The sequence below is a fragment of the Streptomyces sp. NPDC048483 genome, from assembly GCF_040651455.1.
Taxonomy (GTDB): domain Bacteria; phylum Actinomycetota; class Actinomycetes; order Streptomycetales; family Streptomycetaceae; genus Streptomyces.
In genome coordinates this window covers 1-87,998 of record NZ_JBEZJZ010000027.1, presented here as the reverse complement: position 1 = coordinate 87,998, position 87,998 = coordinate 1, and the positions used below count along the sequence as shown (strand labels likewise).

Below are 87,998 nucleotides of genomic sequence, written 5' to 3'. Positions count from 1 at the left end.
GTTTGATGTGACTGGTGTTCAGCGGTGTGCTGTTCCGATCTCTCGCCGGGTGGGTCCGCAGTCCCGCCCGGCCTTCGGCCGGACGACGGGACTGCGGACCCACCCGTGCTGCCGCCGTTACTTGCGGGCGCCGTCCCCGGCGTCGCTGTCGGCCGCCGCGTCCGCGGACTGCTGCCGCGGGATGCCGGGGCTCTCGGCGCCCCCGTCCTCGGTGCCGGCAGCGTCCTGCGGGGCCTCGGCCGCCGGCTCCTTCACCGCCTCCGCGGTGCCGGCCTCCGCCGCCTCGGGCAGCTCCCCCTCGGCCGCCGGCTCCACGGACTCCGCCGACGCTGCCGCCGCCTCGGATCCGTCCGATTCCTTACTCCGCCGAAAGCGCGAAAACAGGCCCATAACCGCTCCTACCGTACTGATGCCGTACTCATGTGGGCGAAATCCCTCATCTCCCGGAGCGTCCTCTTGCGTCGCCCGCGGGCACCGGTTGTGCACCGGCTCTCGGGACCTCGAACAGGCAACGACGCCAGGGGTGGCCCGTCACGTCGCTCGTTCGGGACCGGAGCGTGATGTTTGCGAGACTGACGGGGTGAACATCGCCGTTCCCGCTCCGCGGGTCATCGCCGTCGTCGGTCCCACTGCGGCCGGAAAGTCCGATCTGGGCGTCGCGCTCGCGCAAGCCATGGGCGGCGAGGTCATCAACGCCGACTCCATGCAGCTCTACCGCGGCATGGACATCGGCACCGCCAAACTCACCCCCGAGGAACAGCAGGGCGTCCCGCACCGCCTCCTGGACATCTGGGACGTGACCCGCGCCGCCAGCGTCGCCGAGTACCAGCAGCTGGCCCGCGCCGAGATCGACCGGCTGCTCGCCGAGGGCCGCACCCCGGTCCTGGTGGGCGGCTCCGGCCTGTACGTACGCGGCGCCATCGACGCCCTCGACTTCCCCGGCACCGATCCCGCGGTACGCGCCCGCCTGGAGGCCGAGCTGGCCGAACAGGGCAGCGGCGCCCTGCACGCCCGGCTCGTCGCCGCCGACCCGGAGGCCGGCCGCGCCATCCTGGCCGGAAACGGCCGCCGCATTGTGCGCGCCCTGGAGGTCATCGAGATCACCGGCCGCCCCTTCACCGCCAACCTCCCCGGCCACGAAGCCGTCTACGACACCCTGCAGATCGGCGTCGACGTCGCGCGCCCCGAGCTCGACGAGCGGATCGCGCAACGGGTCGACCGGATGTGGGACGCCGGCCTGGTGGACGAGGTGCGCCGCCTGGAGGGCGAGGGGCTGCGCGAGGGCCGTACGGCCTCCCGGGCGCTCGGCTACCAGCAGGTGCTCGCCCAGCTGGCGGGGGAGTGCACCGAACAGGAGGCGCGCGACGAGACGGTGCGCGCCACCAAGCGCTTCGCGCGCCGTCAGGATTCCTGGTTCCGCCGGGACCCGCGGGTCAACTGGCTCAGCGGCGCCGCCGATCACCGCGCGGACCTGCCGCGGCTCGCGCTGGCGTTGCTCGAACGACCGGTCACAGCCTGATCACGTCATGGCATCGGGACGCTCCGGCCGTCATCCGGGCCGCTGAGGGCGTGTCATCATCGACCTTCGATCGAGGCGTGCAGTCTGCAGTGGGGAGGGCGCGTGGCAATGGAGGCCGGCCCTCGCAACAGAGCCCAGGAATCGGACCACGGCGACGCCGACAGCACGCCGCTGGCCCAGGACGGCCCGGACGCCCACGACGGCATGCCCGCCACCGATGACGGCCCGGACGCGGCTGCCGACGCTCCCCCGGAGGGCGGCGAGTCCTTCCGGGAGCTGCGCCCGCCGCGCCGGCTGCGCCTGTGGCAGCTCGCGCCGATCGTGGTGCTTGCCTCCGTCGGCTCGCTGATGTTCGGCTTCCCGCTCGCCTTCGAGTTCGGCGGCGACGGCGGCGCGGTGATAGCCATGCTCGGCCTGCTGCTGTGCTGCTGCGCCGCCGGCTGGGGCATGATGGCCGCCCGCCGCGCCGGCCACACCTGGCCGGGACTGCCCTCCCGCGGCTCCGGCCGCCGCGCCGACTGGCGCATCGTCGTCCTCTACGCCGCGGTGGTGGTCGTGCTCGCGGCCCTCGCCATCTGGCGCGTCGCCCGGCTGCGCTGACCCCGTCCGCACCCCGCCTCGCGCCGCAGGCCCCGACCGCCCGTACGATTCAAGGGTGACCACGCAGCGCATCGCCTACCTCAAGGGCCACGGCACCGAGAACGACTTCGTGATCGTTCCCGATCCCGAGGGCCGTATCGACCTGTCCGCGGCCGCGGTCGCCCGGATCTGCGACCGGCGCGCCGGTCTCGGCGGCGATGGCGTCCTGCGGGTCGTACGCTCCGCCGCGCACCCCGAGGCACGCGCCCTGGCGGACGAGGCCGAGTGGTTCATGGACTACCGCAACGGCGACGGCTCCATCGCCGAGATGTGCGGCAACGGCGTCCGCGTCTTCGCGCGCTATCTGCTGCACGCCGGCCTGGTGGAGGCGGGCGATCTCGCCATCGCCACCCGCGCCGGCGTCCGCCGCGTCCACCTCGCCAAGGCCGGCGACGTCACGGTCTCCATGGGCCGCGCCGAGCTCCCCGAGGAGAGCGTCACGGTCACCCTGGACGGCCGCAGCTGGCCCGCCCGGAACGTGAACATGGGCAACCCGCACGCGGTCGCCTTCGTCGAGGACCTGGCGCACGCCGGGGACCTGCTGGCCGTACCGCCGTTCAGCCCAGCGGCAGTTTATCCGGACGGCGTGAACATCGAGTTCGTCGTCGACCGCGGCCCGCGCCATGTGGCGATGCGGGTGCACGAGCGCGGCTCGGGCGAGACCCGCTCCTGCGGCACCGGCGCCTGCGCGGTCGCCGTCGCCACCGCCCGCCGGGACGGCGCCGACCCCACCGTGAGCGGCCTGCCCGTCACGTACACCGTCGACGTCCTCGGCGGCAGCCTCTCCATCACCGAGCTGCCGGACGGCACCGTCGAGATGACCGGACGGGCCGTGATCGTCGCCGAGGGCACCTTCGACCCCGCCTGGCTGACCACGGCGCTCGCCTGACGGGCACGCTTTCGTCCGGTAATTCGCTCGAATGGGTGGTCAGTTTCACGCTGGGCGAGAGACGGACTGCGGTGCGTGATGGGCTCGGTAGCATCAAGCACCGGCCCGGGCGTTCCGCGTGATTCCGAGGGAGGGCGCCCAACCGCCGGTCGACGCCGCCGGAGGTGCCCATGAGCGCAGAGGCCACTGACCCTGGTAACCCTGAACCAGTGGGCCGCAGGCGCGGCCGCGCCCGGCTGGATGTCCAGGGGCTGCGCCGGATCGGGCGCGCCGCGCTGCTGGGCGCGGCCCCGCGTGACGGCCGCCCCGACGCCCTGGAACACGTCGCCAAGGTGCACCGCCACCACCACCCCGATGCCGATCTGGACATCCTGAGCAAGGCGTATGTGCTGGCGGAGTCCTCGCACCGCGGCCAGATGCGCAAGAGCGGTGAGCCGTACATCACCCACCCGCTCGCGGTCACCCTCATCCTCGCCGAACTGGGCGCCGAGACCACGACCTTGACCGCCTCCCTTCTCCACGACACCGTCGAGGACACGGAGGTGACGCTCGATCAGGTACGGGAACAGTTCGGCGCCGAGGTCTGCTACCTGGTCGACGGGGTGACCAAGCTGGAGAAGGTCGACTACGGCGCGGCCGCCGAGCCGGAGACCTTCCGCAAGATGCTGGTCGCCACCGGGAACGACGTCCGGGTGATGTCCATCAAACTCGCCGACCGGCTGCACAACATGCGCACCCTCGGCGTGATGCGCCCCGAGAAGCAGGCCCGGATCGCCATGGTGACCCGCGACGTCCTGATCCCGCTCGCCGAACGCCTCGGCGTCCAGGCCCTGAAGAGCGAGCTGGAGGACCTGGTCTTCGCGATCCTGCACCCGGAGGAGTACGCCGCCACCCGCCGCCTGGTGAGCGAGCACGCCGGCCGCCCCGACCCGCTCGCCGCCATCGCCGCGCGGGTCCGCACGACCCTCGACGAGGCCAAGATCCAGGCCGAAGTCCTCGTGCGGCCACGGCACTTCGTCTCCGTGCACCGCGTCCGCATGGCCCGCGGCGGGCTGACAGGTGCGGACCTGGGGCGGCTGCTGGTCCTGGTCACCGAGGACGCCGACTGCTACGCCGTCCTCGGCGAGCTGCACACCTGCTTCACCCCGGTCGTCTCCGAGTTCAAGGACTTCATCGCCGCGCCGAAATTCAACCTCTACCAGTCGCTGCACACCGCCGTCACCGGTGAGTCCGGCGAGATCGCCGAGACCCTGATCCGCACCCACCAGATGCACCGGGTCGCCGAGGCAGGGGTGATCGCACTGGGCAACCCCTACGCCCCCACGGACGGCCCGGACACCCCCGACGGCGAGCGGGCCGACCCGACCCGCCCCGGATGGCTCTCGCGCCTCCTGGAGTGGCAGCGCACCACCCCCGACCCGGACACCTTCTGGAGCTCGCTGCGCGACGACCTGGCGCAGGACCTGGAGATCACGGTCTTCTGCGCGGGCGGCCCGGCCGGCGGCCCCGCGGACGTCTCGCTCGGCCTGCCCGCCGGGGCGAGCTGTGTGGACGCCGCCTACGCCCGGCACGGCGAGGCGGCGCACTGCTGTATCGGCGCTCGGGTCAACGGCCGCCTGGCGACGCTCGCCACCGTGCTGCACGACGGCGACAGTCTGCACCTCCTGATGGCCCCCGACTCCGCCACCGGACCCGCCCCCGAGTGGCTCGACCACGCCCGTACCCCCGCCGCCCGGCTCGCCATCTCCCGGTGGCTGTCGCGGCCCGCCGGGGACGACACGGGGGAGCCGGCCCCCGCGCCACCCCAGGCGGCCCCCGCCGCCACGGACCACGGCCCCGGCGATCCGGCCGAGATCACCCCCGCCGCCGTCCTGGCCGTCGCGGACCTGCCGGGCGCGTCCGTACGGCTGGCGGGCTGCTGCACCCCGGTGCCGCCGGACAACGTCACCGGGTTCGCCGTACGGGGCGGCACGGTCACCGTGCACCGCGCCCTGTGCCCCGTGGTGGCGCGGATGGCGGCGACCGGCCGGCAGCCGGTCGGGGTGCGCTGGCGGCGCGCGGGCAAGGCCGGCCACGGCTGCCGGGTCACGCTCCTGGCCGAGGCCTTCAGCCGGCCGCACCTCCTGGCCGACCTCACCGAGGCGATCGCCGCGCAGGGCGTCGCCGTGGTGTCCGCCGCCGTGGAACCCCCGCACGAACAGCGGGTACGGCACACCTACACGCTGCATCTGCCCAACGCTGCCGGGCTGCCGTCCCTGATGCGCGCGATGCGCGAGGTCCCCGGCGTCTTCGACGTGCTGCGCGCGGGCCGGACGAGGCGGACCGCCGCCCTGCGCCCCTGACGGCACCGCCGCATCCGGAAGTAAGCCGGACGCCCGTACTGCCGCCCTTTCGGGTGCCGTACTGCCGTGCCACCCACGGGCCGGGCGGCGGCGCTGATAGCCGTAGCCCATGTCGCTTCCCTCGCGTCGACCGTCCCCCGGTCCCGACCGTCCCGCCGCCGCGTCCCGCCTCCTGCGCGGGCGGGCCCCGTCCCGGGCCGGCCGCCGGGCCGCCGCCCTCTCGCTGGCCGCCGTCGCCCTGCTCGGCGCCGCCCCGGCCCCGGTCGCCCCCGGTGCGCTCGGCATCGGCGACCGCCTGTTCCCCACCCTGGGCAACCCCGGCTACGACGTCACGTCCTACCACGTCGACCTGGACTACTCCGGTCACAACGACCGCCCGCTGGAGGCCGTCACCGAGATCACCGCCCGCGCCACCACGGGACTCGACCACCTCAACCTCGACTTCGCCCGCGGCAGCATCCGCTCCGTGGAGGTCAACGGCCTGGCCGCCGATCACCGGCAGCACGGCGAGGACCTGGTGGTGACCCCGTCCGTCGCCGTCGGCCCGGGGGAGCGGCTGCGGATCGTGGTACGGCACACCAGCGACCCGCGGGGCAGGAGCGACGGCGGCTGGATCCGGACCGGCGACGGGCTGGTGATGGCCAACCAGGCCGATGCCGCACACCGCGTCTTCCCCTGTAACGACCACCCCTCCGACAAGGCGTTCTTCACCTTCCGGATCAGCGCGCCCCGGAGTGTGACGGCCGTCGCCAACGGCGAGCCCCAGGGGGCCGGTGAGCGCGGGCAGCGCCGTATCTGGACGTACCGGACCGCACACCCGATGGCCACCGAGCTGGCGCAGGTCTCGCTGGGCCGGAACACCGTGCTGCACACCCGGGGACCGCACGGCCTGCCCGTACGGAGCGTCGTACCGACCGCCGACCGCGCGGCGCTCGACCGCTGGGCGGACAAGACGCCCGCCCAGCTCGCCTGGATGGAGAGCAAGGTCGGCCCGTTCCCCTTCGAGAACTACGGGGTGCTGATCGCGGACGCCCGCACCGGCTTCGAGCTGGAGACCCAGACCCTCTCGCTCTTCGAGAAGGGCCTGTTCAACGGCCGGCTGCCCGAGTGGTACGTCGAATCCGTCATGGTGCACGAGCTGTCCCACCAGTGGTTCGGCGACAGCGTCAGCCCGCATCGCTGGTCCGACGTCTGGCTGAACGAGGCCCACGCCACCTGGTACGAGGCGCTCTACGCCGAGGAGAAGGGCGGCCGCCGGATCACCCTCGACACCCGGATGCAGCGTGCCTACCAGCAGTCGGACGGCTGGCGGTCCGGCGGTGGCCCGCCCGCGTCGCCCAAGCCCGCCCGGCCCGGCCAGAAGATCAGCATCTTCCGGCCGTCCATCTACGACGGCGGCGCCCTGGTCCTGTACGCCCTGCGGCACAAGATCGGCCCCGCCGCCTTCGACCGCCTCGAACGGACCTGGGTGACCCGCCACCACGACGGCGTGGCCGGCACCGCCGACTTCATCGCCCTGGCCTCCGAGATCGCCGGGCAGGACCTGACCGGCTTCTTCCGGGGCTGGCTGTACAGCGCGAAGACTCCGGCGATGCCGGGCCACCCGGAGTGGCAGTCCAAGCGGCCGCAATGACCCCAGGAGCCCGCCGCGGTGGGCCGTCCGAGGCACAGGGCGCCCCGTCGCGGGAAAACGCCGGAAAACCCGCGTGACGGGCCGTAACGGGCCGTGCGACCATCTTCAGGTCGACGCCGAGGGGCACCCGGGAATCTCGGGGGCCGCTCGGACGTTGACACTTTCGAAAGCCGCAGTACCGCAGCATCATGGCAAGCCACAGCACCACAGACAGTCCCGGTGGACCGCCCGGTCCCGACAAGGACTTCCAACGACACAAAGGATCAAATGACCTCCTCTTCTTCCCTTCCGCAGGACCGGCAGCGCCTCCCCGAGAGCCTTCGGGCCGACGCCCTGATGGAAGAGGACGTCGCCTGGAGCCACGAGATCGACGGGGAGCGTGACGGCGACCAGTACGACCGCTCGGCGCGGGCGGCGCTGCGCCGTGTGGCGGGCCTGTCCACCGAGCTCGAAGACGTCACCGAGGTCGAGTACCGCCAGCTCCGCCTGGAGCGGGTGGTGCTCGTGGGCGTATGGACCACCGGCACGTCCCAGGAGGCGGAGAACTCGCTCGCCGAGCTCGCTGCCCTGGCCGAGACCGCCGGCGCCCTGGTGCTCGACGGCCTCATCCAGCGCCGCGACAAGCCCGACGCGGCCACCTACATCGGCTCCGGCAAGGCCCTGGAGCTGCGCGACATCGTGCTCGAGTCCGGGGCCGACACTGTGGTGTGTGACGGTGAGCTCTCCCCGGGCCAGCTGATCCACCTGGAGGACGTCGTCAAGGTCAAGGTGGTCGACCGGACCGCCCTGATCCTCGACATCTTCGCCCAGCACGCCAAGTCCCGGGAGGGCAAGGCGCAGGTCTCGCTGGCACAGATGCAGTACATGCTGCCCAGGCTCCGCGGCTGGGGCCAGTCGCTGTCCCGGCAGATGGGTGGCGGTGGCTCCGGTTCGGCGGGCGGCGGTATGGCCACCCGTGGTCCCGGTGAGACCAAGATCGAGACGGACCGGCGGCGGATCCGCGAGAAGATGGCGAAGATGCGCCGGGAGCTCGCGGAGATGAAGACCGGCCGGGACGTCCAGCGCCAGGAACGCCGGCGCCACAAGGTCCCCTCGGTCGCCATCGCCGGCTACACCAACGCCGGCAAGTCCTCCCTGCTCAACCGCCTCACCGGCGCCGGTGTCCTGGTGGAGAACTCCCTGTTCGCCACCCTGGACCCCACCGTCCGCCGGGCCGAGACCCCCAGCGGCCGGCTCTACACCCTCGCCGACACCGTCGGCTTCGTCCGCCACCTGCCGCACCACCTGGTCGAGGCGTTCCGCTCCACGATGGAGGAGGTCGGCGACTCCGACCTGATCCTGCACGTGGTCGACGGCTCGCATCCGGTGCCGGAGGAGCAGCTGGCCGCCGTACGCGAGGTGATCCGCGACGTGGGCGCGACGGACGTGCCCGAGATCGTGGTCGTCAACAAGGCGGACGCCGCGGATCCGCTGGTGCTGCAGCGCCTGCTGCGCAACGAGAAGCATGCGCTCGCCGTCTCGGCCCGTACCGGCCAGGGCATCGCGGAGCTGCTGGAACTGCTCGACGAGGAACTGCCGCGTCCGCAGGTCGAGATCGTGGCGCTGGTGCCCTACACCCAGGGCGCCCTGGTCTCGCGGGCGCACGCCGAGGGCGAGGTCATCTCCGAGGAGCACACCGCGGACGGCACGGTCCTCAAGGCGCGGGTGCACGAGGAACTGGCCGCCGAGTTCCGGCCGTTCGTGCAGGCCGCGTAGCACGGAATCACCTACGCCGAAGGCCCGCCCGGGGAGATCCCGGGCGGGCCTTCGTCATGCTGTGCGCGGTGCCTCGGCCGGGTGCCCGCCGGAGCGCGGCGGGCACCCGGCCCTCAGCTGCCTACTTGTTCGCCCACTTCTGGCTCATCGAGGTGAAGATCGACTTGGCCTCGGGACCCAGGTGCGGGCCGGCCGCCCACTTGGCCGGGCGCGGCCCCATCGACATGTTGGAGATCACCTGCAGCTTGCCGTCGGGACCCTTGGCGAACCAGGGGCCACCGGAGGAGCCAGCGGTCATGGTGCAGCCGATGCGGTACATGGTCGGCTTCTTGGCGTCCATCGACAGGCGGGTCGGCTTGTCGGTGCACTGCTGCTGCGACGCACCGTCGAACGGCGCCTCGGCCGGGTAGCCCTGCGCGGTCAGGCTCGGGATCTTGCCCATCGCCGGAGCGTTGAAGTTGACCTCGTACGCACCGCCGGCGATCTCCTCCAGCGACTTGCCGCCGGTGTTCGCCTCGGGCTTGACGTGCATCAGCGCGAAGTCGTACGGAGCCATCGGCACGCCCGGAACGGCGCCGCCGGCCTGGATCCACTCCTTGGAGGTGGCCAGGTCGTCGGCCCACCACTTGCCCTTGGGGACGCGCTCCTCGAAGGGCTTGTTCTTGATCTCGGAGGCGGTGCCGCCCGTCTTGTTGAAGCTGGGCACGAAGATCAGGTTGCGGTACCAGCCGCCGTTCTTGCCGGCGTGCACACAGTGCGCCGCGGTCCACACCAGGTTGGACTTACCGGGGTGCGCCGGGTCCTTGACGACCGTGGCGGAGCAGCGGGCGTCGCCCTCCGGGGTGCTGAACGCGAGCAGGCCGATGCCGGGCGCCTTCTCGTCGTACGGGGTCGCGACCGCCTTGGCCGGGACGGCGGAGGGCTCGGGATCGGTCTTGCCCTGGTCCTCGGAGACGTCACCGGGCTTGGTGTTGTCCTGCGGCGGCTTGGCCTTACCGATCTTGTCCGGGTTCCAGAAGTCCTTGATGATCGGGTTGATGAACTCCCCGGCCTCGCGGAGCCACTTGTCCTTGTCCCAGTTCTTCCACTCGCCGTTCTTCCACTTGTCCAGGTCGATGCCGTGTTCCTTGAGCTTGTCCTGGATGTCCTTGGGAATCTTGATTTCACCCCCACCCTGGGCCGAGTTGCTCGGCTTGTCGTTCGTGGGCTCGTCCGACGGTCCGCAGCCGGTCGCGGTCAGCGCCACCACGGCGGTGAGAGCGGCGGCGGCCAGCACTGGCCGACGTATCGATCGCATGGGTGAGTTCCCCCTGAGTGGATCCTGAGTGGATTCGTACTGTGGCCGTTGTGGCCGGTCGCGCCGTTATGAACTTGTCATGAACAAGACCCCGACGCGGCTCCCCACTATGCCGGTGCCGACCAAGACGGCGGCAGCCGGGTCCCCGGTTCCGCCACCGCAAGGATCTTGACGGTCGGCCGTGATCCCCCGTCCGAAGCGTCGTTGGTACGTACGGGGGACCGCCGGGCAGCTCATACGGCCCGCGAGGCATCCAACAGCACACCAGCAGGAGGACACAACTGCCGTGGCGTTGACCGAAACCGTGCCGGCGGCAGGGCCGTCGGCCCATGAAGGGATCCTGCGCCGCCAGTCCCTGCGTGAGTCCGCTGCCCGCACCTACGCGCGCTCCCTGCCCATCGTCCCGGTGCGCGCCCGCGGGCTGACCATCGAGGGCGCCGACGGCCGCCGCTACCTCGACTGCCTCTCCGGTGCCGGCACCCTGGCCCTCGGCCACAACCACCCCGTGGTGCTCGAAGCGATCCGTACGGTCCTCGACTCCGGCGCTCCCCTGCACATCCTCGACCTGGCCACCCCCGTCAAGGACGCCTTCACCACCGAGCTGTTCGCCACGCTGCCGCGGGAATTGGCCGAAACGGCACGCATCCAGTTCTGCGGACCGGCCGGTACGGACGCCGTGGAGGCCGCCTTCAAGCTCGTCCGTACGGCAACCGGCAGGGACGGCCTGACGGCCTTCACCGGCGCCTACCACGGCATGACCGCCGAGGCGCTCGCGGCCTCCGGGGGAGCGCGGCACACCAGCGTGACCCGGCTGCCCTACCCCTATGACTACCGCTGCCCGTTCGCCACCGGCGGCGAGCGCGGCGCCGAACTCGCCGCCCGCTGGACCGAGAACCTCCTCGACGACGACAAGGGCGGCGTGCCCCGGCCCGCCGGGATGATCCTGGAACCCGTCCAGGGCGAGGGCGGGGTGATCCCCGCACCGGACGCCTGGCTGCGGCGGATGCGGCAGATCACCGCCGACCGGCAGATCCCGCTGATCGTCGACGAGGTCCAGACGGGCGTCGGCCGCACCGGCACCTTCTGGGCCATCGAACACAGCGGGATCGTGCCCGACGTCCTCGTCCTGTCGAAGGCGATCGGCGGCAGCCTGCCGCTCGCCGTGATCGTCTACCGCGGGGAACTCGACGCCTGGCAGCCCGGCGCGCACGCCGGTACCTTCCGCGGCAACCAACTCGCCATGGCCGCCGGCCGCGCCACCCTCGCCTACGTACGCGAGCACCAACTCGCCCGCCGTGCCCAGGATCTGGGCGCCCGGATGCTCGCCCGGCTCGGCGGGCTCGCCGCCCGCCACGACTGCATCGGCGACATCCGTGGCCGCGGCCTGATGCTCGGCGTCGAACTCGTCGACCGCGACGCCGACGCCGATGCCGGCGGCGCCCGCCCCGCCGACCCCCGGCTCGCCGCCGCCGTCCAGCGCGCCTGCCTGGACCGCGGCCTGATCGTCGAACTGGGCGGCCGCCACTCCGCCGTCGTCCGTCTGCTGCCACCCCTGACCATCACCGACGAACAGGCGGACGCGATCCTCGACCGCCTCGCCGACGCCATCGCGGCGGCGGTCCGCACCACCCCCGGGCCGACGGGCTCGTCCCCCACGACAATGCGAGGCACCACCCCATGAACGAACGCCCCGGCCCCGACGGGACCCCGGCCGCCGAGCGGCCCACCGCCCACCAGGGCGGCGCCACCACCGAGCCGACCGTGCCGCGCCAGCAGCGGCACACCGCGGACGACGACCCCTGCCACCAGCCGCTCCCGGAACGCCAGACCCGGCCCGCGGCCGCCGGCCACGGCGCCCCGCGCCCCTGCGACCGCGCCCTGCCCGCCGACGCCGACCCGCTCGACCACCCGGACCCGGCGGCCGCCGCCGACGCCGCCGGGACCGAGAGCCTGCTGCGCTGCTGGATCCGCGAGAGCGGCGCCCGCCGCCCGGCCGGCGGCCGGCTGCGCATCCCGCTGTACGCCAGCGGCACCGCCCTGCGCATCCCCGTCCGCTACTGGTCGCCCACCGGCTGGCACCGCCTCGGCGCCCCCGCCCTCGAAGGCGCCCCGCCCGCCGCCGCCCCCCTGGACGCCGTCACCGTTGCCGCCCTGCTGCGCCGGGAGGCCGCGTACGGCGGCGAGCGCCGGGCACCGGCCGGCGACGAGCGACCGGCCGGCGACGGGACGCCGCAGACGGCCGGCGAGCGGCACCACGCACCCGAGGGCGAACGGCCGCAGGCGCCCGACGGCGACGGCGCCGAACTCGTCGGCCGGGTCGCGGGCTCCGTCCGCACCACCGCCGTCTTCCTCGCCGACCGCCGCACCCGCCCGGCCGACACCCATGCCTCCCTCTTCCTGGAGGCCGAACAGTCCCTCCTCCTGGGCCACCCGCTGCACCCCACCCCCAAGAGCCGCGAGGGCCTCACCGACGCCGAGACCCGCGCCTACTCGCCCGAACTGCGCGGTGCCTTCGCGCTGCACTGGACGGCAGTCCACCGCTCCGTCCTCGCCGCCGACTCCGCCTGGACGGAGCGCGGCAAGGCCGTACCGGCCGCGCAGCTGGCCGCGCACCTCGCGGAGGGCCTGCAACTCCCCGACGACACCGTGCCGCTGCCGCTGCACCCCTGGCAGGCCCGCGAACTCGCCGGCCGCCCCGACATCGCCGCCCTTCGGGACGCGGGCCTGCTGCACGACCTGGGCCGCCACGGATCCCTCTGGCACCCCACCTCCTCCGTGCGCACCGTCTACCGCCCCGGCGCGGACGCCATGCTCAAGCTCTCCCTCGGCCTGCGCATCACCAACTCGCGCCGGGAGAACCTCCGCAAGGAACTCGAACGCGGCGTCGAGGTCCACCGGCTGCTGCGCACCGGCCTCGCCGAGCAGTGGCAGGCCGTCCATCCGGGCTTCGACATCATCCGCGACCCCGCCTATCTCGCCGTCGACGGCCTCGACGGCCGCCCCGTCCGGGGCCTGGACGCCGTCATCCGCCACAACCCCTTCACCACCACCGACGACGCCGTCTGCATCGCGGGGCTCACCTCGCCCCGGCCCTGGCCGGGACGCCCGGGCGTACGCTCCCGGCTCGAAGATCTCGTCGGCACGCTCGGCGCCCGCACCGGCCGCTCCCTGGGCGCCGTCGCCACCGAATGGTTCCTGCGCTATCTCGAGGCGGTCGTACGGCCCGTCCTGTGGCTCGACGGCACGGCCGGCGTCGCCCTGGAGGCCCACCAGCAGAACACCCTCGTGCTGCTCGACCCCGACGGCTGGCCGGTCGGCGGCCGCTACCGGGACAACCAGGGCTACTACTTCCGTGCCTCGCGGCGCGACGACCTCCAGCGGCGGCTGCCCGGCATCGGCGCGACCAGCGACACCTTCGTCGCCGACGATGTCACCGACGAGCGGTTCGGCTACTACCTGGGCATCAACAACGTCCTCGGCCTCATCGGTGCCTTCGGCGCCCAGCGCCTGATCCGCGAGGAGATCCTGCTCGCCGCCTTCCGCCGGTTCCTCGCCGACGCCGCCGCGGCCCCCCGCGCCCACCGCTCGGCCCTGCCCGAGCATCTGCTCACCGCCCGCACGCTGCGCTGCAAGGCCAACCTCGCCACCCGGCTGCACGGCCTGGACGAGCTCGTCGGCCCCGTCGACACCCAGTCCGTCTACGTCACCGTGCCCAACCCCCTCGCCACCTAGCCCCGCCGACCCACCGCCCCCGGCTGCCGCCCGCGGCCCACAAGGCCCCGCGGCAGACGGCCACGAGAGGAGAGCGTCGCCGTGCCATCCACCGACCCCGGCCTCAGCGCCGGCTCCGAAGACACCCTGGAACGGCAACTCCCGCCCGAATGGCGCGCGTTGTACGACCGAAGGCCGCGGCGGCCGGTCCCCACGGGCACCCCGGCCGCCGACGCCCTGCTCGGCAACCCGGCCGACTGGGCCGCGGCAGACACCCCCGCCGGGCCGTTCGCGCTCGTCCCCGTCCAACCGGACCGCGACCTCGACCGGATCGTGCACTGGATGAACGACCCGGCCGTCGCGGCCTTCTGGGAGCTGGCCGGCGGCCCGGAGATCACCGCCGCCCATCTGCGCGCCCAGCTGGGCGGCGACGGCCGCAGCGTGCCCTGCCTCGGGGTGCTGGCCGGCGTCCCGATGAGCTACTGGGAGATCTACCGCGCCGACCTGGATCCCGTCGCCCGGCACTATCCGGCCCGCCCCCAGGACACCGGCCTGCACCTCCTGATCGGCGGCGCCCGCGACCGCGCGCGTGGTCTGGGCGCCGCCCTGCTGCGCGCCACCGCCGATCTCGTACTGGACCACCGCCCCCGGTGCGGGCGCGTCATCGCCGAACCCGATCTGCGCAACACCGCCTCTGTGGCGGCCTTCCTGAGTGCCGGATTCCGCTACTCCGAGGAGATCGAACTGCCCGACAAGCGCGCGGCATTGATGATCCGCGACCGCGCCCTGCGCCACGTGCTGTGACCCCCGCACCGGCCCGGCGGCCGTCCCTCGACGGCCCCGTCCCGGAGCCCACCGCACCCCACGTCCCCGTCCACCCCCGCCCCGGCTGTCCCCCGTACGTGCCGGGGCCGTCCTGTTTCGAGGAGTCCCGCCTTGTCTCCCGCGCCCCAGCCCCCGCACACCGCCTGGCAGCACGCCGCGCGCCGACTGTTCGCCAAGATGCTGGCGGAGTTCGCGTACGAGGACATTCTCACCCCCGAGCTCGACGGCACCGCCCCCGACGGCACCCCGCAGTACCGCCTGCCGGTCACCGGCGACCTGGTCTACCGCTTCCGCGCCCGCCGCAGCGCCTACGGCCACTGGCGCGTCGACCCCGGCTCCCTCACCCCCGACGCCGACCCGTTGCGCTTCCTCACGCACGCCCACGACACCGTGCTGGGCCTGTCCGGCGACACCACCGGGCATCTCGTCCGCGAGCTGACCGCCACCCTGGCGGCCGACACCCGCCTCGACGCCGCCGCCCTCAGCGCCGCCGACCTCGCCGACCTGGACTACGCCTCCCTCGAGGGCCACCAGACCGGCCACCCCTGGCTCGTCGCCAACAAGGGCCGGCTCGGCTTCTCGGCCGCCGACGCAGCGCACTGGGCGCCGGAGGCCCGTACCCCCGAGCGGCTGCCCTGGCTGGCCGCGCACCACAGCCTGGCCCACTACCGCGGTATTCCCACCCTCGCCACCCCCGATCGTCTCTACCGCGAGGAACTGACCCCCGCCGTCCTCGACACCTTCGCCCGCACCGTCGCCGACCAGGGCCGCGACCCCGCCGACTACCTCTACCTCCCCGTGCATCCCTGGCAGTGGGACGAGACCATCGCCCCGCTCTTCGCGCCGCAGCTCGCCGACAGATCCATCATCGCGCTGCCCACTGACAACGACCTCCGGCTCCCGCAGCAGTCGATCCGCACCTTCACCAACATCAGCCGCCCGCAGGGCCGGACGGTCAAACTGCCGCTGTCCATCCTCAACACCCTCGTGTGGCGCGGACTGCCCACCGCGCGCACCCTCGCCGCCCCCGCCGTCACCCGCTGGGTCCACAGCCTGCGCGACCAGGACCCGTATCTGCGTGACGAGACCCGGGTGATCCTGCTCGGCGAGACCGCCTCCGTCACCGTCGAGCACCCCCTCTACGACCGGCTGCCCGGCGTCCCGTACCAGTTCAAGGAGCTCCTCGGCTGCATCTGGCGCGAGCCGGTCACCCCCCACCTCGACCCCGGCGAACGCGCCCGCACCCTCGCCTCCCTGTTGCAGACCGACCCGCACGGCCGCGCCCTGACCGCCGAGCTGGTACGCCGCTCCGGCCTGGCCCCGCGCGTCTGGCTGTGCCGGCTGTTCGCCGCCCTGCTGCCGCCCCTGCTGCACTTCCTCTACCGGTACGGCACGGTCTTCTCCCCGCACGGCGAGAACGCCATCGTCGTCTTCGACGAGCACGACATCCCCGCCCGCCTCGCGGTCAAGGACTTCGTCGACGACGTCAACACCAGCTCCCAGCCGCTGCCGGAGCACGACTCCATGGCGGAGGAGGTCCGCGCGGTGCTGCTGACCGAACCGCCGTCCTTCCTCATCCAGTTCATCCACTCCGGCCTGTTCGTCGGCGTCTTCCGCTATCTGGCGCCGCTGTGCGAGGACCAACTCAACGTTCCCGAGGGCGAGTTCTGGTCACTCGTACGGGCGGAGATCCTGCGCCACCACGAACGCTTCCCCCGCCTGAAGGAGCGGCACGAGACCTTCGACCTGCTCACCCCGCGGATCGCGCGGCTGTGCCTGAACCGCAACCGGCTGCACGTCGACGGCTACCGCGACCGCCGTGACCGTCCGCACGCGGCCGTGCACGGCACCGTCCCCAACCCCCTGCACGCCCTGTGACCGGTCCGGCTGTCAGTGGTCCCGCGTAGGCTTGCAAGCGCTATGACAAAGCCCTCCCTCCCCGATCTGCTCCACGCCGCCGTCACCGCCGTCGGCGGCACCGAGCGCCCCGGCCAGGTGGCGATGGCCGAGGCCGTCGCCGAGGCCGTGGGCGGCGCTGCCTCCGACGACTCGCAACAAGGCAGCGGCGAAGCGAAGCGAAGCCAGTCGCACCTGCTCGTACAGGCAGGCACCGGCACCGGAAAGTCGCTCGGCTATCTGGTCCCGGCCCTCGCCCACGGCGAGCGCGTAGTGGTCGCCACGGCCACCCTCGCCCTCCAGCGCCAGCTGGTGGAGCGCGATCTTCCGCGCACGGTCGAGGCGCTCCATCCGCAGCTGCGCCGCCGTCCCGAGTTCGCCATGCTCAAGGGCCGCTCCAATTACCTCTGCCTGCACCGCCTGCGCGAAGGCGTCCCGCAGGAAGAGGAGGAGGGCCTCTTCGACCCCTTCGAAGCGGCGACGCCCACCAGCAAGCTCGGCAAGGACCTGCTGCGCCTGCGCGACTGGGCGGACGAGACCGAGACCGGCGACCGCGATGCGCTCACCCCCGGTGTCTCGGACCGCGCCTGGGGCCAGGTCTCGGTCTCCTCCCGGGAGTGCCTGGGCGCTTCCAAGTGCGCCTACGGTGCCGAGTGCTTCGCCGAGGCCGCCAGGGAGCGCGCCAAGCTGGCCGATGTGGTGGTCACCAACCACGCGCTGCTCGCCATCGACGCCATCGAGGGCGCGCCGATCCTTCCGCAGCACGAGGTCCTGATCATCGACGAGGCCCATGAGCTGGTCTCCCGGGTCACCGGCGTCGCCACCGGCGAGCTCACCCCGGGCCAGGTCAACCGCGCCGTGCGCCGGGCGGCGAAGCTCGTCAACGAAAAGGCCGCCGACCAGCTCCAGACCGCCTCCGAGACCTTTGAGCGCCTGATGGAGCTGGCGCTGCCCGGCCGCCTGGAGGAGATCCCCGAGGAGCTCGGCTACTGCCTGATGGCGCTGCGGGATGCGGCCCGTACGGTGATCACCGCGCTCGGCTCGACCCGCGACAAGTCCGTCCAGGACGAGGACGCCGTCCGCAAGCAGGCCCTCGCCTCGGTGGAGAGCGTCCACGCCGTCGCCGAGCGCATCGCCAACGGCTCCGAGTACGACGTGGTCTGGTACGAGCGCCATGACCGCTTCGGCGCTTCCCTGCGGGTGGCGCCCCTCTCCGTCTCCGGCCTCCTCCGCGAGAAGCTCTTCGACGACCGCTCCGTCGTCCTCACCTCCGCCACCCTCAAGCTCGGCGGTGACTTCAACGGCGTCGGCGCCTCCCTGGGCCTCGCCCCCGAGGGCACCGAAGGCGAGGACGCCCCGCCCTGGAAGGGGCTGGACGTGGGCTCCCCGTTCGACTACTCGAAGCAGGGGATCCTCTACGTCGCCAAGCACCTCGCCCAGCCCGGCCGCGAGGGCAACCGCCAGGACATGCTCGACGAGCTGGCGGAGCTGGTCGAGGCCGCCGGCGGCCGCACGCTCGGCCTGTTCTCGTCGATGCGCGGCGCCCAGGCCGCGGCCGAGGAGCTGCGGGGCCGCCTCGATGTGCCGGTCCTCCTCCAGGGCGAGGACACGCTCGGCGAGCTGATCCGGGCGTTCTCCGAGGATGCCCGTACGTGTCTGTTCGGGACGCTGTCCCTGTGGCAGGGCGTCGACGTACCCGGGCCGAGCTGCCAGCTGGTGGTGATGGACCGGGTGCCCTTCCCGCGTCCGGACGACCCGCTGATGAGCGCCCGGCAGAAGGCCGTGGAGGAGGCCGGCGGCAATGGCTTCATGGCGGTCGCCGCGACCCATGCGGCCCTGCTGATGGCCCAGGGAGCCGGCCGCCTGGTCCGCGCCACCGGCGACCGCGGCGTAGTCGCGGTCCTGGACCCCCGGGTGGAGCGTGCCCGTTACGGCTCTTTCCTCCGGAAAACCATGCCGGACTTCTGGTACACAACGGACCGCAATCAGGTACGGCGCTCCTTGGCCGCCATCGACGCAGCCGCCAAGCAGGCGGACAGCTAGCCGTCCATCGGTCTCGAACCGTAACCATCGATTGACCAACCCCCACCGGACGGCAACCACCTCCGCGAAAGCGGCGCCGGTTTAGGCGCACAGGCGAGAGCCCCGGAACCGGCGCAGTGGTCCCGGGGCTGTCCTGTGGCGGCGGTCAGATGCGGCGCAGTACCGCCACGACCTTGCCGAGGATGGTTGCCTCGTCGCCGGGGATCGGCTGATATGCGGCGTTGTGCGGCAGCAGCCAGACATGGCCGTCCTCGCGCTTGAAACGCTTGACGGTGGCCTCGCCGTCCAGCATCGCGGCGACGATGTCGCCGTTCTCGGCGACCGGCTGGCGGCGGACGGTGACCCAGTCGCCGTCGCAGATCGCCGCCTCGATCATGGAGTCACCGACGACCTTGAGCACGAACAGCTCGCCGTCGCCGACCAGCTGGCGGGGGAGCGGGAAGACATCCTCGACCGACTCCTCGGCGAGGATCGGGCCGCCGGCCGCGATCCGCCCGACCAACGGCACATAGGACGCCGCGGGCTTGCCGGCCGTTTCCGTGGTGGCGCTGGTGGTCTGGTCCGAGCCGCGGACCTCGTACGCACGCGGGCGGTGCGGGTCGCGCCGCAGGAAGCCCTTGCGCTCCAGAGCCATCAGCTGGTGGGCGACGGAGGACGTGCTGGACAGCCCGACCGCCTGGCCGATCTCCCGCATGGACGGCGGGTAGCCGCGCCGCTGCACCGAATCCCGGATCACCTCGATGACCCTGCGCTGGCGGTCGGTGAGCCCCGAACTGTCGGCCCGGATCCCTGGTGGCCGGCCCGGCAGCGAGCGCGTGGGCTTCGGCTCTTCGGAGTCCAACGTGGTGTCGCCCATCGGCGCGTTGCCTGCCGATTGCGGGTGCTCGAACCGGCTCTGGGAGTGGCTTTGTGCGGTGATGGTCGCGCTGTCTGCGGTGGTGGTCACGTCGGCCCCTCTCGAAATGTTCTCCCTAGTTAGCCAACGGTAGTTGCTTTCGAAAGGTTGCGCCAAACACACGTTCGAGTGAAAAAGTCGCTGATTGGCTGACCCGATCAAGTAGCTAGGTGTATGGCGAAAAGCAATTCGGGCTTCAAGTGCACGCTTTCGCGACGATTCCCGCCGGGCCTCCCGGCCCTCCGTGACGACTCCGATTCTGTCATCCCCGCCCCTGCGCCCCGCCGCCCGGGTGGCCTCCCGTACCCTCATGGGCGACCGTCCCGGCCCGCCTCCACCGCGACACGCGGTAGGCAGCTATAAGCGCCCCGACACCACATCTAGTGCTTAGATGCCGCTTCGCCGCCTACAAGTTGTGGTGCCTGGTCCTTCAAGGCTCCAGGGATCGCCTATGCTGGTGGCTGCTTCGAAGGGCCCGTACGGGCCGGTCGGGGCCATTCAGTCGTACGCCGGGTTCGGTGGCGTACGCCCGCATACGAGGGTGAGGAGGGTGGAGCCATGCACTGCCCCTTCTGCAGGCACCCCGACAGCCGGGTCGTCGACAGTCGCACCACGGACGACGGAACCTCGATCCGCCGGCGCCGCCAGTGCCCGGACTGCGCCCGCCGCTTCACGACCATCGAGACGGCGTCCCTGATGGTGATCAAGCGGAGCGGGGTCACCGAACCCTTCAGCCGCAACAAGGTCATCGCGGGCGTGCGCAAGGCATGCCAGGGCCGCCCGGTCACCGAGGACGCCCTCGCCAAGCTCGGCCAGCGGGTCGAGGAGGCGGTGCGCGCCACCGGCAGCGCCGAGCTGTCCACCCATGACGTCGGGCTCGCCATACTGGGCCCGCTCCAGGAGCTGGACCTCGTCGCGTACCTGCGCTTCGCGTCCGTCTACCGGGCCTTCGACTCACTCGAGGACTTCGAGGCGGCCATCGCCGAGCTGCGGGAGCAGCGCGAGCAGGGCCCGCCCGGGCAGGACCGCGGGACCGACGGGGAGGCCGGCGGCCCGGCCCTTGCCGTCCCCGTGGGGCCTGCCCCCACCGCCGACTGAGTTCGGCGCACATCCAGGACCTGGCCGGGGCCAGAGCAGGCGGCCCCGGAATCAGAAAGACATACACCGTGCCACGGAATGCGTGCGCACATATGGGCGTTTGCCCGTATACAGGGAGGCGGAATGACAGAGACGACGAGCGGCCCGGCACGAGGCTCCCGCGCCAAGGGCAGCAAGGCGAGCAAGGGTCTGCGCATCGAGCGCATCCACACCACCCCCGGCGTGCATCCGTACGACGAGGTGGAGTGGGCGCGCCGTGACGTCGTCATGACCAACTGGCGCGACGGCTCGGTCAACTTCGAGCAGCGTGGCGTCGAGTTCCCCGACTTCTGGTCGGTGAACGCGGTCAACATCGTCACCAGTAAGTACTTCCGCGGCGCGGTGGGCTCCCCGACGCGTGAGGCGAGCCTCAAGCAGCTCATCGACCGAGTGGTCAAGACCTACCGCAAGGCCGGCGAGGACCACAGCTACTTCGCCTCCCCGGCGGACGCCGAGATCTTCGAGCACGAGCTGGCCTACGCACTGCTCCACCAGGTCTTCAGCTTCAACTCCCCGGTCTGGTTCAACGTCGGCACCCAGCAGCCGCAGCAGGTCAGCGCCTGCTTCATCCTCTCCGTGGACGACTCCATGGAGTCGATCCTGGACTGGTACAAGGAAGAGGGGATGATCTTCAAGGGCGGCTCCGGCGCCGGCCTGAACCTCTCCCGTATCCGCTCCTCCAAGGAGCTGCTCTCCTCCGGTGGCAACGCCTCCGGACCCGTCTCCTTCATGCGCGGCGCCGATGCGTCGGCCGGAACGATCAAGTCGGGCGGCGCCACCCGCCGCGCGGCCAAGATGGTCGTCCTGGACGTCGACCACCCGGACGTCGAGGCCTTCATCGAGACCAAGGTCAAGGAGGAGGAGAAGGTCCGCGCGCTGCGCGACGCCGGCTTCGACATGGACCTGGGCGGCGACGACATCACGTCCGTCCAGTACCAGAACGCCAACAACTCGGTCCGCGTGAACGACGAGTTCATGAAGGCCGTCGAGTTCGGCTCGAAGTTCGGGCTGCGCGGCCGGATGACCGGTGAGGTCATCGAGGAGGTCGACGCCAAGGGCCTGTTCCGCAAGATGGCGGAGGCCGCCTGGGCGTGCGCCGACCCCGGCATCCAGTACGACGACACCATCAACCACTGGCACACCTCGCCGGAGTCGGGCCGGATCACCGCGTCCAACCCCTGCAGCGAGTACATGCACCTGGACAACTCCTCGTGCAACCTCGCCTCGCTCAACCTCCTGAAGTTCCTGCGCGACGACGACCTGGGCAACCAGTCCTTCGACGCCGAGCGCTTCGCCAAGGTCGTCGAGCTGGTCATCACCGCGATGGACATCTCCATCTGCTTCGCCGACTTCCCCACCCAGAAGATCGGCGAGACCACCCGCGCCTTCCGCCAGCTGGGCATCGGCTACGCCAACCTCGGCGCCCTCCTGATGGCCACCGGCCACGCCTACGACTCCGACGGCGGCCGCGCCCTCGCCGGTGCCATCACCTCCCTGATGACCGGCACCTCGTACAAGCGCTCCGCCGAACTGGCCGCGGTCGTCGGCCCGTACGACGGCTACGCCCGTAACGCCGACGCCCACAAGCGCGTCATGAAGCAGCACTCCGACGCCAACGGCACCGCGGTGCGCATGGACGACCTGGACACCCCCGTCTGGGCCGCGGCCACCGAGGCATGGCAGGACGTCCTCCGCCTCGGCGAGAAGAACGGATTCCGCAACGCCCAGGCCTCCGTGCTGGCTCCCACCGGCACCATCGGCCTGATGATGGACTGCGACACCACAGGCGTCGAGCCCGACCTGGCCCTGGTCAAGTTCAAGAAGCTCGTCGGCGGCGGCTCCATGCAGATCGTGAACAACACGGTCCCCAAGGCGCTCAAGCGGCTCGGCTACCAGCCCGAGCAGGTCGAGGCGATCGTCGCCCACATCGCCGACCACGGCAATGTCGTCGACGCCCCCGGCCTCAAGCCGGCGCACTACGAGGTCTTCGACTGCGCCATGGGCGCCCGCTCGATCTCCGCCATGGGCCATGTGCGGATGATGGCCGCGGCGCAGCCCTTCCTCTCGGGCGCGATCTCCAAGACGGTCAACGTCCCGGAGACCGCCACCGTCGAGGAGATCGAGGAGGTCTACTTCGAGGGCTGGAAGCTCGGCCTGAAGGCGCTCGCGATCTACCGCGACAACTGCAAGGTCGGCCAGCCCCTCTCCGCCAAGAAGAAGGAGGAGAAGAAGGTCGAGGCCGAGCCGGTCGCCGAGAAGAAGGTCGTCGAGTACCGCCCGGTGCGCAAGCGCCTCCCGAAGGGTCGTCCCGGCATCACCACCTCCTTCACCGTCGGCGGCGCCGAGGGCTACATGACCGCCAATTCCTACCCGGACGACGGTCTCGGTGAGGTCTTCCTGAAGATGTCCAAGCAGGGCTCGACCCTCGCGGGCATGATGGACGCCTTCTCCATCGCGGTCTCGGTCGGCCTCCAGTACGGCGTTCCGCTGGAGACCTACGTCTCGAAGTTCACCAACATGCGCTTCGAGCCGGCCGGTATGACGGACGACCCGGACGTGCGGATGGCGCAGTCGATCGTCGACTACATCTTCCGCCGCCTGGCGCTGGACTTCCTGCCCTTCGAGACCCGCTCGGCGCTGGGCATCCACTCCGTCGAGGAGCGCACGCGCCACCTGGAGACCGGCTCGTACGAGCCCTCCGACGACGAGGTCGACGTCGAGGGTCTGGCCCAGTCCGCGCCGCTCCAGATGGAGGCCCCCAAGGCCACCCCGGCGGCCAAGGTCGTCGAGGAGGCCGCCACCCCGGCCCCGAAGCAGGCGCACACCAACGCCGAACTGGTCGAGATGCAGCTGGGCATCAACGCCGACGCCCCGCTCTGCTTCTCCTGCGGGACGAAGATGCAGCGGGCCGGCAGCTGCTACCTGTGTGAGGGCTGCGGCTCGACCAGCGGCTGCAGCTGATCCCGGGGGCCTTCGGGCCGACCGGTAAGTGAAGAGCAGGTGAGGCGGTGCCCGGAGAATCTCCGGGCACCGCCTTTCCCGTGCCTCCCGGCGCTGCGGTTCGCCGTGCGAGGCCGCCGGCACCGGTGGTGGCAGCGGCCAGGTGTGGCGACGCGGCCCGACGAAGGCGGCGGGCGCGCAGCGCGGTGACGGCCGCGGGGCCGGTGCGCCGCTCGGGTACGCGCGGTCAGGCGCCCATCAGCCCGGCGAACGCGTTCGGGTCCGCGTCGAATCCGCGGAGTACGGCGCGGAACCGCCATTCGCCCGCCTGGTCCCGGGAGAACTCGGCGACGGTGGCGGCGGTGGCTTCCGCGACGTCGGCGAAGTCGTTCTCCGTCAGGGTGGTGTAGCCCTCGCGGACCAGTACGGCGGTGTTCGGCACTTCGCCGAACACCTTGCGGCCCTCGCCCTGTTGGATGGCGACCCCCACCACGACCCGTGTGTAGATCTCGGACAGCCGGTTGAGTTCCAGTGTCATGACCTCGTCGGCGCCGAATCCCGCACCGGTCCGGCTGTCCCGGTTGAGGATGATGGTGCCGTCGGGCGACCGGCTGTCGAAGTGCACCAGATAGGCCGGTTCGCCGTGCGGCCCGTCCCCGGTGTAGGTCGCCGCGATGATGTCGAGGTCATTGTCCGGAGCGCCGATGGGGCTGGGGTCCCACTTGAGCGTTACCTCGACCTTCTCTGTCCCTTTGTTGAGATTGCTCACCGGGCTTCCCCTTCGTTGCATGCGTCGTACCCGCGGCTCGCCCACCTGGTCGTGCGGACAACTCCCCAGGACTTCCCCTTGGCTGACCATCGTGCCACGTCGCATATTCCCCCGGCGGTCTGAAGTGCGGTCGGCGGTATGCGGGTTGGGGAAATCGCGTGGCTTGATTGTGCCGTGCGGCCCGTTGGGCGGCGGTCCGGCCCCAGAGGTGGTGGAGGTGTCCCTCGAGGACGTCCAGGGCGGCGGCGGGGTGAGGTGACCGATCAGGACGTGCGCGGTGAGCCCGTCGGCGAGGGCGAGGAGGGTAGGGCCGCACGCTCCGGATCGGCGGCTGCGGCGGCCTCGGCGATGAGCCGGGTGAACAGTGCTTGCCGGTCTGCGAAGTTGGTGCGCAAGGTTTCGGCCAGTGAGGAAGTGACCGCGGCCTGGGCCAGGAACGCCGGCCGGACCCGCGCCTCGGCGCGCCGCTCCTCCTGGAGCAGCGAGACCTCGGCCGCGGCGTGCCCCAGCGCCGTACGGGCCGACTGGGCCGGTGGCGCGGCGATACGGGCTGCCACATCGCGGAGGGTGACGCCTTCCGGCCCACCCCCGTCGGCGAGCCGGCAGACGGCCTCGGCGATCCGAAGGCGTCGGCTCTTCGGGGGATCGGTGCGTATTCCCGCGTCCTTCTGCGGAGTTGCCGGGCTGCACAACCGACGCTCTGCGGCTCGCGCACGAGGTCCTGGCCGGGCGCGATCCGTGCGACCCGAGGGCCGAATCCGCGCCCCTGTACGGCGAGCCGCTGCCGTGCCCGCTCCAGGTGGTGACGGTCCCCGGTGGGCACGGCGTACACCCCACCGTGCGCAAGGCCGCGGGCGCGCTGCGGGACGCCGGGTGCGACGTGTGCTGGGGGCGCACACGCCATCGACCCGCGCGCGTAGGGGAGTTCGTGGTGGTCGGCGCGTGACGCGCAGTGATGCATGCGGCGCGGGGGGCCGTACGATGGCGCGGTGCTTGTCAAGTGGATTCGCCTCACCGTTGTGGACCGTCGAGGGTTCGAGCGGGGGCAGCGGAAATGGGCGGGGCTGCTGGGTGAGCCGGGGTTTCGGGGGCAGGGCGGGGGGTGGAGCCGCAGTCGGCCCGGCGTTGCGCACCTGGTGGCCTTCTGGGAGAGCCGGGCTTTCTACGACTCCTTCATGGCCCGCTCGCACGACCGGCTGGCGGCTGCCCAGGTGGGCACCTTCAAGAATCAGCAAGTGCGGCTGTTCGAGCACGAATTCGATGTGAAGGTGGGTTTCCGGCCGGCGTTCGGCGACGCGGATGTGCTCCGGCTGGCGCACTGCCAGGTGCGCCAGGACCGGGTCGATCACTTCATGCTGATGCAGGAGAAGGTCTGGAACCCGGCGATGGCGGGGTCGCCGGGCATGCTGCGGGGGATGCTGGGGAGGGCTCCTGGGGAGGAGTTCTTGGTGGTGTCGCTGTGGCAGTCGGCGGCAGAGCGGGGGAAGTACCGGCCCGAACGGGTCGAGCGGCTGGCGCTGCGCGCCCAGATAGCCGCCGATGTCCAGGCGATCGCGGGCGACGTGGTGCAGCTCGAGCCGTCGTGGACGGTGTGAGGCGCGGTCAGGGAGCGGCGCCGGGGGCGGGTGTGCCGGCTGTGCCTCCGGTGGTGAACGCCCCGGCCCGGGCGGCCGCCAGTGCCGCCGCGGCAGCCTGGTCGGCGAGCGCCTCGTCGACGGGCTCGCGAGTGATGAACAGCCGGAAGAAGAGCGGCGCGGAGGCGGCCCGTACCAGCGCACCGGCGTCGATGTCAGTCCTTGCGGCCGCCCCTGGTGATGCCGCATCGTCCGGGGCCGGCAACTCCCCGCGCCCGATGGCGCGTTCCACGACCGCCTCACAGCGCCGGAACCGCTCGGCGTAATAGGCGCGCAGGGCCTCCGCGGCCCGCTCCGACTGGAACCCGGCCGCGATCAGCGCCGAGCCGGACGCGGCCACCGCCGGGTCGGTGAAGGAGGCGACGACCTCGCGGGCGAGGGCGCGCAGATCGCCCTCCAGGGATCCGGTGTCCGGCGGTGCCCAGCTGTCCTCGCCCGCCAGATCCAGGGCGTCTGCCAGCAGGCCCTCGAGATCTCCCCAGCGGCGGTAGAGCGTCGTTTTGTGCACGCCGGAGTGCTCGGCGACGTATTCGATGGTCAGGCCCGGATAGCCGTACTCGGTGAGGCCGGCCAGTACGGCGTCGCGCACTGCGGCCCTGGTGCGGGCGGTACGGCCGCCGGGGCGCTGCGTACCGGGGCGCCGGGCGTCCTTCGTCCCGGCGTCGTCGTCGCCGTCGTCAATCAATTGCAACTCCAGTTGCGTTAGGGCGGAGGGGTGTGTCATCATCATCGTAATGCAACAACCGTTGCGTTTGCTTGTCGGTGTGTGCCCGCTCGCGGTCCCGTCGGCTCGCCCGCTGGTGCCGACTGCCCACCGTCGACCGTCCGGAGGATTGATTGCCCACCCAGATCTCGTTACGCGATGTCACCAAGTCCTACGCCGACCGACCACTGCTCGACGCGGTCTCCCTGTCGATACGGCCCGGTGAACGCATCGGGATCGTGGGGGAGAACGGCGCCGGAAAGTCCACCCTGCTGCGCATCATCGCGGGCGCCGAGCGGCCCGACGACGGTCACGTCGTGATCGGTGCGGACGGCGGCATCGGCTACCTCGGCCAGACCCGGGAGCTCCCGCCGCACCACACCGTGCAGGACGCGATCGACGCCGCCCTCGCAGACCTCAGAGACATGGAAAGCCGGCTGCGGACGCTGGAGCAGGCGCTGGGCGGCGCCGCGCCCGGGCAGCTCGACGAGTACGGCGATCTGCTCACCCTCTTCGCACTGCGCGGCGGCTACGAAGCCGATGCCCGCGTCGAGAAGGCCCTCCACGGCCTGGGCCTGGAGCAGGTGGACCACGACCGCACACTCGGCAGCCTCTCCGGCGGCGAGCAGGCCCGGCTCGGTCTCGCCTGCCTGATCGCCGCCTCGCCCGAGGTGATGCTCCTCGACGAGCCGACCAACCACCTCGACGCGGCGGCCCTCGAGTGGCTGGAGGATGCCCTGATCGCCCACCGGGGCACGGTCCTGGCCGTCTCCCACGACCGGCTCTTCCTCCAGCGCATCGCCACCGCGATCGTCGAGGTGGACGCCGACCGCCACACCCTCACCCGGTACGGCGAGGGCTACGGCACCTTTCTCGCCGCCAGGGCCGCCGCCCGCCGCCGCTGGGAACAGGACCACGCCCGCTGGTGTGAGCAGATAGCGCAGCTCAGCGACTTCGCGGCGGGGACGGCGCACAACGTCGCCCAGGGCCGCGCCATCAAGGACGGCAACAAGATGGCCTACGACCGGGACCGGGGCCGCGTCCAGGCGTCGGTGTCCAGCAGGGTGCGCAACGCCCAGGAACGGCTGCGCCGACTGCGCGAGGCGCCGGTCCCCCGACCGCCGGATCCGCTCCGGTTCCGCGCGGCACCGGGCGCAGGCGGGATGGAGGGCACTCTCGTCGCCCTCGACGGGGTACGGGTCGGATCCCGGCTGGCGGTGGACTCGTTGTCCGTATCCGCAGGTGAACGACTGCTGGTCCACGGCGCCAACGGCGCGGGCAAGACCACCCTCCTCCGGGTCCTGGCAGGCGTCACCGAACCGGACAGCGGCACGGTCGAACGCCGAGGACGGATCGGCTACCTGGCCCAGGAAATACCGGTCGCCCGCCCCGCCGAACCGCTGCTGGCCGCCTTCGGCCGCGGCCTGACCGGGGACGCCGAAGAGCTGTCCGCCCTCCTGCTGTCCTTCGGGCTCTTCCGTGAGCGCGATCTGCGGGTGCCCGTCGGCGCACTTTCGGCCGGCCAGCGGCGCCGGCTGGCCCTGGCCCGGCTGCTCGCCCGCCCGGCGGACCTGCTGCTGCTCGACGAACCGACCAACCACCTTGCCCTCGGCCTGATCGAGGAACTGGAGGAGGCCCTGACGCACTGGTCCGGCGCCCTGGTCGTCGTCACCCACGACCGCCTGCTGCGCAGACGCTTCGCCGGCCGCACGTACGAGATACGCGACGGCGGCCCGGTCCTCGCAGAGCATTGCCGGACCCGGTGACCGCGCAGGTCAGTGCGGGATCGAGCGCGGCGGGCGCTGCCGGGGGAGACCCTCGCGGAACTCCTCGATCCGGCTGCTGATCTGCCGCATCAGATGTGTGTCCTCGATCCGGTCCAGATAGAGCGAGCGGCGCACCAGCCCCGCCAGCTCGAAGGTGAAGTAGACCGACATCAGGGGGTTGATGAACAGCTCACTGCCGCGGGTCCGCTCCGTGAAGTGCACATCGCCGAATTCCCCGCGGACGGCGGCGGCGATGGAGCCATTGACGATGCTGGGCCGCATCGGCGTCGCAGCCTGGGCATGGGCCACCGCGTCCAGGAACAGCTCGCCCTCCCGGCTGGTGCGCGGAACCGAGAAGCAGCCGAGGGCGGCGCCGTCCGCCTCCAGCGCGGCCATGTTCTCCAGCACATGCGCATGCCGTACACCGTGGTGGGCGTCCACCCCGAAGCCGATCGACGCAACCAGCCTGACCGGCACCTCGAGTCCGGACACGGCAGCCAGGGAGGCCATGTCCTCCTCGGGTGTGCCCAGCCCCGACTCGTCACCGCGCAGCAGGATGTCCGTGCCACCGTCCACCAGCACCACGGCGTCCACCCCGTCCAGGTGCTCGATCAGGGCGCGGTACGCCGCCCGCAGCGGCTGCACCCCGGTCGGCGGGAAGGCGTACACCGTCGAGGGCAGCCCCTGCCCGTCCAGCCAGCGGGCCAGCGCCAGCTCCGGAGCGTACGGATCGCGGACGACGGTCCCGGGCGTGATCGCGGCGACGTCCATGTCCACCCAGGTATCCAGATCCACCCCGTGCAGATGACTGAACGAGAGGTTGGCGAGATGGACGTCCTTGCCCTGTTCCCACAGGGACAGCGCGAGCGGCAGCCCGGCGTAGATGTCGAAGCCGCCGCCGGCCCCGGCGATGAGCACCCGCCGGGCAGGCTGCAGACGGGCGAAGAAGGGAGGCGTGTGGAGTGCGTGCACGGCCGAGACCGTAGCAGCGTGCGGCATGTACAGAGCAGCCGTTTTACGCTGGCGGCATGGCCCGGCCCCGACGCATCGTCCTCATCCGCCACGGAGAGTCGGAGGGGAACGTCGACGACACCGTGTACGAACGGGAACCCGACCATGCGCTGCACCTCACCAAGGCCGGCCGGCGGCAGGCCGAGGAGGCGGGCGGACCACTGCGCGAGATGTTCGGCAACGAACGGATCTCCGCCTACGTCTCGCCCTACCGCCGCACCCACCAGACCTTCCAGGAGCTGGGCCTGGACCCGGCCAGGGTCCGTGTCCGCGAGGAGCCGCGGCTGCGCGAGCAGGACTGGGGCAACTGGCAGGACCGGGACGACGTACGCCGGCAGAAGGCCTACCGCGACGCCTACGGCCACTTCTTCTACCGCTTCGCCCAGGGCGAGTCCGGCGCGGACGTCTACGACCGGGTCGGCGCGTTCCTGGAGAGCCTGTGGCGCAGCTTCGAGGACCCGCACCACCCGCCCAACGTCCTGATCGTCACGCACGGTCTGACCATGCGGCTGTTCTGCATGCGCTGGTTCCACTGGACGGTCGCGGAGTTCGAGTCGCTGTCCAATCCGGGCAACGCGGAGTGGCGCACCCTCCTCCTCGGACCGGACGGCCGCTACTCGCTCGATCGGCCGTTTCAGCGCTGGTGCGAACCCGAGCCGTACGGCGCCACCGGTTAGAGTGCACACCGATGACCGCCGACCTCCGTGACGCAGACCGCTGGGAGCGGGCGCTGGCCAGCCTGCGCGGACTGGCCGTGGGCGATGCCCTCGGATCCCAGTTCTTCGTCCCCGCCCATTACCCCGCGCTCAAGCGCCGGGAGCTGCCCCCGACCCCCTGGCAGTGGACCGACGACACGGAGATGGCCTGCTCGGTCCTGGCCGTGCTGACCACCCACTTCCGCATCGACCAGGACGCGCTCGCCCGCTCCTTCGCCGACCGTCACGACTTCGACCGCGGCTACGGCCCGGCCGTCAACCGCCTCCTGCGGCTGATCCGCGAAGGCGGCGACTGGCGCGAACTGTCCGCCGCGCTCTTCAACGGCCACGGCTCGTGGGGGAACGGCGCCGCCATGCGCATCGCCCCCCTCGGCGCCTGGTATGCCGACGACCCCGAGCAGGCCACCCACCAGGCGGAGATCTCCGCATATCCCACGCACCAGCACCGCGAGGCCGTGGTCGGCGCCATGGCGGTGGCCGCCGCGGCCGCCCTGGTGGCCGACCCCACGCGCGCCCTCGGCCCCGAGGAACTGCTCGACGGCGTGCTGGCACTGATCCCCCGCAGCGCCGTACAGGCCGGACTGCGCCGGGCCCGGGACATGCTCGACTACGCCGACTCCGGCACCGTCGCCGCCGTCCTGGGCTGCGGACGGCGTACCAGCGCCCATGACACCGTCCCCTTCACCCTCTGGGCGGCGGCCCGCCACCTCGGCGACTACGAGAAGGCGTTCTGGGCCACCGCGCAGGCGGGCGGCGATGTGGACACCACCTGCGCCATCGTCGGCGGCATCGTCGCAGCGAGTCCCGCCGGCGCCCCGCCCCGGTCCTGGCTGGACGGCACCGAGCCGCTCCCCGCCTGGGCGCCCGGGTCTGTCGGCTGATTGCCTCCCGTACCGCCCCAAAACGCTGCGCCGGGCGACAAGTTCACCCCCGTACACGCCCCGGTGCGCGGAGGGCCGCCGGGTACCGCCGACCCCGTTCCGTGTCCAGCCGGCACCGGATCCGTATCCGATGCGTATCCGATGCGGACGGCTGGGCCGAATAGGCGTAACCTGGCTGGCGCCATGCCGTACGAGCCCCCCACCCATACCGTCGAGCGATCACTGCGCGCCAAGACGGGCGCCAAGATCGTTGCAGGTGTCGACGAGGTCGGGCGCGGAGCCTGGGCCGGCCCGGTCAGCGTCTGCGCAGCCGTCACCGGTCTGCGCCGGCCGCCCACCGGACTCACCGATTCCAAGCTGCTGACACCCAAGCGCCGCACCGAACTGTGCGGCGTGCTCGGCGACTGGGTCACCGCGTACGCCCTGGGGCACTCCTCACCCGAGGAGATCGATGAGCTGGGTATGACCGCGGCGCTGCGGCTCGCGGCCGTACGCGCCCTGGAGGCGCTGCCCGTCCGTCCCGACGCGGTCATCCTCGACGGCAAGCACGACTACCTGGGCACGCCGTGGCGGGTCCGCACGGTCATCAAGGGGGACCAGTCCTGTATCGCGGTCGCCGCCGCGTCCGTGATCGCAAAGGTGCGACGCGACGCGATGATGGCCGAACTGGGGCTGGAATACGCCGATTTCGACTTTGCGGCCAACGCCGGCTACCCCTCCCCGACCCATCGCATTGCCCTGGAGGAGTACGGTCCTACGCCGCACCACCGAGTGTCGTGGTCCTACATGGACGCCCTGCCCCGGTGGCGGCACCTGAAGAAGGTGCGTGTCACCCCCGAAGCAGCCGCTCTGGAAGCCGCAGGCCAACTCGGCTTCGACTTCTGAGCGGTAGGGGCATCAATTCGGTACCCGATGACATGTCCCGCACTTACGTTTGATAGACATCCCTTTATGCCTCTCATCCCCGAGGAGCCTCAGATTCACGAGAGTGTCCCGGGTCCCCGCGCAACTCCGGCCGCCGGCCGCACCGCGCCGACCCCCCGTCCCGTCCCTGGTCCCGGTCCGCGCCCCGCGCCTCCGCGTGGTGCGCCCGCGTCCAGCGCCCGTCCGGGCAAGCCCGGACCCGCTGCCCCGCCGCGTGGGCCTGTCGCCGCTCCGCCGGCGCAGCGCACCGGCTCCCCGCAGCCCGCAGCCACCCACCCCGACGCCGCCGCAGGAGCGCAGCTCCAGCTGATCCCGGCACCCGTCGCCGGCGCCATCGACGCCGCCGACGAAGCCGTCGATCTGCTGCTGGACACCGGCCGTGCACCGTCCGAGATCCTGGTGCTCACCACGGGCGAGAACCACCCGTGGGCCGCCCATGAGCTGTCCTTCGGCGAGGCGTCCTACTGGGCCCAACACGACTCCGCGGAGGATGTGTTCTACGCGGACGCCGCCGCCGAGCGCGCCACCGGGCGACCCGTTGTGGTCGTCGCCGTCAACGGTGGCACGGACGAGGTCACCGCCCGGGCGCTGCCCTCGGCGATGGCCCGTGCCGGAGCCCTGCTGGTCGTCTGCGGTGACCCGCAGCGGATCAACAGCATTCTCGGCGCGAACGCCTAGCAGCCTTACGCGCGAAGCAGCCCGTCGGCCATCCGGTCGGTCGGGCTTGCTGGCGTTCCCGGAGGCGGGGCGTTCCCGGAGCCCGTCGGCCGGGGACGGATCAGCGGGCCGCGGTGTGCCGCTGGGCCTCCCTGCCGCCGCCACCGGAGCGCCGGGGCGCCGGGCCGCCGCTCCGCGCGGGCGCCTCGGCCGACAGCAAGGGCCCTGGTGCGGGCGTACGCGGTGTGGGCAGATGCGGCAGTGCTGCAGGCGCGGCGTCGGCACGCGGTGCTTCCCTACGGGATGGCTCCGTACGAGGTGGCTCCGTACGCGGCGCATCCGGACGCGGTACTTCTGCACGCCGTGCTTCTGCACGCGGTGTTTGTGGCGAGGGGTTCGCGCGGGGCGGTGCCGTGCGGCGGGACACCGGTTCGGACGGCGGCTCGGTGCTCCGCGAGGGTCCGGGCCGCCGCCCGCCGCGGTCTTCCCCGAGCACCTGCCAGCGGTCCCGGGTCAGCGTGATGTACGCCCCGCACCGCAGCCCGTGCAGGGTGCAGGCGTCGCGCAGCCCCCACATCCACGCCCCGTCCGCCTCCGTCCAACGGGGCTCGCCCTCGCGGCAGTAGAGGAGCACGGCCGTACGGACCGGGGCGCGCAGCCGAAGGTCGTGCGGGATGACCCGGCGCAGATGCGCCAGCAGCACATTGCGGAACTCCCAGCCGTCGGGCAGGGCGGCGGGCTCCGTGAACGACGCGCTGGCGGCAACCCTCTCCAGCGGATCGAGGACCGCCACGACGGCCGTCGACAGCCCCGGGCGATGACGGTCGTGCAGACCGGCGACGACCTCCCGTGGATTGCGCAGCAGCGGAATTCCGGCCGATGCCCATTCGGAGGGCTCCAGCATCCGGCCCAGCCGGGCGGCGGAATCGGCGGACGCGGGCCGGGACGCATTCGTGGGCGGGGCGAAACCGAAGGCCACGGGGTCCTCCCTTCGTCTACGCGTCCACGCAGCGGGCGCGGCCGGGGGCGAGCGCACCACGGCATGGCCCTGCCTGACCCTGAAAGGCCGGTACGGGAAGCGGTTCCAATTCTTCCTGTCGTACACGCATGCGGCAACGAGCAATTCCTGGCGCGACCCGGAATCGCCCGGTGCGCCGTCAATATTCCTGCCCGCTGCACCGGCCTCCGATGCCCGGCGGCCGTTTCCGCCTCTCCCGATACGGCTATCCCTGTACGGCGAGGACCAGCGGAAACACCCCCTCGGCCCCCGCACCGCGCAGCAGCCGGGCGGCCACCGCCAGCGTCCATCCGGTGTCGGCGTAGTCGTCCACCAGCAGCACCGGGCCGCCCGCCGACGCCACTGCCTGTGCCAGCTCCGGCGGCACGCTCAGCGAACCGTGCAGGGCCCGCAGCCGCTGGGCGCTGTTGCTGCGCGCAATCCTGCCGTCCGCTCCGTCGTCCACCGATGTCACCGTCCCCAGGAACGGCATCCTGCCCACCGAGGCGATCCGTTCGGCAAGCGAGCGGATCAGCTGCGGGCGGGTACGTGAGGAGAGGCATACGACGCCCACCGGGCGGGCCGGCGCATCCGCCGCCCCGGAGGCCCAACCCCCGGGCCCCTTGGCCCAGTCGGCCAGGACCGTGACCACGGCGGCCGCCACATCGTCGGGCACCGGGCCGTCCGGCGCCTGCGGTGCGAGCATCGGGCGCAGCCGGTTGCCCCACCCGATGTCGGACAGCCTGCCCAGCGCCCGGCCCGTGGCGGCCAGCTCGTCCGCCGGAATACGCCCCTTGAGGCCGACACCGACGGCCGCAAGTCCCGTCGGCCACATCCGCCGCGGCGCCACCTCCACACCCGGACGCCCCAGTTCCCCCCGCGCCGCATCGAGCGACGCGGCGGACACCTCGGTGGTGAACCTGGCCCCGGCGCAGTTGTCACAGCGGCCGCACGCCACCGCCTCCTCGTCGTCCAACTGCCGCCGCAGGAACTCCATCCGGCAGTCGGTCGTGGTGGCGTAGTCCCGCATCGCCTGCTGCTCCGCCGCGCGCTGCCGGGCAACCCACGCATACCGCTCCGCGTCGTACGACCAGGGCCGGCCGGTGGCCGTCCAGCCGCCCTTGACGCGGTGCACGGCACCGTCCACATCGAGCACCTTGAGCATGATCTCCAGGCGGGAGCGGCGCAGTTCGACCTGCGGCTCCAGCGCCGGCAGCGACACCGGCCGGCCGGCCGCCGCCAGGACATCCAGCGTCCGGCGCACCTGCTCCTCGGGCGGGAACGCCAGCGACGCGAAGTACTTCCAGATCGCCTCGTCCTCGCGGCCCGGCAGCAGCAGCACCTCGGCATGCTTCACGCCACGGCCGGCCCGCCCCACCTGCTGGTAGTACGCGATGGGCGACGACGGCGAGCCCAGATGCACCACGAAGCCCAGGTCGGGCTTGTCGAAGCCCATTCCCAGCGCGGACGTCGCCACCAGGGCCTTGACCCGGTTGGCGAGCAGATCGTCCTCGGCCTGCTGCCGGTCGGCGTTCTCCGTCTTGCCGGTGTACGCGGCGACCGTGTGCCCCCGGTGCCGCAGGAACGCCGTGACCTCCTCGGCCGCGGCGACGGTCAGTGTGTAGATGATCCCCGAGCCCGGCAGCTCGTTCAGATGGTCGGCCAGCCAGGCCAGCCGATGCGCGGCGTCCGGCAGCGGCAGCACGCCCAGGCTCAGACTCTCCCGGTCCAGCGCTCCGCGCAGCACCAGCGCCTGACCGGTGCCCTCGCCCGTCCCCAACTGCTCGGCGACATCGGCCGTCACCCGGGCGTTGGCGGTGGCGGTCGTGGCGAGCACCGGCACACCGGGCGGCAGATCGGCGAGCATCGTGCGCAGCCTGCGGTAGTCCGGCCGGAAGTCATGGCCCCAGTCGGAGATGCAGTGCGCCTCGTCGACGACCAGCAGACCGGTGGCCGCGGCCAGCTTCGGCAGCACCTGATCGCGGAAATCGGGGTTGTTGAGCCGCTCGGGGCTCACCAGCAGGACGTCGACCTCGCCCGCTGCCACCTCGTTCTGCACGCCCTCCCACTCCTCGGTGTTGGAGGAGTTGATCGTGCGTGCGCGGATCCCGGCGCGCGCGGCCGCTTCGACCTGGTTGCGCATCAGTGCCAGCAGCGGCGAGACGATCACCGTCGGCCCGCTGCCGCGTGCCCGCAGCAGCGCGGTCGCGACGAAGTAGACCGCGGACTTGCCCCAGCCCGTGCGCTGCACGACCAGGGCCCGGCGGCGGTCGGCGACCAGCGCCTCGATCGCCCGCCACTGATCCTCGCGCAGCCGGGCCTCACCGCCGGGATCCCCGACGAGTCGGGTCAGGACGGCATCGGCCGCGGCACGCAGGTCTTCGTTGCTCATGACTCCATGCAACCCGATGCCACTGACAACGCGCGAACTCCCGGCCCGAACCTGTGGAAAATCGCGTCACCCGTGAGTTGTCCACAGGGGTCGCGGAGCGGCGGCCGGCCGCGGGATCTTCGAGCCATGAATCCGCACAGCGAACCGACCGAGCCCAACTCCTCCGACAACTCCTCACGCGCCGACAACCCGTCCCACGCCGCACGCCCCGCCGATCCCGCTACGCCCGCCGACCAGGCCCCTCCCTCCGGCTCCTCCGGCTCCTCCGCCTCCTCCGGCTCTTCCGGTGCCGCCGGGGGCCCGCCCGCCGAGCAGCAGGTCACCTTGCGCAGCGCCGCCGAACTCGCCGACGCGCTGCCGTACCTCATGGGCTTCCATCCGGACGACAGCGTCGTTCTCGTCGCGCTGCACGGCGAACGTGGACGCTTCGGCGGCCGGGTCCGGCTCGGGATCCCGGCCGACGCCGCCCAGTGGCCGGACGTTGCCGACCAGCTCGCCGACTGCCTGATCTCCGCCGCGCCGGACGGCAGCGACCGGCCCACCGCCATCCTCGTCTACCTCTGCCAGGAGCCCGGGCCGGGCGAGAGCGGCAAGGATGTCAAGGACCGGCTCCGCCCCCTCGCCCAGCGGCTGCGCACCGCCTGCGGCGCGCTGGACGTGCCCGTACTCGAGGCCCTGTGCATCGCCAACGGCCGCTACTGGTCCTACTGCTGCCCGGACTTCCGCTGCTGCCCCGCCGACGGCACGCCCCTGGCCATGCCCGGCACGACCGTGATGGCCGCGGCCGCCGCGTACGCGGGCCTGCAGGTGCGCGGCTCGCTCAAGGAGATGGAGGCCCGGCTGACGCCCCGCACCGGGCCCCGGGGCGCCGAGCAGGTGAAGGCCCTCGACACCGCGGCCGCCGAGCTCCTCCCGCGCATGCTCCGGCCCGACGGCGCGGCGGGCGTCCGCCGGGACACCCTCGATCTGGCCGAGGCGATGCTCGGCCGCTTCCGTCTGGACACACCCACGGGCAGCAACCGGGCCAGGGACGCCTGCGACGACGCACTGATCACTGATGCCGAGGCCGCAGCCCTCATCCTCGGCCTCCAGGACCGCCTCACCCGTGACCGGGCCGCGGAGTGGATGGAGGGCTCCGTCGCGGCGCCGGCCCTCCGGCTCTGGCGTGCCCTTGCCCGCCGCTGCGCCGGCGGCTATCTCGAACACGCCGTGGCACCCCTGTCCCTGGCCGGATGGGTCTGCTGGGCGACCGAGGACGGGCCCACGGCACGGGTCACGCTCGGCCGCGCCCTGAGCATCGACCCCGACTACGTCTTCGCCGACCTGCTGCACCGCGCCCTCAACGAAGGCCTTGATCCGGAGCCGTTGCGCCGCTGTCTGCGCGAGCAGCGCAAGGAGCAAACGGCCGTTTCCGGCAGCGGGCGGACTGCGCCCGCCCAGGAGACGCCGCGGCCCGGCAAACGCCCGCAGCCGGTCCGCCCCGGAACCGCCGACCGCCCCCTTGGGCCACGTGGCGGAACCCGCCCCGACGCCCGTACGACCGACGGACGCCGCAGGCGCCGGGCCGGCCGGGACGGTGACCGGAGCCGGCGGTGACCGTGCCGATGCCGGGCGGCCGGCGTGACCTGGGCGCCGGCCGGACCGTTCACGAAGATGGCGCAGGCCGTACGGAGCCCCGAGACCACCAGGGAGCGCAGAGCGTGCCAGGTATCGTCCCCACCACCTCGCCGGCCGGCGAACGGCGCCCCGCGCCGCGCCGGGCCCCCCAGCCCCAGCCCGTCCACTCCTCGCTGGTCTGTGTGGCCCTGCCGGGCCTCGCGGTCTCGTCCCCTTCAGGACAGCTGACCGGCCAGGGCCTCGACGGCTACTACCGCGACGGCCTGCGGACCCTCTCCCACTGCGAGGTGCGGGCCGCGGGCGAGGAACCACTCGTCGTCCAGGGACGGCTGGTCGCCGCGCACCGCGCGTGGTTCGTCGGCACGGTCCGCAGGGTCGGCGAGCGCGGACCGGACCCGGACATCCGCATGGAGCGGCTGCGGTCCGCCGACGGCTCCGAACAGATCACCTTTCGCAGCAGCGCCACCCGGCCCCTCCGGCTCCCGGTCGAGATCCGGCTGGGCACCGACCTCGCGGAGCTCGGCGCCGTCGCCGTCGGGCTCGGCGGGACCGGGCTGCGGGCCGCCGTCCATGGATCAGGACTCCGCTGGTCCGCCCCCGGGGCGCACGCGGTGGTCGCCGCGACGCCCGCGCCTCAGGACGTGCTGGCGTCGGCGGGCCTGCTGTGCTGGGAGCTGGACCTGCCCCCTGGCGGTCACCGCACCATCGAGCTGCGCGTCCGGCTCGACCACGACGTCGACGGCCCCCTGGGCGACCCCCCGGCCGGCCGGCGGCGCCCCAGCAGGATCCCCGGCCCGCGCACCCAGGCCCCCGTTCCCCGTGCGCGCGGTGACCGTCCACCGCGCCCCTGGTCGCCCGCACGGCTGGAGTGCGACGACCACCGGGCCGACGACCTCCTGGCGGGCAGCCTCGACGATCTGTACGGCCTGCTGATCCGCGACTCCGCCGGGCCCATGGACACCTACGTCGCAGGTGGCTTTCCCTGGCGGTGCGGCCTCGCGCCGGCGGAGGCGCTGTGGACCGCCCGGATGCTGCTGCCCCTGGGCACCGGGCTCGCGGTGGGCACACTGCGCGCGCTCGCCCGCACTCAACAAGCCACGCCGGGGGCGGATTTCGGCCTGATTCCCGGGGCCCTCCGGGATGCCGGACCGCATGCCCCGCCCGGCTGCACGGGCATCGAGGCCACCCTGCTGTTTCCCACCGTCCTCGCGGAAGCGCGCCGCTGGGGCCTGCCCGACCAGGACACCGAGCGGCTGCTGCCCGCCGCGGAACGCTGTCTGCACTGGCTGCTCAGCACGACCGGACGGACCGGACCGTGGCACGGCGGCTATGTCCCCGACCCCGCGCCCGGCGGTCCCTACCGCTGCGAGACCCAGGCCCACGCGCACCGCGCCGCGCTCCTGGGCGCCGACCTCCTCGACACCGCCGGTTCGTCCGGTGCGGCCGCGCTGCGGGAGTGGGCCGCGGATCTGCGTGCCCGGTTCCGTACGGACTTCTGGCTGGAGGACCGCGCGGGCGGCCGCCCCGCTGCCCTGCTCACCGGCGACGGCCGGCCGCTGCCGCACCTGGGCTCCACCGCGGCCCATCTCCTCGACACCGGCCTGCTCGGCGGGGGCACCCTTGCCCCCGGCCTGCTGGACGCGGCAGGGACCGACCAACTGGCCAGACTCCTGGGCGGCCCTGCCCTGGACACCGGCTGGGGGCTGCGGGGGCTGGGCGCCAAGGAGAGCGGCTACAACCCGTTCGGCCACCGCAGCGGCGCGGTCCGCGTCCACGAAACGGCTGTCGCCGTCGCCGGACTGGCCGCCGCCGGCCACGACAAGGCGGCCGGCGCCCTGGCACGCGGCGTCCTCGACGCCGCGGAGGGCTTCGGCCACCGCCTCCCGGAGATGTACGCGGGGGAGCAGCGCACCGCCGACGGCGCGCCCGTCCCGCACCCGGCGGCCTGCCGCCCGGCAGCCGTGGCGGCGGCCGGTGCGGCCCAGATACTGATCGCCCTCGCCGGCCTGCGCCCCGACGTCCCCGCCGGGACGGTGACCGTCCGTCCACTCGGCAGCGCACCGCTCGGCGCGATGCAGTTCACCGGCCTGAGCGTCGCTGGGCAGCCGTTCGCCGTCCGGATCAGCAGGCTCGGCATGGGGATGGTGGAGGCGGCGGCGGACGGTCTGCAGCTGGGTTCCTGACGGACATCAAGACCTGTTTATCGTCAAGGGGACGACTATGATCGCGGACATGCCTCCCTACGACCCGTCGGCCTTTCCGCCCTTCGCCGTCACCGTCGACCTGGTCGTGCTCACCGTGCGCCGCCACGCGCTGTGCGCGCTGGCCGTGCGCCGCGGTGAGCCGCCGTTCCAGGGCCGCTGGGCCCTGCCCGGCGGGTTCGTCCGGGCCGATGAGGACCTCGCGGACGCGGCCGCCCGGGAACTCGCCGAGGAGACCGGCCTGAACGCCCAGTCCCCGACGGGCCCGGCGCCCGCGTACGGCGCGCACCTCGAACAGCTCGCCACCTACGGTGACCCTCAGCGCGACCCCCGTATGCGGGTCGTCAGCGTCGCCCACCTCGTCCTCGCCCCCGACCTGCCCGCCCCGCGGGCCGGCGGCGACGCCCACAGCGCGCGCTGGGCACCGGTGGAGACCCTCCTGGACCAGGACGGCACACACGGCCGCGACAGCGAGCTGGCGGCGCCGCTGGCCTTCGACCACGCGCAGATCCTCGACGACGGTGTCGAGCGCGCCCGCTCGAAGATCGAATACTCCTCCCTCGCCACAGCCTTCTGCCCGCCGGAATTCACCGTCGGCGAGCTGCGGCGGGTCTACGAAGCGGTCTGGGGCGTCGCCCTTGACCCCCGTAACTTCCACCGCAAGGTGACCGGCACTCCTGGCTTCCTGGTGCCCACCGGCGGTACGACGACCCGTCAGGGAGGCCGCCCCGCACAGTTGTTCCGCGCCGGCGGCGCCACGCTGCTCAACCCGCCGATGCTGCGCCCCGAGGTCTGAGCCGCACAGCGCGGCACCGCGGGACACGGCGGGACACCACGCCACGGTAATTACGAGTAAATAGGACATATCGCGTTACCTTGGCCGGGTGAGCCCTCTCGTACCCCCCGCAGCCGCCGAACGGTCTCACGCCCCGCGAGGGACGCGATGATCCAGGCCGTCGGACTGACCACTGCACCCCGCGGCGAACTCCCGCCCGCCGTCGACGACCTGAGCTTCGAGGCGCGGTCCGGGCAGGTGACCGTGCTCCTCGGCGCCGCCGCCGCCGGCAAGACCACCGCCCTGCGCCTGATGCTGCAACTCGAACGCGGCCGCGGCGTCACCCTCTTCCGCGGCCGCCCCCTGCACCGCATCCCCAACCCGGCCCGCGAACTCGGTGTCCTGCTGGGTGACACCCCCGCAGACCCGTCCCGCACGGCCCGCGGACATCTGCGCATGCTCAGCGCCGCCGCCGGCGTCCCGGCCACCCGCGCCGACGACGTACTCGACCTCGTCGGCCTCAGCGGCCTGGCCGACAAGAGACTGGGCGAGTTCTCCCGCGGCATGGACCGCCGGCTCGGCCTGGCCGCGGCCCTCATCGGCGACCCGCACACCCTCGTTCTCGATGAACCCGCCGACGGCGTCTCCCGGCGCGAAGCGGCGTGGCTGCACGGCCTGCTGCGCGACTACGCAGCACAGGGCGGCGCCGCCCTCGTCACCTCCCGCGACGCCAAGGAGGCCGCACGGATCGCCGACCGCGTGGTCACCATCCAAGAAGGTCGACTTGTCGCTGAACAGGAAGCGGCCGACTTCGCCCGCACCCGCCTGCGCCCCCGCGTCGCCGTCCGCTCCCCGCACGCCGACCGCCTCGCCACTCTCCTCGTCGACGACTCCCAGCGCGCCGACCACGCTGCGGACCCCGCCGTCGCCCGCGCCATCGAGGTCGTACGCGAGAGCGGCACCCGCCTCGCCGTCTACGGCAGCAGCTGCGCCGCCGTGGGCGAGGCCGCCTTCCGCCACGGCATCCTCGTGCACCAGCTCGCTGACGAGGTCGGTGACACCGGCCCGGTCACCCCGCTCCAACGCGCCGACGGCCGGCTCCCGGCCCCCGCCGCCGATGACCCGCCCGCACCCTCGCCCCCGGACGACGCGGTCCCCGCGCCTGCCCCCACGCCGATGATCCGCGTCCTGCAGGCCGCCCGCGCCGCCATCGCCCCCAAAACCACGGACACCGTGTCCGACACCCTCACCCTTCCGATCGTCAGCCCCACCGTCCCCGCTGCCCGCCCTGCCCGGTCCGCGACACCGGTCGTCGAAAAACTCGCCATTCCCCGCCTGCCCGCCCCCGGCCCGGCCTGGCCGCTGCGGTACGAACTACGCCGCACGCTGAGCGACCGCACCGGCCTGTTCGTGGCCGTCGCGTCCGTTGTCGTATCCGTGGGTCTGGCACTGCTGATGGCTCGGCACGGCGACGCCCCGATGTCCCGAGTCCTCACCGGCTGGCCCCGTCAACTGCCCTTCCCTCCGGCGGCACTCGGCGCCGGACTCCTCGGAGCGCTCGCCTTCGGCCAGGAGTTCCGCTACCCGGCACTGGCCCCTGAGCGCGGAACCGTGCCCCGCCGTCTCGGACTGCTCGTCGCCAAACTGTTTCTCAGCGGTGCCTCCGCTCTGGGCCTCGGCGTCTGGGTGCTCACCGCCGACGAGGCCGGCGTGCGCTACCTGCTCGGACCGGCTTCGGTCACCAGCATCACCGAGTGGCCTGTTCTTGCCGCGGGTTGGCTGGGTCTGCTGGTCGGCTGTGCCTGGGCGGGCGTACTGGCCGCCGGTCTGTTCCGTTCCACTGCAATGGGGTTGGCAGCCGTGCTCGCCGTACCCGTCGTCGTCCTGCCGCTCGTACAGCCCGTGGTCGGCGAACCCACGGCCCGATCACTGGCGGAGCTCCCGGGACGACTGGGGTCGTCGGCTCTCTATCAGTGGCCGTCCGGAATCGACCAGGCCGTATCGGTCGCCTTGCGCCTTGCGACCCAACCTGTGGGCAGCGCAATGGCGTTGTCGCTGACCCTGTTGGTCTGCGCGTATGTCTTCACGTTGTTCCGTGGCTGGGCACGCTGATCCCGTATGACGCCCGTTTCGCAGCCCTGTTGTTGCGCTGCTGTCCACAACTCGCCGCAGGCGGCGCATTTCTTTCCGATAAAGCGTCAATTGGGAGATGACGGGCGATCACCCTTTCGTGTGCTTTTCACCAAAGACCTCAAGGGTGTTCAGGGTGTCGCCGACAAAGGATGCGTGAGTACCCTTGCGCACACCATGATGACCGCGGCTCGCCCCGGCGACACCGGCCTCGCAGGTCCGGGCGAGCTTGACCGCTACCCCTACGCCACCGGCGCCCATGCCGCGCACGCGGCAGGCGTGGATCGCACCGAGCGTGTCTCGCCGGTGTGGGACGGCTCCGAAGCCGAGATGGGCCGGGTCGGCCGTCGCGCCGCCGGCAGCCGAGGCCGCGGCCTGCACGGCCAACTCGTCCAGCAGTTGGGGCAGATGATCGTCTCCGGCGATCTCGGCGCCGACCGCCCGCTCGTCCCCGAAGAGATCGGCCAGCGCTTCGAGGTCTCGCGGACCGTCGTCCGCGAATCGCTGCGCGTCCTCGAGGCCAAGGGCCTGGTCAGCGCCCGCCCCAACGTGGGCACCCGGGTCCGCCCGGTCAGTGACTGGAACCTCCTCGACCCCGACATCATCGAGTGGCGGGCCTACGGACCACAGCGTGACGACCAGCGCCGGGAGCTGTGCGAGCTGCGCTGGACCATCGAACCGCTCGCCGCCCGCCTCGCCGCCGGCCACGGCCGCGAGGACATCCAGCAGCGCCTCGCCGACATGGTGGAGATCATGGGCCACTCCGCCGCCCAGGGCGACACCGTCACCTTCGGCCGCGCCGACGCCGAATTCCACACCCTGCTGCTCTCGCTCGCCGGCAACCGCATGCTCGAGCACCTCTCGGGCATCGTCAGCTCCGCGCTGCACGTCTCCGGCGGCCCGTCCGGCGGCTGTGAGCGCCCGATCGAGACGTCCGTGGGCCAGCACATGCGGATCGTCGACGCCATCGGCTCCGGCGACGCTACGGCGGCCGAGTCCGCGATGCGCCAGCTCCTCGTCGCTCACGGCGAGGCCGGCGGCCAGGGCTCCGGGACGCCCGTCGACCACGTTGTCCCCGCGCCCCGCGAGCACTGAAGGTCGGTACCCGGACATGTACGGACCGTGGGCGCCGCGCGGCGAGGTGGCCCGCGCCGCCGACGGGCGGGGTGCCCCGTGCGTGTCGAAGGCACGCAAGGTCGTCGGATCCGGGGCGTCGCCCGGGTCCGACGATGGACCTTAGGAGGGTTGCATGTCATATGACAGGGAATGGGTCGTTATGGGGTGTGACTCGGGCCACGCAGATTGGGCGTAACGCTCTTCGGGGAAGCGCGATGACTTAAGAGGTGATAGCCGAGGAGGGAATACGGACGGCGTTTGTGACGCTGTTCAGCTCCCCGGCTGCCCCTGCGCCGTCGGTTCATCCCCACCGGCGGTCGTCGGCTCCGATCCACACTGGACGGGGTCGGAAGCCGTTTCCATCGTTCCGAGAGGTTGTTCGTGTCGGCCAGCACATCCCGTACGCTCCCGCCGGAGATCGCCGAGTCCGAGTCTGTGATGGCGCTCATCGAGCGGGGAAAGGCTGATGGGCAGATCGCCGGCGATGACGTGCGTCGGGCCTTCGAGGCTGACCAGATTCCGCCAACCCAGTGGAAGAACGTTCTGCGCAGCCTCAACCAGATCCTCGACGAGGAGGGTGTGACGCTGATGGTCAGTGCCGCAGAGGCGCCCAAGCGCACCCGCAAGAGCGTCGCAGCGAAGAGTCCGGCAAAGCGCACCGCCACCAAGACCGTCGCGGCAAAGACCGCCACGGTGAAGAAGGCCACCGCCGCGGCCGCCGCCCCGATGGCGGACCCGGCCGGCGAGACCGAGCCCGCGCCTGCCAAGAAGGCAGCGGCAAAGAAGACCGCCGCCAAGAAGACGGTCGCCAAGAAGGCGGCCGCCAAGAAGACCACCGCCAAGAAGACGGCGGCCAAGAAGGACGTCGACGAGCTGCTCGACGACGAGGCGACGGAGGAGACCCCGGCGGCGCCCGGCAAGGGCGAGGCGGCCGATGCCCCCGAGGGCGCCGAGAACGCCGGCTTCGTCCTGTCCGACGACGACGAGGACGACGCTCCCGCGCAGCAGGTCGCCGCGGCCGGCGCCACCGCCGACCCGGTCAAGGACTACCTCAAGCAGATCGGCAAGGTCCCGCTCCTCAACGCCGAGCAGGAGGTCGAGCTCGCCAAGCGCATCGAGGCGGGCCTGTTCGCCGAGGACAAGCTGGCGAACTCCGACAAGCTCGCGCCGAAGCTCAAGCGCGAGCTGGAGATCATCGCCGAGGACGGCCGCCGGGCCAAGAACCACCTCCTGGAGGCCAACCTCCGGCTGGTCGTCTCCCTGGCCAAGCGCTACACCGGCCGCGGCATGCTCTTCCTGGACCTGATCCAGGAGGGCAACCTCGGCCTGATCCGTGCGGTCGAGAAGTTCGACTACACCAAGGGCTACAAGTTCTCGACCTACGCGACGTGGTGGATCCGCCAGGCCATCACCCGCGCCATGGCCGACCAGGCCCGTACGATCCGTATCCCCGTCCACATGGTCGAGGTCATCAACAAGCTCGCGCGCGTCCAGCGCCAGATGCTCCAGGACCTGGGCCGCGAGCCCACCCCGGAGGAGCTGGCCAAGGAACTCGACATGACCCCCGAGAAGGTCATCGAGGTCCAGAAGTACGGCCGTGAGCCGATCTCGCTGCACACCCCGCTGGGCGAGGACGGCGACAGTGAGTTCGGTGACCTGATCGAGGACTCCGAGGCGGTCGTCCCGGCCGACGCGGTCAGCTTCACGCTTCTGCAGGAGCAGCTGCACTCGGTGCTGGACACCCTCTCCGAGCGCGAGGCCGGCGTGGTCTCCATGCGTTTCGGCCTCACCGACGGCCAGCCCAAGACGCTGGACGAGATCGGCAAGGTCTACGGCGTCACCCGCGAGCGGATCCGTCAGATCGAGTCCAAGACCATGTCCAAGCTGCGTCACCCGTCGCGCTCCCAGGTACTGCGCGACTACCTCGACTAGCCGAACGGACACGGACCGCCCCGCGAGCCCGGTTCCTCCCTTGTGGAGGGGCCGGGCTCGCGGCCGTCCGGGTGCGGGGGACCTCCGTTTGGGTCACTCTGGGTGGGCGACCACTGTCCCCAGAGTCAGGAGTCCGTATGCGTCCGTCACACGCCGTTCTCGGAGCCCTCGCACTGGTACTCGCCCTGCCGGCAGCCGCGGCCGCCGACGAATCCGTGGTCGGCGGCACTCCCGTACGCGTCGCGCAGAGCCCATGGGCGGTCGCTCTCGCCTCTCACGACCGGTTCGGTGCCGCGCGCTCCGGACAGTTCTGTGGCGGCGTTCTGGTCGGCAGCTCGACGGTGGTCACGGCCGCACACTGCCTGAGCCGGGAGGTACTGGGAGTGCCCTGGCAGCAGGTGAGCGACCTGCGGGTCGTCATCGGACGCGACAACCTCACGCGCGGTGGCGGCCATGAGCTCAAGCCTGCGAAGGTCTGGGTGAACCCGGCATACGACAGCTGGACGAACGAGGGTGACATGGCCGTTCTCACGCTGCCCAAGCCGGTCACCAACCGGCCGATCCCGATAGCGGGCGGCGACGACACCGCCTATCAGGCGGGCAATGCGGCCACCGTCTACGGCTGGGGGGACATGACCGGCGAGGGCAGCTACGCCTCGAGACTGCGCTCGGCCGATGTGAACGTGCTCGAGGACGCGGTCTGCGCGCGGGCCTACCCGGGCAACGCCGACGGTACGTACAAGCCCGAATCCATGCTGTGTGCGGGGGAGCCGGGCGGCGGGCGGGACGCCTGCCAGGGGGACAGCGGCGGGCCCCTGGTGGTGCGCGGCCACCTGGTGGGGCTGGTGTCATGGGGGACCGGCTGCGGCAAGGCAGGCAGTCCCGGCGTCTATACGCGTGCCACGGCTCTGCTCCCTGCGATCTCCGGCCATGGCGCCGGCTGAACGGTATGGGTGGCCGCAGGGAAGGGAGCGCCGGAGCATACGAGTGCGGGCGGCCTCCCCGGTTGTGCCGGGGGAACCGCCCGCCGCACGGCCTCAGGCCGCTGCTCGCTCGTCGTGGATGCGAAGTGTCAGCGTTCCTCTTCGGACGCGGACGTCGGAGAAGCGGTCAGCCGCTCCGTCTCGTCCTGTATTTCCGCGGCGATCTTCTTGAGTTCTGGCTCGAACTTGCGACCGTGGTGGGCGCAGAAGAGCAGTTCGCCGCCGGACATCAGGACGACGCGCAGGTATGCCTGGGCGCCGCAGCGGTCGCAGCGGTCAGCGGCCGTCAGCGGGCTCGCGGGTGTCAGAACAGTAGTCACGTCGCCTCTTCTCTAGCTCGACGAGCTGTCGTACCAGGGTCAACATCCAACCAGGCCGAAAACGTTCCCGCTTGTGCCTTTTCCTCGAAAAAAATTCTTCGAGGTGGCCGGGTGCTGCCGGGTGGCGGCGAATGAGCCGTATTGCGTGGTGGTCTGATTCACGTTGGTCGTTGGGATCTGCCCTCCCGGCTGGCTTGCCGGTTGTTGATGAGGACGTGCCCGGAGCCTAAATGGTTCATGCCTGGAAGGGAACGTGATGTGCACGTCACTGGGACGTCATACTATCGAGGGATCGAACGCGTGAGCGAAACCCTACTACGATGGACGTGCTTACGGGTGGCGTCACATCGGCTCTACCAGGCCTCGGTACCCTCTCACCGGCGACACCGCCACAACCGAGTCCGCGGAATGCGGACTGCCAGAAATTCAGCGAGGAGCGAACCGCGTGACCGCCGAGATGTCCGTGCCGTCCACCGCAGTGCTGACCGGGGCAGACCGGGACGGATCCAACTACACCGCGCGGCATCTGCTCGTCCTCGAGGGTCTGGAGGCCGTCCGCAAGCGTCCTGGCATGTACATCGGCTCGACGGACAGTCGCGGCCTGATGCACTGCCTGTGGGAAATCATCGACAACTCCGTCGACGAGGCGCTGGGCGGCTACTGCGACCACATCGAGGTGATCCTCCACGGCGACGGGTCGGTGGAGGTACGGGACAACGGCCGTGGTATCCCCGTGGACGTCGAGCCCAAGACCGGGCTCAGCGGCGTCGAGGTCGTGATGACGAAGCTGCACGCCGGCGGAAAGTTCGGCGGCGGCTCGTACGCGGCCTCCGGCGGCCTGCACGGCGTCGGCGCCTCGGTCGTCAACGCGCTCTCCGCGCGCCTCGACGTCGAGGTGGACCGCAACAGCAAGACGCACTCCATCAGCTTCCGCCGCGGCGTCCCCGGTGTCTTCACCGAAACCGGCCCGGACGCCCCCTTCGACCCCGGCAACGGCCTGCTCAAGGGCAAGCGGGTCGCCAAGACGAAGACCGGCACCCGGGTCCGCTACTGGGCCGACCGGCAGATCTTCCTCAAGGACGCCCGGCTCTCCCTGGAGACGCTGTACGCCCGCGCCCGCCAGACGGCCTTCCTGGTGCCCGGCCTGACCCTCGTCGTCCGCGACGAGCGCGGTATCGACGGCGCCGGCAAGACGGAGGAGATCTTCCGCTACGACGGCGGCATCAGCGAGTTCTGCGAGTACCTGGCCCAGGACAAGGCCGTGTGCGACGTCCTGCGCCTGACCGGCCAGGGCACCTTCAAGGAGACCGTGCCGGTCCTGGACGACCGCGGCCACATGACACCCACTGAAGTCACCCGGGAACTGGCCGTCGACATCGCGCTGCGCTGGGGCACCGGCTACGACGCGATGGTCAGGTCGTTCGTCAACATCATCGCCACGCCCAAGGGCGGCACCCACGTCTCTGGCTTCGAGCGCTCGGTCACCAAGACCGTCAACGAGGTGCTGCGCACCCAGAAGCTGCTGCGGGTCGCCGAGGACGACGTCGTCAAGGACGACGCCATGGAGGGCCTCACCGCGGTGGTGACCGTCCGGCTCGCCGAGCCGCAGTTCGAGGGCCAGACCAAGGAGGTGCTCGGCACCTCCGCCGCCTCACGGATCGTCGCCCAGGTGGTGAGCCGGGAACTCAAGGCGTTCCTGACCTCCACCAAGCGCGACGTCAAGCAGCAGGCCCGCTCCATCCTGGAGAAGGTCGTCGCCGCGGCCCGTACGCGCATCGCCGCCCGTCAGCACAAGGAGGCCCAGCGGCGGAAGACGGCTCTGGAGTCCTCCTCGCTGCCCGCCAAGCTCGCCGACTGCCGCAGCGACGACGTCGACCGCAGCGAACTGTTCATCGTTGAGGGCGACTCGGCGCTCGGCACCGCGAAGCTGGCGCGGAATTCCGAGTTCCAGGCGCTGCTGCCGATCCGTGGCAAGATCCTCAACGTCCAGAAGTCGTCGATCTCGGACATGCTCAAGAACGCCGAGTGCGGCGCCATCATCCAGGTCATAGGGGCCGGATCCGGGCGTACTTTCGACATCGACGCCGCCCGCTACGGCAAGGTCATCTTTCTCGCCGACGCCGATGTCGACGGCGCCCACATCCGCTGTCTGCTGCTGACCCTCTTCCAGCGCTACATGCGGCCGATGGTCGAACAGGGCCGGGTCTTCTCCGCCGTACCGCCGCTGCACCGGGTCGAATTGGTCAACCCCAAAAAGGGCCAGGACAAGTACATCTACACCTACTCGGACAACGAACTGCGCCAGACGCTGCTCGAACTCCAGGCCAAGAAGGTCCGCTACAAGGACAGCATCCAGCGCTACAAGGGCCTGGGTGAGATGGACGCCGACCAGCTCGCCGAGACCACCATGGACCCGCGCCACCGCACCCTGCGGCGGATCAACATCAGCGATCTCGATGCGGCAGAGAAGGCATTCGACCTCCTGATGGGCAACGAAGTCGCCCCCCGTAAGGAGTTCATCACCAACTCCGCCTCCACTCTGGACCGTTCGCGCATCGACACCTGAGCCGCCGGGGATTGCCATGGGCGCCTCTTCCACCCCTGGGTGGAGAGGCGCCCATGGCGTTTCCCATCCGCTGTCCACCCTGGCTCCGATCCGGTCGGCTGTGCCGTCTCCGTGACGTCGGGAGCACCGAAAATTCCCGTTCCACGGAAGCCAGGCCATGAGCGGCGTGCTCACCGTCGTCGCGCTGGCCGGCGCCGCCGTCTGGGCCTGGACCACACGCAACTGGACGTAACGGACGGCGAGGTGTGGGCCTAGGGCGGCTGGGCGACGGCAGGCGTGTGGCTGTGTGGGACGGCGGCACGCATCGGGGTCCTGGGGCCATCGCCTCGTTCCTGGGTATCCACCAGGGCAGCCTGGCCGTCACCCTCTCGATCGCGGCGATGCTGCGGTCCCGGGCCGGCGTCCTCACCTGGCGGGCCCAGGCGGCCCGGCGGACGTACCGTGTCCCTGTTGCAGGCTGATGCCTCTGCGCGCCCCGGACCGCTACGCCCCGACGAACGACCGCACGTGCCGCTGAACCACTGGACGAGCCGGCCCCTGCGGGAGCCGCGTCCCGTGAGGGCCTCGGCGAAGTCCGGCGGTGGATCGGCCGGGCGGTCCCCGTCCTGGTGGTGGGGGGTTTGGTGTGGACCGCCCTGGCGGGGCAGGTCTTCAGCGGCTGGGGCCTGGTGGCGGCTGCCGCCGGGATGGCCGCCGCCATGCCGGCGTTCTGCGGCTTCTTCCGTACGACACTGGCATGCCGACTGTGGCCGTCCATCGGCCTGTTCCTCCTTCTGGAGGCCGGAGGCCGCTGCGTTCGCTTTCGCGCTCGCCAGTGCGCGGATACCCGCGATCGCCCTGTGGTGCGCATGCGCCATCACCGCGATGGAGCGGCTGCGGCTCAGTGTCGCCGTCCCGTGCTCCGCTGCCGCTCTCGGCGCGTACGCCGCGATGAACACTGACAGCCGGCTCACGACCACCCACGACCACCACGACCACCACGACCACCGCAGGCCTCGCGCCGGCTGGTTACGTCGTACGGCTGGACGCCGAGGCGCGTGGCAACGCCCAGCGGCTGCCGGCCCAGGAACGCGCGGCCCGCACGGCCGAGGCCGAGACGGCCGCACGGGCCGAACGTGGCCGGATCGCCCGCGAGATCCACGAGGTCGTCGCCCAAAGCCTCAGCGCCCAGCTGGTCCACCCTGAGGCGGCACGGCAGATGATCCAGCGCAGCACCGGCCTCGAGGCCGACCGTGATCTGCTCCTGGAGCGGGTGGTCGCGTGCCGGGGAATGGCCCGCGAAGGGCTTGACGGGGCGCGTGAGGCGTTTTCCGCGTTGCGCGGGCCATGATCCCCATCGAGGACTTCCTGCGCCGTCTGGCGGCCGCTGAGGGCGCGTAGCCGGATGTCAGGGGCAAGTGGCGCACCGTATCGGCAGAGGCGGGGGCTCGCGGTCCGGCGGGTGGCGCAGGAGGCGCTGACGAACGTATGCACGCATGCGCCGGGCGACCGGGTGAGCGTGCGGCTGGGGTACGCGGACTGTGGCGTAGGGCTCAAGGTGCGCGACTCGGGGGCAGCGGCGCGCCCGCCACATCCGGACGGACCACCCGGGCACCCAGGTAAAGGTGCTCACCACCTACGCCGACGACGACTCACTCTTCCCCGCCCTCCAGGCCGGCGCCTGCGGCCACCTGACCAAGGACGCGGACGGCGACGAGATCCTCCGCGTCATCGACGATGTGCTCTCCGCTGAGGCCAGGCTGTCACCGAAGATCCAGCGCCGCCTCCTGGAGCGCCTCGCCGAACCCGTACCCACACCAGGTCGCAGCCCCCGGACGAGCCGCTGGACGGGCTGACCGCCCGCCACACCGAAGTGCTGCGCCCCGTCGCTGAGGGTCACCCGGACCCGCAAATCGCCCGTGGGCTCCACGTCTCCACCGTGACCGTGAAGGCCCACATCAACAAGCTCTTCGCCAAGGCCTGGGCGCGGGACGGGCTCAGGCGGTCCGCTACGCCTACCGCCACGGCCTCGCACACCCGCCCGGACGACCCACCTGATTCAGTGAACCATTCGGAATGAAGAGTCCCGGATCTTCCTTTCTGTCCATCCTTGGGCCCACGGTCAACAGGTCCGTGCGACAAGGAGTGTTCGGTGGACAAGCAGGACGGCCGAGCGGCCGATGAGCCAGGGGACGTGCGGCTCGACGACCCCTGGTACGAGACGCCCGCGTCCGGATGGGGGGAGTGGGACGACGACGCGACCGACGAACGGAGCGGGCCGGGCCGCACGCAGACACCCGCACCGGTACCGCGGGCCGTGACCCACGACGAGGTCTACCTGGCGGTGCAGCGAAGCGCCGCCTTCCAGGAGGTACGCCGCCGCTACCGGCGCTTCGTTGTGCCGGCCACGGCTGTCTTCCTGGCCTGGTACCTCGCCTACGTGATCACGGCCACCACCGCACCGGGGCTGATGTCGCACCGCGTCGCCGGCGCGCTCAACGTCGCGATGCTGGCCGGACTCGGACAGTTCGCCACGACCTTCCTGCTCACCTGGGCCTACGCACGGCATGCGCGGGTGCGCCGGGACGGTGCGGCGCTCGACATCCGCTGGGAGACCCAGGAACTGACCGGAGGGAACGTCCGTTGACCGGCGACCACCAGACCCTCGCGCTGCTCCTGTTCAGCGTGTTCATCGCCGTCACCCTGGCGATCACCACCTGGGTGGGCCGCCGCAGACAGGGCTCCGCCGAGGAGTTCTATGCAGGCGGCCGGCTCTTCTCGCCCATGGAGAATGGTTTCGCCATCGCGGGTGACTACATGTCCGCCGCGTCCTTCCTCGGCGTCTCCGGCCTGATCGCCCTCTTCGGCTACGACGGCCTGCTCTACTGCGTCGGCTTCCTCGTCGCCTGGCTCGTCGTCCTTTTCCTGGTCGCCGAACTGGTCCGCAACTGCGGCAGGTTCACCCTCGCCGACGTCGTCGCCGCCCGGATGCGCGAACGCCCCGTCCGCATCGCGGCCGGCGCAGCCTCCGTCACCGTCTCCGTGCTCTACCTGGTCGCCCAGATGGTCGGCGCCGGCAGCCTGGTGACGCTCCTCCTCGACGGGGCGGGCGCACAGGCCCACACCTGGATGGTGATCGTCGTCGGCGCGCTGATGGTCGTCTACGTTGCCTTCGGCGGCATGCGGGCGACGACATGGATCCAGATCGTCAAAGCGGTGCTCCTCCTGGGAGGCACCATTGTGCTGACCGTCCTGGTGGTGGCCCGCTTTCACGGTGACATCAACGGGCTGCTGAACACCGCCGCCGAACGTAGCGGCCACGGACGCGCGTTCCTCGCACCGGGACTCAAGTACGGCGACGACTGGACATCACGCCTCGACTTCATCAGCCTCGGCCTCGCACTCGTCCTCGGCACCGCCGGCCTGCCGCACATCCTGGCCCGCTTCTACACCGTGCCCACGGCGCGTTCCGCCCGCCGCTCCGCCGTCTGGGCCATCGGCCTGATCGGCGGCTTCTACCTGATGACCATCGCGCTGGGCTTCGGCGCCGCCGCGGTGCTCGGCAGCGACGCCGTCCGTGCGTCCAACAAGGCGGGCAACACCGCGGTTCCACTGCTCGCCCTGGACCTGGGCGGGGGCGCCGGTTCGGCCGGAGGAACGGTTCTCTTCGCCGTCGTGGCCGCAATCGCCTTCGCCACGATCCTGGCTGTGGTCGCCGGCATCACCCTCGCCTCGTCCGCTTCCGTGGCCCACGACCTGTACGCCTCGCTACGGCGCTCCCGCGGGACGAAGGGGGGCGGGCAGCGCAGTGAGGTGGCCGTGGCGCGCATCGCCGCGGTGGCCGTCGGCGCCGTCGCCATCGGCCTCGCGCTCCTCGCCCGGGACCTGAACGTCGCCTTCCTGGTCGGCCTGGCGTTCGCCGTCGCCGCATCGGCCAACCTGCCGGTCCTGCTGTACGCACTCTTCTGGCGCCGCTTCACCACCCGCGGCGCGGTCTGGTCGGTCTACGGCGGCCTGCTCCCGGCGATCACGCTGGTCGTCCTGTCACCGATGGTCTCCGGCACTTCGGAGTCGCTCTTCCCCGGACTGGACTTCGCCTTCTTCCCTCTGGAGAACCCCGGTGTCGTATCGGTCCCGCTGGGCTTCCTCATGGGATGGCTGGGAACCGTGCTCTCACCGGAGTCCGCCGACGAGGCCCGTCATGCGGAGACGGAGGTCCGGTCTCTTACGGGAGCGGGAGCTGCCTAGAAGCACTCAGACCCATTCGTAACGGTGCTCGGGGCGTCCGGTCTCGCCGTACCTGAGGGTGAGGCGTACCCGGCCGGTGCGTTCCAGGAGCTTGAGGTAGCGCTGGGCGGTCTGCCGGCTCAGCCCCGCCTGGGCGGCGACGTCCTGCGCGGACAGCGGGGCGTCCGCAGATCGCAGCACCAAGCGCACTCGGTCAGCGGTTGCGGTGGAGTGCCCCTTGGGCAGCTCGGTGGAGCCCGCGCCCGACGCCCCCAATGCACCGAAGATCCGGTCGACTTCGGACTGCTCCGCCTGCCCGCCGCTCTCGAAGGTACGGTGCAGCGCCGCGTAACTGTCCAGCTTGGAGCGCAGGCCCGCGAAGGTGAAAGGCTTGACCAGGTACTGCAGCGCGCCGTGACGCATGGCGGCCTGCACGGTCGCGATGTCGCGGGCCGCCGTCACCATGATCACATCAGTGCGCAGACCGCGCCGCCGGAGGTCGGCCACCAGTTGGAGGCCTGTCTCATCGGGGAGGTAGTGGTCCAGAAGGATCAGATCCACGGGGTGCGCATCCAGGGCGGCCCGTGCTTCGGCGGCACTGTGAGCCAGGCAGCTGACGCGAAATCCGGCGATCTTGGCGACATACGCGGCGTTGATCTCCGCGACCCGCACATCGTCGTCCACGACCAATACGTCGATCATCGGCCGGCTCCCGTGGCGTCTGCCGCATCCTCAGCGCCGGCGGAGCACTGAGAGCCTTCGGACCGGCCGGGACTCTCGGCGGCAGTGGTGTCCGCAGGCCCTTCGTGACGCGACGCGTCACACGTCGGCCCACCGAGCTCTTCGGGCAGCGCGTCGGGGACCGTCACGGTGAACACCGCGCCACCACCAGTACGTCCGCCCACCGTGGCGCTGCCGCCGTAACGCTCGGCGAGGCGGCGAACGAGCGCCAGGCCGATGCCGCGCTGCCCGTGCGCCGGTGGTTCCTTGGTCGTCCAGCCCTCGGTGAAGATTTCCGCGCGACGGGCCTCGGGCACACCGGGTCCGTTGTCGCAGACCTGGACAATGGCGGTCCGGCCCTCTGCGCGGATCTCCACCTCCAGCCGCGCGTCCCGCTTGCCCGCCGTGGCGTCCAGGGCGTTGTCGACGAGGTTGCCCAGGACGGTGACCAGGCTGTGCGGGTCGACCAGGCGGTCGGGCAGGTAGGTATCGGGCGAGAGGCCCAATGAGGCGCCGCGCTCGGTGGCGACGGTGGCCTTGCCGACCAGAAGGGCGGCCAGCAGCGGATCGCGAATGCGTTCGGTGACCTGTTCCGCGGTTGCCCGGTGCACGCCCACAACCTCTGTCACGAACTCGACGGCCTCCTCGTACAGCCCGAGTTCGAGCAGTCCGAGGAGCGTGTGCAGCCGGTTGGCGTGCTCGTGGTCCTGGGCGCGGAGGGCATCGATAAGACCGCGGGTGCCGTCCAGTTCACGGCCCAGCCGCTCCAGCTCGGTGCGGTCGCGCAAGGTGACCACGGCACCTCCGTCATCGGTGGGCATCCGATTGGCCACCAGGACACGATGCCCGCTCACGGCGAGCAGATCCGTCCCGGATACCCGGCCGGCGAGCACGTCGGTCGTACGGCCCGGTGGCAGCGTCTCGTCCAAGGGGCGGCCGGTGTCTTCGGCACACAGGTCGAGGAGACGCTGCGCCTCGTCGTTCATGAGGCGGATCCGGCCGTGCGTGTCCAGCGCAACGAAACCTTCCCGGATGCCGTGCAGCATCGCCTCGCGCTCCGCGAGCAGCGCAGAGATGTCGGAGAAAGCCAGGTCGTGCGTACGGCGCTGCAGGCGGCGGGCGACGAGATAGGCGGCGAGGGCACCCACGGCCAGGGCTCCACCCGCGTAGGCGAGCAGTTCGGGCACGGTGGAGAGTAGCCGCCCCTGCACGCTCTCGTACGAGATGCCGACCGACACGGCTCCGACAACTTTGCCGCTCTCGTCGCGTAGCGGAACCTTGCCGCGTGCCGACCGGCCGAGTGTGCCCTCGTCGATCTGCATGACCTCCTTGCCGGAGAGGACAACACTCGGGTCCGTGGAGACGTGGTGCCCGATCTCGTCCGGCTCGGTGTGGGACCAGCGCACACCTCGCCGGTCCATGATCACGACGTACTCGGCGCCTGTGGCGGCGCGAATCCGCTCGGCGTCGCTCTGGACCGGACCGTGCCGCGTAGGGCGGGAGGACTCCAGGGCGTCGTCAAGACGCGGCTCGGCGGCAGTGGTCTGGGCGATGGCGAGCGCGCGGCGCATCGCCTGATCGTCGAGTTGCGCGCTGAGAGGGGCGAGGAACAGGCCGGTCGCGAGCGCGGTGACACCCGTGGCGATGGCCAGCTGCATCATCAGCACCTGCGAGAAGACGCGGCGGGGCCAGCCAAGGCGCAGCCTGGTGGCGGTGCGCGGGCGGTCGGCCGGGGCCGGGCCTGCTACGGCGGACTGGCTGCTGTCGCGTCGATCAGCGCTGCCAAGCACGCCCATGGACGCATCGGAGCGCGGCGTGTGGCCCGAGGGCCGTGCGGCGCTCGGGCGCGAGGCCGGTACGTCCTTCTCGCCCATACGAACGAACAGTAAGCGCGGACCGGACCGGGCCGGTAATCCCTGCCGGGCCGAATTCGGAGGGTGGTCGGGGCACGACTCTCATATGACCGCATGGCGACGCCGCACGGAGTTATCCACAGGCCTTTCGGTTGCGGATTGTGCGCGCCTAGCCTCGCAGGGTGAAGAGGCGGGTGCTCATGACGCCCGGGCAGTCGCAGTGGACCTGCGGCGGCGAGGCGCAGGCCAGGTGCGCGGATGCGCGAAGGGGGACGGCAATGTGGTCGATGCGGGGGCGGCGCAATGAGGGGCAGGGCACGGCAGCGAGGGGTGCACGGCGTGTGATCACGGTGCCGGACGCAGTGGCGGCGGTGCTGGGTGTTCTTGGGCTGGGAGTGGCATTCGGGGTGTCTCTGGGGCTGGCGGTGACGCGCGGCGGGGCACCGGGCGCCGGAGTGCCACCCGCAGAGCCCTGCCGCTGTAGGTGCCACACGGAAACCAGGAAGCGGGACCGGCCCCCGGCGTCAGGAGACCGGAAGGGCGAGCGCGGGCCACGCCATGGCGGCGGTGCCGACGGCGCCGGCGATGGAGGTGACCGTCATACGCGCCGGTGGGCCGAGCGGCGCACCACAGCTAGCGGGCGCCGGAGCACCGTCGGTCCGCTGCTCCACCACGACGCGCCAGGCGCGACCGTCGGTGTGCGTAACGGAAACGGACCAGGTGGGAGTACTTCCCGCAAACGGCCCGCCCGCAAGCGAGCGGTCGTCGGCCCGCCTCGCTTCGGGCCGCACCGCGTCGGTCCGTACGACGTCGAGTGCGTCCGCCCGCTCCTCCCGGATCAGCTCGCGGACCGCGAGGTCGGCGGCCTGCTCCGGCCGGCCCCACGTAGAGCGGCCGCGGCAGTGGTCGAGCGTGATCCGTCCGTCGCGAGCCGCTTCCACGGCCTCCTTGACGAGAGGGGCCGAGGCCCGTCCGTAGGCGTAGCCGTACGGGAGGACGAGCAGCGTGGGGGAGAAGCGGTGGCCGCCGATGTGGGTGACTTCCCAGGCCTCGGCTCCGCCGGCGGCGAGCTCGGCGGCCAGCGGCCGGCCAAGGAGCGCGCAGCAGCGGTCCCGCTTGCCGTTGGTGCAGATGAGGACCAGGGGCTCACCGACGTACGGGTTCCAGAGGCCGCCGTGCTCGCCGGCGCCCAGCGCGGCAAAGTCCAGGCCGAGGGTGGCGTGCGGGTCGGTGACTGTGGTGGTGCGGATCCAGGAGCGGCCCGGCGCGGTGTGCGCGACGAACAGCCGGTGCCGGGAGGCGCCGTGGCAGTCGGCATGCCGTCCGGGTCTGCGGATCAGGGCGACGCGTACGTCCGTACCGTCTGTCGCAGCCTCGAGGGCCCGGCCGAGGTGCGGGTCGAGGTGGCTGTTCGTCAGCGCATTGGCCCCCCAGGGGCCGGTTTGCTCGATGAGCAGCCAGGTGCGGGCGGTGGCAGCGGTCCCGGCGACGGGTTCGGCCGATTCGCGGGAGGCGGTAGCGCAAGTGCTCACGAAGGTAAGCCTAACCTGAGTCTCCGTGGTGGTTCTTCATGCCCCGGCGCCACCGGCTGTCACGGCAGTGGCTGCGGGGGGCGGGGGCCGCTGTACTGCCCACTGGGGCGCATGCGCAGTGGGCGTTCGCCGTACTCCTCGAGTGCGTGCGCGATCCAGCCCGCCGTGCGGGCGACGGCAAAAACCGTTTCGCCGGCCTCGGGAGGCATCCCTGCCGACACGGTCAGCACTGCCAGTGCAAGATCGACATTGGCGTACAGCTCGGTGTGCCGGGCCGTGGTGCTGACCACCCCACGCGCGGCCTGCAATGCCGTCTGTGCCTGCGGTACATCCGCCAGCAGCGCAAACAGTGCACGGGCCCGGGGGTCATCTCCCGGGTAGAGAGGATGGCCGAGGCCTGGTACACGGCGACCCTCGCGCAGATGGTCGGCGACGACCGCGGCAGCGCTGCCCCGGTTCAGCACATCGAGCAGCATCCGGTGAGCGAGTGCGCTCGCCGCGCCATGCAGCGGGCCGTCCAGCGCTCCGAACCCGGCCGAGATGATCGCGTACGGGTGGGCGCGCGCCGAGGCGGCGACCCGCACCGCGAGTGTCGAGGCGGCGAGGTCGTGATCGATGAGCAGAACCAGCGCGGCATCCAGGACGCGCAGCGACGCTGCGTCGGCGGGCGCAGAGGTCAGCCGCGACCACAGTCGCGGTGCGAGTGACTTCATGTCGGACGACTTGGGGGACTGCGGCGGAAGGGCCTCGACGAGGGTGGGGATGAGGCTGCGCGCGGTGTCGAGAACGGCGTCCTCGGACAGGTCGAAGCGCAATGGGTCGGCGGCCGCCGCGGCGATCACGGCGACTCGCAGTCGGTCCATGGGGCCGCTGTGCTCCGGGAGCGAGTGCACGGCGCGGCGAGCAGCGGTCAGTGCGTCCTGCGGCGCCGTGAAGCAGGTGCCACGGCGCAGTTCACCGGTCCACAGCCACTCGGCAACTTCCTCGTAGTGGTAGTGCGCGGCGAGCTCCGCCGTATCGACGCCACGGAAGTAGCAGCGGTCCCTGTCGATCAGTGTGATACCTGTGCGGACCGCCAACTCACCACCGGCACCGGATGGTTCCCGGCGGCTTCCGCGGCGCGCGAGTGCGTCGACCTCCTTCGCGTCGAAGGTGCTGCCGCGGCTCCCCGGTTCGCGGCGGCTGGTCAGCTGGCCGCGGCTCACATAGGCGTACACCGTCTCGGGCTTCACACCGAGCCGGTCGGCCGTCTCCCGGGTGCTCAGCCGCTGCCTGGTCGCGTCATAAGACCTGTCTTGATCCGCCATGGGGTTACCGTATCGACCTGTGGTGATATTGATTTAATCAATATTGACAACATCAAATCAAGCATAGACAGTCGGATCAATATTCAGGGAGGAAAGCGAGGAGATCTGCCATGCCGATCACCGAGGAGAACACACCCATCAACGCGCCCCGCGGGCTCGCGGGCGTCGTCGTCACCGAGACGGAACTGGGAGACGTCCGGGGCCGCGAGGGCTTCTACCACTACCGTCAGTACTCAGCCGTTGAGCTGGCCGCGGTCCGTACCTTCGAGGACGCCTGGTACCTGATGTTGTACGGCGAACTGCCGGATGCCGGGCAGCTGGCGGCCTTTACGGCCGAGACCGCCGCTCTGCGCGCGTTGCCTGGCGCGGTATGCGACGCGCTGCCCGCCATCGCTCAGGCCGGCCTCGTGTCCGGCCCGCTCGCCGGGCTGCGCACCGCACTGTCGCTGCTGGGTGCGACGGCAGGTTTCCGGCCGCTGTACGACATCGACGCCGACCACCGTCGCGCCGATGCCCTTGCCGCCTGTGCCGCCGTACCGACCCTGCTCACCGCGCTGCACCGGCTCGGCCGTGGCCAGCAGCCGGTGGAACCGCGCGCGGACCTGACGTACGCCGCCAACTATCTCTACATGCTCACCGGCCAGGAGCCGGAGCCCCGGCGCGTCCGGGCGATTGAGGCGTATCTGATCTCCACCATCGACCACGGTTTCAACGCCTCGACGTTCACCGCCCGCGTCATCTCATCCACCGGAGCCGACCTCGCGGCCTGCCTTGTCGGTGCGGTCGGTGCGCTCTCCGGTCCGTTGCACGGCGGTGCTCCCAGCCGTGTCCTCGATACACTCGATGCGATCGGCACGCCGGAGCGCATCGACTCCTGGATCCGTGACCGGTTCCAGCGGGGCGACCGGATCATGGGGTTCGGCCACGCCGTCTACCGCACCGAGGACCCGCGCTCCAGGATGCTGCGCTGTATCGCCGAGGAGTTCGGTGGACCGCGGGTGGAATTCGCCGTCCAGGTGGAGGCAAGGGTCGAGGCGCTGCTGGCCGAGCTCAAGCCAGGACGTGAGCTGCACACGAACGTGGAGTTCTACGCCGGCGTCGTCATGGAGCTGTGCGGGCTGCCGCGCGAGATGTTCACGCCCACCTTCTGCGCGGCCCGCATCGTCGGCTGGAGCGCCAACATCCTGGAGCAGGCCGAGGACTCGAAGATCATCCGGCCGGCGGCCCGGTACGTCGGTCCGCCCCCGCCGCAGCCGGTGCCCGATATCGCGCCCTGACGGCTGCCCTACGCCAAGCGGGAGAGCGGGGACGGGGGAGGCCTGCTGCTGGACAAGTCGGCAGCCGGACGGACGTCGGTGGCGCAGGGGCGACCTCAGGGTGCGCAGGAGGGGTTCCGTTACGATCGGCAGCTCGTCCGCCGCCGGTCCGTGCGGCTCGCCACCCGCACCATGGAGGCGCCCCTTGGCCACGCAACAGATCCCGGTCGTCGTGCTCGCGGGCTTTCTCGGGTCGGGCAAGACCACCCTCCTCAACCACCTGCTCGGCGCCGGCGCCGGTACCCGTATTGGTGCCATCGTCAATGACTTCGGCAGCATCGAGATCGACGCGATGACCGTCGCCGGGCAGGTGGACTCAATGGTCTCGCTCGGTAACGGCTGCCTGTGCTGCGCGGTCGACAGCAGCGACCTCGACACCTATCTGGAGCGGCTGGCCCGCCCCGCCGCCCGTATTGATGTCATCGTCATCGAGGCGAGCGGGCTGGCCGAGCCCGAGGAAGTCATCAGGATGATCCTCGCCAGCGAGAACGACCGGATTGTCTACGGCGGGCTGATCGAGGTCGTCGACGCGGCCGAGTTCGCGGTCACCCGCACCCGGCATCCCGAACTCGACCGGCACATGCGTATCGCGGATCTTGTGGTGCTCAACAAGGCCGACCGGATCGCGGACGCTGCGCGCCAGGAGCTCATGGACACACTCGCCGACCTTGCGCCGGGCCGGCCCGTGGTCTGCACGGCGTACGGGCGCATCGATCCGGAGCTGTTCTTCGACCGTGGGGTGGGAGAGGACCTCGATGCAGCCGTCAGGCAGTTGTCGTTCGAGGATCTGCTGCGGGAGAGCGGTGCGGGCTCGGCCGCAGGTCCCGATCACGCGCACGAGGCGCACCACGGCCATGACCACGGTCCTGGCGAGCCCTGCGGTCACCTCCACGCCGCCTACCAGAGCGTGGAGTTCACCTCGTCGGAGCCGATGAATCCGCATCGACTTATGGGTTTTCTTGATGACCGGCCCACCGGCCTCTACCGCATCAAGGGCTTTGTTCACTTCGATGTCCCGGGCAGCCGACAGAAGTTCACTGTGCACGCTGTCGGCGACTTCCTCCGCTTCTACCCCTCGCCGTGGGGCCGTGACGAGGAGCGCAGTACTCAACTCGTCCTGATCGGCAGCCGGATCGACGCGGCGGCGGTGCGGAAAGAGCTGGCGACGTGCCGTGACGGTGCTCCGCGGGAGGCCTCCGAGCACAGCATGTGGGGCGTCCTGCGCTATGTGGCCTCCCGCGAGGAGTAGCTACGGGCCAAGGGCGCCGCAGGCCGTGGGGCACCGGCTACGAACCGCAGACCGCATCCCCAAGCCCCACAGCCACCACCCCCACACCCACCCACCACCCCCACAGCCACCCACCCACACTGCTCCACCAAGCAAACCGGCCGGCCCCAAAGGACCGGCCGGCCGCCCAACGAACAAGATCCGCTTACACCGGCCCCGCCAGCGCCGCCACCGGCTTCGTCAGCGGAACACCCGAGCCGTCCCGGCGCGGATCCACCTCCGGCAGCTGGACCGGGGCGCCCTTGGCGTCCGCCGCCCGTACCGGTGCCGCGACGGTCCACGCCGTGGTCAGGCAGTCCTCGCCCTTGAGGAACCGCTGGCAGCGCACGCCGCCCGTCGCCCGGCCCTTGCGCGGGTACTGGTCGAACGGGGTGAGCTTGGCCGTGGCCACCGAGTCGTCCAGCGTGCCGTGCGAGCCGGCGACCGTGAACACCATGGCGTCGGAGGCTGGATCGACCGCGGCGAACGCGATCACCTTCGCGCCCTCGCTCAGCTTGATGCCCGCCATGCCGCCCGCGGGCCTCCCCTGCGGCCGTACCTGGGACGCCGGATAGCGCAGCAGCTGCGCCTCGCTGGAGATGAAGACCAGGTCCTCGTCACCGGTACGCAGCTCCGCCGCGCCCACGATGCGGTCGCCGTCCTTGAGGGTGATGACCTCCAGCTCGTCCTTGTTGGACGGGTAGTCGGGCACCACCCGCTTGACGACGCCCTGCTCCGTGCCGAGTGCCAGACCGGGCGAGGACTCGTCCAGTGTGATCAGGCAGATCAGTTCCTCGCCGTCCTGGAGGGTCAGGAACTCCGAGATCTGCGCGCCACCGGCGAGACTGGGTGCCGCGGCCGTCTCCGGCAGCTGAGGAAGATCGATCACCGGGATCCGCAGCAGCCGCCCGGTGGACGTCACCGCGCCGACCTCGCCGCGGGTCGTGGCCGGCACGGCCGAGAGGATCACGTCGTGCTTGACCCGCTTGGCCTCCGCGTCGAACGGCAACTCCCCGGTGACCGTACGTGCGAGCAGCCCCGTCGAGGACAGCAGCACCCGGCACGGGTCGTCGGAGACCTGCAGCGGCACCGCACCGACAGTGGTGCCCGACGACTCCAGCAGGACCGTCCGCCGGTCCGTGCCGTACTTCTTGGCGACCGCGGCCAGCTCGCCGGAGACCAGCTTGCGCAGCTCGGCGTCCGACTCCAGGATCTGCGTCAGCTTCTCGATCTCCTCCTTGAGCCGATCCCGCTCGGACTCCAGCTCGATACGGTCGAATTTGGTCAGCCGGCGCAGCGGCGTGTCCAGGATGTACTGCGTCTGGATGTCGCTCAGCGAGAACCGCTCGATCAGCCGCTCCTTGGCCTGGGCGCTGTTCTCGCTGGAGCGGATGAGGCGGATGACCTCGTCGATGTCCACCAGCGCCGTCAGCAGGCCCTCGACCAGGTGGAGACGGTCGCGCCGCTTGCCGCGCCGGAACTCGCTGCGCCGGCGCACCACATCGAAGCGGTGGTCGACGTAGACCTCCAGCAGCTCCTTGAGGCCCAGCGTCAGCGGCTGGCCGTCCACCAGGGCGACGTTGTTGATGCCGAAGGACTCCTCCATCGGCGTGAGCTTGTAGAGCTGCTCCAGGACGGCCTCGGGGTTGAAGCCGTTCTTGACCTCGATGACCAGCCGCAGGCCGTGCTTGCGGTCGGTCAGGTCCTTGACGTCCGCGATGCCCTGCAGCTTTTTCGAGCCGACCAGGTCCTTGATCTTGGAGATGACCTTCTCGGGGCCGACGGTGAAGGGGAGTTCGGTGACGATCAGTCCCTTGCGGCGGGCCGTGACGGTCTCCACAGTGACCGTGGCGCGGATCTTGAAGGTGCCACGGCCCTTCTCGTACGCGTCCCGTACGCCGCCCAGGCCCACGATCCGGCCACCGGTGGGCAGATCGGGGCCCGGTACGAAGCGCATCAGGGTGTCGAGATCGGCGTTCGGGTGCTTGATCAGGTGGCGGGCGGCGGCGATGACCTCGCCCAGGTTGTGCGGCGGCATGTTGGTCGCCATGCCGACCGCGATGCCGGACGTGCCGTTGACCAGGAGGTTGGGATACGCGGCGGGGAGGGCGACCGGCTCTCGTTCCTGGCCGTCGTAGTTCGGCGCGAAATCGACGGTGTCCTCGTCGATGGACTCCGTCATCAGGGACGTCGCCGACGCCATCCGGCACTCGGTGTAACGCATCGCGGCCGGCGGGTCGTCATTGCCCAGCGAGCCGAAGTTGCCGTGGCCGTCCACCAGCGGCAGCCGCATCGAGAACGGCTGTGCCATCCGCACCAGCGCGTCGTAGATGGACGCGTCGCCGTGCGGGTGGAGCTTACCCATCACCTCGCCGACGACCCGGGCGCACTTGACGTACGAGCGGTCGGGCCGCACGCCCATCTCGTTCATCTGGTACAGGATGCGGCGGTGCACGGGCTTGAGACCGTCGCGGGCGTCCGGCAGGGCGCGGGAGTAGATGACCGAATACGCGTACTCGAGGAAGGAACCCTGCATCTCGTCGACGACGTCGATGTCGAGGATCCTCTCCTCGAAGTCGTCCGGCGGCGGGGTCTTCGTGCTGCGGCGGGCCATCGCGGCTGCGGCTCCTTCTGCTGCGTCTACTGCCGATGTGGGATCAACAATGCCGGGTCGGTCAACACTGTCGGGGTCGACCGGAACCGCCGGTCGACCGGATGTCGGATCGGCCGGCCGGCGCATCGATGTGCCGACGGACCGACGTGTGAGTCTGCCTGAGTCTGACGCGGACCATTGTGGACCGCCCCACTGACAACGCCGACCGCGACTCCCCTTTCGGCTCCCGGGGCGGCCGCGTAACGCCCTCCGTACGGGTCCGCTCGTCCGGGAACTTCGCCAGATGTCGGCGCGGTTGCATAGAGTGACAGGACTTCCTCGCAAGCGGATCGAAGGGACGTACATGCCCATGGGTCACACGGCCACAGAACAAGCCGGCTCCGGCGGCCTGACAGCGACCGAGCACCGGCTCGCCAACGGCCTGCGCGTGGTGCTCTCCGAAGACCACCTGACCCCGGTTGCGGCGGTGTGCCTGTGGTACGACGTCGGCTCCCGCCACGAGGTCAAGGGCCGTACGGGCCTGGCGCACCTCTTCGAGCACCTGATGTTCCAGGGGTCAGCCCAGGTGACGGGCAATGGCCACTTCGAGCTCGTCCAGGGCGCCGGCGGATCGTTGAACGGCACCACGAGCTTCGAGCGCACCAACTACTTCGAGACCATGCCCGCACATGAGCTCGAGCTCGCCCTCTGGCTGGAGGCGGACCGGATGGGCTCGCTGCTGGCCGCGCTCGACGACGAGTCCATGGAGAACCAGCGCGACGTCGTCAAGAACGAGCGCCGCCAGCGCTACGACAACGTCCCCTACGGCACGGCCTTCGAGAAGCTGACGGCCATGGTGTACCCGGACGGCCACCCGTACCACCACACCCCCATCGGGTCGATGGCCGACCTGGACGCGGCCTCCCTGGAGGACGCGCGGGCGTTCTTCGGTACGTACTACGCGCCCAACAACGCCGTCCTGTCGGTCGTCGGGGACATCGACCCCGAGCAGACGCTCGCCTGGATCGAGAAGTACTTCGGCTCGATCCCCTCGCACGACGGCAAGCAGCCGCCGCGCGACGGCACGCTGCCCGAGGTCATCGGCGGCCAGCTGCGCGAGGTCGTCGAGGAGGAAGTGCCCTCCCGCGCCCTGATGGCGGCCTACCGCCTGCCGCACGACGGCACCCGTGAGGCGGACGCCGCAGACCTCGCACTGACCGTCCTGGGCGGCGGCGAGTCCTCCCGGCTCTACAACCGCCTGGTACGCCGCGACCGCACCGCCGTCGCCGCCGGCTTCGGTCTGCTGCGGCTGGCCGGGGCGCCCTCGCTGGGCTGGCTGGACGTGAAGACGTCCGGCGGCGTGGAGGTCCCCGACATCGAGCGCGCCGTCGACGAGGAGCTGGCCCGCTTCGCCGAGGAGGGGCCCAGCCCGGAGGAGATGGAGCGCGCGCAGGCCCAGTTGGAGCGCGAATGGCTGGACCGCCTGGCCACGGTCAGCGGCCGCGCCGACGAACTGTGCCGCTTCGCCGTCCTGTTCGGCGACCCGCAGCTCGCGCTGAGCGCCGTCCATCGCGTCCTGGACATCACCCCCCAGGAGGTGCAGGAGGTCGCCAAGGCCCGGCTGCGCCCCGACAACCGCGCGGTGCTCGTCTATGAGCCCACCGAGCCGACCGCCCCGGCCGACCCGGCCGCCGACACCGAGAACGAGGAGGCGGACCGGTGAGCGACTCCACCACCCGCGCAGACTCCGCCACGCCCGCCATGGACTTCCACCCCCAGCCCCAGGGCGGCGCGCCCAAGCCCTGGGCCTTCCCGGCCCCCGAGCGCTTCCGACTCGCCAACGGGCTCACCCTGCTGACCAGTGACCGCCCCGGCCAGCAGGTCGTCGCCGTCGAGATCAACCTCGTCGCCCCTCTGGAGGCCGAGCCCGAGGGCCTGGACGGCATCGCCACGATCATGGCGCGCGGCCTGTCCGAGGGCACCGACAAGCACAACGCCGAGGAGTTCGCCGCCGAGCTGGAGCGCTGCGGCGCCACCCTGGACGCGCACGCCGACCACCCCGGCCTCCGGGTCTCCCTCGAGGTGCCGGCATCCCGGCTGCCCCGCGCGCTCGGCCTGCTCGCCGACGCACTGCGCGCCCCCGGCTTCCCGGACAGCGAGATCGAGCGCCTGGTACGCAACCGCCTCGACGAGATCCCGCACGAGCTCGCCAACCCGGCGCGGCGTGCCGCGATGGCGCTGTCCAAGGAGCTGTTCCCGGCCACCTCCCGGATGTCGCGGCCCCGCCAGGGCACCGAGGAGACCATCGAGCGCATCGACGCCGCGGCCGTACGCGCCTTCTACGACGCCCATGTACGGCCCGCCACGGCCACCGCCGTCATCGTCGGTGACTTCACCGGCGTCGACCTGGAAGCGGCGCTCGCCGACACCCTCGGCGCCTGGACCGGCTCCACCGCCGAGCCGCTCAAGGCCTCGGCGATCACCGCCGACGACACCGGCCGCGTGGTGATCGTGGACCGCCCCGGAGCCGTCCAGACGCAGCTGCTGATCGGCCGCATCGGCGCCGACCGGCACGACCGGATCTGGCCCGCTCAGGTGCTCGGCACGTACTGCCTGGGCGGCACGCTCACCTCCCGGCTGGACCGGGTGCTGCGCGAGGAGAAGGGCTACACCTACGGGGTGCGGGCCTTCGGCCAGGTGCTGCGCTCGTCCGCCGACGGGAGCGGCGCCGCGATGCTCGCGATCAGCGGGTCGGTGGACACCGCATCCACCAGGCCGGCCCTCGAGGACCTCTGGAAGGTGCTGCGGACCCTTGCGGCAGAGGGGCTGACGGACGCCGAGCGGGATGTCGCGGTGCAGAACCTGGTCGGGGTCGCGCCGCTGAAGTACGAGACCGCGGCGGCCGTCGCGGGCACGCTCGCCGACCAGGTGGAGCAGGACCTCCCGGACGACTTCCAGGCGCAGTTGTACGCCCGGCTCGCCGAGACCGGGACGGTCGAGGCGACCGCGGCCGCCGTCAACGCCTTCCCCATGGACCGGCTGGTGACGGTCCTGGTGGGTGACGCCGCGCAGATCGCCGAGCCCGTCAGGGAACTCGGCATCGGCAAGGTGACGGTCGTCAGCGGCTGAGAAAACCCGTTGTCTGACCGCTGGTCAGGCATGGATGGGTCATATATCGACAAGGCGGCTCCCGTGGTGCACCTTCGCCACGGGAGTCGCTGTATGTCCGGAATGGTGTGGCTGGTTGCCCGATGCCCCTGTGGCGTACGGCACAAAGAGCCGGTTCTGTTTGCCGATTGAAAGATGTCCCGATTAGCGTCGGTCCGGCTGTTCGTCACAAGTCCGCCACAACAGTGGCACCGGACAGTCATCGCCGAGTCCCCGTACGGCGCGAGCCAGGGGAGCCGGGGACCCACACGTCCCCTGGGGTGAATCGGACTCCTCTCCGGAGGAGCCCGTAGGAGACCTTCCTGCTCCGAACCCGTCAGCTAACCCGGTAGGCGACAAGGGAGGAAAGGACAAGCCAGCACATGGCGTTCACCCGTGCCACCGGGAAACATCGTGGTGCGAGCCGCACGGCTCGTACGACCCGCAAGATCGCCGGGATAGCCACCCTCGCGGCCACCGGCGTCGTCGCCTCCGTCGCCTCCCCGGCGATGGCCGCCACCAGTGAGGCGCACGTCGAGGACACCGGTCTGCAGCAGGCCGTCGTGATGGGCGACGAGCTCGCCAGCCGCGTCGAGGCGCAGGCCGACGCGCAGCAGGCGGCCGCCGAGGCCGCCGCCGCGCAGGCGAAGGCCGAGGCCGCGGCGAAGAAGGCGGCCGAAGAGGCGCAGCGGCTCGCCGAGGCCGCCAAGAAGAAGGCCGAGGCGAAGGCCAAGGAGGAGCGGGAGGCCAAGGAGCGCGCGGCCCGCGAGGCGGAGCGCAAGCGCCTGAACGCCTTTGTCGCCCCCGTCGCCGGCTCCTACGTCTCCACCGGCTACAAGGCCTCCAGCAGCCTGTGGTCCTCCGGCAGCCACACCGGCATCGACTTCCACGCGGCCACCGGCACCTCCGTCCACGCCGTCGGCTCGGGCACCGTCGTTGAGGCCGGCTGGGGCGGCTCGTACGGCAACAACATCGTGATCAAGATGCACGACGGGACGTACACCCAGTACGGCCACCTGTCGTCCATCGGGGTCTCGGTCGGCCAGACCGTCACCCCCGGCCAGCAGATAGGCCTCTCCGGTGCCACCGGCAACGTCACCGGCCCGCACCTCCACTTCGAGGCCCGCACCGGCCCCGACTACGGCTCGGACATCGACCCGATCGCGTACCTGCGTTCGCACGGCGTCGGCGTCTGACGCTCCGCGCGCCCAGGTGAAGCCCCGGCCATCGGCCGGGGCTTCCGCGTATCCGGCGGGCGGCAGGCGCCGGGCCGTCCGGGGCCGTGGCGGACCATGACGGACCCGTGGCGGACCATGACGGACCCATGGCCAAAAAATATCCATGAATTACCGGAGGCCGTCGGAAAAACCGTTCCGGTCGAATAGAGTCACACAAAACTCGCCGATCGGCGGGTTTCCCGGGGATTACGGCGGAGGCACGGACGATGCGAGGCCATCTTTCCGCGCATGCGGTGTGCACGGCGATTCGCGATGACATTGTCTCCGGTGCGCTCGCACCGGGGAGCCGGCTGATCGAGGAAATTCTCGCAGCCCGCTACGGCGTCTCCAGAGTTCCGGTCCGCGAGGCGCTGCGCACCCTGCAGTCCGAGGGCTTCGTCACCACCCGCCACCATGCGGGCGCCTGTGTCGCCGAGCCCACCGAGCAGGAAGCGGCCGATCTCCTGGACATCCGCGCCCTGTTGGAGCCGCTGGGCGCCGCCCGGGCCGCCGCCCGCCGCAGCCCCGCCCACCTGAAGGTGCTGCGCGGTCTCGTGCGGCTCGGCCGCGAACGGGCCCGGCACGGTCACCCCGCCGATGTGCGCCAACTGGACGGCTGGTTCCACGAGACGCTCGCCCAGGCGGCCGGCAGCCCCAGCCTGACGGCGCTGCTCACCCAGCTACGGCGCAAGATCGAGTGGATGTACGTCGTGGAACTGCCCGCGCGCGCCGCCGAGTCGTGGGACGAACACGGCGCGGTGCTGGACGCGGTGGCCCGCGGAGACGCGGAACGGGCCCGCGCCCTGATGGCGGCTCATATCGAACGTTCCCTCCCGGCGCACCGGCTGCGCCACCCCGCCGCGCCCGCGGTGAGGGACGCGAAACGGCCCGTCAACACGGGGCGTGCCCGCAATTAACATGCGGGCTGTATACAAAGGGGCGGGTAATGGGCGGGGCAATGGTTCCCGATGATCGGGGACCGGTATTTCTGCGCCTCATTTCCGGGGCCGGAGTAATTTGCACCCCGGGATTTCGGCGTGCCCGTACGGTGAATTCGGTCCGGATGGTTTCCTGCGGCGCCGCTTCACGCAAAGAAATGCCCCGCAGCGAATGGCCCCCGTGGCGAATCACCCCGGTCCGCACACCGGAATCGCCACGCACAACAACCACGCGCAGCAACCACCCACAGCCGTCACCCACAACAAGCCCCCGATGCAGCCCCCACCACAAAACGGCCCCGCGGCGGCGACCGTTTCCGGTCACCGCGGCGGGGCCGCGGACAGAGGAGAGCAGGGGCACCCCGACGGCGTCAGACCGTCTCGGGGAGCTCCTCCAGGCCCTCGGCGACGAGCTTCGCCAGGCGGTCGAGCGCGGCCTCGGCGCCCTCGGCGTCGGAGGCCAGCACGATCTCCTCGCCACCCTGGGCGCCCAGGCTCAGGACCGCGAGCATGGAGGCCGCGTTGACGGGGTTGCCATCGGCCTTGGCGATCGTCATCGGGATGCCGGCCGCGGTGGCCGCCCGGACGAAGATCGAGGCGGGGCGGGCGTGCAGGCCCTCGGCCCAGCCGACATTGACGCGGCGCTCAGCCATGGTGGTGCCCTTCAAGTCGGGTGACTGTTGTCTAGACCATTCTCTCACGCTGCCGGGAATGCTCCGGCAGCCCTGCGTTGTGGCAGAGGGTACGCATGCCGTGCCGGTTGTCGGTGCCCCGCCGTACGCTTGTCCGCATGCAGACGCAGCCGGACCACGCGTACCCGACCCACTGGGAAGCCGACGTGGTGCTGCGCGACGGCGGCACGGCGCAGATCCGTCCCATCACCCCTGACGACGCCGAGCGCCTGGTCTCGTTCTACGAGCAGGTATCGGACGAGTCGAAGTACTACCGCTTCTTCGCGCCCTACCCGCGTCTGTCCGACCGTGATGTCCACCGGTTCACCCACCACGACTACGTCGACCGGGTAGGCCTCGCCGCCACCGTGGGCGGCGAGTTCATCGCCACGGTCCGCTACGACCGGATCAACGACCAGGGGCTGCCCGCCAAGGACCCCGAGGACGACCAGGCCGAGGTCGCCTTCCTGGTGCAGGACGCCCATCAGGGCCGAGGCGTCGCCTCCGCCCTCCTGGAGCACATCGCGGCCGTCGCCCGCGAGCGCGGCATCCGCCGGTTCGCCGCCGAGGTGCTGCCCGCGAACTCCAAGATGATCAAGGTGTTCACGGACGCCGGCTACACCCAGAAGCGCACCTTCGAAGACGGCGTGGTCCGGCTGGAATTCGACCTCGAACCGACCGAGCAGTCCATGGCCGTGATGCGCGGCCGCGAGCAGCGCGCCGAGGCCCGATCCGTCCAGCGGCTGCTCGCCCCGGGGTCGGTCGCCGTCATCGGGGCGGGACGCGCCCCCGGCGGCGTCGGCCGCTCCGCCCTGCGCAACCTCCTCGACTCCGGCTTCACCGGCCGCGCCCACGCCGTCAACCACGCCTTCCCCGAGGGCATGGACCGCCTCGAGCCCGAAGGCGTACCCGCCGTCCGCTCGCTGCGGGAGATCCCCGACCCGGTCGATCTGGCGGTCATCGCCGTCCCCGCGGCCCGTGTCCCCGACGTGGTCCGCGACTGCGGCGAACACGGCGTCCAGGGCGTGCTGATCCTCTCCTCCGGTTACGCCGAGGCGGGCCCCGAGGGCCGCGAGCGGCAGCGCGCCCTGCTCCGTCAGGCCCGCTCGTACGGCATGCGGCTCATCGGGCCCAACGCCTTCGGCATGATCAACACCGCCCCGGCCGTCCGGCTGAACGCCTCTCTGGCGCCACAGATGCCCGGTGCGGGCCACATCGGCCTGTTCACCCAGTCCGGCGCGATCGGCATCGCGCTGCTCAGCGGGCTGCATGCGCGCGGCCCCGGTGAGGGCGGCATCGCCGGTATCTCCGCCTTCGTCTCGGCCGGCAACCGCGCCGATGTCTCCGGCAACGACCTCCTCCAGTACTGGTACGACGACCCGGACACCGATGTGGTGATCCTCTATCTGGAATCCATCGGCAACCCCCGCAAGTTCGCCCGGCTCGCCCGCCGTACCGCCGCCGTCAAACCGGTCGTGGTCGCCAAGGGTGCCCGGCACAACGGCACCGCCCCGCTCGGCCACGCCGTGCCCACGGTCCGTATCCCCGACGGCACCGTCGCCGCCCTGATGCGGCAGGCCGGGGTGATCCGCGTCGATACGGTCACCGAGCTGATCGACGCCGGACTCCTGCTGGCCTCCCAGCCGTTGCCGGCCGGTCCGCGCATCGCCATCCTGGGCAACTCCGAGTCGCTCGCCCTGCTGGCGTACGACGCCTGCCTGACCGAAGGCCTGCGTCCGCTGCGCCCCCATGTGCTCGCGCCCACGGCGACACCGGACGACTTCCGGGCCGCGCTCGCCGAGTCGCTCGCGGGCGAGGGCTGCGACGCCGTCGTTGTCACGGCCATCCCCTGGGTGGGTGAAGGGGAAGATGCCGTTCCGGGCACGAGCGAGGGCACCGCGCTCGCCGTCGCCCTGCGCTCCGCCGCCACGGCGGACCCGGCCAAGCCGGTTGCCGTCGTCCACCTCGCCATGGACGACCTGGCCGGGACGCTGGCCGCACCGGGGGAGTGCCCGGAGCCGCCGGCCCCGCCCGCCGAGCCGCCGGCCGCGCCCCGTGCCGAGCCGTCGGCCCCGGACGGCGCGCCGGCACAGTCCCACCCCAGCACCCCCGCGCAGATGCCCGACGGCGCTCCCGCCCAGGCCTCGCCCAGACCCCCGCTGCCCCCGTACCCTCCCTACCCCCCACGCCCCCCGGCCCCGCCCTCCGCCGGCCCGCAGACCTCCCGCGACGCCACGCCCCCGCCTCCGGCCCGACCCCGTCCTGTCCCCGTCCGCATCCCCGCATACCCCGCCGCCGAGCGTGCCGTCCGCGCGCTCGCCGAGGCCGTCCGCTACGCCGCCTGGCGCCGCGATGCCGCCGAGCCCGGCCGGGTGCCCGAGTACGACGACATCCAGGAGACGGCCACCGGGGCCGACATCGACCGGCTCCTCGACCGCCTCGCCCCAGGCCCCGAACGCTCCGCCCCGCTGCCCGCCGCCGACGCCGAGGCCCTACTCGCCCGCTACGGCATCCACGCCCGCCCCTCCCTGCCCGCCCCCGACCCCGACTCCGCCGTCCGCGCCGCCGCCCGGCTCGGCTATCCGGTCGCCCTCAAGACCACCGCACCCCATCTGCGGCACCGCGCCGACCTCGGCGGCGTCCGCCTGGACATCGCCGGCGAGCGCGAACTGCGCCGTACGTACGCCGAATTGACCGACTTCCTCGGCTCGCCCGAAGAGCTGCGCCCGGTCGTCCAGGCGATGGTGCCGCGCGGCGTCGACACGGTCGTCCGGGCCGCCATCGACCCGGCCGCAGGCGCCGTCCTCTCCTTCGGGCTGGCCGGCGCCCCCTCCCAGCTGCTGGGCGACATTGCCCACCGGCTGATTCCGGCCACCGACCGCGATGTCGCCGACCAGATCCGGTCGATCCGCGCCGCCCCGCTCCTCTTCGGCTGGCGCGGCTCGCAGCCCGTGGACACCACCGCGCTCGCCGAGCTGCTGCTGCGCGTCTCCCGGCTCGTCGACGACCACCCCGAGGTCGTCGGCGTCGACCTCGAACCGGTCGTCGTCGCACCACACGGCCTCTCCGTCCTGGGAGCCGGCGTCCGCCTGGCCCGGCCCCCTGCCACCACCGACCTCGGCCCCCGCCGCCTGCCCGTCTACTGAGGCTCTCGCGGCACGGCAGGCCCCGTAAGATGGACCCCATGGCTAAGACCGGTACGACGACCCAGGGGCTGCGCGCGGCGATCGAGCGCAGTGGCTATTACCCGACCCTCGTGGCCGAGGCGGTGCAGGCCGCGGTGGGCGGCGAACCGGTCGTGTCGTACCTCGTCCACCAGGAGACGACCTTCGACGCGAACGAGGTCCGCCGCCATGTCACGGTCCTGGTCCTGACCGGCACCCGCTTCATCGTCAGCCACACCGACGAGCAGGCCGCCGATGCCACCAGCCCCTCGCCGTACGCCACCACCTCCACCGAGTCCGTCAAGCTCGGCCGGATCTCCTCGGTCGTGCTCAGCCGCGTGGTCGCCAACCCCGAGTCGTACACCCCGGGCCAGCTGCCCCGGGAGGTCGTCCTCACCATCGGCTGGGGCGCCGTCGCCCGCCTGGACCTGGAGCCCGCCAGCTGCGGCGACCCCAACTGCGAGGCGGACCACGGCTATACGGGCTCCTCCACCGCCGACGACCTCTCGCTGCGGGTCAGCGAGGCGGGCGACGGCCCGGACTCGGTGCGCGAAACACTCGCCTTCGCCCAGGCGCTCTCCGAGGCCACCGCGGCCACCACCAGCTCCCGCTGATGGTGCACACGGCCCCCGCCTGGCCCGAACCAGCACCCCTCGACCCGCTCACCGCCCCGGTTCCGCAGTACGGCACCGGCTCGCTCGCCGACCTGCTGCCCACCATCACCGCAGGCCAGGGGCTGCGCGAGCTCGCCACCGGAATGGACCTGGCCCCCGCCGACCGGGCCTGCGTCTTCCTCATCGACGGCCTCGGCTGGGAACTGCTGCGCGCCCACCCGCAGGAGGCGCCGTTCCTCACCTCCCTCCTGGGCAGCTCGTTCAACGGCACCGGCCGCCCGCTCACCGCCGGCTTCCCCGCCACCACCGCCACCTCCCTCGCCTCGGTCGGCACCGGCCTGCCACCGGGCGCCCACGGCCTGGCCGGCTACACCTGCGAGGACCCGGCCACCGGCGCGCTGATGAACCAGCTGCGCTGGCGCCCGTGGACCGACCCGTACGTCTGGCAGCCCCACCCGACGGTCTTCCAGCTGGCCGACGCCGCGGGCATCCACACCTGCCAGGTCTCCGCGCCGGACTTCGAGCACACCCCGCTCACCAAGGTGGCGCTCAGCGGCGGCACCTTCCACGGCCGGCTCTCCGGCGAGGAGCGGATGGACCTCGCCGCCGAGCAGCTCGCCGCCGGCGACCGCTCGCTGGTCTACACGTACTACTCCGAGGTCGACGGCAAGGGACACCGCTACGGCGTCGACTCCGATGCCTGGCGCGGCCAGCTGATGTACGTCGACCGGCTCGCCCAGCGGCTGGCCGAGCAGCTGCCGCCGCGCAGCGCCCTGTACATCACCGCCGATCACGGCATGATCGACATCCCCTTCGACCCCGAGTCCCGGATCGACTTCGACGAGGACTGGGAACTGGGCGCCGGAGTACGCCTGTTGGGCGGCGAGGCCCGGGCCCGGCATGTGTACGCACATCCGGGTGCGGCCGCCGATGTGCTCGCCATCTGGCGCGAGGTGCTCGGCGAGCAGATGTGGGTCGCCGGCCGCGAAGAGGCCATCGCCGCCGGGTGGTTCGGCCCGCACGTCGACGACCGGGTGCGCGGCCGGATCGGTGACGTGGTGGCGGTCGCGCACGCCGACATGGCGGTCATTGCCTCCGAACGCGAGCCGGGGGAGTCGTCGATGGTCGGACTGCACGGCTCGATGACCCCGTCGGAGCAGCTGGTGCCCCTCCTGGAAGTCCGTACCTGACCCCTCAGGCCTTTGCCCGCCCTTTTCCCACGAGCCCGAAAGGCCCGCGACTTCCCATGCCCGAGCTGGCGTTCTTCTCCGGAACGATGGACTGCGGAAAGAGCACCCTCGCTCTGCAGATCGAGCACAACCGCTCGGCCCGCGGACTGCAGGGGCTGATATTCAGCCGCAACGACCGGGCCGGGCACGGCAAGCTCTCCTCCCGCCTGGGCCTGGTCACCGAGGCCGTCGAGGCCGCGGACGGGATGGACTTCTACAGCCACATCGTCGGCCTGCTCTCCTCCGGCGGCCGGGTCGACTACGTCATCGCCGACGAGGCGCAGTTCCTCGCCCCCGAACAGGTCGACCAGCTCGCCCGCGTCGTGGACGACCTCGGCCTGGACGTCTTCGCATTCGGCATCACCACCGACTTCCGCAGCAAGCTCTTCCCCGGATCCCAGCGCCTGGTGGAACTCGCCGACCGGATAGAGGTGTTGCAGGTCGAGGCGCTGTGCTGGTGCGGTGCCCGTGCCACGCACAATGCCCGTACCGTCGACGGCCGGATGGTCGTGGAGGGCGCGCAGGTCGTCGTCGGCGATGTCGCCGGCCGTGATGTGGCGCGCTCGCAGGCCGAGGTCGGCTATGAGGTGCTCTGCCGGCGTCATCACCGCCGTATGCAGACCTCCGCCACCGCCCACGCGGCCGCGCTCTCCCCGGACGTCCTGCCGGTCGACGCGCCCCGTCAGCCCGCGCCGGTGCGGGCAGTCAGCGCTTCTGAATGATCGTGAACGAGGCGCCTTCGCTGTCGGCCACCGTCGCCAGTCGGCCGTGTGCGGAATCCTGCGCCGGGCGCAGCACCCGCCCGCCCAGTTCGGTGACCCGGCGCACCGCGGCGTCGGTGTCCGGGACCGCGAAGTACGTCATCCAGTACGGGCCCCGGTCGCGCAGCGGGGCGTTGCCCACGCCATGGATGCCGGCCACCGGATGTCCCTTGATGTGCAGCGTCAGATAGTCGAAGTCGGCCGGGCCCACGGCCTCCGACTCGAAGCCGAAGACCCGTTCGTAGAACGGCTCGACCACGGCGGTCTCCTGGGTGACCAGTTCGTTCCACACCGGAGTGCCCGGCTCGCCGCTGACGGCGGTGCCCATCATCGACCTGCCCTGCCAGATGCCGAAGATCGCGCCCTGGGGGTCGGAGCCGATCGCCATACGCCCCGCGTCCTCCGCGTCGAGCGGCCCGACGCCCACCGTCCCGCCGCAGGAACGGATCTGCTCGGCGGTGGCATCGGCGTCGTCGCTCGCCAGATAAGTGGTCCAGGCGACGGGAAGATGGCGGTCGGGGGCCAGCTCGCCGACTCCGGCGACTTCCTGCCCGTCCAGGTAGGCACGGGCGTACGGACCGAAGTGCTGCGGCCCCGGGCGGAACTCCCAGCCGAAGAGCGCGCCGTAGAACTCCTGCGTCGCGGACAGGCTGTGTGCCAGGAGGCTCACCCAGCAGGGCGCGCCGGGCATCCGCCGAGTCGCTGCCTCGGTCGTCATCGTCAGTTACTCCTCGGAGCATCAAGGTGCTGGCCATTAGGGGTACGGGCGCGGGTCCCGAGCAGATGCTCGCACCCTGTGACCTGCTGTGCGCCCCGGCCGCGCCGTCCTTGGCGCGTTCGCGAGGGAGAATGCCCGTTTTGCTGGTTTGCATCCGTTTCGGTGGCGGAGTCAACTCGCTCAACTCCGTCATACGGAGGGTGGGATCCTGCCTTCTGTACGTAGCCATCGCTACGCAAGGATGAGTCCCATGAATGCCATCATCACCGCTACCGAACTCGCGAGCGAGTTGGCGGGGGCCGACGCCCCGGTGCTCCTCGACGTCCGCTACCAGCTCGGCGGTCCGCCCGGCCGCCCCCAGTACGAGGCCGGCCATGTGCCCGGCGCGGTCTATGTCGACCTAGACGGCGAGCTGGCCTCGCCCCCCGGCCCGGCCGGCCGCCACCCGCTTCCCGATCTCGCCGTCTTCGGCGAGGCCATGCGGGGGGCCGGGGTGACCGCGGACCGTGGCGTGGTCGCCTACGACGGCGGTCAGGGCTGGGCCGCGGCACGCGCCTGGTGGCTGTTGCGCTGGTCGGGTCACCCCGACGTCCGCGTACTCGACGGCGGCCTCGCCGCATGGCAGGCGTCCGGCGGGGTCATGAGTGTCGACAAAGTGACTCCGCCGCGCGGTGACTTCACACCCGCACCGGGGGCGCTGCCGCTGCTGACGGCGGACGAAGCGGCCTCTTTGGCGCACCGGGGCGTCCTCCTCGACGCACGGGCCGCCGAGCGCTACCGGGGCGAGGTGGAGCCCATCGACCGTGTCGCCGGCCATATCCCCGGCGCCGTGTCCGCCCCGACGACCGAGAACGTCGTCGAGGGCGGCACCACCTTCCGCGACGCATCGGAGCTGGCCAAGCGGTTCGCCGCGCTGGGTGCCACCGACGATGCCGAGGTAGGTGTCTACTGCGGCTCCGGTGTCTCCGCCGCCCACCAGGTGCTCGCGCTGGCGGTGGCGGGCATCCCCGCTGCGCTCTACGTCGGCTCCTGGAGCGAATGGTCCGGCGACCCCTCCCGCCCGGTGGCCACCGGCCCGCAGCCGGGCTGAGCCCGCCCGGGGCCCGTACACGCCCTGACAGCACGCCGCCCGCCCCCTGGAGGCCAGGGGGCGGGCGGCACGATTCCGGGTGCTACTCGGGCTTCTTGCGCCGGGTGCCGAAGACGATCTCGTCCCAGCTCGGCACCGCGGCCCGGCGGCCCGGCCGTACGCCGTCCGCCTCCGCCTGCCGGTCCGTCGTCCCGGTCAGCCGGTCACGGTGCCCGGCCACCGCCCGCGGCATCAGGACATCGGCGTACGCGGAACCCGCGCCCGCGCTCGCCGCCGGGGCGGCCGGCTCCTCCAGCTCTTCCTCCGCCGCCTCCTCGTCCTGCGGCGGTTTGGCGGTCTCCGGCACGACCATGTCGCCGCGGAAGCTCGGCACCGCCTCCAGGAGGCTGGTCAGCGAGTCCCGCTCCCGTTCGCGCTCACCGGCGGCTTCCTCCGCGACCCGCGGCCCGGCCTCCTCGCCCGACTGCGCAGCCCGCTCCGCCCGCTCGCCGCGGTCCGGCATCTGACGGTCCAGGGCGCGGTCCAGCGGCCGGTCGCGCGGCAGCCGCGCGATACGGGGCACGAACGGGAAGCTCGGCTCGGGCGTGTCGTCGCTCTCGCCGATCAGCGCCCGCGCCTCGTCGTCCACGGCCTGTACGAGCCGCCGCGGCGGGTCGTACGTCCAGCTCGCGGAGTGCGGCTCGGCCGCGACGCGGTAGACCAGCAGCACCTCCCAGGTGCCGTCGTCCCGCCGCCAGGAGTCCCACTGGACGCTGTCCTTCTCGGCGCCGCGCAGCAGCAGCCGCTCCGCGACCGCCTCACCGAGCTGTGGGCCGGTGTTCTCGCCGGGACGCCGTACGGGAGTCTTACGGGCCCGCTCGGCCATGAACGCGCGCTCCGCCAGGACCGGCCCCTCGAAGCGGCGCACCCGGTCGACAGGGATGCCGGCGAGCTGGGCGACCTCCTCCGCGGAGGACCCGGCACGTATCCGCGCCTGGATGTCCCGCGGGCGCAGGTGGCTCTCGACCTCGATCTCGATCTGGCCCAGCCGTGCGCGGTCGTTGCGGACCGCGGCGCGCAGCCGCTCGTCGATCGGAAGCGTGTACTCGGTGCTGTCCGCAGCTTTGAGCACCAGCCGTGTGCCGTCGTTGGAGACGGCCACGACACGCAGTTCGGGCATGGGGACCTCCCGGGTGGTGCCTGCCGACGTCACGTGCGTCGCTGCTTCCGCTAGTCGAGTGTGGCCTGCCCGGGTGCAGCCTGCCACAATGCCTGGCGTGTCGAGGCTTGGCCCTCAAACGCCGTTATGACACGGTTACCAGTTTGCAACGCCCGGTGACCATGCCGTGTGCCCGGTGACCGATCACCCGTGCCGAGCGACGGCGCCTCGAGGCGAGTGCCGCCTTCAGGGCCCCTCCCGCGGATCCGGGCAGCCGGACGGGATCCCGGGCCAGGGCTCGCCACAGTACTCCATTTGGGCCACTGAAGTGGACCGCCGCGCCGCTGAAGTTCTGGTGCGGCAACGGAGTTGGGTCGCCTTGTCGATCTCTCTATCGCTGTCACGGGTGACGTGAGGGTGGCGTGATTCACAGAATCTTCAAAAACGGAACTATCCACTTCGCCAAAAGGTCACTTCTCCGTGCAAGGTGGAAGGAAGGGGCTATCAAAGGTGGGAGATGGACGAAGAAACCGAAACCGGCAGTAAGAAGAAGGGGAAGCGGATCGACCTGAGCATCGCCCAGGTCGCGAGCAGTGCTCTCGCGGCGGCCGTTGCCGCGTATCTGGCGGGGCAGCTCGGTGTCTACGGAACCATCATCGGCGCGGGTGTGGTCAGTGTCGTGGCCACGACCGGCGGCTCGATATTCCAGCATCTGTTCCGGCGCACCGGCGAGCAGCTCAAGGAGGCGACGGTCACCACCCGGCCGAAGCCGCGCCGCTCCCCTTCCACCGATCCTCGATCCACAACCGGGGCGGCGGCCCGCACGATGGTGCTGCCGACCTTCGACAAACAGGGCGAGCCGGACGGCGTCACCGCCGTCGCCGCCAAGACACCCGGTCCCGGCACGGACCGCACCCGACTGCTTCCGCAGGCCACCCAGGCATACCGCCGCGACCCCGCGGGCGCGCACCCCGCGTCGGGGTCCGCCCGGGCGACGCGGCCGCTGCGGCCCGCCGAAGCCGCCCGCAGCGGCCGGCCCACCGACCGGACACAGCTGGTGCCGCGACTGGACGAGCGCACCATGGCGCTGGGGCAGGCGGCTCCGCTTGAGGCCGTCACCACCGCCGTACTGCCCGGTGCCGGTCAGGCCGGGCGCACCGGTCAGGCCGGGCGCACCGGGCGGCCCGAGGAGGTCAGCGCCGCGACCTACGGCACGCGGCTGCGCGGCTGGAAGCGGCCGGCGCTCGGCGCACTCGCCGTCTTCGTGCTCGCCATGGGCGGCGTCACCGCCATGGAAGGAATCTCCGGGCACACGCCGAGCGGCCAGAAGGGCACCACGCTGAGCAACCTCACCGGCACCGGCACCGCCGGCCGGCCTCAGCCCAGCGGCCCCCGGTCGCCGGACCCGGGCCACTCCACCGGCAACGGCACGCACAAGGGCGGCACCGGCGAGCCGACCCCGGACCCCAGCGGCACCGGCAGCGGTACGCAGTCGCCGACGCCGACCCCGTCCGACGGCGGCAAGAGCTCGCCGGACTCCGAGACGTCCCCGTCGACCGAGCCGTCTCCGGGGCACTCTTCCGGCAGCGAGACGGGCGGCGACAGCGGCGACGGTCCGGCCGACGGCCAGGGCGGGCAGTCGAACCCGGACGACGCCGAGCAGCAGCAGGCTCCGCAGCCCGACGCCCCCTGAACCGACGCGGACCCCGAACGGCCGCGACCCGGCAGCCCCGCCTCGGGGTGGGTGCCGGATCGCGGCCGTAGGCGTCAGTCGCCCAGGACGCGCCGCAGGTAGCCGTTGGCGAACCGGCGCTCGGGATCCAGCCGGTCGCGCAGCGCGGTGAACTCACCGAACCGGGGATAGACGTCGGCAAGGTAGTCGGCGTCGCGGGTGTGCAGCTTCCCCCAGTGCGGGCGGCCGCCGTGCGCCGTCATGATCCGCTCGGCGGCCGCGAAATACGCCTCGTGCGGCGTACCGCGGTACATGTGCACGGCGAGGTACACGGTCTCCCGGCCGGATGCGGTCGACAGCGGGATGTCGTCGGCCGGGGCGGTACGTACCTCCACCGGGAAGCTGACGCGGAAGTCCGAGCGCTCGACCAGCGCCTTCAGCTCACCCAGCGCCGTGACGGCGGCCTCCCGCGGCAGCGCGTACTCCATCTCCAGGAACCGCACCCGCCGCGGCGAGGTGAACACCTTGTAGGGGATGTCGGTGTACGTACGGGCCGACAGCGCGCGGCTGGAGATCTTGGCGATGCCGGGTATCGCGGCGGGTATGGCGCGTCCGACGCTGCAGGCGACCTGGAAGACGCCGTTGGACAGCAGCTCGTCCTCGACCCAGCCGCTGATCTTTCCGGGCGGCGCGGCCGGGCCCTGGCTGCGGTTGTTGCGCTTGGTGTTGCAGCTGCCGGTGTGCGGGAACCAGTAGAACTCGAAGTGCTCGTTCTCGGCGACGAGCTCGTCGAACCGGCCGGTCACCTCGTCGAAAGGCATCGGCTCCTCACGGGCGGTCAGCAAGAACTCCGGCTCCACGGCGAAGGTCAGTTCGGTGACGACGCCCAGCGCGCCCAGGCCCAGCCGCGCCGCGTCGAAGACCTCCGGGTTCTCCTTGGCGGAGCAGGCCAGGACCGAGCCGTCGGCGGTGACCAGTTCCAGGCCGGTGATCTGGGCCGCGGTCGATGCCGAGTCACGGCCGGTGCCGTGGGTGCCGGTGCTGGTGGCTCCCGAGACGGTCTGCTCCATGATGTCGCCCATGTTGGTCAGCGACAGCCCATGTGCCGACAGCGTCTCGTTGAGGCGCTTGAGGGGGGTACCCGCGGCCACCGTCACCGTGCCCGCCGCGCGGTCGACCTTCCGTACGCCGGTCAGCCGCTCGGGGCGGATCAGCAGCCCGTCGGTGGCGGCCGCCGCGGTGAAGGAGTGACCGGTGCCGGCCGCCTTCACTGTCAGTCCGTCAGCGGCGGCGGTGCGCACGGCGGCCGCCAGCTCCTCGGTACTCGCCGGGGCCACGCTCCGGGCGGGCCGGGCGGTGACGTTGCCCGCCCAGTTACGCCACGGCCCACTGGGACCGCGCCCTCCCGAGCCGCCTACGGCGTTGCTGGCTGCCATGCTGACGTCCCCTCCCTCCGCGCGGGCAGGCCGAGTTCGGCCGCCGTTGGTGTCAGCGCATGATGTCAGTCACTGAAGCGACATCCAGGCGGGGTGACGGGAATCACATGATCAAGGAACCGGCCGGAATCGCCCGGCTCCGGGACATGTCGTACCGCCGGTAACAGGAAAGGCGGGGCGGGGGATTCGGAGGGGGGTGACGGGTTCGCTGATGGACCAGAGGGGGCGACGGCTTCGTCGATGGTCCAGAGGGGTGCGCGCCGGTTCCACCACCGGCCATCCAGCAGGACGTTCCGCTCCCGACCATGGACCGGAGAGCCACGCCCGTCCCCCTCCCTCCGTACGCCAGCGCCTACCCGACCGTCTCGTCGTCCAGCCGCGCGGGGACGGGGGCCGACCCGGCGACCGGGGCGCCCGGTTCCGGTGGGGTCGGTTGGGGGCGCAGGCGGCGGTAGCCCGCGAACGCGACCAGGGCGGCCAGTACGCCGGCGGTGCCCGGTACCAGATAGGCGCGGGCGGCTCCGGCGGCGTCGACGACCCACCCGGCCGCCGAGGAGCCGAGCGCGACGCCGACCGCGAGACCGGTGCTCGTCCACGTCATGCCCTCGGTCAGTTTCGACCGCGGCACGTGCTCTTCGACCAGCGCCATGGTGGTCACCATCGTCGGCGCGATGGACAGCCCGGCGACGAACAGTGCGAGCGCCAGCAGCGGCAGCGAGCCCACCAGTTGGAGCGGCAGCATGCTCACGGCCATCGCGCAGACCCCCACCACCCAGCGGCGGGACGGATGCCCCTTGAGATGCAGCAGCCCGAAGACCGCGCCGGCCACACACGAGCCGAGCGCATAGACCGCCAGCACCAGGCTGGCGGCGGACTTGTGGCCCACCTCCTCGGCGAACGCGACGGTCACCACATCGATCGCCCCGAAGATCGCCCCCGTCGCCACAAACGTCACCACCAGCACCTGCAGTCCCCGCGAACGCAGCGCGGAGCCCTTGGCGTGCTGCTCGCGCGGATGCGGCACCGGTTCCGTACGGCGCTGCGCGGTCAGCCAGAAGACCCCGGCCGCCAGGAAGAGCGCGGCCAGCAGCGGCCCGGCCTCCGGGAACCACGCTGTGGACAGCCCGATGGACAGGATCGGGCCGAAGATGAAGCACGTCTCGTCGACGATGGACTCCCACGAGTACGCGGTGTGCAGCGTGCGCGGCGAGCCCTGGTAGATCTCCGCCCAGCGCGCCCGGACCATCGAGCCCACGCTCGGCACACAGCCCGCACACCCCGCGAACACGAACAGTGTCCAGTCCGCCCAGCGCTGCTGCGTGCTGAGCAGCAGACCGGCGACCGCGGCGAGCGAGACCAGGGTGGCAGGGCGCAGCACCCGGCGCTGGCCGTGCCGGTCCACCAGCCGGGATATCTGCGGGCCGATGACGGCGGCCGACAGCGCGATGGTTGCGGACAGCGCCCCGGCCAGGCCGTAACGGCCGGTCAGCTGGGACACCATCGTGACGATGCCGATGCCCATCATCGACAGCGGCATCCGGCCCAGCAGTCCGGCGGCGGAGAAGGACTTGGTGCCGGGGCGGCCGAATATGGCGCGGTAGGGACTGGGCAACAGGGGTGCTCCGCCGGGTCAGGACCGAGGTTCGGTGAGGAAAAGTGGAACGGTGGGCGATACAGCCGGTAAGGAATGACTGACGCCGATACAGCTTACGGGCGGTGCGGGGTCGGCCGCCTCCCGGTTTCTCCGTCACCGTCCCCCGGTGCTGCGTCCACCCCGCCGCTCAGGGGGTCTGCCCGCCGCGGCGGCGGCAGGGGTGGCAGGATCGTTGACATGCCCGACCAGTGCGATCCCCGCCCTTATGACGCCCTGCTGTTGCTGTCCTTCGGAGGCCCCGAAGGGCCCGACGACGTTGTCCCGTTCCTGGAGAACGTCACCCGCGGCCGCGGCATTCCTCGTGAGCGCCTCAAGGAGGTGGGTCAGCACTACTTCCTGTTCGGCGGCGTCAGCCCCATCAACGCCCAGAACCGAGAGCTCCTGGACGCGCTCCGCAAGGACTTCACCGAACACGGCCTGGACCTGCCGGTCTACTGGGGCAACCGCAACTGGGCGCCCTATCTGACCGACACCCTGCGCACCATGGTCACCGACGGCCACCGCCGTATCGCCGTCCTGGCGACCAGCGCCTACGCCTCGTACTCCGGTTGCCGGCAGTACCGCGAGAACCTCGCCGACGCGCTCGCCGCCCTCCAGGCCGAGGGGCTGCCCGTACCGCAGGTCGACAAGCTCCGGCACTACTTCAACCACCCCGGTTTCGTCCGCCCGATGATCGACGGCGTACTGGCCTCGCTCGCCGAACTGCCCCAGGACGCACGCCAGGGCGCACACCTCGCCTTCACCACGCACTCCATCCCCACGGCCGCCGCCGACACCTCCGGGATCCCTGCGGAGCACACCCGGGACGGCGAGGGCGGCGCCTACGTCGCCCAGCACCTGGACGTCGCGCGCGAGATCGCCGCCGCCGTACACGCGGAGACCGGTGTGCAGCACCCCTGGCGGCTCGTCTACCAGTCCCGCAGCGGCGCACCGCACATCCCCTGGCTGGAGCCGGACATCTGCGACCACCTGGAGGAGGTGCAGGCCGCGGGCGCCTCCGCCGTCGTCATGGCCCCCATCGGCTTCGTCTCCGACCACATGGAGGTCAAGTACGACCTCGACACCGAGGCCACCGCCAAGGCGGCCGAGCTGGGGCTGCCGGTCGTCAGGTCGGCCACCGTCGGCGCCGATCCGCGGTTCGCCGCGGCCGTACGCGACCTCCTCCTGGAGCGCGCGGCCACCGAGCGGGGCCGCTCCCCGGAGCGCTGCGCCCTGGGTGCCCTCGGAGCCTCGCACGACCTGTGCCCCGTCGGCTGCTGCCCCGCCCGCACACCGCGCCCGGCCGCCGCCGGCGCCGACTGGCAGGGCCCGGTCGCACAGGCCCCGGCGTAAGCACCGGCACGCCCCGCCGAAGCGCCCGCGCCCTCCCGTACGCCCCCCGATCACCGCTCGCCCGAGCAAGGAGCAACGTGCCCGACCCGCTGCACCCCGACGTCCAGACCGACGCCCTCTACGACGAACTCCTCGAGCTGGCCCTGGAGGCCGCCCGCCGGGCAGGGACGCTCCTGCGCGACGGCCGGCCCGCCGACCTGGCCGTCGCCGCCACCAAGACCAGCCCCATCGACGTCGTCACCGAGATGGACATCGCCTCCGAGAAGCTGATCACCGGCTTCATCGCCGAGCACCGCCCCGACGACGGCTTCCTGGGGGAGGAGGGCGTCAGCATCGACGGCACCAGCGGCGTCCGCTGGGTCATCGACCCCGTCGACGGCACCGTCAACTATCTCTACGACCTGCCCTCCTGGGCGGTGTCCATCGCGGCCGAGAAGGACGGCGAGACGGTCGTCGGCGTCGTGGCCGCCCCGGTGCGCGGCGAGACCTACCAGGCCGTACGGGGCCGCGGCGCATTCCGCAACGGCGAGCGCATCCGCCACCGGCCCGCGCCGCCGCTGTCCCAGGCGCTGGTCGGTACCGGCTTCGGCTACCTCGCCGAGCGCCGCGCCGCCCAGGCCGAGGTGGTGCGCACGCTGCTGCCGCAGGTCCGCGACATCCGGCGCGGCGGCTCGGCCGCGATCGACCTGTGCGATGTGGCCTGCGGGCGGCTGGACGCCTACTACGAGCGCGGCCTCAACCCCTGGGACCTGGCAGCCGGCGTGCTGATCGCCCAGGAGGCGGGCGCGCTCACCGGGGGCCGCCCCGGGCAGGCCGCCTCCGGCGAGCTCACCGTGGCCGGCTCCCCGGCCCTCTTCGGGGAGCTGCAGCCGCTCCTGGACGGGCTCGGCGCCTGGCACGACTGAAACCCGCCGACGGTTCCCGCAGACACGCCGACGGGCACCGCAGACACACAAGAGCGCCCCGGCACCAGCCCTGCGGTGCCGGGGCGCCCTCGTCGTGGGCGGCCGGAAGGTCAGGCGCGGCTCGCCGCGCCGACCTCCACGCCATGCTCGGTGGCCAGACGCTGCAAGTCCTCCAGCTCTGCCTGCTCGACCTCGGCGAGGAAGTCGTCGCCCGACTCACGGGCCCTGTCCAGATCGGCTTCGGTGCTCTTTATACGCTGCAGAATGCCTGCGGTGAACGCGTCCATGGTGCGCCCCCTCGTCGTGGGTCGGTGGCACGGGGGTGTGCCGACGGGCGGGTCGATCACGGCGTGGTCCCTGCGGTGGATCACGCGTCGCAAGACGCCAACAGGGCGTGATCGCGGGTGTGCAGACGTCCTCCCCACCGCAAACCTCACGGAAACCTCCACCCGTCCAGGAATCTGGCTCATCGGGCATCCGGCACCCGTCGGCCACCCGCCTGCCACCCGCCCGCCATCCGGCCTCCACCCCTCCGCACCCGTCTTACCGCCGGTTTATGGCTCTTCGGGGCAGGATGGAAGGGCTCTGAGAGACTGTTGTGCTGCCCAAAAGGGCCCTGAGGAAGGACTAGCGACGTGCGTGTACTCGTCGTCGAGGACGAGCAGCTGCTCGCCGATGCGGTGGCCACCGGACTACGCCGGGAGGCCATGGCTGTCGACGTGGTCTACGACGGCGCCGCCGCCCTGGAGCGGATCGCGGTCAACGACTACGACGTCGTCGTCCTCGACCGCGACCTGCCGCTGGTGCACGGCGACGATGTCTGCCGCAAGATCGTGGAGCTGGGCATGCCCACCCGGGTCCTGATGCTCACCGCCTCCGGTGACGTCAGCGACCGTGTGGAGGGCCTGGAGATCGGCGCGGACGACTACCTTCCCAAGCCGTTCGCGTTCACCGAGCTGACCGCCCGGGTGCGTGCCCTGGGACGCCGTACGACGGTCGCCCTGCCGCCCGTCCTGGAGCGGGCCGGCATCAAGCTCGACCCCAACCGCCGCGAGGTCTTCCGCGACGGCAAGGAGGTCCAGCTCGCGCCGAAGGAGTTCGCGGTGCTGGAGGTGCTGATGCGCAGCGAGGGCACGGTCGTCTCGGCCGAGCAGCTTCTGGAGAAGGCCTGGGACGAGAACACCGACCCGTTCACCAACGTCGTCCGCGTCACGGTCATGACGCTGCGCCGCAAGCTCGGCGAGCCCGCGGTGATCGTCACGGTCCCCGGCTCGGGATACCGGATCTGACCGGCGATGCCTTCCCTGCCGTCCTTCTCCAAGGCGCACACGCCGCCTCCGGGAACCCCACCGAAACCCACCTGGGACCCCAAACCGGTCAACGTCCGGCCGTTCCCCTGGCTGCGCCCCACGATCCGGATACGGCTGACGCTGCTGTACGGCGGCATGTTCCTGATGGCCGGCATCGTGCTGCTGACGATCATCTACATGCTGGCCGCGAACACCCTGAGCACGGGCAACCAGCTTCCGTTCAAGTTCGTGGACGCGGTCGGTCTGCGCCTCGACAGCACCACCTGCCCCGGGCTGACCTCCGCCGTCGAGGTCGACCAGCTCAACAGCCTGGTCGCCGAGTGCCTCCAGCACCAGCGGGCCTTCGCCCTGAACACGCTGCTCAACCGCTCTCTCCTGGCCCTCCTGGGCCTGACCGTCGTCGCGTTCGCCTTCGGCTATGCGATGGCGGGGCGGGTGCTGTCGCCGCTGGGGCGGATCACCCGTACCGCGCAGCGGGTGGCCGGTTCGGATCTGCACCGCCGGATCGAGCTGGGCGGCCCGGATGACGAGCTCAAGGAGCTGGCCGACACCTTCGACGAGATGCTGGACCGGCTGGACCGGGCCTTCGAGTCGCAG

The 87,998-nt window shown here is 71.7% G+C and carries 66 protein-coding genes, 4 pseudogenes and 1 riboswitch; of the genes and pseudogenes, 49 read left to right on the top strand and 21 right to left on the bottom strand.

Translation table 11 applies throughout. The annotated features are described in order from the left end of the window. Nucleotides 1-117: 117 nt before the first annotated feature. Nucleotides 118-390, bottom strand: coding sequence for a hypothetical protein (locus AB0D04_RS17020; RefSeq protein WP_362703531.1), 273 nt, complete (start codon nucleotides 388-390; stop codon nucleotides 118-120). Nucleotides 391-580: 190 nt separating this feature from the next. Here AB0D04_RS17020 and miaA point away from each other — a divergent pair, with 190 nt between their 5' ends. The 6 genes from miaA (at nucleotide 581) to hflX (ending at nucleotide 8,777) form a co-directional block, all read left to right on the top strand. Next, nucleotides 581-1,519 (top strand): tRNA (adenosine(37)-N6)-dimethylallyltransferase MiaA, encoded by a 939-nt coding sequence (miaA, locus tag AB0D04_RS17015; protein WP_362703530.1) that lies wholly within the window; start codon nucleotides 581-583, stop codon nucleotides 1,517-1,519. Nucleotides 1,520-1,627: 108 nt separating this feature from the next. Next, entirely contained in the window at nucleotides 1,628-2,119 is a 492-nt protein-coding gene (locus AB0D04_RS17010; RefSeq protein ID WP_362703540.1) for a hypothetical protein, read from the top strand. A gap of 55 nt (nucleotides 2,120-2,174) precedes the next feature. Beyond that, a complete protein-coding gene (gene dapF, locus AB0D04_RS17005; RefSeq protein ID WP_362703529.1) occupies nucleotides 2,175-3,047 on the top strand; it encodes a diaminopimelate epimerase in 873 nt (290 codons plus the stop codon). A gap of 170 nt (nucleotides 3,048-3,217) precedes the next feature. Beyond that, nucleotides 3,218-5,389 (top strand): HD domain-containing protein, encoded by a 2,172-nt coding sequence (locus tag AB0D04_RS17000; RefSeq protein WP_362703528.1) that lies wholly within the window; start codon nucleotides 3,218-3,220, stop codon nucleotides 5,387-5,389. A gap of 109 nt (nucleotides 5,390-5,498) precedes the next feature. Further along, nucleotides 5,499-7,022, top strand: coding sequence for a M1 family metallopeptidase (locus AB0D04_RS16995; protein WP_362703527.1), 1,524 nt, complete (start codon nucleotides 5,499-5,501; stop codon nucleotides 7,020-7,022). Between the two features lie 267 nt (nucleotides 7,023-7,289). After that, entirely contained in the window at nucleotides 7,290-8,777 is a 1,488-nt protein-coding gene (gene hflX, locus AB0D04_RS16990; RefSeq protein ID WP_362703525.1) for a GTPase HflX, read from the top strand. A gap of 121 nt (nucleotides 8,778-8,898) precedes the next feature. Here the strand turns inward: hflX and AB0D04_RS16985 are convergent, their stop codons facing one another. Further along, nucleotides 8,899-10,074 carry a hypothetical protein gene (locus AB0D04_RS16985; RefSeq protein WP_362703523.1) on the bottom strand — a complete coding sequence of 392 codons (1,176 nt, stop codon included), beginning with the start codon at nucleotides 10,072-10,074 and terminating at the stop codon, nucleotides 8,899-8,901. A gap of 286 nt (nucleotides 10,075-10,360) precedes the next feature. Between AB0D04_RS16985 and AB0D04_RS16980 the strand changes: the two genes are divergently transcribed. The 5 genes from AB0D04_RS16980 to AB0D04_RS16960 all read left to right on the top strand — a co-directional run bounded on the left by AB0D04_RS16980 (nucleotide 10,361) and on the right by AB0D04_RS16960 (nucleotide 18,549). Beyond that, complete coding sequence (locus AB0D04_RS16980) at nucleotides 10,361-11,755, top strand: diaminobutyrate--2-oxoglutarate transaminase family protein (protein ID WP_362703522.1); 1,395 nt, start codon at nucleotides 10,361-10,363, stop codon at nucleotides 11,753-11,755. After that, a complete protein-coding gene (locus AB0D04_RS16975) occupies nucleotides 11,752-13,806 on the top strand; it encodes an IucA/IucC family protein (protein WP_362703521.1) in 2,055 nt (684 codons plus the stop codon). The genes AB0D04_RS16980 and AB0D04_RS16975 overlap by 4 nt, the downstream gene beginning before the upstream one ends. A gap of 81 nt (nucleotides 13,807-13,887) precedes the next feature. Beyond that, entirely contained in the window at nucleotides 13,888-14,589 is a 702-nt protein-coding gene (locus tag AB0D04_RS16970; protein ID WP_362703519.1) for a GNAT family N-acetyltransferase, read from the top strand. A 132-nt stretch (nucleotides 14,590-14,721) separates the two neighbouring features. After that, the gene (locus tag AB0D04_RS16965; protein ID WP_362703518.1) at nucleotides 14,722-16,488 is read left to right on the top strand and encodes an IucA/IucC family protein; all 1,767 of its coding nucleotides are present in this window, start codon (nucleotides 14,722-14,724) and stop codon (nucleotides 16,486-16,488) included. Between the two features lie 42 nt (nucleotides 16,489-16,530). Beyond that, on the top strand, nucleotides 16,531-18,549 hold the full coding sequence (locus AB0D04_RS16960; RefSeq protein WP_362703517.1) for an ATP-dependent DNA helicase: 2,019 nt from the start codon (nucleotides 16,531-16,533) through the stop codon (nucleotides 18,547-18,549). Between the two features lie 145 nt (nucleotides 18,550-18,694). Here the strand turns inward: AB0D04_RS16960 and lexA are convergent, their stop codons facing one another. Continuing rightward, nucleotides 18,695-19,495 carry a transcriptional repressor LexA gene (gene lexA, locus AB0D04_RS16955; protein WP_362703516.1) on the bottom strand — a complete coding sequence of 267 codons (801 nt, stop codon included), beginning with the start codon at nucleotides 19,493-19,495 and terminating at the stop codon, nucleotides 18,695-18,697. Nucleotides 19,496-20,002: 507 nt separating this feature from the next. Between lexA and nrdR the strand changes: the two genes are divergently transcribed. Both nrdR and AB0D04_RS16945 read left to right on the top strand, forming a co-directional pair. Then, the gene (gene nrdR / locus AB0D04_RS16950; RefSeq protein WP_362703514.1) at nucleotides 20,003-20,542 is read left to right on the top strand and encodes a transcriptional regulator NrdR; all 540 of its coding nucleotides are present in this window, start codon (nucleotides 20,003-20,005) and stop codon (nucleotides 20,540-20,542) included. Nucleotides 20,543-20,665: 123 nt separating this feature from the next. Then, nucleotides 20,666-23,542, top strand: a complete 2,877-nt coding sequence (locus AB0D04_RS16945) for a vitamin B12-dependent ribonucleotide reductase (protein ID WP_362703512.1) — start codon at nucleotides 20,666-20,668, stop codon at nucleotides 23,540-23,542. A gap of 226 nt (nucleotides 23,543-23,768) precedes the next feature. Here AB0D04_RS16945 and AB0D04_RS16940 read toward each other — a convergent pair whose 3' ends face one another. Both AB0D04_RS16940 and AB0D04_RS16935 read right to left on the bottom strand, forming a co-directional pair. Then, entirely contained in the window at nucleotides 23,769-24,290 is a 522-nt protein-coding gene (locus AB0D04_RS16940; protein WP_362703510.1) for a TerD family protein, read from the bottom strand. A gap of 202 nt (nucleotides 24,291-24,492) precedes the next feature. Continuing rightward, nucleotides 24,493-24,946: pseudogene (locus AB0D04_RS16935) on the bottom strand (TetR family transcriptional regulator C-terminal domain-containing protein); the annotation flags it as partial. Here AB0D04_RS16935 and AB0D04_RS16930 point away from each other — a divergent pair. Then, nucleotides 24,930-25,176, top strand: a pseudogene (locus tag AB0D04_RS16930) (indole acetimide hydrolase); the annotation flags it as partial. The pseudogenes AB0D04_RS16935 and AB0D04_RS16930 overlap by 17 nt on opposite strands. A 103-nt stretch (nucleotides 25,177-25,279) precedes the next feature. Further along, entirely contained in the window at nucleotides 25,280-25,885 is a 606-nt protein-coding gene (locus tag AB0D04_RS16925) for a YdbC family protein (RefSeq protein ID WP_362703508.1), read from the top strand. A gap of 7 nt (nucleotides 25,886-25,892) precedes the next feature. Here the strand turns inward: AB0D04_RS16925 and AB0D04_RS16920 are convergent, their stop codons facing one another. After that, nucleotides 25,893-26,609, bottom strand: a complete 717-nt coding sequence (locus AB0D04_RS16920; protein ID WP_362703506.1) for a TetR-like C-terminal domain-containing protein — start codon at nucleotides 26,607-26,609, stop codon at nucleotides 25,893-25,895. Between the two features lie 152 nt (nucleotides 26,610-26,761). On the opposite strand from AB0D04_RS16920, the gene abc-f reads away from it, so the two are divergent. Continuing rightward, on the top strand, nucleotides 26,762-28,393 hold the full coding sequence (abc-f, locus tag AB0D04_RS16915) for a ribosomal protection-like ABC-F family protein (protein WP_362703504.1): 1,632 nt from the start codon (nucleotides 26,762-26,764) through the stop codon (nucleotides 28,391-28,393). Nucleotides 28,394-28,402: 9 nt separating this feature from the next. Here the strand turns inward: abc-f and AB0D04_RS16910 are convergent, their stop codons facing one another. Continuing rightward, the gene (locus tag AB0D04_RS16910; RefSeq protein ID WP_362703503.1) at nucleotides 28,403-29,365 is read right to left on the bottom strand and encodes a DUF1152 domain-containing protein; all 963 of its coding nucleotides are present in this window, start codon (nucleotides 29,363-29,365) and stop codon (nucleotides 28,403-28,405) included. Between the two features lie 56 nt (nucleotides 29,366-29,421). On the opposite strand from AB0D04_RS16910, the gene AB0D04_RS16905 reads away from it, so the two are divergent. The 4 genes from AB0D04_RS16905 (at nucleotide 29,422) to AB0D04_RS16890 (ending at nucleotide 32,603) form a co-directional block, all read left to right on the top strand. Beyond that, nucleotides 29,422-30,081, top strand: coding sequence for a histidine phosphatase family protein (locus tag AB0D04_RS16905; RefSeq protein ID WP_362703502.1), 660 nt, complete (start codon nucleotides 29,422-29,424; stop codon nucleotides 30,079-30,081). 11 nt (nucleotides 30,082-30,092) lie between these two features. Beyond that, entirely contained in the window at nucleotides 30,093-31,001 is a 909-nt protein-coding gene (locus AB0D04_RS16900) for an ADP-ribosylglycohydrolase family protein (protein WP_362703500.1), read from the top strand. A 183-nt stretch (nucleotides 31,002-31,184) separates the two neighbouring features. After that, nucleotides 31,185-31,886 (top strand): ribonuclease HII, encoded by a 702-nt coding sequence (locus AB0D04_RS16895; protein ID WP_362703499.1) that lies wholly within the window; start codon nucleotides 31,185-31,187, stop codon nucleotides 31,884-31,886. 66 nt (nucleotides 31,887-31,952) lie between these two features. Then, a complete protein-coding gene (locus AB0D04_RS16890; RefSeq protein WP_362703497.1) occupies nucleotides 31,953-32,603 on the top strand; it encodes a hypothetical protein in 651 nt (216 codons plus the stop codon). Nucleotides 32,604-33,045: 442 nt separating this feature from the next. Here the strand turns inward: AB0D04_RS16890 and AB0D04_RS16885 are convergent. Further along, a pseudogene (locus tag AB0D04_RS16885) lies at nucleotides 33,046-33,561 on the bottom strand (hypothetical protein); the annotation flags it as partial. Nucleotides 33,562-33,805: 244 nt separating this feature from the next. After that, a complete protein-coding gene (locus AB0D04_RS16880; protein WP_362703496.1) occupies nucleotides 33,806-35,971 on the bottom strand; it encodes a RecQ family ATP-dependent DNA helicase in 2,166 nt (721 codons plus the stop codon). Between the two features lie 126 nt (nucleotides 35,972-36,097). Between AB0D04_RS16880 and AB0D04_RS16875 the strand changes: the two genes are divergently transcribed. The 7 genes from AB0D04_RS16875 to AB0D04_RS16845 all read left to right on the top strand — a co-directional run bounded on the left by AB0D04_RS16875 (nucleotide 36,098) and on the right by AB0D04_RS16845 (nucleotide 46,686). Beyond that, nucleotides 36,098-37,567, top strand: coding sequence for a DUF4192 domain-containing protein (locus AB0D04_RS16875; RefSeq protein ID WP_362703494.1), 1,470 nt, complete (start codon nucleotides 36,098-36,100; stop codon nucleotides 37,565-37,567). Between the two features lie 203 nt (nucleotides 37,568-37,770). Beyond that, nucleotides 37,771-39,771 carry a glycogen debranching N-terminal domain-containing protein gene (locus AB0D04_RS16870; protein ID WP_362703538.1) on the top strand — a complete coding sequence of 667 codons (2,001 nt, stop codon included), beginning with the start codon at nucleotides 37,771-37,773 and terminating at the stop codon, nucleotides 39,769-39,771. A 49-nt stretch (nucleotides 39,772-39,820) separates the two neighbouring features. Then, complete coding sequence (locus AB0D04_RS16865) at nucleotides 39,821-40,585, top strand: NUDIX domain-containing protein (protein ID WP_362703492.1); 765 nt, start codon at nucleotides 39,821-39,823, stop codon at nucleotides 40,583-40,585. A gap of 147 nt (nucleotides 40,586-40,732) precedes the next feature. Continuing rightward, nucleotides 40,733-42,676, top strand: a complete 1,944-nt coding sequence (locus AB0D04_RS16860) for an ATP-binding cassette domain-containing protein (protein ID WP_362703491.1) — start codon at nucleotides 40,733-40,735, stop codon at nucleotides 42,674-42,676. 120 nt (nucleotides 42,677-42,796) lie between these two features. After that, nucleotides 42,797-43,789 (top strand): FadR/GntR family transcriptional regulator, encoded by a 993-nt coding sequence (locus AB0D04_RS16855; RefSeq protein ID WP_362703489.1) that lies wholly within the window; start codon nucleotides 42,797-42,799, stop codon nucleotides 43,787-43,789. A 402-nt stretch (nucleotides 43,790-44,191) separates the two neighbouring features. After that, nucleotides 44,192-45,742 (top strand): RNA polymerase sigma factor, encoded by a 1,551-nt coding sequence (locus tag AB0D04_RS16850; protein ID WP_362703487.1) that lies wholly within the window; start codon nucleotides 44,192-44,194, stop codon nucleotides 45,740-45,742. A 137-nt stretch (nucleotides 45,743-45,879) separates the two neighbouring features. Then, the gene (locus AB0D04_RS16845) at nucleotides 45,880-46,686 is read left to right on the top strand and encodes a serine protease (RefSeq protein WP_362703486.1); all 807 of its coding nucleotides are present in this window, start codon (nucleotides 45,880-45,882) and stop codon (nucleotides 46,684-46,686) included. 128 nt (nucleotides 46,687-46,814) lie between these two features. Here AB0D04_RS16845 and AB0D04_RS16840 read toward each other — a convergent pair whose 3' ends face one another. After that, nucleotides 46,815-47,045 (bottom strand): hypothetical protein, encoded by a 231-nt coding sequence (locus AB0D04_RS16840; RefSeq protein ID WP_362703484.1) that lies wholly within the window; start codon nucleotides 47,043-47,045, stop codon nucleotides 46,815-46,817. Between the two features lie 445 nt (nucleotides 47,046-47,490). Between AB0D04_RS16840 and AB0D04_RS16835 the strand changes: the two genes are divergently transcribed. From AB0D04_RS16835 to AB0D04_RS16810, 6 genes and pseudogenes are all read left to right on the top strand, one after another. Further along, nucleotides 47,491-49,611, top strand: a complete 2,121-nt coding sequence (locus AB0D04_RS16835; protein ID WP_362703483.1) for a DNA topoisomerase IV subunit B — start codon at nucleotides 47,491-47,493, stop codon at nucleotides 49,609-49,611. A gap of 278 nt (nucleotides 49,612-49,889) precedes the next feature. Further along, a complete protein-coding gene (locus AB0D04_RS16830) occupies nucleotides 49,890-50,072 on the top strand; it encodes a hypothetical protein (protein ID WP_362703481.1) in 183 nt (60 codons plus the stop codon). Between the two features lie 476 nt (nucleotides 50,073-50,548). Then, complete coding sequence (locus AB0D04_RS16825; protein ID WP_362703536.1) at nucleotides 50,549-50,941, top strand: histidine kinase dimerization/phosphoacceptor domain-containing protein; 393 nt, start codon at nucleotides 50,549-50,551, stop codon at nucleotides 50,939-50,941. A 241-nt stretch (nucleotides 50,942-51,182) separates the two neighbouring features. After that, nucleotides 51,183-51,648: pseudogene (locus AB0D04_RS16820) on the top strand (response regulator transcription factor); the annotation flags it as partial. 94 nt (nucleotides 51,649-51,742) lie between these two features. Beyond that, nucleotides 51,743-52,237 carry a DUF485 domain-containing protein gene (locus AB0D04_RS16815; protein WP_362703480.1) on the top strand — a complete coding sequence of 165 codons (495 nt, stop codon included), beginning with the start codon at nucleotides 51,743-51,745 and terminating at the stop codon, nucleotides 52,235-52,237. Further along, complete coding sequence (locus tag AB0D04_RS16810) at nucleotides 52,234-53,838, top strand: cation acetate symporter (protein WP_362703479.1); 1,605 nt, start codon at nucleotides 52,234-52,236, stop codon at nucleotides 53,836-53,838. The genes AB0D04_RS16815 and AB0D04_RS16810 overlap by 4 nt, the downstream gene beginning before the upstream one ends. 6 nt (nucleotides 53,839-53,844) lie before the next feature. On the opposite strand, the gene AB0D04_RS16805 is transcribed toward AB0D04_RS16810, so the two are convergent. From AB0D04_RS16805 to AB0D04_RS16790, 4 genes are all read right to left on the bottom strand, one after another. Next, a complete protein-coding gene (locus AB0D04_RS16805) occupies nucleotides 53,845-54,519 on the bottom strand; it encodes a response regulator (RefSeq protein WP_362703477.1) in 675 nt (224 codons plus the stop codon). Continuing rightward, on the bottom strand, nucleotides 54,516-56,198 hold the full coding sequence (locus AB0D04_RS16800) for a sensor histidine kinase (RefSeq protein WP_362703535.1): 1,683 nt from the start codon (nucleotides 56,196-56,198) through the stop codon (nucleotides 54,516-54,518). Before AB0D04_RS16800 ends, AB0D04_RS16805 begins: the two co-directional genes overlap by 4 nt. A 716-nt stretch (nucleotides 56,199-56,914) precedes the next feature. After that, a complete protein-coding gene (locus tag AB0D04_RS16795) occupies nucleotides 56,915-57,922 on the bottom strand; it encodes a sucrase ferredoxin (protein ID WP_362703476.1) in 1,008 nt (335 codons plus the stop codon). A gap of 59 nt (nucleotides 57,923-57,981) precedes the next feature. Further along, the gene (locus AB0D04_RS16790) at nucleotides 57,982-59,229 is read right to left on the bottom strand and encodes a citrate synthase (RefSeq protein ID WP_362703474.1); all 1,248 of its coding nucleotides are present in this window, start codon (nucleotides 59,227-59,229) and stop codon (nucleotides 57,982-57,984) included. Between the two features lie 110 nt (nucleotides 59,230-59,339). On the opposite strand from AB0D04_RS16790, the gene AB0D04_RS16785 reads away from it, so the two are divergent. Next, nucleotides 59,340-60,506 (top strand): citrate synthase/methylcitrate synthase, encoded by a 1,167-nt coding sequence (locus AB0D04_RS16785; protein WP_362703473.1) that lies wholly within the window; start codon nucleotides 59,340-59,342, stop codon nucleotides 60,504-60,506. Between the two features lie 184 nt (nucleotides 60,507-60,690). Beyond that, nucleotides 60,691-61,794, top strand: coding sequence for a CobW family GTP-binding protein (locus AB0D04_RS16780; protein WP_362703471.1), 1,104 nt, complete (start codon nucleotides 60,691-60,693; stop codon nucleotides 61,792-61,794). Nucleotides 61,795-61,978: 184 nt separating this feature from the next. On the opposite strand, the gene AB0D04_RS16775 is transcribed toward AB0D04_RS16780, so the two are convergent. Continuing rightward, nucleotides 61,979-64,426: a DNA topoisomerase IV subunit A gene (locus tag AB0D04_RS16775; protein WP_362703469.1), complete on the bottom strand. Its 2,448-nt coding sequence runs from the start codon at nucleotides 64,424-64,426 to the stop codon at nucleotides 61,979-61,981. A gap of 349 nt (nucleotides 64,427-64,775) precedes the next feature. On the opposite strand from AB0D04_RS16775, the gene AB0D04_RS16770 reads away from it, so the two are divergent. The 4 genes from AB0D04_RS16770 to AB0D04_RS16755 all read left to right on the top strand — a co-directional run bounded on the left by AB0D04_RS16770 (nucleotide 64,776) and on the right by AB0D04_RS16755 (nucleotide 69,686). Beyond that, the gene (locus tag AB0D04_RS16770; RefSeq protein ID WP_362703533.1) at nucleotides 64,776-66,128 is read left to right on the top strand and encodes a pitrilysin family protein; all 1,353 of its coding nucleotides are present in this window, start codon (nucleotides 64,776-64,778) and stop codon (nucleotides 66,126-66,128) included. A 38-nt stretch (nucleotides 66,129-66,166) separates the two neighbouring features. Beyond that, entirely contained in the window at nucleotides 66,167-67,534 is a 1,368-nt protein-coding gene (locus AB0D04_RS16765) for a pitrilysin family protein (protein WP_362703532.1), read from the top strand. A 232-nt stretch (nucleotides 67,535-67,766) separates the two neighbouring features. Further along, a riboswitch (cyclic di-AMP (ydaO/yuaA leader) is annotated at nucleotides 67,767-67,922 on the top strand. A 13-nt stretch (nucleotides 67,923-67,935) separates the two neighbouring features. Continuing rightward, nucleotides 67,936-68,748 carry a M23 family metallopeptidase gene (locus AB0D04_RS16760; protein WP_362703468.1) on the top strand — a complete coding sequence of 271 codons (813 nt, stop codon included), beginning with the start codon at nucleotides 67,936-67,938 and terminating at the stop codon, nucleotides 68,746-68,748. Nucleotides 68,749-68,996: 248 nt separating this feature from the next. Further along, complete coding sequence (locus AB0D04_RS16755; protein WP_362703466.1) at nucleotides 68,997-69,686, top strand: GntR family transcriptional regulator; 690 nt, start codon at nucleotides 68,997-68,999, stop codon at nucleotides 69,684-69,686. Nucleotides 69,687-70,078: 392 nt separating this feature from the next. Here AB0D04_RS16755 and AB0D04_RS16750 read toward each other — a convergent pair whose 3' ends face one another. Beyond that, a complete protein-coding gene (locus AB0D04_RS16750) occupies nucleotides 70,079-70,360 on the bottom strand; it encodes an HPr family phosphocarrier protein (protein ID WP_362703464.1) in 282 nt (93 codons plus the stop codon). Between the two features lie 137 nt (nucleotides 70,361-70,497). Between AB0D04_RS16750 and AB0D04_RS16745 the strand changes: the two genes are divergently transcribed. The 4 genes from AB0D04_RS16745 to AB0D04_RS16730 are packed head-to-tail and all read left to right on the top strand — an operon-like array spanning nucleotide 70,498 to nucleotide 76,107. Beyond that, a complete protein-coding gene (locus AB0D04_RS16745) occupies nucleotides 70,498-73,524 on the top strand; it encodes a GNAT family N-acetyltransferase (protein WP_362703462.1) in 3,027 nt (1,008 codons plus the stop codon). Between the two features lie 38 nt (nucleotides 73,525-73,562). Further along, a complete protein-coding gene (locus AB0D04_RS16740; RefSeq protein ID WP_362703460.1) occupies nucleotides 73,563-74,156 on the top strand; it encodes a DUF5998 family protein in 594 nt (197 codons plus the stop codon). Further along, on the top strand, nucleotides 74,156-75,346 hold the full coding sequence (locus AB0D04_RS16735) for a nucleotide pyrophosphatase/phosphodiesterase family protein (RefSeq protein ID WP_362703458.1): 1,191 nt from the start codon (nucleotides 74,156-74,158) through the stop codon (nucleotides 75,344-75,346). Before AB0D04_RS16740 ends, AB0D04_RS16735 begins: the two co-directional genes overlap by 1 nt. A 56-nt stretch (nucleotides 75,347-75,402) precedes the next feature. Further along, the gene (locus AB0D04_RS16730; protein ID WP_362703456.1) at nucleotides 75,403-76,107 is read left to right on the top strand and encodes a thymidine kinase; all 705 of its coding nucleotides are present in this window, start codon (nucleotides 75,403-75,405) and stop codon (nucleotides 76,105-76,107) included. On the opposite strand, the gene AB0D04_RS16725 is transcribed toward AB0D04_RS16730, so the two are convergent. Continuing rightward, nucleotides 76,091-76,864 carry a VOC family protein gene (locus AB0D04_RS16725; protein ID WP_362703455.1) on the bottom strand — a complete coding sequence of 258 codons (774 nt, stop codon included), beginning with the start codon at nucleotides 76,862-76,864 and terminating at the stop codon, nucleotides 76,091-76,093. The two genes, AB0D04_RS16730 and AB0D04_RS16725, sit on opposite strands and share 17 nt — an antisense overlap. A 250-nt stretch (nucleotides 76,865-77,114) precedes the next feature. Between AB0D04_RS16725 and AB0D04_RS16720 the strand changes: the two genes are divergently transcribed. Then, nucleotides 77,115-77,954, top strand: a complete 840-nt coding sequence (locus AB0D04_RS16720) for a sulfurtransferase (RefSeq protein ID WP_362703454.1) — start codon at nucleotides 77,115-77,117, stop codon at nucleotides 77,952-77,954. An 82-nt stretch (nucleotides 77,955-78,036) separates the two neighbouring features. Here the strand turns inward: AB0D04_RS16720 and sepH are convergent, their stop codons facing one another. Continuing rightward, a complete protein-coding gene (sepH, locus tag AB0D04_RS16715) occupies nucleotides 78,037-79,113 on the bottom strand; it encodes a septation protein SepH (RefSeq protein ID WP_362703452.1) in 1,077 nt (358 codons plus the stop codon). A gap of 496 nt (nucleotides 79,114-79,609) precedes the next feature. Between sepH and AB0D04_RS16710 the strand changes: the two genes are divergently transcribed. Further along, nucleotides 79,610-80,785, top strand: coding sequence for a hypothetical protein (locus AB0D04_RS16710; RefSeq protein ID WP_362703450.1), 1,176 nt, complete (start codon nucleotides 79,610-79,612; stop codon nucleotides 80,783-80,785). 74 nt (nucleotides 80,786-80,859) lie between these two features. Here AB0D04_RS16710 and AB0D04_RS16705 read toward each other — a convergent pair whose 3' ends face one another. Together AB0D04_RS16705 and AB0D04_RS16700 are read right to left on the bottom strand one after the other, a co-directional pair. Then, nucleotides 80,860-82,200 (bottom strand): D-arabinono-1,4-lactone oxidase, encoded by a 1,341-nt coding sequence (locus tag AB0D04_RS16705; RefSeq protein ID WP_362703449.1) that lies wholly within the window; start codon nucleotides 82,198-82,200, stop codon nucleotides 80,860-80,862. A gap of 352 nt (nucleotides 82,201-82,552) precedes the next feature. Further along, nucleotides 82,553-83,812, bottom strand: a complete 1,260-nt coding sequence (locus AB0D04_RS16700; protein WP_362703448.1) for an MFS transporter — start codon at nucleotides 83,810-83,812, stop codon at nucleotides 82,553-82,555. A gap of 219 nt (nucleotides 83,813-84,031) precedes the next feature. Here AB0D04_RS16700 and AB0D04_RS16695 point away from each other — a divergent pair, with 219 nt between their 5' ends. Both AB0D04_RS16695 and AB0D04_RS16690 read left to right on the top strand, forming a co-directional pair. Further along, entirely contained in the window at nucleotides 84,032-85,186 is a 1,155-nt protein-coding gene (locus AB0D04_RS16695) for a ferrochelatase (RefSeq protein WP_362703447.1), read from the top strand. Between the two features lie 77 nt (nucleotides 85,187-85,263). Continuing rightward, a complete protein-coding gene (locus AB0D04_RS16690; protein ID WP_362703446.1) occupies nucleotides 85,264-86,091 on the top strand; it encodes an inositol monophosphatase family protein in 828 nt (275 codons plus the stop codon). 110 nt (nucleotides 86,092-86,201) lie between these two features. Here AB0D04_RS16690 and AB0D04_RS16685 read toward each other — a convergent pair whose 3' ends face one another. Further along, on the bottom strand, nucleotides 86,202-86,378 hold the full coding sequence (locus AB0D04_RS16685) for a hypothetical protein (RefSeq protein WP_362703445.1): 177 nt from the start codon (nucleotides 86,376-86,378) through the stop codon (nucleotides 86,202-86,204). A gap of 348 nt (nucleotides 86,379-86,726) precedes the next feature. Between AB0D04_RS16685 and AB0D04_RS16680 the strand changes: the two genes are divergently transcribed. Both AB0D04_RS16680 and AB0D04_RS16675 read left to right on the top strand, forming a co-directional pair. Beyond that, nucleotides 86,727-87,380, top strand: a complete 654-nt coding sequence (locus tag AB0D04_RS16680) for a response regulator transcription factor (protein ID WP_030062975.1) — start codon at nucleotides 86,727-86,729, stop codon at nucleotides 87,378-87,380. Nucleotides 87,381-87,386: 6 nt separating this feature from the next. Beyond that, nucleotides 87,387-87,998 (top strand): HAMP domain-containing protein (locus AB0D04_RS16675; RefSeq protein WP_362703443.1); only part of this gene is annotated, 612 nt, incomplete at its 3' end.

Excerpts from the sequence above, each read along its gene's own strand:
- AB0D04_RS17020 (WP_362703531.1), bottom strand. The coding sequence starts at position 390 with ATGGGCCTGTTTTCGCGCTTTCGGCGGAGTAAGGAATCGGACGGATCC.
- AB0D04_RS17010 (WP_362703540.1), top strand. The coding sequence starts at position 1,628 with ATGGAGGCCGGCCCTCGCAACAGAGCCCAGGAATCGGACCACGGCGAC.
- AB0D04_RS17000 (WP_362703528.1), top strand. The coding sequence starts at position 3,218 with ATGAGCGCAGAGGCCACTGACCCTGGTAACCCTGAACCAGTGGGCCGC.
- AB0D04_RS16995 (WP_362703527.1), top strand. The coding sequence starts at position 5,499 with ATGTCGCTTCCCTCGCGTCGACCGTCCCCCGGTCCCGACCGTCCCGCC.
- hflX (WP_362703525.1), top strand. The coding sequence starts at position 7,290 with ATGACCTCCTCTTCTTCCCTTCCGCAGGACCGGCAGCGCCTCCCCGAG.
- AB0D04_RS16985 (WP_362703523.1), bottom strand. The coding sequence starts at position 10,074 with ATGCGATCGATACGTCGGCCAGTGCTGGCCGCCGCCGCTCTCACCGCC.
- AB0D04_RS16975 (WP_362703521.1), top strand. The coding sequence starts at position 11,752 with ATGAACGAACGCCCCGGCCCCGACGGGACCCCGGCCGCCGAGCGGCCC.
- AB0D04_RS16960 (WP_362703517.1), top strand. The coding sequence starts at position 16,531 with ATGACAAAGCCCTCCCTCCCCGATCTGCTCCACGCCGCCGTCACCGCC.
- nrdR (WP_362703514.1), top strand. The coding sequence starts at position 20,003 with ATGCACTGCCCCTTCTGCAGGCACCCCGACAGCCGGGTCGTCGACAGT.
- AB0D04_RS16945 (WP_362703512.1), top strand. The coding sequence starts at position 20,666 with ATGACAGAGACGACGAGCGGCCCGGCACGAGGCTCCCGCGCCAAGGGC.
- AB0D04_RS16905 (WP_362703502.1), top strand. The coding sequence starts at position 29,422 with ATGGCCCGGCCCCGACGCATCGTCCTCATCCGCCACGGAGAGTCGGAG.
- AB0D04_RS16900 (WP_362703500.1), top strand. The coding sequence starts at position 30,093 with ATGACCGCCGACCTCCGTGACGCAGACCGCTGGGAGCGGGCGCTGGCC.
- AB0D04_RS16895 (WP_362703499.1), top strand. The coding sequence starts at position 31,185 with ATGCCGTACGAGCCCCCCACCCATACCGTCGAGCGATCACTGCGCGCC.
- AB0D04_RS16890 (WP_362703497.1), top strand. The coding sequence starts at position 31,953 with ATGCCTCTCATCCCCGAGGAGCCTCAGATTCACGAGAGTGTCCCGGGT.
- AB0D04_RS16880 (WP_362703496.1), bottom strand. The coding sequence starts at position 35,971 with ATGAGCAACGAAGACCTGCGTGCCGCGGCCGATGCCGTCCTGACCCGA.
- AB0D04_RS16875 (WP_362703494.1), top strand. The coding sequence starts at position 36,098 with ATGAATCCGCACAGCGAACCGACCGAGCCCAACTCCTCCGACAACTCC.
- AB0D04_RS16865 (WP_362703492.1), top strand. The coding sequence starts at position 39,821 with ATGCCTCCCTACGACCCGTCGGCCTTTCCGCCCTTCGCCGTCACCGTC.
- AB0D04_RS16860 (WP_362703491.1), top strand. The coding sequence starts at position 40,733 with ATGATCCAGGCCGTCGGACTGACCACTGCACCCCGCGGCGAACTCCCG.
- AB0D04_RS16845 (WP_362703486.1), top strand. The coding sequence starts at position 45,880 with ATGCGTCCGTCACACGCCGTTCTCGGAGCCCTCGCACTGGTACTCGCC.
- AB0D04_RS16805 (WP_362703477.1), bottom strand. The coding sequence starts at position 54,519 with ATGATCGACGTATTGGTCGTGGACGACGATGTGCGGGTCGCGGAGATC.
- AB0D04_RS16800 (WP_362703535.1), bottom strand. The coding sequence starts at position 56,198 with ATGATGCAGCTGGCCATCGCCACGGGTGTCACCGCGCTCGCGACCGGC.
- AB0D04_RS16790 (WP_362703474.1), bottom strand. The coding sequence starts at position 59,229 with ATGGCGGATCAAGACAGGTCTTATGACGCGACCAGGCAGCGGCTGAGC.
- AB0D04_RS16785 (WP_362703473.1), top strand. The coding sequence starts at position 59,340 with ATGCCGATCACCGAGGAGAACACACCCATCAACGCGCCCCGCGGGCTC.
- AB0D04_RS16775 (WP_362703469.1), bottom strand. The coding sequence starts at position 64,426 with ATGGCCCGCCGCAGCACGAAGACCCCGCCGCCGGACGACTTCGAGGAG.
- AB0D04_RS16770 (WP_362703533.1), top strand. The coding sequence starts at position 64,776 with ATGGGTCACACGGCCACAGAACAAGCCGGCTCCGGCGGCCTGACAGCG.
- AB0D04_RS16765 (WP_362703532.1), top strand. The coding sequence starts at position 66,167 with ATGGACTTCCACCCCCAGCCCCAGGGCGGCGCGCCCAAGCCCTGGGCC.
- AB0D04_RS16760 (WP_362703468.1), top strand. The coding sequence starts at position 67,936 with ATGGCGTTCACCCGTGCCACCGGGAAACATCGTGGTGCGAGCCGCACG.
- AB0D04_RS16755 (WP_362703466.1), top strand. The coding sequence starts at position 68,997 with ATGCGAGGCCATCTTTCCGCGCATGCGGTGTGCACGGCGATTCGCGAT.
- AB0D04_RS16750 (WP_362703464.1), bottom strand. The coding sequence starts at position 70,360 with ATGGCTGAGCGCCGCGTCAATGTCGGCTGGGCCGAGGGCCTGCACGCC.
- AB0D04_RS16745 (WP_362703462.1), top strand. The coding sequence starts at position 70,498 with ATGCAGACGCAGCCGGACCACGCGTACCCGACCCACTGGGAAGCCGAC.
- AB0D04_RS16740 (WP_362703460.1), top strand. The coding sequence starts at position 73,563 with ATGGCTAAGACCGGTACGACGACCCAGGGGCTGCGCGCGGCGATCGAG.
- AB0D04_RS16735 (WP_362703458.1), top strand. The coding sequence starts at position 74,156 with ATGGTGCACACGGCCCCCGCCTGGCCCGAACCAGCACCCCTCGACCCG.
- AB0D04_RS16730 (WP_362703456.1), top strand. The coding sequence starts at position 75,403 with ATGCCCGAGCTGGCGTTCTTCTCCGGAACGATGGACTGCGGAAAGAGC.
- AB0D04_RS16725 (WP_362703455.1), bottom strand. The coding sequence starts at position 76,864 with ATGACGACCGAGGCAGCGACTCGGCGGATGCCCGGCGCGCCCTGCTGG.
- AB0D04_RS16720 (WP_362703454.1), top strand. The coding sequence starts at position 77,115 with ATGAATGCCATCATCACCGCTACCGAACTCGCGAGCGAGTTGGCGGGG.
- sepH (WP_362703452.1), bottom strand. The coding sequence starts at position 79,113 with ATGCCCGAACTGCGTGTCGTGGCCGTCTCCAACGACGGCACACGGCTG.
- AB0D04_RS16710 (WP_362703450.1), top strand. The coding sequence starts at position 79,610 with ATGGACGAAGAAACCGAAACCGGCAGTAAGAAGAAGGGGAAGCGGATC.
- AB0D04_RS16705 (WP_362703449.1), bottom strand. The coding sequence starts at position 82,200 with ATGGCAGCCAGCAACGCCGTAGGCGGCTCGGGAGGGCGCGGTCCCAGT.
- AB0D04_RS16695 (WP_362703447.1), top strand. The coding sequence starts at position 84,032 with ATGCCCGACCAGTGCGATCCCCGCCCTTATGACGCCCTGCTGTTGCTG.
- AB0D04_RS16685 (WP_362703445.1), bottom strand. The coding sequence starts at position 86,378 with ATGGACGCGTTCACCGCAGGCATTCTGCAGCGTATAAAGAGCACCGAA.